This is a genomic window from Serratia bockelmannii, assembly GCF_008011855.1.
Classification (GTDB): domain Bacteria; phylum Pseudomonadota; class Gammaproteobacteria; order Enterobacterales; family Enterobacteriaceae; genus Serratia; species Serratia bockelmannii.
This window is the reverse complement of the sequence record NZ_VOUX01000033.1, coordinates 1,018,110-1,133,452: the sequence shown is the minus strand read 5'-3', so window position 1 is coordinate 1,133,452 and position 115,343 is coordinate 1,018,110. Positions and strand designations below refer to the sequence as shown.

At 53.3% G+C, this 115,343-nt stretch carries 103 protein-coding genes and 2 pseudogenes (2 of these 105 cut by a window edge); 48 read left to right on the top strand and 57 right to left on the bottom strand.

The features are described from left to right. The 3 genes in view from livM to FOT55_RS21860 are tightly spaced (each overlapping or abutting the next) and all read left to right on the top strand, a layout consistent with a single transcriptional unit that may run on beyond the window. Window positions 1-878 carry the 3' portion of a high-affinity branched-chain amino acid ABC transporter permease LivM gene (gene livM, locus FOT55_RS21870; protein WP_147824009.1) on the top strand. 409 nt of this gene lie to the left of the window's left edge, so the window shows 878 of its 1,287 coding nt (coding positions 410-1,287); its start codon lies off the left edge, out of view; the stop codon is at window positions 876-878. Further along, window positions 875-1,750, top strand: a complete 876-nt coding sequence (locus tag FOT55_RS21865) for an ABC transporter ATP-binding protein (RefSeq protein WP_025303490.1) — start codon at window positions 875-877, stop codon at window positions 1,748-1,750. The genes livM and FOT55_RS21865 overlap by 4 nt, the downstream gene beginning before the upstream one ends. Beyond that, entirely contained in the window at window positions 1,747-2,463 is a 717-nt protein-coding gene (locus tag FOT55_RS21860; RefSeq protein WP_004928599.1) for an ABC transporter ATP-binding protein, read from the top strand. Before FOT55_RS21865 ends, FOT55_RS21860 begins: the two co-directional genes overlap by 4 nt. Window positions 2,464-2,493: 30 nt before the next feature. Here the strand turns inward: FOT55_RS21860 and FOT55_RS21855 are convergent, their stop codons facing one another. Next, complete coding sequence (locus tag FOT55_RS21855; RefSeq protein WP_060433579.1) at window positions 2,494-2,916, bottom strand: winged helix-turn-helix transcriptional regulator; 423 nt, start codon at window positions 2,914-2,916, stop codon at window positions 2,494-2,496. 86 nt (window positions 2,917-3,002) lie between these two features. Here FOT55_RS21855 and FOT55_RS21850 point away from each other — a divergent pair, with 86 nt between their 5' ends. Then, window positions 3,003-3,950 carry an aromatic alcohol reductase gene (locus FOT55_RS21850; RefSeq protein WP_089196052.1) on the top strand — a complete coding sequence of 316 codons (948 nt, stop codon included), beginning with the start codon at window positions 3,003-3,005 and terminating at the stop codon, window positions 3,948-3,950. Between the two features lie 17 nt (window positions 3,951-3,967). Here the strand turns inward: FOT55_RS21850 and FOT55_RS21845 are convergent, their stop codons facing one another. Then, complete coding sequence (locus FOT55_RS21845; RefSeq protein WP_147824008.1) at window positions 3,968-4,654, bottom strand: aspartyl/asparaginyl beta-hydroxylase domain-containing protein; 687 nt, start codon at window positions 4,652-4,654, stop codon at window positions 3,968-3,970. 268 nt (window positions 4,655-4,922) lie between these two features. On the opposite strand from FOT55_RS21845, the gene FOT55_RS21840 reads away from it, so the two are divergent. The 6 genes from FOT55_RS21840 (at window position 4,923) to FOT55_RS21815 (ending at window position 11,842) form a co-directional block, all read left to right on the top strand. Next, window positions 4,923-6,113: a sugar transporter gene (locus FOT55_RS21840; RefSeq protein ID WP_025303485.1), complete on the top strand. Its 1,191-nt coding sequence runs from the start codon at window positions 4,923-4,925 to the stop codon at window positions 6,111-6,113. A 174-nt stretch (window positions 6,114-6,287) separates the two neighbouring features. Next, the gene (locus tag FOT55_RS21835; protein ID WP_187181963.1) at window positions 6,288-7,682 is read left to right on the top strand and encodes an MFS transporter; all 1,395 of its coding nucleotides are present in this window, start codon (window positions 6,288-6,290) and stop codon (window positions 7,680-7,682) included. A gap of 142 nt (window positions 7,683-7,824) precedes the next feature. Beyond that, complete coding sequence (locus FOT55_RS21830) at window positions 7,825-8,655, top strand: alpha/beta fold hydrolase (RefSeq protein WP_043143107.1); 831 nt, start codon at window positions 7,825-7,827, stop codon at window positions 8,653-8,655. A 9-nt stretch (window positions 8,656-8,664) separates the two neighbouring features. Next, the gene (locus tag FOT55_RS21825) at window positions 8,665-9,090 is read left to right on the top strand and encodes a DoxX family protein (RefSeq protein WP_043143109.1); all 426 of its coding nucleotides are present in this window, start codon (window positions 8,665-8,667) and stop codon (window positions 9,088-9,090) included. Further along, complete coding sequence (locus FOT55_RS21820) at window positions 9,083-10,693, top strand: MFS transporter (RefSeq protein ID WP_147824007.1); 1,611 nt, start codon at window positions 9,083-9,085, stop codon at window positions 10,691-10,693. Before FOT55_RS21825 ends, FOT55_RS21820 begins: the two co-directional genes overlap by 8 nt. Before the next feature lie 96 nt (window positions 10,694-10,789). Beyond that, window positions 10,790-11,842 (top strand): NAD(P)H-dependent flavin oxidoreductase, encoded by a 1,053-nt coding sequence (locus tag FOT55_RS21815; protein WP_147824006.1) that lies wholly within the window; start codon window positions 10,790-10,792, stop codon window positions 11,840-11,842. 167 nt (window positions 11,843-12,009) lie between these two features. Here FOT55_RS21815 and FOT55_RS21810 read toward each other — a convergent pair whose 3' ends face one another. From FOT55_RS21810 to FOT55_RS21775, 8 genes are all read right to left on the bottom strand, one after another. Then, window positions 12,010-12,300, bottom strand: coding sequence for a hypothetical protein (locus FOT55_RS21810; protein ID WP_049295977.1), 291 nt, complete (start codon window positions 12,298-12,300; stop codon window positions 12,010-12,012). 16 nt (window positions 12,301-12,316) lie between these two features. Then, window positions 12,317-14,575: an S-type pyocin domain-containing protein gene (locus FOT55_RS25505; protein ID WP_238476126.1), complete on the bottom strand. Its 2,259-nt coding sequence runs from the start codon at window positions 14,573-14,575 to the stop codon at window positions 12,317-12,319. Window positions 14,576-14,633: 58 nt separating this feature from the next. Beyond that, window positions 14,634-15,794, bottom strand: a complete 1,161-nt coding sequence (locus FOT55_RS21800) for a tail fiber domain-containing protein (RefSeq protein ID WP_060433568.1) — start codon at window positions 15,792-15,794, stop codon at window positions 14,634-14,636. Window positions 15,795-16,213: 419 nt separating this feature from the next. Continuing rightward, a complete protein-coding gene (locus FOT55_RS21795; protein WP_089181109.1) occupies window positions 16,214-17,596 on the bottom strand; it encodes a serralysin family metalloprotease in 1,383 nt (460 codons plus the stop codon). 502 nt (window positions 17,597-18,098) lie between these two features. After that, window positions 18,099-19,388 carry an alginate export family protein gene (locus tag FOT55_RS21790; protein WP_060433564.1) on the bottom strand — a complete coding sequence of 430 codons (1,290 nt, stop codon included), beginning with the start codon at window positions 19,386-19,388 and terminating at the stop codon, window positions 18,099-18,101. Between the two features lie 41 nt (window positions 19,389-19,429). Beyond that, on the bottom strand, window positions 19,430-20,227 hold the full coding sequence (locus tag FOT55_RS21785) for a VOC family protein (protein ID WP_222706560.1): 798 nt from the start codon (window positions 20,225-20,227) through the stop codon (window positions 19,430-19,432). Between the two features lie 630 nt (window positions 20,228-20,857). Further along, the gene (gene katG / locus FOT55_RS21780) at window positions 20,858-23,053 is read right to left on the bottom strand and encodes a catalase/peroxidase HPI (protein ID WP_141998491.1); all 2,196 of its coding nucleotides are present in this window, start codon (window positions 23,051-23,053) and stop codon (window positions 20,858-20,860) included. A gap of 259 nt (window positions 23,054-23,312) precedes the next feature. Next, on the bottom strand, window positions 23,313-24,716 hold the full coding sequence (locus FOT55_RS21775) for a coniferyl aldehyde dehydrogenase (RefSeq protein WP_147824005.1): 1,404 nt from the start codon (window positions 24,714-24,716) through the stop codon (window positions 23,313-23,315). Between the two features lie 225 nt (window positions 24,717-24,941). Between FOT55_RS21775 and FOT55_RS21770 the strand changes: the two genes are divergently transcribed. Both FOT55_RS21770 and FOT55_RS21765 read left to right on the top strand, forming a co-directional pair. Then, window positions 24,942-25,772, top strand: coding sequence for an alpha/beta fold hydrolase (locus FOT55_RS21770; protein WP_025303474.1), 831 nt, complete (start codon window positions 24,942-24,944; stop codon window positions 25,770-25,772). A gap of 67 nt (window positions 25,773-25,839) precedes the next feature. Continuing rightward, window positions 25,840-26,784: an NAD-dependent epimerase/dehydratase family protein gene (locus FOT55_RS21765; protein WP_147824004.1), complete on the top strand. Its 945-nt coding sequence runs from the start codon at window positions 25,840-25,842 to the stop codon at window positions 26,782-26,784. Window positions 26,785-26,904: 120 nt separating this feature from the next. Here the strand turns inward: FOT55_RS21765 and FOT55_RS21760 are convergent, their stop codons facing one another. Further along, entirely contained in the window at window positions 26,905-27,957 is a 1,053-nt protein-coding gene (locus FOT55_RS21760) for a porin (RefSeq protein WP_147824003.1), read from the bottom strand. Between the two features lie 54 nt (window positions 27,958-28,011). Then, a complete protein-coding gene (gene amiA, locus FOT55_RS21755; protein WP_043143191.1) occupies window positions 28,012-28,854 on the bottom strand; it encodes an N-acetylmuramoyl-L-alanine amidase AmiA in 843 nt (280 codons plus the stop codon). 334 nt (window positions 28,855-29,188) lie between these two features. Here amiA and FOT55_RS21750 point away from each other — a divergent pair, with 334 nt between their 5' ends. From FOT55_RS21750 to FOT55_RS21720, 7 genes are all read left to right on the top strand, one after another. Beyond that, complete coding sequence (locus tag FOT55_RS21750) at window positions 29,189-30,559, top strand: MFS transporter (protein WP_147824002.1); 1,371 nt, start codon at window positions 29,189-29,191, stop codon at window positions 30,557-30,559. A gap of 52 nt (window positions 30,560-30,611) precedes the next feature. After that, complete coding sequence (locus FOT55_RS21745; protein ID WP_016927066.1) at window positions 30,612-30,974, top strand: hypothetical protein; 363 nt, start codon at window positions 30,612-30,614, stop codon at window positions 30,972-30,974. Window positions 30,975-31,020: 46 nt separating this feature from the next. Continuing rightward, on the top strand, window positions 31,021-32,097 hold the full coding sequence (locus tag FOT55_RS21740; RefSeq protein ID WP_230201398.1) for an ABC transporter substrate-binding protein: 1,077 nt from the start codon (window positions 31,021-31,023) through the stop codon (window positions 32,095-32,097). A 42-nt stretch (window positions 32,098-32,139) separates the two neighbouring features. Continuing rightward, window positions 32,140-33,150, top strand: a complete 1,011-nt coding sequence (locus FOT55_RS21735) for a FecCD family ABC transporter permease (RefSeq protein WP_025303467.1) — start codon at window positions 32,140-32,142, stop codon at window positions 33,148-33,150. Beyond that, window positions 33,137-33,904 carry an ABC transporter ATP-binding protein gene (locus tag FOT55_RS21730; protein ID WP_147824001.1) on the top strand — a complete coding sequence of 256 codons (768 nt, stop codon included), beginning with the start codon at window positions 33,137-33,139 and terminating at the stop codon, window positions 33,902-33,904. Before FOT55_RS21735 ends, FOT55_RS21730 begins: the two co-directional genes overlap by 14 nt. 102 nt (window positions 33,905-34,006) lie before the next feature. Continuing rightward, window positions 34,007-34,882 carry a glyoxalase III HchA gene (gene hchA, locus FOT55_RS21725; protein WP_016927070.1) on the top strand — a complete coding sequence of 292 codons (876 nt, stop codon included), beginning with the start codon at window positions 34,007-34,009 and terminating at the stop codon, window positions 34,880-34,882. After that, window positions 34,879-35,607, top strand: a complete 729-nt coding sequence (locus tag FOT55_RS21720) for a PA1136 family autoinducer-binding transcriptional regulator (protein ID WP_147824000.1) — start codon at window positions 34,879-34,881, stop codon at window positions 35,605-35,607. The genes hchA and FOT55_RS21720 overlap by 4 nt, the downstream gene beginning before the upstream one ends. Here FOT55_RS21720 and FOT55_RS21715 read toward each other — a convergent pair. After that, the gene (locus FOT55_RS21715; protein ID WP_147823999.1) at window positions 35,604-36,494 is read right to left on the bottom strand and encodes a LysR substrate-binding domain-containing protein; all 891 of its coding nucleotides are present in this window, start codon (window positions 36,492-36,494) and stop codon (window positions 35,604-35,606) included. The genes FOT55_RS21720 and FOT55_RS21715 overlap by 4 nt on opposite strands. A gap of 129 nt (window positions 36,495-36,623) precedes the next feature. Between FOT55_RS21715 and FOT55_RS21710 the strand changes: the two genes are divergently transcribed. After that, window positions 36,624-37,196 carry a hypothetical protein gene (locus FOT55_RS21710; protein ID WP_147823998.1) on the top strand — a complete coding sequence of 191 codons (573 nt, stop codon included), beginning with the start codon at window positions 36,624-36,626 and terminating at the stop codon, window positions 37,194-37,196. Window positions 37,197-37,431: 235 nt separating this feature from the next. After that, window positions 37,432-37,887, top strand: a complete 456-nt coding sequence (locus FOT55_RS21705) for a hypothetical protein (RefSeq protein ID WP_147823997.1) — start codon at window positions 37,432-37,434, stop codon at window positions 37,885-37,887. 112 nt (window positions 37,888-37,999) lie between these two features. Here FOT55_RS21705 and FOT55_RS21700 read toward each other — a convergent pair whose 3' ends face one another. After that, the gene (locus FOT55_RS21700; RefSeq protein ID WP_147823996.1) at window positions 38,000-38,920 is read right to left on the bottom strand and encodes an AraC family transcriptional regulator; all 921 of its coding nucleotides are present in this window, start codon (window positions 38,918-38,920) and stop codon (window positions 38,000-38,002) included. Between the two features lie 105 nt (window positions 38,921-39,025). Here FOT55_RS21700 and FOT55_RS21695 point away from each other — a divergent pair, with 105 nt between their 5' ends. Beyond that, complete coding sequence (locus tag FOT55_RS21695) at window positions 39,026-39,859, top strand: oxidoreductase (RefSeq protein ID WP_147824226.1); 834 nt, start codon at window positions 39,026-39,028, stop codon at window positions 39,857-39,859. 483 nt (window positions 39,860-40,342) lie between these two features. Then, window positions 40,343-41,113, top strand: coding sequence for a DUF3800 domain-containing protein (locus FOT55_RS21685; protein WP_059199202.1), 771 nt, complete (start codon window positions 40,343-40,345; stop codon window positions 41,111-41,113). Window positions 41,114-41,481: 368 nt separating this feature from the next. Here the strand turns inward: FOT55_RS21685 and FOT55_RS21680 are convergent, their stop codons facing one another. Continuing rightward, complete coding sequence (locus tag FOT55_RS21680) at window positions 41,482-43,206, bottom strand: retron Ec67 family RNA-directed DNA polymerase/endonuclease (protein ID WP_096971482.1); 1,725 nt, start codon at window positions 43,204-43,206, stop codon at window positions 41,482-41,484. 1,042 nt (window positions 43,207-44,248) lie between these two features. On the opposite strand from FOT55_RS21680, the gene FOT55_RS21675 reads away from it, so the two are divergent. The 7 genes from FOT55_RS21675 to FOT55_RS21640 all read left to right on the top strand — a co-directional run bounded on the left by FOT55_RS21675 (window position 44,249) and on the right by FOT55_RS21640 (window position 55,988). After that, window positions 44,249-45,880, top strand: a complete 1,632-nt coding sequence (locus FOT55_RS21675; protein ID WP_227952976.1) for a HamA C-terminal domain-containing protein — start codon at window positions 44,249-44,251, stop codon at window positions 45,878-45,880. Between the two features lie 100 nt (window positions 45,881-45,980). Continuing rightward, on the top strand, window positions 45,981-48,122 hold the full coding sequence (locus FOT55_RS21670) for a DEAD/DEAH box helicase (protein WP_096971484.1): 2,142 nt from the start codon (window positions 45,981-45,983) through the stop codon (window positions 48,120-48,122). A gap of 266 nt (window positions 48,123-48,388) precedes the next feature. After that, window positions 48,389-50,125 carry an ATP-dependent nuclease gene (locus FOT55_RS21665; protein WP_096971478.1) on the top strand — a complete coding sequence of 579 codons (1,737 nt, stop codon included), beginning with the start codon at window positions 48,389-48,391 and terminating at the stop codon, window positions 50,123-50,125. Then, window positions 50,115-51,533, top strand: coding sequence for a UvrD-helicase domain-containing protein (locus tag FOT55_RS21660; protein WP_096971477.1), 1,419 nt, complete (start codon window positions 50,115-50,117; stop codon window positions 51,531-51,533). Before FOT55_RS21665 ends, FOT55_RS21660 begins: the two co-directional genes overlap by 11 nt. 61 nt (window positions 51,534-51,594) lie before the next feature. Further along, window positions 51,595-52,659 carry a DUF5677 domain-containing protein gene (locus tag FOT55_RS21655; protein ID WP_096971476.1) on the top strand — a complete coding sequence of 355 codons (1,065 nt, stop codon included), beginning with the start codon at window positions 51,595-51,597 and terminating at the stop codon, window positions 52,657-52,659. Window positions 52,660-52,691: 32 nt separating this feature from the next. Continuing rightward, complete coding sequence (locus FOT55_RS21650) at window positions 52,692-53,624, top strand: toll/interleukin-1 receptor domain-containing protein (protein ID WP_096971475.1); 933 nt, start codon at window positions 52,692-52,694, stop codon at window positions 53,622-53,624. A gap of 1,416 nt (window positions 53,625-55,040) precedes the next feature. Then, window positions 55,041-55,988: an ArdC family protein gene (locus FOT55_RS21640; protein ID WP_096971474.1), complete on the top strand. Its 948-nt coding sequence runs from the start codon at window positions 55,041-55,043 to the stop codon at window positions 55,986-55,988. Between the two features lie 162 nt (window positions 55,989-56,150). On the opposite strand, the gene FOT55_RS21635 is transcribed toward FOT55_RS21640, so the two are convergent. From FOT55_RS21635 to FOT55_RS21545, 20 genes are all read right to left on the bottom strand, one after another. Next, on the bottom strand, window positions 56,151-56,438 hold the full coding sequence (locus FOT55_RS21635) for a hypothetical protein (protein ID WP_096971473.1): 288 nt from the start codon (window positions 56,436-56,438) through the stop codon (window positions 56,151-56,153). 107 nt (window positions 56,439-56,545) lie between these two features. Then, window positions 56,546-57,292 carry a MobC family replication-relaxation protein gene (gene mobC, locus FOT55_RS21630; RefSeq protein WP_122999195.1) on the bottom strand — a complete coding sequence of 249 codons (747 nt, stop codon included), beginning with the start codon at window positions 57,290-57,292 and terminating at the stop codon, window positions 56,546-56,548. Window positions 57,293-57,302: 10 nt separating this feature from the next. Beyond that, window positions 57,303-59,174 (bottom strand): type IV secretory system conjugative DNA transfer family protein, encoded by a 1,872-nt coding sequence (locus FOT55_RS21625; protein WP_096971483.1) that lies wholly within the window; start codon window positions 59,172-59,174, stop codon window positions 57,303-57,305. Between the two features lie 699 nt (window positions 59,175-59,873). Beyond that, the gene (locus tag FOT55_RS21620; RefSeq protein WP_072032071.1) at window positions 59,874-60,176 is read right to left on the bottom strand and encodes a TrbM/KikA/MpfK family conjugal transfer protein; all 303 of its coding nucleotides are present in this window, start codon (window positions 60,174-60,176) and stop codon (window positions 59,874-59,876) included. Window positions 60,177-60,236: 60 nt separating this feature from the next. Continuing rightward, on the bottom strand, window positions 60,237-61,256 hold the full coding sequence (gene virB11 / locus FOT55_RS21615; protein WP_048762574.1) for a P-type DNA transfer ATPase VirB11: 1,020 nt from the start codon (window positions 61,254-61,256) through the stop codon (window positions 60,237-60,239). Then, on the bottom strand, window positions 61,246-62,553 hold the full coding sequence (virB10, locus tag FOT55_RS21610) for a VirB10/TraB/TrbI family type IV secretion system protein (protein ID WP_048762575.1): 1,308 nt from the start codon (window positions 62,551-62,553) through the stop codon (window positions 61,246-61,248). The genes virB11 and virB10 overlap by 11 nt, the downstream gene beginning before the upstream one ends. Beyond that, window positions 62,550-63,440, bottom strand: coding sequence for a P-type conjugative transfer protein VirB9 (gene virB9 / locus FOT55_RS21605; protein WP_170928019.1), 891 nt, complete (start codon window positions 63,438-63,440; stop codon window positions 62,550-62,552). Before virB9 ends, virB10 begins: the two co-directional genes overlap by 4 nt. Continuing rightward, the gene (locus tag FOT55_RS21600; protein ID WP_040206884.1) at window positions 63,437-64,120 is read right to left on the bottom strand and encodes a VirB8 family type IV secretion system protein; all 684 of its coding nucleotides are present in this window, start codon (window positions 64,118-64,120) and stop codon (window positions 63,437-63,439) included. Before FOT55_RS21600 ends, virB9 begins: the two co-directional genes overlap by 4 nt. Then, window positions 64,113-64,253, bottom strand: coding sequence for a hypothetical protein (locus tag FOT55_RS25500; RefSeq protein ID WP_040206882.1), 141 nt, complete (start codon window positions 64,251-64,253; stop codon window positions 64,113-64,115). Before FOT55_RS25500 ends, FOT55_RS21600 begins: the two co-directional genes overlap by 8 nt. Before the next feature lie 89 nt (window positions 64,254-64,342). Further along, window positions 64,343-65,374: a TrbL/VirB6 family protein gene (locus tag FOT55_RS21595; protein WP_040206880.1), complete on the bottom strand. Its 1,032-nt coding sequence runs from the start codon at window positions 65,372-65,374 to the stop codon at window positions 64,343-64,345. A 71-nt stretch (window positions 65,375-65,445) separates the two neighbouring features. Further along, window positions 65,446-65,721, bottom strand: coding sequence for an EexN family lipoprotein (locus tag FOT55_RS21590; RefSeq protein ID WP_040206878.1), 276 nt, complete (start codon window positions 65,719-65,721; stop codon window positions 65,446-65,448). An 11-nt stretch (window positions 65,722-65,732) separates the two neighbouring features. Further along, window positions 65,733-66,461 carry a TrbJ/VirB5 family protein gene (locus FOT55_RS21585; protein WP_040206876.1) on the bottom strand — a complete coding sequence of 243 codons (729 nt, stop codon included), beginning with the start codon at window positions 66,459-66,461 and terminating at the stop codon, window positions 65,733-65,735. Between the two features lie 22 nt (window positions 66,462-66,483). Further along, the gene (locus FOT55_RS21580; RefSeq protein ID WP_087051070.1) at window positions 66,484-69,231 is read right to left on the bottom strand and encodes a VirB4 family type IV secretion/conjugal transfer ATPase; all 2,748 of its coding nucleotides are present in this window, start codon (window positions 69,229-69,231) and stop codon (window positions 66,484-66,486) included. A gap of 11 nt (window positions 69,232-69,242) precedes the next feature. Further along, entirely contained in the window at window positions 69,243-69,521 is a 279-nt protein-coding gene (locus FOT55_RS21575; RefSeq protein ID WP_032754832.1) for a TrbC/VirB2 family protein, read from the bottom strand. After that, window positions 69,518-70,162, bottom strand: coding sequence for a lytic transglycosylase domain-containing protein (locus FOT55_RS21570; RefSeq protein ID WP_032754830.1), 645 nt, complete (start codon window positions 70,160-70,162; stop codon window positions 69,518-69,520). The genes FOT55_RS21575 and FOT55_RS21570 overlap by 4 nt, the downstream gene beginning before the upstream one ends. Window positions 70,163-70,234: 72 nt before the next feature. Next, entirely contained in the window at window positions 70,235-70,456 is a 222-nt protein-coding gene (locus FOT55_RS21565; protein WP_048762577.1) for a hypothetical protein, read from the bottom strand. A gap of 394 nt (window positions 70,457-70,850) precedes the next feature. Beyond that, window positions 70,851-71,060 (bottom strand): TraR/DksA family transcriptional regulator, encoded by a 210-nt coding sequence (locus FOT55_RS21560; protein ID WP_022065314.1) that lies wholly within the window; start codon window positions 71,058-71,060, stop codon window positions 70,851-70,853. Beyond that, on the bottom strand, window positions 71,050-71,637 hold the full coding sequence (locus FOT55_RS21555; protein ID WP_032754824.1) for a DUF2857 domain-containing protein: 588 nt from the start codon (window positions 71,635-71,637) through the stop codon (window positions 71,050-71,052). The genes FOT55_RS21560 and FOT55_RS21555 overlap by 11 nt, the downstream gene beginning before the upstream one ends. A 52-nt stretch (window positions 71,638-71,689) precedes the next feature. After that, entirely contained in the window at window positions 71,690-71,884 is a 195-nt protein-coding gene (locus FOT55_RS21550; RefSeq protein ID WP_032754823.1) for an AlpA family transcriptional regulator, read from the bottom strand. A 600-nt stretch (window positions 71,885-72,484) separates the two neighbouring features. Then, window positions 72,485-73,291: an AraC family transcriptional regulator gene (locus FOT55_RS21545; protein ID WP_032754820.1), complete on the bottom strand. Its 807-nt coding sequence runs from the start codon at window positions 73,289-73,291 to the stop codon at window positions 72,485-72,487. Between the two features lie 76 nt (window positions 73,292-73,367). On the opposite strand from FOT55_RS21545, the gene FOT55_RS21540 reads away from it, so the two are divergent. The 4 genes from FOT55_RS21540 (at window position 73,368) to FOT55_RS21525 (ending at window position 76,938) form a co-directional block, all read left to right on the top strand. Beyond that, the gene (locus FOT55_RS21540; protein WP_032754817.1) at window positions 73,368-75,404 is read left to right on the top strand and encodes an FUSC family protein; all 2,037 of its coding nucleotides are present in this window, start codon (window positions 73,368-73,370) and stop codon (window positions 75,402-75,404) included. Further along, window positions 75,394-75,609 (top strand): DUF1656 domain-containing protein, encoded by a 216-nt coding sequence (locus FOT55_RS21535; RefSeq protein WP_032754814.1) that lies wholly within the window; start codon window positions 75,394-75,396, stop codon window positions 75,607-75,609. The genes FOT55_RS21540 and FOT55_RS21535 overlap by 11 nt, the downstream gene beginning before the upstream one ends. Further along, window positions 75,606-76,469 (top strand): efflux RND transporter periplasmic adaptor subunit, encoded by an 864-nt coding sequence (locus FOT55_RS21530; RefSeq protein WP_032754812.1) that lies wholly within the window; start codon window positions 75,606-75,608, stop codon window positions 76,467-76,469. The genes FOT55_RS21535 and FOT55_RS21530 overlap by 4 nt, the downstream gene beginning before the upstream one ends. 112 nt (window positions 76,470-76,581) lie before the next feature. Then, the gene (locus tag FOT55_RS21525) at window positions 76,582-76,938 is read left to right on the top strand and encodes a helix-turn-helix domain-containing protein (protein WP_048762578.1); all 357 of its coding nucleotides are present in this window, start codon (window positions 76,582-76,584) and stop codon (window positions 76,936-76,938) included. Between the two features lie 571 nt (window positions 76,939-77,509). On the opposite strand, the pseudogene FOT55_RS21520 reads toward FOT55_RS21525, so the two are convergent. Next, a pseudogene (locus FOT55_RS21520) lies at window positions 77,510-78,428 on the bottom strand (hypothetical protein). Between the two features lie 235 nt (window positions 78,429-78,663). Continuing rightward, complete coding sequence (locus FOT55_RS21515; protein ID WP_016530710.1) at window positions 78,664-79,470, bottom strand: SDR family NAD(P)-dependent oxidoreductase; 807 nt, start codon at window positions 79,468-79,470, stop codon at window positions 78,664-78,666. A 172-nt stretch (window positions 79,471-79,642) separates the two neighbouring features. On the opposite strand from FOT55_RS21515, the gene FOT55_RS21510 reads away from it, so the two are divergent. Both FOT55_RS21510 and FOT55_RS25640 read left to right on the top strand, forming a co-directional pair. Continuing rightward, window positions 79,643-80,464, top strand: a complete 822-nt coding sequence (locus FOT55_RS21510; RefSeq protein ID WP_227952978.1) for an MFS transporter — start codon at window positions 79,643-79,645, stop codon at window positions 80,462-80,464. A 12-nt stretch (window positions 80,465-80,476) separates the two neighbouring features. Further along, the gene (locus tag FOT55_RS25640) at window positions 80,477-80,830 is read left to right on the top strand and encodes an MFS transporter (RefSeq protein WP_227952981.1); all 354 of its coding nucleotides are present in this window, start codon (window positions 80,477-80,479) and stop codon (window positions 80,828-80,830) included. Here FOT55_RS25640 and FOT55_RS21505 read toward each other — a convergent pair. From FOT55_RS21505 to FOT55_RS21495, 3 genes are all read right to left on the bottom strand, one after another. Next, window positions 80,807-83,581: a winged helix-turn-helix domain-containing protein gene (locus tag FOT55_RS21505; RefSeq protein WP_048762579.1), complete on the bottom strand. Its 2,775-nt coding sequence runs from the start codon at window positions 83,579-83,581 to the stop codon at window positions 80,807-80,809. The genes FOT55_RS25640 and FOT55_RS21505 overlap by 24 nt on opposite strands. A 235-nt stretch (window positions 83,582-83,816) precedes the next feature. Beyond that, complete coding sequence (locus tag FOT55_RS21500; RefSeq protein WP_032754802.1) at window positions 83,817-84,674, bottom strand: DMT family transporter; 858 nt, start codon at window positions 84,672-84,674, stop codon at window positions 83,817-83,819. Next, window positions 84,674-85,558, bottom strand: a complete 885-nt coding sequence (locus FOT55_RS21495) for a MurR/RpiR family transcriptional regulator (RefSeq protein WP_004899254.1) — start codon at window positions 85,556-85,558, stop codon at window positions 84,674-84,676. Before FOT55_RS21495 ends, FOT55_RS21500 begins: the two co-directional genes overlap by 1 nt. 76 nt (window positions 85,559-85,634) lie before the next feature. Between FOT55_RS21495 and FOT55_RS21490 the strand changes: the two genes are divergently transcribed. Both FOT55_RS21490 and FOT55_RS21485 read left to right on the top strand, forming a co-directional pair. Next, complete coding sequence (locus tag FOT55_RS21490) at window positions 85,635-86,531, top strand: oxidoreductase (RefSeq protein ID WP_032936819.1); 897 nt, start codon at window positions 85,635-85,637, stop codon at window positions 86,529-86,531. Between the two features lie 11 nt (window positions 86,532-86,542). Beyond that, window positions 86,543-87,265 (top strand): sulfite exporter TauE/SafE family protein, encoded by a 723-nt coding sequence (locus tag FOT55_RS21485; RefSeq protein ID WP_040206044.1) that lies wholly within the window; start codon window positions 86,543-86,545, stop codon window positions 87,263-87,265. Between the two features lie 149 nt (window positions 87,266-87,414). Here FOT55_RS21485 and FOT55_RS21480 read toward each other — a convergent pair whose 3' ends face one another. Next, complete coding sequence (locus FOT55_RS21480) at window positions 87,415-88,683, bottom strand: tyrosine-type recombinase/integrase (RefSeq protein WP_048762580.1); 1,269 nt, start codon at window positions 88,681-88,683, stop codon at window positions 87,415-87,417. A 644-nt stretch (window positions 88,684-89,327) separates the two neighbouring features. Between FOT55_RS21480 and FOT55_RS21475 the strand changes: the two genes are divergently transcribed. Further along, window positions 89,328-90,248, top strand: a complete 921-nt coding sequence (locus tag FOT55_RS21475) for a LysR substrate-binding domain-containing protein (protein ID WP_040206036.1) — start codon at window positions 89,328-89,330, stop codon at window positions 90,246-90,248. Between the two features lie 44 nt (window positions 90,249-90,292). Here FOT55_RS21475 and FOT55_RS21470 read toward each other — a convergent pair whose 3' ends face one another. Genes FOT55_RS21470 through FOT55_RS21460 form a run of 3 tightly spaced genes read right to left on the bottom strand, consistent with a single transcriptional unit; the run spans window position 90,293 to window position 94,840 of the window. After that, entirely contained in the window at window positions 90,293-91,783 is a 1,491-nt protein-coding gene (locus FOT55_RS21470) for an aldehyde dehydrogenase (RefSeq protein ID WP_048762581.1), read from the bottom strand. Next, window positions 91,776-93,422 carry a GMC family oxidoreductase gene (locus tag FOT55_RS21465; protein WP_082144862.1) on the bottom strand — a complete coding sequence of 549 codons (1,647 nt, stop codon included), beginning with the start codon at window positions 93,420-93,422 and terminating at the stop codon, window positions 91,776-91,778. Before FOT55_RS21465 ends, FOT55_RS21470 begins: the two co-directional genes overlap by 8 nt. Window positions 93,423-93,436: 14 nt before the next feature. Then, the gene (locus FOT55_RS21460) at window positions 93,437-94,840 is read right to left on the bottom strand and encodes a purine-cytosine permease family protein (protein ID WP_012541188.1); all 1,404 of its coding nucleotides are present in this window, start codon (window positions 94,838-94,840) and stop codon (window positions 93,437-93,439) included. Between the two features lie 608 nt (window positions 94,841-95,448). Here FOT55_RS21460 and FOT55_RS21455 point away from each other — a divergent pair. The 7 genes and pseudogenes from FOT55_RS21455 (at window position 95,449) to FOT55_RS21420 (ending at window position 101,736) form a co-directional block, all read left to right on the top strand. After that, the gene (locus FOT55_RS21455) at window positions 95,449-96,717 is read left to right on the top strand and encodes a flavin-containing monooxygenase (protein ID WP_012541189.1); all 1,269 of its coding nucleotides are present in this window, start codon (window positions 95,449-95,451) and stop codon (window positions 96,715-96,717) included. 9 nt (window positions 96,718-96,726) lie between these two features. Next, window positions 96,727-97,152, top strand: a complete 426-nt coding sequence (locus FOT55_RS21450; RefSeq protein WP_012541190.1) for a RidA family protein — start codon at window positions 96,727-96,729, stop codon at window positions 97,150-97,152. Beyond that, a complete protein-coding gene (locus FOT55_RS21445; RefSeq protein WP_012541191.1) occupies window positions 97,149-97,823 on the top strand; it encodes a DUF1028 domain-containing protein in 675 nt (224 codons plus the stop codon). The genes FOT55_RS21450 and FOT55_RS21445 overlap by 4 nt, the downstream gene beginning before the upstream one ends. Beyond that, window positions 97,816-98,976 carry an acetylornithine deacetylase gene (gene argE, locus FOT55_RS21440; protein ID WP_012541192.1) on the top strand — a complete coding sequence of 387 codons (1,161 nt, stop codon included), beginning with the start codon at window positions 97,816-97,818 and terminating at the stop codon, window positions 98,974-98,976. The genes FOT55_RS21445 and argE overlap by 8 nt, the downstream gene beginning before the upstream one ends. 12 nt (window positions 98,977-98,988) lie before the next feature. Continuing rightward, window positions 98,989-99,645 (top strand): annotated as a pseudogene (locus FOT55_RS21435) (IS256 family transposase); the annotation flags it as partial. Window positions 99,646-99,744: 99 nt separating this feature from the next. Continuing rightward, a protein-coding gene (locus tag FOT55_RS21425; protein WP_222706559.1) for an IS3 family transposase occupies window positions 99,745-100,880 on the top strand; the annotation gives its coding sequence in 2 pieces (ribosomal slippage) (window positions 99,745-99,991 and window positions 99,991-100,880; 1,137 coding nt in all). 49 nt (window positions 100,881-100,929) lie between these two features. Further along, entirely contained in the window at window positions 100,930-101,736 is an 807-nt protein-coding gene (locus FOT55_RS21420; RefSeq protein WP_227952988.1) for a LysR family transcriptional regulator, read from the top strand. Window positions 101,737-101,774: 38 nt separating this feature from the next. Here the strand turns inward: FOT55_RS21420 and FOT55_RS21415 are convergent, their stop codons facing one another. The 8 genes from FOT55_RS21415 to FOT55_RS21380 all read right to left on the bottom strand — a co-directional run bounded on the left by FOT55_RS21415 (window position 101,775) and on the right by FOT55_RS21380 (window position 109,151). Continuing rightward, window positions 101,775-102,656 carry a polysaccharide deacetylase family protein gene (locus FOT55_RS21415; RefSeq protein WP_048762585.1) on the bottom strand — a complete coding sequence of 294 codons (882 nt, stop codon included), beginning with the start codon at window positions 102,654-102,656 and terminating at the stop codon, window positions 101,775-101,777. A gap of 42 nt (window positions 102,657-102,698) precedes the next feature. Beyond that, complete coding sequence (locus FOT55_RS21410; protein ID WP_087051069.1) at window positions 102,699-103,430, bottom strand: HAD family hydrolase; 732 nt, start codon at window positions 103,428-103,430, stop codon at window positions 102,699-102,701. Between the two features lie 4 nt (window positions 103,431-103,434). Beyond that, on the bottom strand, window positions 103,435-104,010 hold the full coding sequence (locus tag FOT55_RS21405) for a DJ-1/PfpI family protein (protein WP_048762586.1): 576 nt from the start codon (window positions 104,008-104,010) through the stop codon (window positions 103,435-103,437). 21 nt (window positions 104,011-104,031) lie between these two features. Then, entirely contained in the window at window positions 104,032-104,751 is a 720-nt protein-coding gene (locus FOT55_RS21400) for a cupin domain-containing protein (RefSeq protein ID WP_048762587.1), read from the bottom strand. Window positions 104,752-105,542: 791 nt separating this feature from the next. Next, a complete protein-coding gene (locus tag FOT55_RS21395) occupies window positions 105,543-105,857 on the bottom strand; it encodes a PTS sugar transporter subunit IIB (protein ID WP_014228889.1) in 315 nt (104 codons plus the stop codon). A gap of 466 nt (window positions 105,858-106,323) precedes the next feature. After that, complete coding sequence (locus tag FOT55_RS21390) at window positions 106,324-107,304, bottom strand: NAD(P)H-quinone oxidoreductase (RefSeq protein ID WP_048762588.1); 981 nt, start codon at window positions 107,302-107,304, stop codon at window positions 106,324-106,326. 39 nt (window positions 107,305-107,343) lie between these two features. Continuing rightward, complete coding sequence (locus tag FOT55_RS21385; RefSeq protein ID WP_014229939.1) at window positions 107,344-107,670, bottom strand: carboxymuconolactone decarboxylase family protein; 327 nt, start codon at window positions 107,668-107,670, stop codon at window positions 107,344-107,346. Window positions 107,671-107,711: 41 nt separating this feature from the next. Further along, window positions 107,712-109,151, bottom strand: a complete 1,440-nt coding sequence (locus FOT55_RS21380; RefSeq protein WP_014229938.1) for an NAD-dependent succinate-semialdehyde dehydrogenase — start codon at window positions 109,149-109,151, stop codon at window positions 107,712-107,714. A 121-nt stretch (window positions 109,152-109,272) separates the two neighbouring features. Between FOT55_RS21380 and FOT55_RS21375 the strand changes: the two genes are divergently transcribed. Beyond that, complete coding sequence (locus FOT55_RS21375) at window positions 109,273-110,205, top strand: LysR family transcriptional regulator (RefSeq protein ID WP_048762590.1); 933 nt, start codon at window positions 109,273-109,275, stop codon at window positions 110,203-110,205. 517 nt (window positions 110,206-110,722) lie between these two features. On the opposite strand, the gene FOT55_RS21365 is transcribed toward FOT55_RS21375, so the two are convergent. Both FOT55_RS21365 and FOT55_RS21360 read right to left on the bottom strand, forming a co-directional pair. Beyond that, the gene (locus FOT55_RS21365) at window positions 110,723-111,679 is read right to left on the bottom strand and encodes an alpha/beta hydrolase (RefSeq protein ID WP_048762591.1); all 957 of its coding nucleotides are present in this window, start codon (window positions 111,677-111,679) and stop codon (window positions 110,723-110,725) included. A gap of 330 nt (window positions 111,680-112,009) precedes the next feature. Then, entirely contained in the window at window positions 112,010-112,444 is a 435-nt protein-coding gene (locus FOT55_RS21360; RefSeq protein WP_196781243.1) for a winged helix-turn-helix transcriptional regulator, read from the bottom strand. Between the two features lie 69 nt (window positions 112,445-112,513). Between FOT55_RS21360 and FOT55_RS21355 the strand changes: the two genes are divergently transcribed. After that, a complete protein-coding gene (locus FOT55_RS21355) occupies window positions 112,514-113,467 on the top strand; it encodes an aromatic alcohol reductase (protein WP_014229934.1) in 954 nt (317 codons plus the stop codon). A gap of 105 nt (window positions 113,468-113,572) precedes the next feature. Here the strand turns inward: FOT55_RS21355 and FOT55_RS21350 are convergent, their stop codons facing one another. The 3 genes from FOT55_RS21350 to FOT55_RS21340 all read right to left on the bottom strand — a co-directional run. Continuing rightward, window positions 113,573-114,433 carry an SMP-30/gluconolactonase/LRE family protein gene (locus tag FOT55_RS21350; protein ID WP_048762592.1) on the bottom strand — a complete coding sequence of 287 codons (861 nt, stop codon included), beginning with the start codon at window positions 114,431-114,433 and terminating at the stop codon, window positions 113,573-113,575. A gap of 100 nt (window positions 114,434-114,533) precedes the next feature. Next, window positions 114,534-115,007: a DMT family transporter gene (locus tag FOT55_RS21345; protein ID WP_012539997.1), complete on the bottom strand. Its 474-nt coding sequence runs from the start codon at window positions 115,005-115,007 to the stop codon at window positions 114,534-114,536. A 14-nt stretch (window positions 115,008-115,021) separates the two neighbouring features. Continuing rightward, a protein-coding gene (locus tag FOT55_RS21340; protein WP_087051067.1) for an amidohydrolase family protein crosses the window boundary here: on the bottom strand, window positions 115,022-115,343 show its 3' portion. 1,076 nt of this gene lie beyond the right edge of the window; 322 of the gene's 1,398 nt are visible here — the last part of the coding sequence; the start codon falls outside the window, past its right edge — the gene reads right to left on this strand; it ends in the stop codon at window positions 115,022-115,024.

Here is a 115,343-nt window from a genome sequence, read left to right as displayed (position 1 = left end):
TGAACATCGTGGTCGGGTTGGCGGGGCTGCTCGATCTGGGGTACGTGGCGTTTTACGCCATCGGCGCCTACGGGTTGGCGTTGGGCTACCAGTATCTCGGGCTGGGGTTTTGGGCGATGCTGCCGCTGGGGGCGCTGATGGCGGCGTTGGCGGGCGCGCTGCTGGGTTTCCCGGTGCTGCGCATGCACGGCGACTACCTGGCGATCGTCACGCTCGGGTTCGGCGAGATCATCCGGCTGGTGCTGAACAACTGGATGTCGCTCACCGGCGGGCCGAACGGCATTTCGGTGCCGGCGCCGACGGTGTTCGGCCTGGAATTCGGCCGGCGCGCCAAAGACGGCGGCGTGCCGATCCACGAGTTTCTCGGCATCGATTACAACCCGAATCTCAAGTTCATTTTCATCTACGCGGTGCTGTTTTTGGTGGTGCTGCTGGTGCTGTACATCAAGCACCGGCTGACGCGCATGCCGATCGGCCGCGCCTGGGAGGCGCTGCGCGAAGATGAGATCGCCTGCCGCTCTCTCGGGCTGAACCACGTGCTGGTGAAGCTGTCGGCGTTTATGCTGGGCGCCTCTACCGCCGGGCTGGCGGGGGTGTTTTTCGCCACCTATCAGGGCTTTGTCAACCCGACCTCGTTCACCTTCTTCGAGTCGGCGCTGATCCTGGCGATCGTGGTATTGGGCGGCATGGGGTCTACCCTTGGCGTTGTGCTGGCGGCCTTCGTGCTGACGGTGGCGCCGGAGCTGCTGCGCAGCTTTGCCGAATACCGGGTGCTGTTGTTCGGCGTGCTGATGGTGGCGATGATGATCTGGCGGCCGCGCGGGCTGGTGCGCATCAGCCGCGCCAGCTTTGCGGAACGCAAGGGGGTGGCGCCATGAGCGACGCCATTTTGCGGGTGGAACACCTGATGATGCGCTTTGGCGGCATCAAGGCGCTGAACGACGTCAATCTGGAGGTGGAGCGCGGCTCCATCACCGCCCTGATCGGCCCCAACGGCGCCGGCAAGACCACGGTGTTCAACTGCCTGACCGGTTTTTACCGCGCCACCGGCGGCGCGATCCTGCTCAATACCCACAAGCGGCCAACCGATGTGATCCAGGTGCTGGGGCAGAAGTTTCGCGCCGGTGATTGGATACGCCCGAAGCGGCTCGGTTCGCGCCTCTATTACAAGATGTTCGGCGGCACCCACCTGGTCAACCGCGCCGGGCTGGCGCGTACCTTCCAGAATATCCGCCTGTTCCGCGAAATGTCGGTGGTGGAGAACCTGCTGGTGGCGCAGCACATGCAGAGTAACCGCAACCTGATCGCCGGGGTGCTGAATACGCCGGGCTACCGCCGGGCGGAAAGCGCCGCGCTCGATCACGCCTTCTACTGGCTGGAGGTGGTAGATCTGGTGGACTGCGCCAACCGGCTGGCGGGGGAGATGTCCTACGGCCAGCAGCGGCGGCTGGAGATCGCGCGCGCCATGTGCACCGCGCCGGAAATGATCTGCCTTGATGAGCCGGCCGCCGGGCTGAACCCGGTGGAGACGGCCACGCTGAGCCGCATCATCCGTTTTCTGCGCCAGCATCACGGCATCACGGTGCTGCTGATCGAGCATGACATGGGCATGGTGATGGAGATCTCCGATCGGGTGATCGTGCTCGATCACGGCGACGTGATCGCCCGCGGCACGCCGCAGGAGATCCAGCACAACGAGGCGGTGATCGCCGCCTACCTGGGCGCGGACGAAGAGGAGCTGGCGGGATGAGCGAGGCGATGCTGGAATTTCGCGAAGTGGACGTGTTTTACGGGCCGATCCAGGCGCTGCGTCAGGTGTCGCTGCAGGTTAACGCCGGGGAGACGGTGGCGCTGATCGGCGCCAACGGCGCGGGCAAATCCACGCTGTTGATGTCGATCTTCGGCCAGCCGCGCATCGCCGGCGGGCAGATCCTGTTTGGCGGCGAGGACATCAGCCGCCGCTCCACGCACTTTGTTGCCAGCAGCGGCATCGCGCAGGCGCCGGAAGGGCGGCGCATCTTTCCGGACATGAGCGTAGAGGAGAACCTGCTGATGGGCACCATCACCGTCGGCAATCGCTACCTGGAGGAGGATTTGCCGCGCATGTTCGAGCTGTTTCCGCGCCTGAAAGAGCGGCGCAACCAGCGGGCGATGACCATGTCCGGCGGTGAGCAGCAGATGTTGGCGATCGCCCGCGCGCTGATGAGCCGGCCGAAGCTACTGCTGTTGGACGAGCCGAGCCTGGGGCTGGCGCCGATCGTGGTGCGGCAGATCTTCGGCGTGCTGCGCGAGCTGACCCGCAGCGGCATGACGCTGTTTCTGGTGGAGCAGAACGCCAACCACGCGCTGAAGCTGTCCGATCGCGGTTATGTGATGGTCAACGGCCAGATCCGCCTCACCGGCAGCGGCCAGGAGCTGTTGAACGATCCGGAGGTGAGAAAGGCCTATCTGGGCGGCGGCTGAGCGCCGCCCCACGGGCAGGGATGCCCACGTTCATCCCTCGATGGCGCTTCGTTCTTGATCATCGTAGCGCGAGCGGGCCGCTCTGAAGGAGCCGGCGGAGGAGATAATCCACGACCAGAGCGGCAGCATGTTGAGCAGCATCTCTTCCCCCGCGTCGGTGATGGTGTAAACCACGCGGGGCAGTTTTTCCTGATAATCGCAGCGCGATATCAACCCGTCCCGCTCGAGATGGCGCAGCGTCCGCGTCAGCATTCTCTGCGTCACGCCCGCTAATTGGCGGCCTATCTCGCCGTGGCGCAGCGGCCCGTGGGTACCCAGGATATGCAATACCCCCAGCGACCAACGGTTGCCCGCATGCGCGAGGATCTCACGCTTTAGCCCTTCATCGTCGTTGCTCAATGCTTCACAGAACGCCTGTGAAAATTGCAGCAGCGCTTCCCGATCGTTCGTCATATTCCTCTCCGGTATCACGCGTGTACCTAATTGAACCCGTTTTTGTCAGCTGTCAGGATGGCGCAGTGTCAAGACAGGAGGCAAGAATGAAATCCACAAATCCATCTATCAATACCGTGCTCATCCTCGGCGCCGGTGAACTGGGGCTGCCGGTATTGCGTGCGATGAGCCGGCAGGCTCGGTTACACCATGCTTTAAAAATCAGCGTGCTGCTCCGGCCGGAGGCCGCCCGCGCCGTGAGCGGCCCGCATCGTGCGCGGCGGGATGCGCTGGCGCGGCTCGGTATCGCCGTGGTGGAAGGCGATCTGCAGCAAAACGGCGTGGAGGCGCTGAGTGCGCTATTCCGTTCCTTCGACGCGGTGATCAACTGTAGCGGCTTTGTCGGCGGGGCGGGCACGCAGATAAAGATCACCCAGGCCGTCTTGCAAGCGGGCGTGGCGCGCTACTTCCCGTGGCAGTTCGGCGTGGACTACGATGTTGTCGGCAAAGGCAGCGGGCAACAGGTGTGGGATGAACAGCTCGAGGTGCGTCACCTGTTGCGTGCGCAGAAGACGACGGAGTGGGTGATTGTTTCCACGGGCATTTTCACCAGCTACCTGTTTGACTCGAGCTTTGGCGTGGTGGACGCGGCAACCAAAACGGTGCGCGCGCTGGGCGACTGGCGCTACGCGGTGACGCTGACCACTCCCGCGGACATTGGCCGGCTGACGGCCGCGATTTTTTTCCATCGGCCCGCGTTTCGCAACCAGGTAGTCTATATCGCCGGGGACACGCTGACCTACCGCGAGCTTGCCGATGTCATGCAGGCGCACTGGGGCGTTGAGGTCAACAGAGTCTTGTTGGACAAAGAGCGGCTGCAGGAGGAGGTGCGGAACCATCCGCGCGACGTCGGCGCCAAATACCGGCTGGCTTTCGCCCGCCCCGACGGCGTGGCCTGGGATAAGGCGAAAACCTTCAATGCGCGCCAGGGCATAGCCACCACCACCGCCGAGCAGTGGCTGGCGCAGCAATGGCCGATCTCTCAGGACGGTTAGTCGCCTGAGCGCCGGAATCAGAACTGGCGCTGCATCCAGCGCACGTTCAGCCGCACCAGGGCGATGATGGCGCTGGAGAGCAGCCGCAGCCCGCCGGGCATGTCGCGGCGGCGGATGTCCAGCAGCAGTACGGTGCGCACCTGCGCGCTGTCGTTCCACACCTCGTGTTCGAAGGTATCGTCCCACAGCATGAACTCCCCCTCGTGCAGCCGGTATTCGCGGCCGTCCACTTTCAGCACCGCCGCGGGTACGCCGTCGGCGCGTTTGGGCATGTCCAGCACCAGATAGCCGCGCAGAATGCCGCGAAACGGCCCGCGGTGGGGCGGCACCTGCTTGCCGGGCGCGAGGAAGGAGAGCGAGGCGGACAGTACGTCCGGCGACGAAGCGATCAGCGCCGCCAGCGTCGGGCAACGCGCCAGGTTGCGGTCAATCGGCTGGCCGTAGGCCTTCATGATGAACATGCGCCAGTCGCGCGCGTCGTTGGCGGAGATCGATTCCTGCTGGATCATGATCTCGTGAAAACGGGGAATATTGTGCAGATCGTGGGCGACGGTCAGCGCCTCTTCGCGGATCTGCCGCCATTGAGCGGTGAAACGTTCGGCGTCGGGGAACAGCGCGGCGCTGTCGAGCACTGGTTTGCCCTGAATGCGGCGATCGTAAACATTGCGCAATGCGAGCACGGACCAATCATAAATCGCAGACATAATGACCTCGCCTCAGAAAACGCCAAAGGGACACTGCGCGCGGTTCTTCGGCGCGGCGCGTCCTGTGTGGCGGCCGGAGGGGAAGAGCGGCAGGAAAAATTGGTACGCTTCAAGAGATTAGCACAGCATTTGTGCAACCGTGTGTCTGCGAATGTGTCGAAATGCGGCGAAAAAAACCACACAATTAAAGTGTGACGCGTATCGCATTTAGCGGGCCGGTTGGTTAAAATATCGCTACTTGCCCGCACCTGTCCGGATTTTGTTTACCATGGAACACGCTCCCGTTTCGCGCTCAACCGCCTGGTTGCGCGTGGTTATCCTCGCCGTCTCGGCCTTTATCTTCAACACCACCGAATTTATCCCGGTCGGTCTGCTGAGCGATATCGCCGCCAGCTTCTCGATGCAAACCGAACAGGTCGGCCTGATCATTACCATTTATGCCTGGATCGTCGCCGCCGCCTCGTTGGCGTGCATGCTGCTGACCAGCAAAATTGAGCGCCGCAAGCTGCTGATCGGCGTGTTCATGCTGTTTATCGCCAGCCACGTGCTGACCGCCGTGGCCTGGGACTTCACCACGCTGGTTATCTCGCGCGCCGGCGTGGCGCTGGCGCACTCGGTGTTCTGGTCGATCACCGCCTCGCTGGCGATCCGCGTGGCGCCGCCGGGCAAGAAAGCCCAGGCGCTGAGCCTGCTGGCGGGGGGCACCGCGCTGGCGATGGTGCTCGGCCTGCCGCTCGGGCGGGTGGTGGGGCAGTTGCTCGGTTGGCGCATGACCTTTATCGGCATCGCGGTGTGCGCCACCCTGGCGCTGGTGCTGCTGTGGCGCCTGCTGCCGGTACTGAAAAGCGAGCATTCCGGCTCGCTGGCCAGCGTGCCGCTGCTGTTCAAACGCCCGGCGCTGGTGGCGCTGTACATGCTGACTATCATCGTGGTGACGGCGCACTTCACCGCCTACAGCTACATCGAGCCGTTTATCCAGACCGTGGCCGGGCTGTCGGAGAACTTCACCACGCTGATGCTGCTGCTGTTCGGCGCCGCCGGCATCGTCGGCAGCCTGCTGTTCAGCCGCTACAGCGAGCGGTTTCCTTCCGGCTTCTTTATCGGCGCCATCGTGCTGTTGGCCTTGAGCCTGCTGCTGCTGTTGCCGGCCGCCGGCAGCGAAAGCCACCTGACGGTGCTGTGCATCTTCTGGGGCATGGCGATCATGGCGATCGGCCTGTCGATGCAGGCCAAAGTGCTGAGCCTGGCGCCGGACGCTACCGACGTGGCGATGGCGATTTTCTCCGGCCTGTACAACTTCGGCATCGGCAGCGGCGCGCTGCTGGGCAACCAGGTGAGCCTGCATCTGGGCATGGGCAACATCGGCTTCGTCGCCGCGCCGCTGGCGCTGATCGCTCTCGGCTGGTGCCTGCTGAGCGTCTATCGCAGCGAACGGCTGCAGCAGCACCACAGTCGTTAATCCACCGATTCGGGATGCCGCTGCGGCATCCCGCGCTGCATTTTCCTGCTATAAAACAGGCTGCTGCAGCGTTTTATGCTTAACTTTTTTTCATAGTCTGCTAATTAAAAATTTAACTCCGACGCCGCTTCGCTAGCATAGAAAGTCATCAAAAATGTTAATGCGAGGTTAACGGTGAGTGAATCTGTAGCGGCGTCGCCGATCCATGCGCGGGATTTGGCGGCCAGAATTGACGCCTTGCCCGCGTCGGCCGGCCTGTGGCGCTTTATCATTCTGCTGTCGCTGGGCGGCTTTTTCGAACTCTACGATCTGTTCCAGACCGGCTATATCAGCACCGGCCTTATCGCCGACGGCATTTTCCACACCGGCGCGCAGGGCGTCTTCGGCGTGTCGGATCAGGCGGCCTTTGCCTCCGCCACCTTTCTCGGCCTGTTCGTCGGCGCCAGCCTGCTGAGCCCGTACGCCGATCGCTTCGGCCGGCGTGCCACCTTTATGTTCGCCCTGATCTGGTATGGCGCGTTCTCGCTGCTGCTGGCGTTTCAACAGCAGGCGGAATGGGTGATCTTTCTGCGTTTTCTGGTGGGCGTTGGGCTCGGTATCGAGCTGGTGACCATCGACACTTACCTGACGGAATGGGTCCCCGCGCACTTGCGTACCCGGGCTTTCGCCTTCGCGTTCTTCGTGCAGTTTCTGTCGGTGCCGGCGGTGGCGCTGATGTCCTGGTGGCTGGTGCCGCAGACGATTTGGGGCCTGAGCGGCTGGCGCTACGTGGTGATCGCCGGCGCGCTGGCTTCGCTGGTGATCTGGCTGGTGCGCAAGGGGCTGCCGGAGTCGCCGCGTTGGCTGGTGCAGCAGCGGCGCTATGCGCAGGCCCGGCAGGTGATGCGGGACATGGAACGGCGCTGCGGCGTGGCGGTCACGGATTTTCCGTCGCGCCCGGTGGACGATGCCGAGGGGGCGCCGCTGCGCGGCCGCTTTCGCGACATCTGGGCGCCGCAGTATCGCGATCGCACGCTGATGCTGGTGGTGATGAACTTCTTTCAGGCCATCGGCTTCTTCGGCTTCGGCAACTGGCTACCGGCGCTGCTGTCGGGCAAGGGCGCTTCGGTCACCCACAGCTTGCTGTACGCTTTCTTCATCACGCTGGCTTACCCGCTGGGCTCGCTGCTGTGCAGCTTCTACGCCGACAAGATGGAGAACAAGTGGCAGATCGTGTTGTCCTGCCTGGTGACGGTGATCTTCGGCTCGCTGTTCGCACTGCAGAACAACCCGCTGTGGCTGATCCTGTGCGGTTTCTTCATCACCTGGTCCAACGCCTGGCTGACCTACAGCTACCACTCTTACCAGTCCGAGATTTTCCCGACCCATATCCGCGCCCGCGCCGTCGGCTTCTGCTACTCCTTCAGCCGGCTGTCGACGGTGTTCAGCAGCATCATCATCGGCATTATCTTGCAGTACGGCGGTTCGTTGGGGGTGATCGCGTTTATCGTCGCCAGCATGCTGATCGTGATGCTGGTGATCGGGCTGTTCGGCCCGAAAACGCGCGGCATCGATCTGGAAAACATCTGACGTTTTGCGCCGGCGGTGACGCCGGCTGCTTCAGCAAAAAAATTCGCGATCATGCGAAAATTATTCCGTTATCACTGCCTTTGCGCCTGCCGTACTGTTAACCCGCACAAAATCCAATTCGATACCGAGCGGGGAACACGTCATGAGCACCCTTACCGCGCCCGATGGCGCACGCATTTTCTATAAGGATTGGGGCCGCGGCCAGCCGATCCTGTTCTCCCACGGTTGGCCGCTGTCCGCCGACGCCTGGGACAACCAGCTGCTGTTTTTCGGCCAGAGCGGATTCCGCGTGATTGCCCACGATCGCCGCGGCCACGGCCGTTCCGATCAAACCTGGCACGGCAACGACATCAACCAATACGCCGACGATCTGGCTCTGCTGATCGAAACGCTGGATCTGCGCGATCTGATCCTGGTCGGCCATTCCACCGGCGGCGGCGAAGTGGCGCGCTACATCGGCCGTCACGGCAGCGATCGGGTGGCGAAGGTGGTGCTGGTCGGCGCCGTGCCGCCGCTGATGCTGCAAACGCCGGTCAACCCTGAGGGCACGCCGATGGCGGCCTTCGACGGCATTCGCAGCGGCGTGGCGGGCAACCGCTCGCAGTTCTTCAAAGATTTGGCGGTGCCGTTCTATGGCCTCCACTGCGACGAGGTGGAGAGCAATGCGGGGCTGATCGACCACTTCTGGCTGATGAGCATGCAGGGCGGCGTGAAAGGGCAGTACGAGTGTGTGCGCGCGTTCTCCGAAGTGGATTATACCGCCGATCTGCTGGCGATCGACAAGCCGACGCTGCTGGTGCACGGCGATGCCGATCAGATCGTGCCGATCGGTGCCTCGGCGCTGAAAGCCGCTAAGCTTATGCAACAGGCGGAGCTGAATGTTTACGCCGGCGGTTCTCACGGTTTGGCGCAGGTCGATCCCGATCGCTTCAACGCCGATCTGCTGGCCTTCATCCAGAATTCGCCGTTTTAAGGGGGCGCGATGAACCTGACTGCTATCGCCGCCCGCTGCGTACAGCGGCTGCATGCGCCCGCGGTGCGCTGGCTGCTGCTGCTCGCGATTTGTACCGCCTATATTCAGGGCGGATTGGTCAAGGCGTTGAACGTTGAGGGTGCCATCGCCGAAATGACCCACTTCGGCCTGCAGCCGGCGGCGCTGTTCGCCGTGCTGGTGACGCTGCTGGAACTGGCGGCGTCGGCGCTGATCCTGAGCGGTTTTTATCGCTGGCTCGGCGCGTTGGCGCTGGCCGGTTTTACCCTGATGGCGACGCTGATGGCCAATCCGTTCTGGCAGTTCGACGGGGCGGAGCGCGGCCAGATGATGAACGGATTTTTTGAACACCTCGGGCTGGCCGGCGCGCTGTTGCTGGTGGCATTTAACGATTTGAAGGAGCGAACGGATGGCTGAACAGACGGAAAACAAGGCGGCGGCGGGCGGCTTCGCGCCGCTGAAAATCCCATTATTTGCGGTGCTGTGGGGCGCCACGGTGCTCGGCAACGTCGGCAGCTTTATGCGCGACGTCGCCAGCTCGTGGCTGATCACCGACCTGTCGAGCAACCCTTCGGCGGTGGCGCTGATGCAGACCGCCGCTACGCTGCCGGTGTTCCTGCTGGCGATCCCGGCCGGGGTGCTGTCGGACATTCTCGATCGGCGACGCTTTCTGATCTTCGTGCAAATTCTGCTGGCCTGCGTCAGCGGCAGCCTGTTGCTGCTGTCGCAGACCGGCGCGCTGACGGTGGAATACCTGCTGGCGCTGACCTTCGTCGGCGGTATCGGCGCGGCGCTGATGGGGCCGACCTGGCAGGCGATCGTGCCGGAGCTGGTGCCGCGCGCCGAGCTGAAAAACGCTGTGGCGCTGAACTCGCTGGGCATCAACATCGCCCGCTCCATCGGCCCGGCGGCCGGCGGTCTGCTGTTGGCCAGCTTCGGTGCCGGCGCGGCCTACGGCGCGGACGTGATGAGCTATGTGCTGGTGATCGCGGCGCTGCTGTGGTGGAAGCGGCCGAAGGCCGAGGACAGCGGGCTGTCGGAGCATTTCTTCGGCGCCTTCCGCGCCGGGCTGCGCTATGCCCGTTCCAGCCGCGAGCTGCACGTGGTGCTGCTGCGGGCGGCGGTGTTCTTCGCCTTCTCCAGCTCGGTCTGGGCGCTGTTGCCGCTGGTGGCGCGCCGCATGCTGGGCGGCAGCGCCGGTTTCTACGGCGTTCTGCTAGGGGCGGTAGGCGCCGGGGCGATCCTTGGGGCTATTGTGCTGCCGCGTCTGCGCCAGCGGCTGAATGCCGACGGGCTGGTGTTGCTGGCGGCGGTGCTGACGGCGGCGGTAATGGCGGCCCTGTCGCTGGCGCCGCCGCAGTGGCTGGCGGTGGTGCTGCTGCTGGTGCTGGGCGCCGGCTGGATTATCGCGCTGACCACGCTTAACGGCGCGGCGCAGGGCGTGCTGCCCAACTGGGTGCGTGGCCGTGGTCTGGCCATTTACCTGATGGTGTTCAACGGCGCGATGGCGGCGGGCAGCCTGCTGTGGGGACTGGTGGCGCAGGAGCTGGGCGTGGCCGCCACGCTGCTGGTCGGCGGCGTCGGCCTGTTGGCGGCGGGGCTGCTGTTCCACCGCCTACGTCTGCCGACCGGTGAGGCCGATCTGCAGCCGTCGAACCATTGGCCGGAGCCGTTGGTTAACACGCCGGTTGAAAACGATCGCGGCCCGGTCATGATCCAGGTGGAGTACCGCATCCGCGAACAGGACCGGCCGCAGTTCTTGCGCACGCTGCTGATGCTGGAACGGGCGCGCCGCCGCGATGGCGCTTACGCCTGGGGCATCACCGAGCACACCGGCGATCCGGAATGCATCATGGAGTGGTTCCTGGTGGAGTCCTGGGCGGAGCACCTGCGGCAGCACCAGCGGGTGTCGCACGCCGACGCCGACCTGCAGCAGGAGGCGCTGCGCTTCCACATTGGCCCTGAGAAACCGGTGGTGCATCACTTCCTGTCGCTCGACCGGCGTCAGGTGAAGCATTAACTGCACGGCCAGGCGGCGAGAAGGTGCTATGCTTTTGGTCGGTTCGGCGGCGCGGCCGCCGTAAGACGAATGTAGTCAGCACAGGGAGACACATTGATGACGGCACCTTCTGCTTTTGCCCGCGAGCTTGGGCTGCGCTATCCGATCGTTCAGGGGCCGATGAACGGCGCGTCGCCGCCGGCGTTGGCGGTGGCGGTGAGCAACGCCGGGGCGCTGGGATCGTGCGCGGCGGCGCTGTTTTCACCGGCGGTGATCCTCGAACGGGTGCAGCAGATCCGCGCGCAGACCGCCGCGCCGTTCAACATCAATCTGTTTCTGCTCGATGAGCAGCACCCGGATCTCGCCGAGCTCAAGCGCGCCCAGCACCTGCTGCGGCCGTTCCGCGAAGCGCTGGGGCTGAGTGAGCCTCCCATGCCGACCCAATTCGCCGAAAACAACCGCGACCAGATCGCGGCCCTGTTGGAGGCGGCGCCGCCGGTGGTCAGCTTCACCTTCGGCGTGCTGCCGCGCGCCACGGTCACGCAGTTCAAGAAGGCCGGCTCGCGGGTGATCGGCACCGCCACCACGGTGGCGGAAGCCCGCGCCTGGGAAGAGGCGGGCGCCGACTTCGTGTGCGTCTCGGGCTCTGAGGCGGGCGGCCACCGCCCGACCTTCCTCGGCGACATTGAGCAATCCTGCGTCGGCCTGATGGCCCTGCTGCCGCAGGTGGTGGCGGCGGTGAAGATCCCGGCGATCGCCGCAGGCGGCATCATGAACGGGCGCGGCATCGCAGCGGCGCAATTGCTGGGCGCGCAGGCGGCGCAGCTGGGCACCGCGTTCCTGTGCAGCCCGGAGTCGGGCATCGCCGAAGCCTGGCGGGCGGCGCTGCGCAACGCCGGCGATGACAGCACGCGCCTGACGCGCGCCTTCAGCGGCCGCCCGGCGCGCGGCATCGTCAATGATTTCATGCGGCAGATGCGCGCGGAAGAGGCGCAGATCCTGCCTTATCCGGTGCAGAACGCGCTCACCGGCGATATCCGCCAGGCGGCGGCCAAGGCCGGGCGCGGGGAGTTTATGTCGCTGTGGGCCGGGCAGGGCGTGGGCCTGGCGCGGCCGATGCCGGCGGCGGAGCTGGTCGCCACCCTGGCGGCGGAGCTGGAGGCGGTGTGACCTCGTCTGCGCGATTTGGGGGGAGCAACGGAGCCAAAACCGTCGTTTTCTGACCCTGGGCTGGACTGAAAACCAATCTGGCGCGGAATTAGCCACCAAAGAAAACGTCCAGCAAACACTCGGTTGCTGGACGCTGCTTAAAACTCACTTATCGAAGGCACCGGTAATTACTCAATACCGTATTTTTTCTCGGTTACGAATGCGGGTTCTTTCCAGTTCGGTCCCTTCTTACACCCAGAACCATAAGTTCTAGCTGAAAAAACCTGACCACTATCCTCAAGCTTTTTTGTCTCATGGATTAGCTTGATGTTATAAGATTCATACTTCTCAGCAGCTTTATGCCGGCCAAAAAACCGGTCCATTGATGGATACGCTATACCGTTTTCTCCACGACTTACCAGAAATAAAATAACATCGGCCATATCTTCATTTTTAACCATTTCATCAAAATCAATCATTTAAACACCTCGATATTTATTTCTGCGGATTCAACGCTTCAGGCGTATACAAAAGAGTTTCATCAGAACTCAACCTATAGTCTTCCAACGTCGCCGTATGGGTGTTGTTCCAGACTTCGTAGTCATTTTCGGGAACCGTACTATCTGCGATCCCCAGAGCACGATAACGCTCAAGTTCCCTGACTTCATGGGTGTAGTAACGTTTGTCGGTGTCAGTCGCCTGTAGTTCACCCTTCAGGATTTTCTCCAAACGATCGATCATTACCGCATTTTCCGCTGACGCCCCAAACCGCCCGGTATGCAGCTTCACTTTATCCACGCCGGCGCGGTCAATGATGGCGGTTTTCCAGTCCAGATTCTGAATTGGGCCACCGGCCTTGTCCGTGTTGTAGTCGCGACCACTGTATTGCCCTTTAGCGTTGGTTTCACCATAGATACCACTGAGCATGACATAGACTGGCTCAACGCCGGTCCCCGTTGCATCAGGCTGCCAGTAGATAAAATCCTGCAGTGGCAGGTCGCCTGCCGGAAAGGTCGTCGTGACGATACTGTCGGCCTGCTTTATCTCTGTACCGGTATGCACCGGCGTTACCGGCGCTGCAGGCGCAGGATTGCCGGTATGCCACGGCCCCGACGGGGCGGTGCCCGGGTTTATCAAAATGGTTCGCCCCGGCGCACCGGCCACCGCCGGCAAGGTGATCCGGTCCAGGCCGGTTGTTTCATCGCGAACCGGCCGATACACCGGCACGGTAGCGGAGACGCCGCCCGTTCCTGTTTTGACCAGTATTACCTCTTGCTGGCCGTTATTCCCCCGGCGAATAAACCCGCGCACCGGTAAATCGACCGTGGTCATTTCCGGCTGAATCGGTGTTTTCCCTGCGGCAAACAGTTGAGCCTGCGCAGCAAACATCTCAATGTCGCGCCCTGGAACCCGGTCGCTCCCCTCACCGGCTTTCCCCGGCCAGAATCCGACAACGAAGGCGCCGACTGCCGGGCCTGCAGCACTGACCGTGGCAATCCGGGAAACTTCCACCGCGCCGCGCCACACTGCGCTGGATACCCAGCCGGCCAGCTCACTGACGGTGGTCATCACGCTGTTGACCCATGTCGATAATTGTACCATACCGCCCGCACGGTTGAGCACCATGACCCCGGCGGTGGCCATCGCGGCATTGGCCGCTTTTATCATGCCGGGTGTATAGACCGGGGCGTCCAGTACGCCGGCTTTGGCGAACAGCGCTTTCCGTGCTGCTTCAGTCTTGCGTGCTGCTTCAGCCTTACGGGCCTCTTCGGCTTTGCGGGCTTCTTCAGCTCGACGGGCTTCCTCTGCTTTGCGAGCTTCTTCAACTCGACGGGCCTCCTCGGCTTTGCGGGCCTCTTCTGCCTTGGCCTTTGCCTCCGGAGTTTTGGCAGCAAGTTCCGTCTTAAGCTGGTTGATGCCATCATCGCTGAGGCCGCGCTTTTCCAGTTCGCTGATCAACACGCTCAGCACATACCGGTTTTGCTCGGTGTCTGCCATTAACCCGTAAAGCGTTTTCACCCCATTCCTGAAATCGCCGCGGTCGAGCTGGGCAAACGCTGGATTATACGTATCGGGTGCAGAGTGTCGGTATAAGGCGATTTGTAATGCGCGCCGCTCTTCCTCCGTGAGTTTCATGAAATGCGCCATTTTTTTGCGCAGATACATCAGATTTTTAAAGTTTTCTTTTGAAAACGCAGACGGCGGTGCGGTCACCATACCCGGGATATTGATTAACGGATATAGGACGTTGGGCAGACTATGATTAAACCGCGTCGCCGTGTTTCTGACGGTCACCTGCAGTGGCAGTTTTGCGCCGAACAGGTTGCCGCGCAGGTTGTTTTCGTTTTTCCTCATGGAATTCAACAACACACGGTCATTTTTCCAGTATTTGCAGTTTTCTCGCCCACAAACGGGGCAATGGTCATTATCGGACTTGTTCAGATACTCATCCAACACCGTACTGAATCCGATACCCAGCGTTTGACCGGACGGGTCAGGACGTGGTTCCAGTCGGTTTTGAACACCCATGCGGGAGATATCGGGGGCCGAATAAATATTAATGTTTGTGCCCCCGACAGGACCGGTCGGATTGGTATCATAGCCCAATCCATTCAATCGACCGGTTTCCTGGGGGCTAAAACCACTGTATACCCCCGGCAACTGACCGTTGCCAACGGCCCCTGACCCGGCATTGAGTTGCGGAGGTGGGTCAGAAAGCACCACCATTTCTTCTTCAGCAATATCTTGCGGCATTTTTTCATCCTTGTTTCATGGGGTTACACAGCGAACCAGCCAGACGACTGTTGCTGATTTACTTCTGCGCGAGTGCCTTTTCCAGCGTTACCAGTCGTGTTTCCAGCTCGATACGGGCTTTGCGCTCTGCATTACATTCGGCCTCTCGGAGCGCTCGTTCTTCCTTAAGCGCCTCAACCAGCAACGCCACTACGCCGTTGATATTGATGCTGCGGGCATCTTTCAGTACGCTGCCGTCATTGAGTTTCAGCTCGGTCTGGGCAACGGATTGGGGGAGAACCTCTTCCACTTCCTGTGCAATCACGCCGGCTTCCGGCACGCCCTGTTTGAGGTAGGTGTAGCCGCCGATGTTGGCCAGCTTGTCCAGGGCGCCGTCGATTGAGGTTATTTCCGTTTTCATACGGACGTCAGAGCTGATGTTCCACCCGCCGCCGGTGACGGCATAGCCGTCTTCTTTGAAAACGAACCAGCTATTTTTATTGCCGTCACTCACGTTAATGACCAGCTCGTTGTACTTCACATGGTCGTGATGATAAATTTTTACGTGTTTGTTACCTGGATTAGGTAAATAAAGCCCGTTGGTAATGGACTCCTGCGATTTATCGACATTCTCAGGCGGGCTTGCAGTGAACCAGCCGTGAGCGTTGCGTTTGGTCAGTTGCCCAACAGACAGCTCGGCATTGGGTTTGACCCGGAGTTCATTCCAGTTTCCCTGCCAATCGCGGTAAGAGAGCAGGCCATAATCCTCTTTGCCGGCGACCACGCGTGACCCCATCAACATGGCCGTAGTGACGTTACCGCTGGTGAAGTCGGTATGTACGGCAGCCGCATCATAGACCTGCCCATTAATAAGTGGGGCTGGACCGGTGGTCGCGGTGGAGATGCCGGCATTATGCGACACCATCGCCCCGCCGGAGATATCTACGCCGTTGCGCAGAGCCACCCGACCGGAAACCAGATTGAACGAGAAGGGGCGCAGCGTGTTCCACTGCCCGTCCTGGGCCTGCCCGTTTGGTGTGGTCAGGGCATAAAAATCTTTGCCATCGTTACGCAACATCACGCCGGTGTTGCCGTTGGCCAGTCGAAAGCCGTTGGCAGATTTTGAGACGATTTCACCGTCGCTGACGACCCGTTTGCGCAGTGTAGTCAGCGACTTTAGTTCGGTGATGTCGTCGTTGACGCCACTCTGTACCTGGGCATTTTTCTTTTGTTCAGCCATGATAATTCCTCGGTTTATTAATAAGTTCCTGCCATAGAAATGGCACATGGTAACGCTTTACAGACAGTTAACGACGCTGCACATTTAAGGCGAGGATGGTTAAAAATCACGAAAACTGTATGCATGAACAGTAGGTTATGAGCATCAGGAATAGATATCAAATGATAATGAATATCATTTGCTGTGTGATGGATGAGACAAGAAAGAAGAACGGATGATTTCTGGCGATGACGTGATAACTTTTTAATTTATAGATTAATAGTCATTTAAATTGACTGCTTAAGTGCGTTTGTTGTTCCGTTGCTCCCCACACCCATTTACTGCTTTGGCGATATGGGAACCGCGCAAAAAACGCCAGCGGCAGGCCTGAAAAGAAATAAACAGTCCGGCGTAAAGGCCGGACTGCGGGTTTGCCTTGGCTAGACGAGAATATCGGCGGAAGCGTCGACATGCCCAACGATTTTGACAAGGAAATCAGGTAATTGATTGCCGGAGAGATTGATGGCCAGATCGGTGACATTCTGCTGCGCGTCATAATTCAGCGCCGCTTCATACAACGAGCCGCTTAAACTATCCACGAAGTGCAGCTCGCTCCCGTCGGCCTTAGCCGTCTGGTTGAGCCACGACAGATCGATTTTATCCACCGCCGTCTGGAAATCGCGGATCCAATCCGGCGCGGCGGCTTGGCTGTCGCCGGCTTCGCGGAAGACGAAGGTGTCCGCGCCTGCATTGCCCCAGAGCTGATCGGCGCCGCCGGCACCGTAAATGATGTCGTTGCCTGCACCGCCTTTTAGCGTATTGTTCAGCGCGTTGCCCACTAAAATGTCTGCGCCGCTGCCGCCGATGATATTTTCAATCTGTGCGCCGTAGGCGATGGCGATATTTGCCTTCAAGCCGCCCACATCAGAGAATGCGCCTTCGTTAATGTTGATGCGCTGATCCTGGCTGTAGCCTGAAAAATCCAGCGTGTCATTGCCGCCGGCATCCCAGATAGCCGCCACGATTTTGTCCGTGGACGCCTTAACGCTCAGAAAGTCTCTGTCCGTATTCGAGTTGAAACCATAGGTGGTATCGCCGGTGCGCGTGGTGGTATTCGCGCCGTAAAGCTTCTGTATGGCGGTAATATCATCCAGCTGCGGCCCTGATGGCCAAACGCCTTTATAGTCAGCGCTGGTGTATTGTTCGTTAAAATAGCTCATCAAAGAATATTGATGGTCGTCTTCATAATACTTCGCCGAGTTGGCGTAGGTGGGGTAGGTGGCATTTGACGCATCATAATTGCCGGGATGAGAAAGCCCCAACGCATGCCCTATTTCATGAGTCAGCGTATCCCTGGCGTAGTTATTGGTTTGCGGATTGGAGGCGTCGTAGCCGTTATTGCCGCTGATCCAAATGGTGCTTTTGAGATTGCTCTGCGTACTTTCATACGAGGTGTAATTACCCCCGCTGGCCGCCTTATAAAAACCAAACTTGATATCTGCATTTTTCGCGTCGTTGCCTTTAACCTCGGTGAACGTGATGTTGGCCACATCCGACCAGGATTGCAATGAAAGCTTGGTTTGGGCTTGCTGGGCGGCGGTAAGCTGCGCGGCGCCCGTCTTGTCGCTGTCGGTATAGACGGGGAAAGAGTAGGTCAAGGTAGCCGCATGGTCGGTCACGCCTTTGCCATTGGCGGAATAATGGCTCCTCAGCAGCAGATCTGAAACCTCTTGCGTGGTATATGACGGTTTACTGCTCCCCGCGTGATCGCCTCTTTCATAACGGGTTAAATAATCGGAAATCTTATCGGTCGCTAATGACATATCAAACTCCTTTGGACGTTGACAATATTGCACCTAACGCTCTATATGCTCGTACACAGGTTTGAAAATCAGGGGTAATTAATGTGATATCATTGGCTTGCCTCCTTGGTCCGGCTTGAATATTGCGTTCAAGCGGAATATATCCTTATCATTAATCACGGTGAGGAATTAATTGTGTACTGTGATTGAGTTAAAGCAGTATAAACACAATTATTTTATTAATGAGTTATTCTTATATGAATCTTTTACATAAGATATGCGTAAAAGGCGTGCTCAAATAACCAGGTGGAATTAAATTTTTATTTAATATTACACTGTAATTGGCTCGCGAAATTTACGTGATTGATTTATCTTTTTGCTTTTATTTAATTTTTATCTATGAATGGCGGCGAGTACCCGCCATTGCCGCAATGCATATGGGCGGCTACTCGCCGGCGCTCGGCATTAATTGAGTACGGGATTATTAAGGGCGTCCGCGTACACCGATTAACTTACCTGATACTTAAAAACTGTAGGTGCCCTGCGCCAGCACGAAGTTCATGTTTTTCAGCCCGGCATGTTGCTGCAGGCTGTTGCTGACGTCGAAGTAGACGTAGGCCACCTTGAACTGAAGATCGCTGCGCGGTGTCCAGGTCGTTTCAACCTGATACTGGTTGCCGATAAAGCGCGAGCCCTGCGCGCTGCCCTTCACCGGGCGCATTGGCCCGAGGTAGAAGGCATCCTCGCGGCGTTGCCGCCACAACGCGTCCCAGCTGAAGTCGATGGCCAGGGTTTGCCACGGCATAATCGTGACCGAAGGATGGATGGCGATCAGGTTAGCCGGCGCCACCAGCCCGTTCTCGGTCAGGTAGGGCAGCTTGGGGTACATGGCGTTAAAGGTGTTGAGCTGCCCATCGTGACCGTTTTTATCGCCGCTGGCGATGCCAATCTTGCCGCCGAAGCGCGGTTGCCAGCGCCAGTCGTTGACCGTATAGCCGGCGTGCGCCGACGCCGACCAGGCGCGGATGTCACGCTGTTCTACGCTGCCGAACTGCCAGGCGGCTTCATTATCCCAGTCGAACCCCTGTGCCGCGCCGAAAATGCGTGCGCCGACGGTATAGCGCCGCTCTTGCCCGCTGAGCTGCGCGTAGTGGACGTCGTGATCCTCAAAGCCGAAGGTGTAGAGATCGAGCGAGGAGGCCAGCGCTGCCAGCGGCGTGGTGCCGTACAGCCCCCAGACCTTTTGGCTGTTGTCAGTATCGTCGTCGAAACTGCCGGTTTTGAGGGTGACGGGATGGCCGATAAAGGCGTCGAGGCGGTTTTTATCCTTGGCCCAGCTGGCGCGGATAGCATCGAAGGAACGGCGCACGTTGGGGCCGTCGCGGGTGCCCAGCAGGTGCAGCGAGCCCAGCGCAATCTCCTGGCGGCCGATCCGCAGGGTGCCGAGGCCGTAGGCGGTGGGCAGTTTTAAGTCCACATAGCCCTGGCCGAGGTAGGCATGATCTTCGTCAGTCGGCTTGCGCCCGCGGTCGCGCGGGGTGGCCAGCGACGATCCCACCTGCACATAGGCGCCGACATAGTCGCCGTAGTCGAGGCGCGCGCCAACCAGCAAGCGCTGCATGAAAGTGTCGTCGCGTCCGCCGTTCAGATCCCGCTGATCCGTCCATTCATAGCGCTCGCGCAGTGAACCGTCGAAAGACAACGTGGCCGCATCGCCCAACGGGATGTTTTTCCAGGGGGAAGCGGCGGGCTCCGCCGCCAGCGCGGGTAGCGTGGAGAACAGCAACAGTGCGGGTAGCGTGCGTTTCATCATGGATATCCGAAGAAAAGAGCGCGCCGCAGCGCGCCTTGGGTTTATTTAGCCGTCTGGTGAATTTCGGCGATGTAGCCGCCGGGGAAACTCACCAGCGCCGAGGCGCGGCGTTCCGCCGCCGTCGAATGCCACAGCACCTGCGCGCCGCTGGCCGTCGCTTTGGCCAGCGTGGCCGACAGATCGTCGACGCCATAGCCGGTGCGCTCATGGCCGAACGGATAAGGCAGATGCCCGTCGGTGACGAAAATGCGCGTTTTGCCGAAGTGGGAGTCCAGCTCGATCTGGCGGACCTTGCCGTTGTCGCTGCGGCCGATCGCCGTATCGCTGACCTGTTCGTCGCTCACGACCTTGCCGTGTGAGAACGCCTGGTAGCTTTTCAGGAAATCGTCGACGCGGTAGGCGGAGAGATACAGGCGGTTTTCCGGCACGCTCAGCAGCGGCTTGTAGTCAGGCGCCTTGGTGTGCCAATAGAGCTGCATGTTGACGCCGCCGGGCCATTGGATCACCGCGTCGCGGCCGATCGGATCGTCGAAAGGCGCAACCTGCACATCGGCGCCGGCGGCCCTGGCCTGCCGGATGGCGGCGTCCATATCCCTGACCAGAAAACCGTTGCGCTCGGCGCCGAACGGGTACGGGATCGGCGTTTTGAAATCGAACACCGAGAAGCTGCCGGCCGGCGTCAGTATCAGCTGGGAATAGGTTTCACTCGGCGTGGGCGTGACGTTGACCAGCACGCGTTCGGTACTGGTGCCGCCGAAGGTTTTCAGGATGCTGTCGACAAAGGCGTCCATCTTGCCGCGTTCGACGTAGACATGGGTGGTGTCATATTGCGGCCCCACGGCAAGAGGCGCCGTATCGGCCGCCCATGATACGGCAGGGAGCAGTAGCGCAAGGGCCGATATCCTCAGCCGACGAGAAGAAATGCCGATAATATGTTGCATGATGACCTCCAGGTAGCGGTTATTTTCCTGAGTGAAGCGTAATTTCCTATGAGCTTTCCCGTCGGCTGAAAAATAAAAACGAAAAACGCAATGTGCGTCGTGAAAAATTAAATAAGGGCGATGTTCTGGCGCCTAAGCGAATATCGCGCAGGTGCAAAATATCTCTTTTTATGGGCGTAGAACGGTGGGGCGCCTTTGCCGGCTCAGCCCGCTATCGCTAAGGAATGGCGGTGGTCATGAGGCCCGCTTCGCCGCGTGTTGAGGTGAATCGAGGATAATCCATAACGGTGTTCTCCTAGATGGGATATATCGCATGAGCCAGCTGAGTTTACGGTCTTCATTGCCGTCTAAATATAAATACAGCATTAAAAGAATTGCCGCCCATCAAATTTTTATATGACTTGTTGAGTAAATACGAATAAGCGGGGAAAGAGAATATCGCGGCGCCTGACAGGGCTGACGTGGAGCGGAAGCGGTGTTGATCTCGGGAGAAAAAACGGCCCGCCGAAGCAGGCCGTTGGGGGGACGTTACGCCAGATCGAAACGATCGAGGTTCATCACTTTGTTCCAGGCGGCGACGAAGTCGTGGGCGAACTTCTCCTGCGCGTCGGCGCTGCCGTAGACTTCGGCCAGCGCGCGCAGCTGCGCGTGCGAACCGAACACCAGATCGACGCGGGTGCCGGTCCACTTGACCGCGCCGCTGCGGCGATCGCGGCCTTCGAACAGGCCGTCTTCACCGATCGGATGCCAGGTGGTGCCCATGTCGAGCAGGTTGACGAAGAAGTCGTTGGTCAGCGCCTGCGGCCGCTGGGTGAACACGCCGTGCTGCGTGCCGCCAACGTTGGCGCCGAGCACGCGCAGCCCGCCGACCAGCACCGTCATTTCCGGCGCGGTCAGGGTCAGCAGCTGCGCCTTGTCGACCAGCAGCGTTTCGGCCGGCACGCGGTATTTACCCTTCAGGAAGTTGCGGAATCCGTCGGCGAGCGGCTCCATCGCCTCGAAGGAGTCCACGTCGGTCTGTTCCTGCGAGGCGTCCATGCGGCCTGGGGCGAACGGCACCGTCAGGGCGAAACCGGCGTTCTTCGCCGCCTGTTCCACGCCCGCCGCGCCGGCCAGCACGATCAGATCCGCCAGCGAGACGCGCTTGCCGCCGGTCTGGGCATCGTTGAAGGCGCGTTGGATGCTCTCCAGCTTGGCCAGCGTCGCGGCGAGCTGCGCAGGTTGGTTGACCGCCCAGTCCTTTTGCGGCGCCAGGCGAATGCGCGCGCCGTTGGCGCCGCCGCGTTTGTCGGAACCGCGGAAGCTGGAAGCCGAAGCCCAGGCGGTGGAGACCAGCGCGGACACCGGCAGGCCGGAAGCCAGCACGGCGTTTTTCAGCGCGGCGATGTCCTGCTCGTCGATCAGCGGATGATCGACCGCTGGGATCGGATCCTGCCAAATCAGCTCTTCCTGCGGCACTTCCGGGCCGAGGTAGCGCGCGCGCGGCCCCATATCGCGGTGGGTCAGCTTGAACCAGGCGCGGGCGAAGGCGTCGGCCAACTCTTCCGGATGCTCATAGAAACGGCGCGAAATCTTCTCGTAGGCCGGATCGAAGCGCAGCGACAGGTCGGTGGTCAGCATGGTCGGGCGGCGTTTCTTGTTGGGATCGAAGGCGTCGGGAATGGTTTCACCTATGTCTTTCGCTACCCACTGATGCGCCCCGGCCGGGCTTTGGCTCAGCTCCCATTCGTATTCGAACAGGTGGCGGAAGAAGTCGTGGTTCCACTGGGTCGGGGTGGTGGTCCAGGTGACTTCCAGGCCGCTGGTGATGGCGTCTTTGCCAACGCCGGTGCCGAAGGTGCTGTGCCAGCCGAGGCCCTGCGACTCCAGCCCGGCGGCCTCCGGATCGGCGCCGACGTTAGACGCCGGGCCGGCGCCGTGGGTCTTGCCGAAGGTGTGGCCGCCGGCGATCAGCGCCACGGTTTCTTCGTCGTTCATCGCCATGCGGGCGAAGGTTTCACGGATGTCGCGTGCGGCGGCCACCGGATCGGGATTGCCGTCCGGGCCTTCCGGGTTGACGTAGATCAGGCCCATCTGCACTGCCGCCAGCGGGTCCTCCAGATCGCGGTCGCCCGAGTAACGGCTGTTTGGCCCGCCGCTCAGCTCCAGCCAGATCTTCTCAGAACCCCAGTAGACGTCGTCCGGCTCCCAGGTGTCGGCGCGGCCGCCGGCATAGCCGAAGGTTTTAAAGCCCATCGATTCCAGCGCCACGTTGCCGGTCAAGATAATCAGGTCGGCCCAGGAGAGGTTGCGGCCGTATTTCTGTTTGATTGGCCACAGCAGGCGACGCGCCTTGTCGAGGCTGACGTTGTCCGGCCAGCTGTTGAGCGGGGCGAAGCGCTGCTGGCCTTCGCCCGCGCCGCCGCGGCCGTCGCCGATGCGGTAGGTGCCGGCGCTGTGCCAGGCCATGCGGATGAACAGGCCGCCGTAGTGGCCGAAGTCTGCCGGCCACCATTCCTGCGAGTCGGTCATCAGGGCGTGCAGATCCTGTTTGACCGCCGCCAGATCGAGACTGTTGAAGGCATCGGCGTAGTTGAAGTCTTTATCCATCGGATCGGACAGGGGGGAATGTTGGTGCAGTGGTTTCAGGCTGAGCTGATTAGGCCACCAATCCTGATTGGTGGGGCCGTTCTGCGGTGCGGGCTGCTTGCCGCCCGAAAACGGGCATTTGCTTTCAGTTGTCATAATGCGCTCTCTGCTTCCATAAAGGTGCTCCAGCCGCCGGGCGTGGAGCGGTTAACAAGGCATGCGGGTCAGGCTTGCGTCGGGTGTTGCGCTAAATAACTGAACTCAATGGATTCGCATCGCCCCGGCCGCTAACGGGCAAAAGGCGACTCATGGCTAAGCTTAGTCAGCGGTGGCGGAGAGATAAAATAGGAATGAGTGAATATTGTGATAGCTTGCGGCGATTTATGGGTGTGCTATTGATAGTCAACACGCCGTGTTATCGGCGCCGCAGCATAACCTTGAGCACCGCGTCCGCCAGCTTGCCAAACGGCGCGCGCAGGAGGTCGGTAAAACGCCAGCGGCTCTGGATAAAGACGCCTTTGGCGTGGCTCAGCGCCCGAAATCCTTCGATGCCGTGACAGGCCCCCATGCCGCTGGGGCCGATGCCGCCGAACGGCAGATCGTCCTGGGCGAAATGCAGTAGGGTGGCGTTAACGCTGACGTTGCCGGAGGTGGTGCGCGCCAGCAGCCGGTCCCGATCCTCGCCCGGCGGACCGAAGTAGTAGAGCGCAAGCGGGCGCGGCCCGGCGTTGATAACGTCGATCGTTTCATCAAAGGCGGCGTAGGTGCACACCGGCAGCAGCGGCCCGAAGATCTCCTCTTGCATGATCCGGCTGTCGTCGGGGGCGCCGACGATCAGCGTGGGGGCGAGGGTTTTCGGCCGTTCCGCCGCCGAGTTCGGGCGGTGGCCCACCGGAAGGATTTGTGCGCCCCGCGCCTGGGCGTCGGTGAGCAGATCCTGCAAACGGTGGTAGTGCCTGTCGTTGATGATGGCGCCGTAGTCATGGCTCGTCGGCCCGTCGGGGTAAAACGCTTTGACCGCCGCATCGTAGAGCGTGATGAAGTTTTCCACATCGTCCTGATGAACCAGCAGGTAATCGGGCGCGATACAGGTTTGGCCCGCGTTTGACAGCTTGCCGAACGCCACGCTCTTGACGTTTCTGGCATTAACCGCGCCGCGCGCCATGACGGCGGGGCTTTTGCCGCCCAGTTCAAGCGTTAACGGCACCAGATGTTTGCCGGCCGCCTGCATGACCTGACGGCCGATCGCCGTGCTGCCGGTGAACACCAGATGGTCGAACGCCAGCTCGCTGAATCTGGCCCCGACGTCCGGCCCGCCGGTCACCACCGCGACCTCATCGGCGGGAAACAGCGCCGCCAGCATCGTTTCGATGAGGCGGCTGGTATGCGGCGTGAGCTCCGAAGGTTTCAGCATCACGCGGTTGCCGGCGGCCAGGGCGGTGGCCAGCGGGATGAAGGTCAACGAGAAGGGATAGTTCCACGGCGCCATGATGCCAATCACCCCCTTGGGCTGATATTGCACATAGGCGCGTGCGGCCTGATACGGCAGGGCGACGTGGCGGCGCTCCGGCTGCATGAAGCGTTTCAGGTTGCGCAGCAGGTAATCGATCGCCTGAACGGTGACCAGAATCTCCAGAATGTCGGTTTCGTAAGGCGAACGGTGGCCGAAGTCCGCGCTGACGGCCGCCGCCAGCGCGGCGCGCTGGGCCAGAATGGCGCTCCGCAAGCGGCGCAGGGCGGCCTTGCGCTGTTGCATCGTCGGCGCGCCGTCGCGCAGGAAGGCGTGGCGCTGGGCGGCAAGCCGCGGCTCCATCGTCATGAGGATGTCATCTCCCTGCACTTGAATTCTCCTGATGCCGATCGCGTTACTGAGGGAAATACCGCTTGCCGGGCCACTATTGACCTTAAAGTGAACTTTAAACCTATACTCGTTAAACGATCAACGCAAGATCGTCGGCCAACCGGGATGAGGGAGCCAGAGATCCCGGTGCCGTGCGCAGTATAAACCTTCTTTTTTAACCATAGTGTAAATGGGAGAAACGACATGGGTTATGTAACGACCAGCGATGGCGTCGAGATTTTCTACAAGGATTGGGGCCCAAAAAACGGCAAGGTTATCTACTTCCACCACGGTTGGCCGCTGTCCAGCGATGACTGGGATGCCCAGATGCTGTTCTTCGTGAACAAAGGGTTCCGCGTGGTTGCGCACGATCGCCGCGGCCACGGCCGCTCCAGCCAGGTGTGGGAAGGGCACGACATGGATCATTACGCCGATGACGTCGCCGCGGTGGTAAAACACCTGGGCGTGCAGGGCGCCATGCACGTAGGCCACTCGACCGGCGGTGGCGAGGTGGTGCGCTATATCGTGCGCCACGGCGAGGACAAGGTGTCCAAAGCGGTGCTGATCAGCGCGGTGCCGCCGCTGATGGTGAAAACCGACGCCAATCCGCAGGGCACCCCAAAATCGGTATTCGATGATTTCCAGGCGCAGCTGGCCGCCAACCGGGCGCAGTTCTATTACGACGTGCCCGCAGGCCCGTTCTATGGCTATAACCGCCCGGGTGCCAAACCGTCGGAGGCGATTATCTGGAACTGGTGGCGGCAGGGCATGATGGGGGGCGCCAAGGCGCACTATGACGGCATCGTCGCCTTCTCGCAGACCGATTTCACCGAAGATCTCAAGAAGATTGCCATTCCGGTGCTGGTGATCCACGGCGATGACGACCAGGTGGTGCCTTATCAGGATTCCGGCGTGCTCTCGGCCAAGCTGGTGCAAAACGGCACGCTCCATACCTATAAGGGCGCGCCGCACGGCATCCCGACCACCCATGCCGATCAGGTCAACGCCGATCTGCTGGCGTTCGTGAACAGTTAAGCGCGAACAAGCACTTTTGCTCCGCCCTGAGTGGGCGGAGCTTTTTTCATTACGATGAGGAACGGAAATGCAAACGATCCTGGGCGCCAGTGGCCAGATCGCCCAAGAGCTGGCGCGTGAACTGAAGCGCGCGTACACCGATGATTTAAGATTGGTCAGCCGCAACCCGAAGAAGGTCAACGACAGCGATACGCTGGTCGCGGCCGACCTGCTCGATGCACAACAGACCCTGGCGGCGGTGAAGGGCAGCGACGTGGTGTATTTCGCCGCCGGCCTGCCGCCGGATTCGGCGCTGTGGGAGCGGCAATTTCCGACCATGCTGCAGAATGCGTTGGACGCCAGCCGTACCGCGGGCGTGCCCTTTGTTTATTTCGACAATACTTACATGTATCCGCAGAACGGCGAGCCGCAGACGGAATCGACGCCGTTCGCGCCTCGGGGGCGCAAGGGACGGGTGCGCGCTCTGATGACCGAGAAGGTGCTCGACGAGATGAAGCGCAAGCAGATCCCCGTGCTGATCGGCCGTGCTCCTGAGTTTTATGGGCCGGGGAAAACGCAGAGCTTCACCAACGCGTTGATCGTCGACAGGCTGAAAGCGGGGGAAAAACCGCGCGTGCCGGTTCGCGACGACAGGCTGCGCACGCTGATCTGGACGCCCGACGCCAGCCGCGGGTTAGCCCGGCTCGGCAATACGCCCGACGCGTTCGGCCAGACGTGGCATTTGCCGTGCTGCGACGAACGGCTCACCTATGCGCAGTTCGCCGCCTTGGCCTGCGAGGTGTTTGGGAAGGACATTTCATATTCCGTCATCGGCAAATGGGCGTTGATCGCCGCAGGGCTGGTTTCATCCGGGGCGCGTGAGATGCGCGAGCTGCTGCCGCGCTACGAGCACGACAACCTGTTCGACTCGACCAAGTTCAAGCAGCGCTTTCCCGACTTCGCCGTCACGACGTATCGCGCCGGGCTGGAAACGATTTGGCGGGAGTGGAAGAACGCGCAAGCGCCGCGTTAAGATGCCCGCCGCGCCAGGGCTAGCCATAGCGCGCTACGCTGGGCTGCCGGCCCACTCGAGCCATTAAGCGAGCCTCGCCCCTCACCGGGCGGGGCTTTTTATTGGCTGCGCGAAAGCGGATCACCAGTGATAGCTGATGCCCATATCGAGCTTGTCCGACGCATCGACGCCGGCCGCGTGCTGCGAAAGGTTATTGAATTCATAGTTAATAAACACCTGCATGTTGCTGTTGAGCAACCAGGTCACCCCCAGCTCCTCGTAGTTCAATAAGTCGGTGTTGCGGCCTGCCCGGGCCTGTATTAAACGGGTATAGCCGATGTTGGGCTGAATATGGTCCGTCAGCCGGTATTTGACGAGCGCTTCATAACTTGACGCCGAGCCGCGGTTAGCGGTTTGTTGTGGGCTGATGGCGTTGTCGCTTTGGGTGAACACGGCCGCAAGATAGATTTTTTTCGACGCATAGAGAACCCCTTCGGCCAGCGTATCGATGCGTCGGCGATAGCCGGCGGCGTGTTGCTGCCGCTGCGTGGTTTGAGACGCCGAGGCGGCGGCGATGAGGCTGAGCGTCGGCGTCAGCGCATAACGGAACGAGGCGCCGAAGCCGTTGCCGTTTTGTTTACCCGGCGTTTGCCGATCGTCGCCGTCTTTGAACTGATATTGCAACGCGAGGGCGGCGCGCCGCTGAAACAGGCTGAAAGTTTGGCGGTAAGTGAGCAGGTTATGCGCCCGGCCGCGCATAAAGTTATCGATGTAGTTGTACGCTATTTCCCTAAACAGCGGGGAGCGATCGGTCAGGGCGGTCACATCATAAAGCACGCCCCAGTTGCGGCCGATATCGAGGCTGCCCAGTGTGGCGTTTTGCACGCCGATATAGGCGAGCCGGGTGCTGTTTCGGCTCGCGTCGGCGAAGCTGACGGTATATTCCCAGTGGGCGTAGGCCTGCCAGCGCGGCGCGATCTTTTTTTTGCCTATCAGGCCGAAATAGAGGTAGCTGCGGTCGCCGTCGTCGCGTTCGTTTTGGCCGCTGTAGCGTCTGGCGATAATCGTGCCGTAGAAATTCAGGCTGTTTTGCTGCGGTCCCGTCAACGACACGGCGAAGGCGCCGCGCGGCAACAGGGCCAGCAGGGGGAACAGCATGCCCGCCGAAAAATAACGAGGATTGCGTTTTATCATGATGGCACCGTCCCTGTGCGCGGCAAGCCCGTGTGCTTGCCGCCCCGGCGAAGCTTAAGCGTGCGTTTCGCGTTTAAAGTAACTGACGATCCCCTGAGCGATCGCCGTGGCAATTTTATTTCGGAAGGCGGGGGTGCCGAGCAGCCTTTCTTCCTCAGGGTTGGTGATGAAAGAGGTTTCCACCAAGACGGAAGGAATATACGGGGACTTTAAGACCACGAAGGCCGCCTGTTCGGTATTTTTGGCATGCAAGTGATGGATGGGCGCAATATGCTGAATTAGGTGCGAGCCCAGCGCCAGGCTCTCTTTGATCGTTTCCGTCTGCTCCAAATCAAACAGTATCTTCTGCAAATAGCGGTCTTTCTTGATGACGTTGGGGCCGGCGAGATCGTCCGCCGCGTTTTCACTGTTCGATAAGTATTTCGCCATCGCGCTGCTGGCGCCTTTATTGGAAAGCGCAAAAACCGACGCGCCGCAGGCACTGGGGCAGGTAAAGCCGTCGGCGTGGATGGACATGAAAAGATCGGCGCCATGCCGGTGCGCGATCTCCACCCGATCGTACAGCGGAATAAAAACGTCGCTGTCGCGCGTCAGGCGGGCATCGATGCCGTGTCGATCAAGCTGTGCACGCACATTTCTGGCGATCGCCAGAACGACATGTTTTTCCAGCGAACCGGTGTGGCCAATGGCGCCGGAGTCGATGCCGCCATGACCGGGATCCAACATGACCAGGAATCTTTTTCGCGCCCCCTGAGGGCCGTTCTGCTTTTTGGGACGTGGCAGGCCGTGGGCGTGAGCCAGCGGGGAAACGGCGCCGTTCAGCGCCAGGGCCGCCAACCCTGCCAACATCATTCTGCGGCGAGATAACCGGGTGTTCAAAAGGTCCGTCTTAGCCATAAGGTTAACCAGCATAAAAGGAAAGGGTGTTTTTGTTATAACATAACAATTTCACGCGCCGGCGGGGTTGTCTGTTAGCGGCTGTTACTTTTAATGTCATTCCTTAAATTCACTGGTTTTTTATACTGCATTTATTTTGTTTATTGAATGTTTGTGTTGATGTTAATTTGTTTTGCAATTGTTAATTCTTATTTTGACACACTATTTAATCTAATATTTCAAATGAGATTTATTCTCCTCTTTAATTGATATGTTATAACGTAAACATTAAAACGGATAAAAAGCGGGGTCTTTGCCGCCGGCATGAAGCTACTCACGTTTTTGGAGCGTTAACATGACTTTTAAACACCAGGAAAAAGAGACACTAAATATATTCGCCGTTCTCGCGGTCTCGTTAAGCACGGTCATCGCCATGCTCGACAGTACCATCGCCAACGTGGCATTGCCGGTGATCGCCAAAGATTTCGGCGTTTCCGAATCGGCCTCCATCATGATTATTAATGCCTACCAGTTTGCCGTTGTCGCCTCTTTGATGCCCTTCGCGGCGCTGGGCCGCGCGGTGGGCAATAAAAAGATCTTTATAGCCGGGGTGGTGCTGTTCGCTTTTTCATCCTTGGACTGCGCGCTGTCCACGACGCTGTCGATGCTGACGGCATTCAGGGTGATACAGGGCTTCGGTGCGGCGGCGGTGCTCAGCGTCAATGCGGCGCTAATCAAGGAGATATACCCGGAAAGGCTGCTGGGGCGCGGCCTGGGGATCAATGTGATGGTGGTGTCGGTTTCCGCCGCCGCCGGGCCGTCCATCGCCTCGGCGATACTTTCTCAGACGAGCTGGAACTGGCTGTTTACCATCAATGTTCCCATCGCCTGCCTGTCGCTGCTGCTGAGCCTGATCTTCCTGGCCCCCCGCGAGCGGCGCAGCGTTGGATTCGACAGCGGGGGGGCTCTGTTGGTGTTTGTGCTGTTTATCGCTTTCTCGCTCAGCACGATGAGCATGACCACCCACCATCTGCCGGCGGCGGCGCTCAGCTTTGCGGTATTCGCCGGGCTGGCCGGGTGGCTGTACATCAATCAGAAAAGAAAGGCCAACGCCGCGCTGATCCCGATCGCGATGCTGCATAACCCGACGCTGTCATTGTCTTTGCTGATGTCGATGCTGTCTTACAGCACCCAGCTTTTGGCTTTTGTATCGCTGCCTTTCTATTTCCACAATGTCCTGCAAAGAAACGTGGTGGACATCGGTCTGCTGCTGACCGCCTGGCCGCTGGCCACCATGGCGTCTTCGCTAATTTCCGGCGATTTGGCCAAGAAATACGATCCCAATCTTGTTGCCCTCTCGGGCCTCGCCTGTCTGCTGGCAGGCATGCTGCTGATGGCCAATTTGCCGAGCGATCCGTCGAATGGGGCGATCGTATGGCGTGTGGCGCTGTGCGGCATCGGTTTCGGCCTGTTTCAATCACCGAACAACCTGCTGATCATGACCTCGGTCTCGCACGAAAACAGCAGCATCGCCAGCGGCCTGTTGGGCAGCTCCCGGTTGATCGGGCAAATCGTCGGTTCGGCGTTAGTGGCGATTTTCTTCAATATGCGCGGCGCGCAAGCGACGAATATCAGTTTAATGGCGGGGGCGGCATTCTCGTTCCTTTCTCTGGTCGTGAGCTATATGCGCTTCAAGTCCGCCGTTACGTTAAAAACCAGCAAATAGAAGCACGAGGTTTCCCATGCGATTTATCCCATTAGTGCCGTTGGTTATCGGGATGGCGGCGTTTTCCCTTGCCGGTTGCACGACCTACCACGACGTGGCGTTGCAACAAAAAGAGGCGGGGCTCAATAGCCCGTATTACCTGCTGCAGCCGCCGGTCTATGTCGGCGACCAGTTGAAATATGGCCTGAAGGACGGCAGCGGCGGCGAGCTGAAGGTGGCGAAGGTGGAACCTAAAGACATCGTCGCCGACAGCGGAAAAATCATTCCCCTGGCAGAGCTTTCTTTCCTGCAACGAAAAGACCTTTCCACGGGAAAAACCGCCGCGTTGGTTGGCGGCGGCGCGGTAGCCACCACGGCAATCGTCTTTGTGGCCGGGATAACCATTATGGCAGCAGGCATCGCCGCGTCGGCCTAATACAGCCCATCGACGCGCGCCGCCGAGCGTGCGCGCAGGAGGCACCATGTGCGTAACAGTGAAATTTATCGCCACCGCGCTGCTGGCCCTATTTGCCTTGCCGACGGTGCCTTGCGCCGGCGCCAGCCTGCCGGCGGCGGTCGAGCCGTTGCAAAGCGTGGCGACGCAAACGCTGCCCGGCAGCTACCCGCGGATCGTCATCACCGGCAACTGCCCCTTCGGCGTGATCCTGGCGAACGAGGCGGCCTATCGGCACGTCGTCGGCGTGGGGCCCTGGGCGTTCATGCATGCCGATAGGCATGTGTTGAAGGACATGAAGCCGGATATCGGCAGGATCACGTCCGATTTCATCAATAAAGACTATCGGGTCAACATGGAGTCGTTAATGAATCTGCGGCCCGACATCATTTATTACTACGGCAAAAGCCAGGACGATCGGCTGGAAAGGGCGGGCGTGATGACCGTCGATCTGGACGCCGGCGGGAAGACCAAATACCAGCCGATGGTCACCCAGGTGTATTGGGAAAATACCTTCGCCGACACCCTCGGCCTGCCGCGCACGCATAAATTCAAAGACGCCTGGGAAAAGACCCTGAAGCAGATCCGCCCCTATGCCGCCGCCATCCGCGCGCAGCACGTCAGGGCGTTATATCTGGAAGAAAGCGACGGCAGGCAGCTGAAGGTGAGCGGCCCACACACCTACGGCGACACCTATCTGAAAATGGCCGGCATGGACAACGTCGCCGGGGATTTGCCGGTGAAGGGGGATGCCGGCAGGTACATCAACGTTTCGATGGAGCAAATCATGGCCTGGGACCCGGATGTGATTTTCGTGGTGTTCGGCAGCGCCAAAGCGCTGCTGCACGGGGGGATCCCCGGCCAGGCGTGGGAGACGCTCAGGGCGGTGAAAAACGGCAAGGTTTTCTCGACGCCGGTGGGCATTCACAACTGGGGGGGCCTGTCGGCGGAAACGTCACTGCTGCCGCTGTTTATGATCAACCGGTATGCCCCTGAAGACATTAGCGACAAAACGCTGCGGGAGGAGACGCGTCGCTATTATCAGACGATGTTCTCTTATGCGATCCCGGACCGGTTGCTGGATGAGGTGCTGGCGCAACGCTAGTGCCACGGTTGAATAGCGTGAGTTCGTTGGAGGAGCTTGGGGATGCCGGGCAGAGGAAAATATGTGGCGATCATGGCGGGATTGTTTATTTCGCTCTGTGTGGTCGCCTTCGCATCGCTGTTTGCCGGCCGCTACGCCTTGTCGGCCCATGATGTGGTGCAGATTTTATGGCAGGGGAACATGCCGGGGGAAAACCAGGCCCGCTACTCGGTGATTTTTAACCTGCGCGCGCCGCGGGTGGTGGCGGTGATGCTGGTGGGCGGTGGGTTGGCGGTCGCCGGTGCGACCTTTCAGGCGGTGCTGAAAAACGCGCTGGCCAGCCCGGACGTGCTGGGCACCTCTTCCGCCTCCGCCTTTGGCGCGGCGCTGGGCATTTTGTTGAGTTTGCCTTTTGCCCTGAGTTCCCTACTGTCGTTTCTTTTCGGCGTGGTGAGCTTGCTGCTGGTGCTGGGCATCTGCCGCCTCAAACGCCGGCAGGATGCACTCACCACGATTTTGTCCGGCATGATTATCGCGTCGCTGTTTATCGCGTTTGTCTCGGTCATAAAATATGTCGCCGATCCGCAGGATACCTTGCCGGCGATCGTCTTCTGGCTGATGGGCAGCTTCGCTTCGGTAGCGAAAGCGCAGGTTTATTGGCTGATCCCGCTGTTTGCGGCGTGTTACCTGACTATCTACCGGCTCAGGTGGAACATGAACATTCTCTCGCTGGGAGACGACGAGGCGCGCATCGCCGGCCTGAATCCGCCTCGGCTGAAGATCCTGTTGCTGATCGCCGCCTCTTTGCTGGTTTCCGCCTCGGTGAGCTTGGCCGGCGTGGTGGGGTGGGTCGGCTTGGTGATCCCGCATTTGGTGAGAAGCGTGTTGGGGTATAACCACGGCCGCCTGATCCCCGCTTCGGCGCTGAGCGGGGCGCTGTTTTTGCTGGCGATCGACAATATAGCCAGAGGGGCCACCTATGCTGAAATCCCGATCGGCATCCTGACCGCGCTGATCGGCGCGCCGCTTTTCGCTCTCCTTTTTGTTATGAGCAGCAAACATGATCACAGTTAACCAGCTGACCCTGGGTTTCAAGGGGCGAGAACCCCTTCTCGACAACGTCAGTTTTCATCTGGCGCGGGGCGAGATCCTCAGCGTGCTCGGGCCGAACGGCGCCGGTAAAACCACGTTGCTGAGACACATCGCGGGCCTGTGCCGGCCCCTGTCTGGCGTGTGCCAGATCGGCCGCATCGACAATCGGCCCGCCCGGTTGGCCTATGTGCCGCAGGCGAAAACGCCGCATTTCGCTTATGGGGTGCTCGATTTTGTCACTTTAGGCTGTGCTCGCCAGGCGGGGTGGTTCGCCAGGCCGCGGCGGCAAGATGTCGCCAAGGCGCAGGCGGTGTTACACGCGCTGGAGATCGCGCCGCTGGCGCAGAAAAATATCAACCAGATCAGCGGTGGAGAACTGCAGATGTGTTATTTCGCCAAGGCGCTGGCGGCGGATCCCGACGTCATGATCCTCGACGAACCGGAATCGAATCTGGATTTTTACAATCAGGCTAAAATGATCGAGATGCTCTGGCGCCTCGCCAAAGAGCGGCAGATGACGATCGTGCTGAATACGCATTTTCTGCATTATGCCGATCGCATCTCCGACAAGTGCCTGCTGATGAATAAGCGACAGTGCATGTTTGGCGATAAAAACGCCTTGCTGCAAGAGGATATCCTGGAGCGTTACTTCCAGGTACCGGTGAGAAAGTGCCGGTACGAATATGCCGGCGTCAGCGAAGAAACGTTCATTGTCGCGCTACCGCACCCCGCTTGAGCGCCGCCAGCGCGAGGGTGATTGAGGGATATCCCTCATTGCGGCCCCGCCGGCGGTTATTTAAGCTGAAAGAGAAATGCAACGGTGAATATGGAGATAATCATGACTGATTCAGTATCCAACGATCGTAATCCCACCCCGGATGTGGCGGAAGACAACGCATTCTTCCCATCGCCTTACTCCCTCAGCCAGTACACCTCGTCCAAAACCGACTTCACGGGTGCCAGCTACCCGAACGCCTATCGCGGCGGCAAGTGGAAGGTGCTGATGATCGCCTCGCAGGAGCGTTACCTGCTGATGCAAAACGGCAAGTTCTTCTCCACCGGCAACCATCCGGTCGAGATGCTGCTGCCGATGTATCACCTGGATCTCGCCGGTTTCGAGATCGACATCGCCACGCCGTCCGGCGATCCGGTGAAGCTGGAGATGTGGGCGTTCCCGCATGAAGATGAAGCGGTCAAGGCCACCTACGAGAAGTACCGCAGCCAACTCAAGCAGCCGAAAAAGTTGACGGAAGTGGTGAAGGATCTGGATGGCGGCAACTACCTCGGCGTTTTCATTCCCGGCGGCCACGGCGTGCTCAATGATATCCCGTTCAGCGAAGAGGTGAAAAAGACCCTGCACTGGGCGCATGACAACGATCGCTACGTGATTTCGCTGTGCCACGGGCCGGCCGGTTTGCTGGCGGCGGGCATCGGCGAGAACAAAGAGGATTTCCTCTATCGTGGCTATGAGATGTGCGTGTTCCCGGACTCGCTCGATACCGGCGCCAACATCGACATCGGCTATATTCCCGGTCCGATGCCCTGGCTGGTGGGCGAACGCCTGCGCGAGCGGGGCGTGAAGATCGTCAACGCCGACATCACCGGCAAGGTGCATAAAGATCGGCGCCTGCTGACCGGCGACAGCCCGCTGGCTTCCAACAACCTCGGCAAACTGGCGGCAGAGACGCTGCTGGCCGACGTCGCCACGCGATGAGCGACGAGATCGCGCAGCGCGCTTTCCAGACGGCGCTGGCGATGGACCACGAGCGAACCCTGTCCGCCATTCAGGGGCGGGTTTGCGCCTTCGCCGCGCCGTTCGGCTTCGATCGCTTTGTGCTGTTTTCCGCTTCCGCCACGGCGGAGGCGGGGATCGAGCATATCTATTGGGTCGAAGGCGACTGGTTCGGCGAGGGGGAGGCGGTCGATGCGCTGACCTACGTGCGGCACTGCCCGGTGACCCGGCACATGCTGCGGGCTAGCGAGCCGTTCTTCTGGACCAAGACCTGGGCGCGGCAGGGCGAGCGTTACCGGATTGTGCGCACGCCGCGCGGAGCCGGTCTGCACGGCGTGCAGATCCCGGTGTTCGGCCCCGCCGGCCTGGAGGGCGCCGTCAGCCTGGGGGGCGAGCGCATCGACACCTCGCCGCCGGTGCGGCTGGCGCTGTCGCTCGTGGGTTCGGCGGCCTTTCTGGCGGCGCGGCGGCTGTTCGAACCGGCAGCCGGTGAGGGGGGGAGCCGGCTGTCGGCGCGCGAGCGCGAGGTGCTTAGCTGGACCGCCATTGGCCGGCGGCAGGCGGATATCGCCGCGATGCTCGGCCTGTCTGAACGCACGGTGGAAAACCACCTGCGCCGCATTCGCCAACGCCTTGGCGCCGCCACCACCGCGCAGGCGATCAGCGTGGCGATCCGCCTGGGGGAGATCGCCCCCGAGCGCCGTTAGCCCGCCGCCATTTGCCGCAGCAACCACTCGCGCAGCGCCATGATATCGGGGCGCTGCGCAGTTTCTTCGGTGGCCATCAGATAGTAGTTGGCGCCGGGTAACGCCATCTCGAACGGCGCGGCCAGCACGCCGCGCTGCAACAAATCGCGCGCCAGCAGCCGGCTGGCGATCACCACCCCCTGGCCCGCCACCGCCGCCTGCAGCGCATGGGTTTCGTCGCTGAAGGTCAGCCCTGCTTCCACATTCAACCCTTCCGGCCCGTAGCGCCGTCGCCAGTTTTCCCAGGTCGGCGCGTCGGCGGGCACCTGCCGATGTTCCACGTGAAACAGCGTCACCCGCTGCAAATCTTCGATGCGCTCCAGCGCAAGCGTCGGGCTGGCCACCACGATAAAACGATCCTCATGCAGCAAGGTGCAGTGCAGATCGCTTTCCGGTGTTTCGCGGTAGCGGATGGCGACGTCCACGGTGCGCTGGCTGAGATCGACCCGCTCGACGCTGGTGTGCAGGCGCAGATCGATGGCGGGAAACTCCGCCTTGAAATCGGCCAGGCGCGGCACCAGCCAGTGGGTGAGAAAATTGGAGGTGGTGGTGACGGTCAGCGCCGGCGGCTGCTGGGCGCGGGTGATTTGGGCGACGGACTGCTCCAGTGCGGCGAAGGCGCGCTGGGTGCCGGCATACAGGATCTCGCCGGTCTCGGTCAGGCTGACGCCCTGCGCGCTGCGCTCGCACACCCGGCATTCCAGCACCGATTCCAGCAGCTTGATCTGATGGCTGACCGCCGTCGCGCTGACGCCCAGCGCTTCGGCGGCATGTTTAAAGCTGCGACAGCCGGCCACGGCGTGGAAGGCGCGCAGCGCGCCCAGCGGCGGCAAACGGGGTTTTCTCATGGCTGAGTTATTCTCATCTAAGGCTGAAAACTATGAGTTTGTCTGACCGATTATATAAGAGATAGGCTACTAACCTGTGAACAGGGAAATGAATTTATTTCATCATTTCCATCATGTCGGGAGTGAACGATGAGCCTTTATATCAACAACGGTGCCCTGGGCGCCATGGCACACACGGGAGCGGCGGCGAGCGCCCTGGCGCTCAGCGTGCCGGCCGCGGCAGGCGCCTTGCTGCTGAAGACCGAAAATCTACTGGGCATCGGCGCGACCCTGATGCTGCTAACGGCATTGGCGCTGGCGTTTCTCGGCGGCGCCGCACTGGCCCGTCTACGGCCGCTGCGGAACCGGCCTGCGCTGGCGATTCTCCGCTACGGCTTTTTACTGGCAGCGGTGGGGTGGCTATTGACGCTGCTGATGCTGTTAGGCGGCCATGATTGGCCGGCCCTGCTGGCGGGCATCGTCCTCGGCGGTCTGGGGCAGGGCGTCGCCTACCGCACGGCAGTGGGGGAGAAAGCGGCGTTCGCCGTGGCGTGCAGGCTGACGACGGTGGTGACTATCGTGGCCGTAGTGATTGCCGCTTCGCTGGTGCAAACCTATGCCGCACCGGGCGTGAGAGGGATCTGTTTCGCGCTGGCATTGCTGGTCGACCTGGCGTTGCTGGGGGCATTGATGGCGCGGGTTGCGGAGCGGGATGGGGCCTGAGACATTGCGGAGGGATAAAGGCCTGCCTGGGGGCGGGCCTTTTGGTGCTTGTGGAGATTGTTGAGTAGGTGATCCGCCGGGGCAGTTTTGTGCCAGGAGCGGACACCGTAAAAACCAAGCATATTGATTACTTAGCGGCAGTTCAGAATCACGAAAAGCACATTAAAGATTGGCACGAGGTATCAGTAGAGCTTACAGTTGCTGCCATAATTTTTACCAAGCAATTGGGGGGGGAATGGCACGCCGAATTGAATTGCAGGGCATAGCTAATGCTCTTAATGAGAGCTTTGTGAGCCGTAACAACGATTTTAAAGGATACTGGGCTATTGGTCAGTTAAAGTTATTGGCTATCAATAACAAACTCACTACGATAGATTTTTTCCTTACTCCCCCTAAAAGCTTACCGCACTTTAATCTGAGACATTATGTTGAACTCCACTATGTAGGCATGCTTGGACATTTGTTAAGAAAGCAACAAATTCCTGATATTTGGGTCAGTGAAGCTAGTATTACGCTCGATTTTAACGTTAATGCTAAACACGAGCAGTTGAATAAATGCTCAACCGCAGGTGAGCCTTTTCAGTGCCGTTGTCAGATAATTGATGACACTGGTCGCTGTTACTCTTCGGTTGTTTATGGTCGGAGCCAGGTTCACTCATCTGTAAAAGAACTAAAACGACTCGAAAAATAACTGTATAAAAATCAGCTGAAGTTCCACTCCTCGCTCATAGCGGATTTTCTCTCCAAGTGCTGGTCCGCCTGGCGCCAGAAGCGAACTATCGTTTTGCCATACCAAATAAGCCTCAGTGCGATGAAACAAATACCGACGCAGGCTGCGCGGGCGGAATGGCGAAGTGACGCTGCATGCGTTTTATCTCCTCTGCCGGTGGCAGGCCAAACAGACGCTTGAATTCGCGATTAAATTGCGATGGGCTTTCATAGCCAACGGCGTAACTCGCGGCGGCGGCGGTGATTTGTTGGCGCACCATCAGCATCCGTGCCTGGTGCAGGCGTACCGATTTCACATACTGCATCGGCGGCATCTGCGTTATTGCTTTGAAATGGCTATGAAAGGTCGGCACGCTCATGCCGGCCATCATCGCCAGCTGCGTCAGCGTTAACGGCTCCGCGTAAGTGGCGTGGATGTGCTGCAACGCTTTACCGATTTTGCCAAACTGGCCCTGCAAGGCCAGCGCGGCACGCATTGCGTTGCCCTGTGCGCCTGTCAGCACGCGAAAATAAAGCTCACGCACCCGCGCCGGGCCGAGGATCGCCGCCTCAAGCGGGTTAGCCAGGACTTCAAGTAAGCGAAGTACGGCCATTTTTACCGCGCTGTCCATGGGGCTCGACATCATGCTTTGCGGCGCGACGGGAGGATGTGGGGCGCCATGCTGTTCAATCTGCAACATCAGTTCCGCGGCAAGCTGAAAATCCAGATGTATATAAATCGCCAGCAGCGGATGTGCTGCCGACGCGTCGGTTTCCATCACAAACGGCACCGGCACCGAAACCGCCAGGTAGTGCTGCTCATCATATAAATAGGTCTGTTGACCGAAATAGCCGTGTTTGCTGCCCTGGCAGACGATCACGATCCCCGGATCGTAAAGCACCGGCGTTCTGGCAAGCGGGCGATCGGAACGCAAAATTCGCACATCAGGTAGGGCAGTGAGGTTGTATCCCTCTTGCACCGCAAGTCTATTCATCAGGGCAATCATGTCGGACATCCCACCACCTCATAAAATCAGGCAAGAAAAAGAGAAAATACGGCCTAAAAATACGGCAGGGAAGAGAATACCATGCAACCTTCATGGTTCATGGGAGTTCTTTTTATGGCATCTGCAAAAACGATTTTAATTACCGGCGTCAGCAGTGGCTTTGGTCAGGCGCTGGCGCGAGAAGCCCTCGCCGTGGGGCATCGGGTTGTAGGGACGGTGCGCAACAGCGAAGCACTGCAGGCTTTCGGTGCGCTCGATACGCAGCGGGCTTTTGGCTATCTGCTTGATGTCACGGACGTTGAACGTATTGATGAGGTGGTTGGAGAGATAGAGTCTGCCATTGGTCCGATAGATGTGCTGGTGAACAATGCCGGTTACGGCCATGAAGGCATTCTGGAAGAATCCCCGCTTGCAGAGCTGCGCCGCCAGTTTGACGTCAATGTGTTTGGCGCGGTGGCGATGATCAAAGCTGTGCTACCGGGCATGCGCCAGCGCCGTCGGGGCCACATTATCAATATCACCTCAATGGGCAGTTTCATTACCTTGCCCGGTATCAGCTATTACTGCGGCAGCAAATTTGCACTGGAAGGGATATCAGAAACGTTAAGTAAAGAGCTTGCCCCGTTCAACCTACACGTGACCGCCGTGGCGCCCGGCTCGTTTCGAACGGACTGGGCCGGGCGTTCAATGGTACGCAGCCCTCGCCGTGTCCCTGACTATGACGCGCTATTTGAACCTGTTCGTCAGGCGCGCCAGGAAAAAAGCGGTAAGCAACTCGGCGATCCGATTAAGGCGGCTCACGCCATGCTGGCATTGATCGAGAGCGGGAACCCGCCCACGCATCTGTTGTTAGGCAGTGACGCATTAAGTTTGGTGCGGCAAAAGCTCGAGGCGCTAGGTAAGGAAATTGAACAATGGGAGAAACTCACCCGTTCAACGGATGGCTGAACGGTGTCGGGTAGAGAGAGCGCAGGGGATAATTGAGTATAACCGCCCAACAGCAAAAAGCCCGCTCAGGTTTCCCTGAGCGGGCTTCTCTAAATATGGCTCCTCTGACTGGGATCGCCTTTGCCAGTAACTGGCTAATAAATAGACTAAACCTGAATTGTGATGCTGTCAAGACCACCAAAATGACCACCAATAGTTGCTGGTTACCTAAAGCAAGTTTAAACGCTTCGCTTTATGTGTTAATCGTTCTACGATGCTCTCTGAAAAGGAGGATAGCTAGAACGAGCATCAAAAAATCGGCTCGAAGCAAGATTTGTCCAAAGAGCTATGAAAGTCTGCTCAGTGCTGTGATTTCAATGGGTCGATGCAACGCTATCCTTAATCGAAGGGGTACGTTCCATAATACTTCTGGTAGACCTATAAGACATTGTCTGTCGCTTGGGTTGAGCATAAAATATTCATTCAATTTTAAGTGGGTATTTTATGGAATACGTGGCTTTTGGTGATGAGAGTGGTACGACAGGGAGTGACCGCTGTTATGGCATTGGTTTGCTGTGTGTGCGTAAAGACACGTTGCACATCTTCAATGAGCGTGTCCAGAAGCTGAAAGATAAGTACGGTATTGTCGGTGAGTTGAAGTGGTCTAAGATAAAGAACAGCGCAGGGCAGGCAAACATCTGCATTGAGCTGCTGGCTATGGTGCTCAAGAACTCGTGCTGCTTCCACTCGATTGTTGTAGTGAAGAACATTTACAACAACTGGCTGACGGACAGGGAGCTGGCTTTCTACCAGACGTACACAATGCTCGTTAAGAACGTTGCTAAGCAGATTAAGAGTGACATTGAGGTCATCATCGACCAGAAGATTGATAAGTACAAAAAGAACGATGAAGTTACGGGTATTGTTGCTAACAACATGCTGGCTAGGGCAGGGATGAAGAAGTTGGTTAAGTCTGTCACGATGCACGACTCTAAACATCATCTTGGATTACAGGTTGTAGACATCCTGACCGGGGCTGTGAACTCTGGGTACTTGAAGTACCTTAATCCTCGACTGGAACTATCAGTGGCTAAAGAGCTAGCCTTTGAACGCATGGCTGCTCTGCTTGGCTGGGATATGTTCTACTACGATACATTCCCGAACAAGGATTTTAATATCTGGCACTTCCCGCAAGAGATGCGAGCTATGCCTGGTTCAAAGAGTATCCGACCTGATTATAGTGTTCCGTTGGTTAAACGGGAAGAGCTGTCCTAACCTTGGCTTAAAAAATTGATTGTTTATGCATAGACCTGCCAGATTGAAAGGATAGGTATCAATTGATTCTTCTAGTAGCTAGCTGAATTTGGCCACCTGAACAGGGCGGTCAACCTTAGTTCCCTGACCTGTAGCCTGTTAATTTGTCTACTCCGTGCCAGGAGCGGATATTGCTGAGATCGTATGTGTTAATCAATCGAGAGCAGGGCAGTCAGTTGCTGAAGGGAGTGAGTTGTCAAAAGTTGTCGCCCACCATCGCCGCCAGGTGATTCTTGAGTGTTTGCACTCTAAGTTTCATTTGCTTCAATCAGAAACTATTGATTATTATAATTAGCAATCTAATGAATATTGCTTAATATTAACTTTAATTATTTTTTTCTGGAATTATTATGTTCAATAATTTCTGAAATCGATTCAAAGATGTAATTAAAATTTGAAAAGTCGATTGTTTTACGCTTTTTTAACACAACACCTGTAGCAAAGAATTCTTTGCCATATTCATTATCCTTGCATTTGGTATTAGTTCGGTTAAATACTTTACCACCAAGCGTTGTTTGTAATACTGAACTGTGGAAAAGATCTTCCATAGAACTATCTTTTAAACCATTAAGAGGGGTGAAAATTATATATAAGTTTCTTGTAACCCACGTCCACTTCTGATTTCTTAGTTCATCTCTTGTAAGAGTAATGTTAGGGAAAGATTTTCCAATTAAAATTTGGAAGATTCCATTAGCACCAGCGCTGCCTGAATCATTGTCTAAAATAACAATCACAGGCTTTTGATTGGCGATTACTTTAAACGCCTCTGTCTTTTTTTCAAAGCCAACAATGAAGTCTTTGAGGTGTGGAGCTCCTCCGTCTAAGTTTAAAAGATATTTTGTTTTAGATGTGTTTTTGAAGAACTTAATCCCATAATCTCGTACTGTTTTATTGCCCGGATTTTTATTCCCAATTAGATTGGGATGCTTTTCTGATACCGCATCCAAAGCTACCCTGAGGTAAGTAATATCTGTTTTTCCCTCAGTCAAGATTGTTGGTTTTGTATTTGCCCAAAAAGCAGAATAATAAAGAAAATCCGAATATACTTTTTCACGATTGTTATGTGAGGATTTGATCGAGTGCGGTAATCTGTTGTTATATTTATCTACGAAATCAATAAAGCTCAGCATGCCACCTAACTCATTGATATTACCAACTCTTTCTTTGCGTGTTTTTTTGTCTATTAATGTGTACTCCCCTTTTTTAAATAGACTATGTGCCATTGCGCGAACTGTTTTTGCATATCTTCTATCTACATTCACAAACCGATTGACAGTTAATCCTGTAACCTCTTGGCGGATTTTTTTGTCGAGAAGTCTTAATTTGTTATGATTAATTTTGAAGCCTGAAGATGTTATTTCGTTAAGAAATTTGTTATTTAAGGTAATGGATTTCTCATCATGGTCTCTGATAATTCCCTTAGGAAACTCTTTTTTATTAGTTGAGATTGTTATATCATCAGCATATCGTGTGTATGTGCAGCCAACGCTATTACATAAATTACTTAGCCGCCTGTCTAAAGAAACTAGAATTAAGTTGGTTATTACGGGGGAGCAGGGGCTACCTTGGGGTAACTTATCCTGATGACATGCGATTTTGGCTATTAATGTGGAAAGCTCTGTGTTGAGAGAAAAGTTATTATTTTTTAGAAAGTAACCCCTAACCCTTCCAAAATTAAATTCATCAAAGAAATTACAAAGATCTATATTAAGAACCCACTTCTTTGACTTATGCTTTTCTGCATTTGTAATAATGCTGCGGTTACGCTCAAATCCATGAGAGAAATGATTATCTTCTTTTAAATTTTCTCGGAAGTTATTTAAACAGTCTTGTAGTAAATCGGAAAGCTTGCTTTGTATTTCTTTGAGCTCAGAGTCTGGGGCTGATATGATTCTATCAGAACCATTCTTTTTTTTAATAGCGAACTGTGAATATAGATTGTCAGTATTTCTTATATATATGACACGGGTCATAAAAACCGGGTCAATTCCTAAAAGTCGTGCGAAATCTGGTTTGGAATTACATGCTTTTAATTTTTCTAGGCGAGTAGTCATCACTGCTCCTTGAATAGCGGTGTGCAGGCACTCTTACGCACTTTTACAGTATTCCCAGCAAATCCTGCTATGAGAATCATAGCAGCGAGAGCTTGAGCCCTTGAAATCAAGAATTGCGAAACACAATTCAAAATTCTGCCTGCACACCGGTCTCAAATATTCCACACATTCCGTATGTTTTCAACATGATTAGCCATTAAATGAATGCTGTCAAATTCCTGGAGACGGCACCTGAACGTTCCTTGGTACTTGAGTCTTTTGCAGAGTTAACGAGTCCCACAAGATGGAGTGGCAACCTTGCAAACATATGGAAGTCCCGGGCTAACGCTTTCAGTGAACTCATTGAACACGATCGGTACGACATTTCAAATGGTGCAAAAAAAATCCACGAGAAGTTAATGCTTATGATGGAGAGTCAAAGAACCCAGGAACAGCAGGAAGATCGTGAATGTGAATAGTGGTTTGAGTGATGATAAAAGCGGCAGATTGTTGCGGCCCAAACACAATTGAGGACACGGCCTGGCGTGCCTTGATGACACGCAGCCACGGGTTACAGTCATGGATAAGGTGATGGCGTCAGGAAAGACGGCTGGACATGTCAAAGGTCGTCCCTGCGTGCTGAGCTTCACGACAAGCGCAAGCGCGCAAACCTGGATCTGGAAGCCGGTCGGTTGGCGTCAGTTATGCAGAAGTATGGCGATAGCCAATCCTGTTAGGGATGAGCAGACAGCGAACCTGGAGCAGCGCAATTTGCAAAGCTGAGACGCAATGGTTTATTTCGTCTATTATCCATTTGTATAAATGACTGCTTTCAGCCAAAAGCAGTCAACTTGTGTTCACGACTATGGGGTGATTCAATCGAAATATTGCTTTTACCCTGGACTATTGAGAGCAGCATAAAGTGACAATAAATATTGCAGATGGCCTGCCAATAACTGCTATTAGTAATAGTGCTGTAGTATTAGCAGGTTTCGTATGTATTGTCTTGATTGGCTGAGCTGATGTCCGATTTCTGCAAATCTTCTCGCAATGCAAGGATGTCATGATGAGTATTATTAGTCTATCCGATGCAGGTGGACCTGCGGCAAGGCAAGGCTTCAAGTATCAAGATCACGTAGCTGTCAGTTTCATCTTCAAGATGCTCCGAGACAGCAACTACTACCAAGTGGAATGCGAGACAGCGGATGACATCGTGGCGGTATTCCAATGCGCCGGCCAGATACTAAATGAATACATTCAGGTCAAAACAACCGAAAGTGATGGCAAATGGAACTTGAAAGAGATAACAGCGTTAGACGGAACCAAAGCTAATTCTTCGCTGCTGCATAAATCGCTGAAATGCGACGTACGCCCAGGTATTGCCCGCTTCCGAATCGTGACCAAGCGCGATGTCGCAAAAATTCTTGAAGGATTCAAGAAAGAGATAGATAAGCGGGTTCTGCCTGACATAACAACGACCCGAGGCGTTGCACTGCGCAAGAAGTTTAAAACGATTGTCTCACCTCAAAAACGGGACTTCTTGTACTGGGCGGAAAACTTTGTCTGGCAGGTGTACGGTGATGTCGAGGCGCTGGAGGCCGTCAATATAAAAGCTTTGTCCCAGCTTGCGGAGGGGCTTGGAAATCGCCCCAATTTCACGCAACTAAAGGCAATTTACGAAGAATTTTTAGAGATTGCTGACAAAGCGGCCACGGCTAGCGTGAAGACAGCTGCAGCATCTAAGATCATCCTTCGAGATCCGACGCTCGCTCACCTTAGGAAGTTATTAGACGAGGCTGATGACAAATCAACGGCCACATCCAAACCATATAAAAAGCGTCCGGATCCGTTCTTGGTCGAGTTTCACGCCAACCCTAAAGAGGGCTTGTTGCACTCATTTTCTGGTTTTGACGTGCGCTACGCGCTTAAGAAATGGCGGCATGAAAATTACGCAAAGCATCTCATCGAATGGTTACCCGAGTTTTCCCTAAAGGCCAGTGAAATCGTAAACATCCTTGCGCATAACGCCGAAACGATCCTGGCTAGGTCAATCAGTACCTTCAGCGACAGTGAGCTTCCGCGTGATAGGCTCATTGCAGAATTAATTCTCCATTCCATCCTGCGCAGCCGCCAAAACAGCGAGCCCGTTGCGTGCAAAGTCTTCTACAAATCTGCTGACAAGCTTTCAGAATTTGGCAATGCTCACATCGTTCAGATGCCTGATCAGGATGACCAATTGTGGCTAGGTCTTGCCCGCTTGATCAAAGCAAATGACATGGATACGACGCTAGAGCAAATTCGAGAAATTCTTGACGAAACTATCTCAGAAACCGTGCTGTCGGCAGAGCGCGAAATCATTATTTCTCTACGCGAACCTTTACATCACCAGCCAAAAGCAGATTCCTTCAACCAAGCTCTGCATCGGAATTCTCCTGTCGATGACATGCTGAATATTCTCTGCTTCCCCATCTTGTTGACCTACGACAGTGCAGCGCTTTCATCAGGCTGGCTCGCTGATTACGTAGACAACCTCAAGATAGAGATCGAAACCCACTTCAGCACGTTCACCTCGGAACTGCCGGAGAACATCAAACAAGTGAAGGTGCTCATCTTCTTGGTGCCTATGGAAAGCATTGAACATCTGACAAATGCTTTCAACGCTCGCTGTGAAAAGCTGGAAGAATTACAGGCATAACTGATACATGCTCTCCGGATTACGGAGCAGAAGGTATACGAAGACGAAGATATCCCGAGCAGATCACTCTGCTGCGGATGTCTCAGGGAACGAAGCGGCTATGAACTACGAAAAAATCAAGAACATCTTGGCGAAACTCGGTGAAGAGAGCATATCGACGGTCGATGTGTTGCTCGCCATCAACACCATCGTCAATAGAAGCAATTCAGAGTGGGAGGGCCGTGATTTGGTGATCCGAGCACTCGACAAATTTAAGCTTTTTGACTCTGTCGAACAGTCGCTCCTGCTAAACATGGTACGAGCTGTTGGACTATTCCCCTATATCACTCCTCACCTCAGCAGCATGGCGATTTCTGACCGCTTGGCTTACGAAGCGCACAGGGTCGAGGGAGTAGAACAGGGCATGGTGTTTCATCATCTGCAGGCCCATGTTTTCAGCTTGATCATGCAAGGCCGAAACGTAGTACTCAGTGCTTCTACAAGCGTCGGAAAAAGTCTAGTTATTGACGCTGTGCTGGCACAGCGACGATTCAAAAAGGTGGTGGTGATAGTTCCGACCATTGCGTTGATCGACGAAACCCGCCGTCGCCTGGTCAAACGCTTTAAGGACTTCAACCTGATCACGCATCCGAGCCAGGAATCCGTGATCGAGACAACCAACGTCTACCTGCTCACCCAGGAGCGTGTCCTCCAGCGTCCTGATCTTGCTGATGTGGAGTTCTTCGTCTTGGACGAGTTCTACAAAATGGACCTGGGGAACGCCACAGACGAAAGCACACGCGCTGTTGACCTGAGCTTGGCTTTTCATAAGCTCGCAAAGACTGGTGCTCAGTTCTACATGCTCGGGCCTCACATTCAGAAGATCTCTGGTCTGGATGACTATGAGTACCACTTCATCCCATCCGACTACAGCACTGTCGCGGTCGACATTCAGAATTTCAATCTGGAGATGCGATCCGAAGAGCGAAAGGAAAAATTGCTAGAGTTGGTCACAACTCTAGACTCGCCTACTTTAATCTACTGTCAGGCACCACCTAGTGCGAATAGAGTTGCCGAGTATTTGATTAAGGAAGCTGGGCTGACGCCAGTACCAGAGACTCAGGAAATAGCCGCTTGGATATCTAAACACTACCACCCTGAATGGAACGTTGCTAAGGCAATATCTCTGGGTATCGGGATTCACCATGGAGGAGTGCCACGTGCATTGCAGCAGTACATCGTCAAGTTGTTCAACGAGGGCATCATCAAGCGAATCATCTGTACATCTACGATGATCGAAGGCGTCAACACATCGGCAGAGAACGTGATCATTTATGACCGCCGCCTGAAGAATTCAACATTCGACTACTTCACCTACAAGAATATTTCCGGTCGCGCAGGCCGCATGAATAAGTACTTCATTGGAAAAGTCTTCATGCTCGAAGCGCCTCCCCTTGAGCAGGGCCTAACAGTCGAATACCCCATCGGTCATCAGGATGAAAACTCCCCATTGGGACTCCTCATGCAACTGGATAACGAATACCTTACTGATATTTCACGTGGTCGGCTCCAAGATGCATACGCAAACCCGATACTGTCGCCGACAACCCTGATAGAGAACCGGCACGTTCCGATTGAGCGGCAAGTCGAGGTAGCAGAAACGATCATTCGTGACCTACTGCCCAGCAGCAAACTTCTGGACTGGAAAGGTATCCCTGAGCCGAACCAGCTCAATTATCTATGTGAGCTGGTCTACAGTTTGGAGGGCGGTAACCTGATGGACTATGGGATATCGTCCAGTTCGCAATTGATGTGGCACATCAATGAGCTCCGAACTCAGAAAAACCTGCCGGCTTACCTAAAAGATGCGGTGGAGAATCGACGACAGGAACACACACCCAGCGAAGCGATCAACCTTCGCCTGAAATTCATCAGAAATATGGTGTGTTTCCGATTGCCTCGGGACATCATGGCCGTAAATAACATTCAGGCCGACGTGCTGGCCAAAAAAGGGATCGAACCGGGCGATTTCAGCTTCTTTGCTGAGCAGCTTGAAAATATGTTCCTCGACCCGCTACTCACCGCGTTGGACGAATACGGAATTCCCACTCAGATCTCGACCCAGATCAAGAACCTCATCTTGCCATCGGAACATCTGAACGACCTGCTGGCGAAACTTAGGGCCCTGGCTCCCAGAGTAGAGTACCTTCAACTGACTGGCTTTGAGAAAAGCTTAATGTGTTGGGCTGTGTCCGAAATGTAGCGTGCTTGGCTGTTGGCAGCACCCTAAATAGCTATATGGACGGTACGTTATTACTTCCTCAACCCATTTCACGGTTACGGAGTAAGGGGCGCTACGTCTGTTCAGGGAGTGTTTATCATGCCGGAATTCTGTTTCTGAATGGAGTAGGATTTTGGGGTAGGGTCACTAATCGAGAGCGTAATATATTTCTTCGCGATATATCTTCTTGGTGGCTGTTTTTGCGATCACGCTGCAGATAAGACAAACAATAATTATGGGGAAGGTCCGTGGTTAGAATTTGCAAAATCGAGCTCCAGAATTTCCGAACTATCCGCTTATTGAATTGGCAACCTTCACCAGGCCTCAACTGCCTGATTGGCCCGGGAGACAGCGGCAAGACCACTATTCTCGATGCGATTGACCTTTGCCTTGGTGCCCGCCGCAATATCAGTTTCGCCGATACTGATTTTTATGGGCTCGATGTCACCCAGCCCATCAGCATCACGCTGACGCTCGGTTCGTTGCCCGATGCTCTGATGCGTTTGGATTCGTACGGAAATTATTTACAGGCCTTCAACCGTGCAAACGGGTTGGTCACCGAAGAACCTGAACAGGGCCTAGAAACGGTTCTTTGCTTACGTTTGACGGTGGATAGCGAGCTAGAGCCTGTCTGGTCGCTAGTATCACAGCGCGCTCAGGCACAAGGGCAGGAGCGCAATATTGCCTGGAAGGATCGGTTACTGTTAGCCCCAGCCCGGCTCGGGACTTATGCTAGTTCCAACCTGTCATGGACACGCGGTTCGGTACTCAATCGACTGACCGCAGAACGACCAAATCTTGGCGCTGAATTGGCCAATGCGGCACGCCAGGCCCGAAACGGTTTCGGCGGTCAGGCTGGTGTACAGCTGGCCGCAACACTGCAAATCGTGAACCAGAAAGCCAATGAACTTGGCGTGCCAGTGGGTGGCGGCACCCAGGCATTGCTGGACGCGCACGCTGTATCGATCGGCGACGGAGCCATTGCGCTACACGATGCTACAGGAGTGCCCTTGCGCTCACTGGGAACAGGCTCATCTCGTCTACTGGTCGCAGGAATGCAGCGTTCAGCAGCACAGCAGGCATCTGTCGCTCTGGTCGACGAAGTAGAGTACGGACTGGAACCGCATCGCCTTACCCGATTGTTGAATTCCCTTGGTGCGAAGGAAAATTCCCCACCCCTCCAGGTATTTCTAACCACCCATTCCCCGGTCGCTGTCCGCGAGCTTAACGGCAATCAGCTCTTCGTGGTACGCAAGTCTCCGGATGGTGCACATCAGGTTCTCCAGGTAGGTGTCGCTGATGATATTCAAAGCACCGTCAGGGCTGATCCGGAAGCGTTTCTCGCTCGTAGCGTCATAGTCTGCGAGGGTGCCAGTGAAGTCGGTCTAATTCGTGGCCTGGACCATTTCTGGACGAACATAAACGGACAGTCAATGCTGGCTGCAGGGACTGCATATGTGAATGTAGGCGGCGGAGAGCCTGACCGGTGTTTTGTTCGTGGGCTTGCATTGCGTCGGCTTGGCTACCGGGTGCTGGTCATGGTTGATGCGGATAAGCCGCCCACTGCGGCGACCGTACAGGCATACATGGATGCAGGTGGAGAGTACATCACCTGGCGAAACGGACGTGCTTTGGAGGACGAGCTGTTTCTGAGCCTGCCGGATACCGGCGTCGATGCCCTACTTCAGCGGGCAATCGACCTTATGGACGAAGAGCTTGTGGCTGCGCATATTCAGGCACAGTCAAACGGTCAACTGACACTCGCCCACATCCGGCAACAGCGAGAATTGATCGGCATTCCGTATCCTATTGAGACGCGGCAGTTGCTGGGAATGGCCGCACGTAATCGTCGAAACGGCTGGTTTAAATCAGTCACCAAATATGAGGATATTGCACGAGATATTTTGGGGCCGCACATGCCAGCCACAGACGCTGTGTTTTACGCACTTATTGATCGACTTTACAGGTGGGCCCATGCCGTCTGAGTGCGATTTATTTGCTTTTCGCCGTGGCGCGATCACGGCCCCTGCGGGGTGTGGCAAGACGCAACTTATCGCCGATGCGCTGACCCGGCATACCGGAACAACGCCGGTACTCATCCTCACTCATACCAATGCGGGTGTCACAACGCTGCGTCTGCGCATGCAAAAAGCCGGAGTTCCCGCTTCGGCTTACCACATTGCCACAATTGATGGTTTTTCCATGCGGCTGGTAGCGATGTTTCCGCAGCGAAGTGCTATTGCCGCTGCAGTCCTCCTGCTCCGGAATCCCGGAGCCGACTACCCAGCAATACGCATGGCTGCTAGGCATTTACTCCAAAGCGGGCACCTCAATGAAGTCCTCACAGCAAGCTATGCCCATCTGATTGTCGATGAGTACCAGGACTGCAATTTAGTGCAACATGATCTAGTTACAGCACTTTCCGTGGTACTTCCCACCTGCGTTCTTGGCGACCCGATGCAAGCTATCTTCGGCTTTCGCGGTAATCAACTGGTGGACTGGGATACCCACGTGATTCCCCATTTTCCTGCTATCGGCGAGTTGAATCAGCCCTGGCGTTGGACGAACGCAGGCAAGCCCGAATTTGGTCAGTGGCTTCTGGAGTGTCGGCGAATACTCCTAGCAGGAGGTGGCATTGATTTACGCCAGGCCCCGCCGGAAGTCGTTTGGATCGAGTTGCAGCCGGCTACTGCCATTCAGCAGCGGCTCACCGCTGCGTTAACACAGGCTGTTACGCGGGAGGGCGACGTACTGGTGATTGGCGATAGCCGTAATCCTCGTAGCCGTCGGCAAATGGCCAGTCAGACACCGGGGGCTACTGCAGTAGAGCCCGTCGACCTCGCCGACCTAACGTTGTTTGGAACGACATTCAACCTGCAGGCTGCCGACGCACTGGCTCGTCTAGTGGAGTTTGCCGCGGAGGTTATGACGCAGGTCGGAGTAGCTGCCTTGCAACGCCGACTGGTGAGTTTACGCAGGGGGACTGCACACAATCCAGCTACTGAGGCAGAAGCCGCACTGCTCGCTTTCACTAATGCCCCAAGCTTTCCCTTGGCCATTGAGGCTCTAAGCGCGTTGACCAGGCAACACAATGCCCGAGTCTATCGTCCGGATGTGTTGTATTGCTGTCTACGCGCGATGCAAATAGCTGCGGGAGGCAGTTGCAGCTTTGCCGAGGCCACGGTGCGGGAGCGCGAACGAAACCGACACGAGAGCCGGCCCCTTGCGCGACGTGCCATTGGTAGTACTCTGTTGCTGAAGGGACTCGAGGCGGAAGTGGCCGTTATAACCGCCCCTGAGGAGATGGATGCCCGACATCTCTACGTAGCCTTCACTCGCGGATCGAAGAAGCTGGTTGTCTGCACGTTTACTCCCGTATTGATGCCCCGCTAGTGTCGACGTAAAGCCCCCTTACTACGTCGACGGAGTGCTGACCCTCTCTAAGGAACTGAACTTGTTATACAAAAAAGTACTTTCTCAGATACAGGATGTGGCTGGTAGCGGCAATATGTCTCCCGCAGAGATGGCTGAGTGGTTAGATACTCATTCTGAAGACATAGAGCATTTGGTTGCGTTGAAAATGTTCGAGTATTTGGATGAGGCCAAAGGGGAGGTATTAAAGGACCATTACGAAAATGTAGATGCATTTAGAGGAAGACTATTTACAACATGGGAGTCCCCTTTAAAGCGGCTGGATGCATTAATTTATGGCTGTACTGAAATCAGTAATGAGGTAAACAGTGAGTATCGCACTGGTTCTGGAGAAAGGTCCGCAAAACTGAACATAACTACCCGACTGCACGCACGTGCTGTCCAGGTTTCCTGCGAGATATCTCATCTTCTAAAGGGTGGTTTTGCAGACGGTGCAATGGCCCGTTGGAGAACGCTCCATGAAACCACGGCCATATTGATATTTATCGCAGAAGGCGACGAAGACCTGGCAAAAAGATTCACGGATTTTCAGAGCATACAGAGGCGAAAAGCTGCTAATCGCTATAATAAATATAGTGAAGAGTTGGGTTTTACTTCTTTCTCCCCAGAAGATTTAAGTCGGTTTGATCTCGAAAGAAATGACATCGTTGGTAAGTATGAAGCGGGTTTCGGCAATGAATTAGGTTGGGCCGCTAAAGCCTTAGGAAAAGAACTCAGTGCCAGAACTAAGGTTCGCTTTAGTGATATTGAGGAATTTGTCGAGCTGGACTTCTTGCGACCGCACTACGGCTTTGCCAACCAGTATGTTCATGCAGGAATTGACAGCATTGGCTTCAAGCTCGGTACATCGCTTTCAAATAAAGATCTCTTGTTATGTGGGCCATCTAATGAAGGGCTGTTAGAGCCGATTCAGTGCACCAGCTTGTCCTTGATACAGGCCACTCAGGCGATAATCTCAGTTTCACCAGACGATCAACGTCTGCTATATAGCGCCGTGCTCTGGTTGTGGCATGATAGGTTGAAAGAGGAAGTTGTCGCCGCATCAGATGCGCTTATGAAGAAAGGCGAAGCTTATAGCTGTGAATAAAATTCAGGAATTTTAATTTCAGAGATACGAAGATGACACCGACGGTATTTATATCTTACTCACACGATAACGAATTACATAAAGACTGGGTACTGCAACTTGCAACAAGGCTGAGATCCAATGGCGTTGAGGTTTTGCTGGACCGCTGGAATCTAAAGCTGGGGCAAGATTTGGCTGCCTTCATGGAGCGTGGTTTATCGTCATCCAGTCGGGTAGTATGTATTTGTTCGGAAGCATACGTCGCAAAAGCGAATGGCGGCAAGGGGGGCGTGGGCTATGAAAAGCAAATTATTACGGGCGAGCTATTAGCCGACTTGAACAAAAATTGGGTTATTCCTGTTGTCAGAAATAATTCTCAATCCAAAAAAGTGCCAACTTTTTTGGTGGGTAAGTTTTACGTTAGTTTTGAGGATGATAAGCTGTATGAAAATCACTATGAACAACTTTTGAGAGAATTACTGGATGAACCTGTATTGCCAATACCACCTGTAGGACCTAATCCATTCAAAACAGCGAAGCAATATACCGAGCAAAAATTCTTTCCTGCGAGTGAGAAATACGTATCGCCAGCAACAAAGGGGCGAGTAACATTTGATTATTCCAATAATAATGGCCGTTATTATATTGGGCAAAAAGAGTTGGCATTTGAATTGGATTTTTCAAAGTCGAGCGATCATGATATACAATTATTAAATGATCCAAGTAGTATAAATACCATCGCTATTGTTAAAGATAAAAATGAATTTATAGAAATAGATGACGCACGTATTTATGATGGTTCATCAAGAGTTAGACGACCAAAAATAAATCAAATAGCAATATTGCAGAACAATAATGGTTTTTATGCTGCCATCAAAATTCTGTCTATCCAAGACGATACTCGTGGTGTTGAGTATGACGAGGTGACGTTTGACTACGTAATTCAAACGAACGGTAGCCCAGACTTTACATCATTAAAATTTTAGCAGAAAAATGCATGGTGTTGTTTTCAACTTCAACGCTTGTGTCAGATCCTCTTTTCGGTCATAGCCACTGAGTGATCTGCCTGTAGAGTTGGTTCAACACCTGTCTCAAATCAGCATTCTGCTATTGGCACTCAAGAAAGAGAATCGCATTTAACTCAATGGACTTTTTAAGCGGAAGGATGTGGCATTGGTCGGTAAATCTTATTCCTCTAATGAACGTCAAGATCCTTACAAGTATTGGATTGTTGACATGTGTTTACGGAAAACCACGGTCCTTTGGGTTCTCGTGCATCGAGTCGGTACATAGTTAAGATACCTGCGTAATAGCTGCCTGGAATGCCAGGGAATGCGACTTTTTCACCGTCGCTAAATCGTCCCTCATAAACTTTAACGTTATGATTACTTTCAGACGCAAGGGATATCGAGATGCGTCCAGAAGTTCGACACGTGATGTGCATCATTACGTTGGTTTGATGTGAGGCGGCGGAATCATCAAATGCACGCACGATGCTATGGCCTTTTGGCTTAAGACAAAGTGACCCAGGAATCGTCGCAGACACAGCTTCTGCAAATGTTTCTCCAGCTTTAGCTGAAGGTATGTAAAAGGTCAGGTTTAGTCCAAACTGGGCGCTTTCCGGAACGGAGGAAAACTGATCTTCAAAGAAGTACTTTGTAGCCACCAGACTTGGTTCAAAATTATTCTTGATGAGATCCGTGCGGCCTCAAGGCACGCACCACCTACTGCAACTAGGATTGCGGTAAGTCCCTTTGATATCGTTTTTTTGAGCGACTTTGTTTCACTTCGCTTTTTAAACGCCACATTGATTCCTTTGGTCTCTTGGTCCGTCTGCTTTTTTGAATTCGTAATTAGCGCTTTGTACGAGAAAATTGTTTAGCAAATGGCTATGTTATATTGATTTTTAATCCTGGTTACCTCAGTTTTGTGTTGTCCGTTGCTTCAGCTCATTCGCCTGAAGTGCCAAGTATACTGGATATTTTAATTACCAAGCAGGCGTATCTATAAGTGTCCCAGCAAATCGTGTAATTCACTTTTAAGGCTTAAAGCAACCCTATCAAGTAGATGTTCGCTCTTCGCTCAAAGCTGAATGTCAGATTTGAGTGTGTTCTACCCCAGAATACTACTAACTCACGTCTGAATTGATGCAGCTAAATCCAACCCTCAACCATTTCACCGCTGCGAGCCAAGGGGCGCTACGCCCGCCTATGCAGGTCAGTTTTTTCTCCCGCGTGTTTTCCGTTCCCCGTATCAGCTTCCGGCTAATCGTTTCCCAACACAACCCGTCCCGCAAGGGTAAATGGCACGCATTCTGCGCCCTTGCGTGCAGGAACGATGCCGGGAAAGCGAACCGTCAGGCGATACGAAGACGAAAATCACACCACTGACGGAGAAAAAACATGACCATTTCCTTGCATACCACCCAGACTAGCGCCCCTAACACAGCAACGGCGACCAGCGTATCCCCGCTGGAGCAGTCAGGCTCCTCAAAAACGAAATTTTCTAAAACCAGGACGGATATTTATCAGACAGTTACCGAGAGCATCATCACAGCGCTTGAAGCCGGTGTAAAACCGTGGTCCTGCCCGTGGCAGCGTACCCCCGGTATGTCTGGTTTACCGTCCAATTACGCAACTGGTATGGGTTACAGTGGAATGAATATCATGTTGTTGTGGTGCAGTGCGTCAGAACAGGGATTCAATGATTCGCGCTGGATGACCTACAAACAGGCAAAAGCGGAAGGCGGGCAGGTACGTAATGGAGAACACGGCACAACAGCCATTTTCTATACCATGCTGGAAAAGGAAAATGACGACGGAGAAACTGATTATATTCCGATGCTTAAGACTTTCACCGTGTTTAATGTTGAGCAAATTGACGGTTTGCCTCTGAGTGATGAAGTCGTTTTCCCGGCAGAGACCTTTGAGCCGTTACCGCAGGCGGAAGCGCTTTTCCGTAACAGTGGTGCAACCATCATTGAGAAGGGGCAGAACGCCTTTTTCGCACCATCAACCGACGAAATCCATTTACCGGAACGTCGTCTTTTTAGCGATGCTGCCAATTTCTACGCTACGGGTCTGCATGAGCTGGTTCACTGGAGTGGAGCCAAAAGTCGGCTGAATCGTGAAATGAAAGGGAAGTTTGGCAGTGAGGATTATGCGTTTGAGGAGTTGATCGCCGAGTTGGGAAGCGCGTTCCTGATGGCGGATCTGGGGATTGTCGGAGAGGTTCAGCATGAAAGCTATATCGCTTCATGGCTGAAAGCACTGAAGAACGACAAACGCTTTATTTTCAAGGCCGCCAGCGCGGCATCGAAAGCGCATCGTTATTTGATGGATAAAATCTGAGCAGTAAGGAGTCGCAACGGAATGCGGCTTTGCGTGTAGGACCGCTTAAAACAGTAACGCTGTAGAGACATGAGTGAGGCGGAGCGCAGCCAGGCGAGCACCGAACAGTCATGTCTCTACAGTGGAATAAAGCAAGTCACACGGACAGGACTGAATGGGCCGCTATTCTCGGTTACCAGCAACTGCCTGAAGCGCAAGTAGCCGCTGTTCCAGATTATCCAGTCTTTCTTCGAGTTCATGGCTCTGCTGCTCAATATCTTCCAGCGTTTCTGACAAAACATCACGTAGCAGCACAAAATTTGCGTGCAGGGCGTACACAAAATCGTGGCCGCGAACCAGTAATGCTTCGCGCGGTATGTCCTGCAATGCGGAATGCGTCATCCATGTCACCAGCGCTTTTGCGCTCATTTCGGTTAGTACGTCCGAAAGTCGGTCAGTTTCTCTGTTCATTCTGGTGTCCTGTCTGTTCTGATGTTGGGTGAGTATTTCGAGGGGTATTATTTCAGGTCGTTGCGCTGCTGGTTGGGTGGGTTGGGACTGTAAGTGATAGAGAAGAACTATATGCCGTGGTCTAAATCGAGCCGTTGCAGCTCGTCGAGCGTGTAGATGCGGAAGACATTCCGGTGGCGGGTTTCCAGCGGGATGTGTTGATGGTTAACGATAACGTGCCTGATGCTGTCAAACAGCCGTTCAAGGCCACGCTTTTTCTGCGGGTCCGGCACGATATAAAAAACGTAAATCCAGTCTTTACGGGTCCGGGCCAGTAAATGGCTGGCGATGATTGACTGGTATCGGGCTTTAGTTTTCAGACGACGCTCGGTCTCAATGGCGACTATGGTGCCGCCGGGCAGGGTGATTATTCCGTCCGGCCGGTGACTAACCTGGTAACGGCTAAGGAAGGTCGTGCGATCGCCGTTTATCCACCCGTAAGCGCCTTTTTGCTCAAGGATGATCCGGGCTGCCTGATTATCAAGGTGGTGCTCCAGCGTCCAGCCGGTGATTTTTGACGGCTCAAATCGCACCGGGAAAAGCACATCGTCGGGTGTTAACACAACAGCCAGTCCGTCACTGGTTATGCCCCACAATGAAATTTTCATCGTCCGCGATACCAACACATGCTTTTTTATTAAGTCCATTCTCTCGACTTTTGAAAGTAGGGAATACAGCGATTTATGATCCCTGAAGCCGAATAGCAGCATCAGCGTTTTAAAATCACTGTACGTTTCTTCTTTCAGGAAATTCAGCAGTCGTTGTATTTTTTCGCGATGCCGTGTCTGGCGTTCGCTATATGTGGTGATCAGCATCATTCCTCCTTTAAAAATCCAGCAATGACGGGGTTTCTTCTTTGTTGGTATTCGGTGTTGTCGTGTCTTTCTCGTCCGTATCAAAAAAAAGATCGGATCGAGTTGCTGTGATATCCGGTGTTGATGCGGGTCCGGGGGAAGTTTCTTCCTCGCTAAAATCCAGGGTGATGTTTACCATTGCGGCGGTGGCGGCAATCGCGGACGACACGGCACAGATCTTCAGTTCGCGTTTTTTCACCCTGATGGGCGAAATCAGAGAAGCAGACGGGAGTGCTTTTGTCGTGAAGATGAAGCTAACAAAATCGGGTAAGTTCAGGATCATATTGCTGTCGGTAAAGAAACGCTCCGCCTGCCTGATGGTGCGTTCATCATCGATAGTCTCTGTCAGCACGGCATCGGTTTTCGCTTTGCGGACCTCATCATCGACTAATATGGTGCCTGACATCCGGGCCACCCATTCAGCGGTGTCAGGATCCATGACACGATAAACCAGTTTGAATTTAGCGTTCTCAACGACTGCGCCGACAACGGCGTCGCCTTTCAAATCTGCCGGACAGTCTTTTAAATCGGCGATGGACTGATGCGCCATAATAATATGCACGCCTTTATCCCTTGCCGCGCCTAATCCTTCCAGAGCGGGTTTTGAAAGATGGTATTTAAGTTCGTCGAGGAAAATGGCGATAGGGCGCGGAACAGTATTAATTCGGTCGCGGCTTTCTGCTAACTGATAAAGTCTTACCAGCAGCATTCGCTGGGCAGTAATAATTTTGCTGTTTCGCATCGAGCCGATGATGTAACAACAACCACCTTCATCAAATATCTGTTTAAGGGAAAATCCCGTGGGCGCGTTTATTGAATTGAGTAACGCCAGCTCTTCAATCTTGCCGAAAAAGGCTTTGATACTCTCAGCGATGCCCTGAACATATTCACCATTAAAGATGTCACGAATCGTCCATGATGAATTGCTGCCTACAAATTGTGCAGCGATACGTGCCGCCTTCCTGTCGTTAATTCGGTAAAAGTCAGACTGATGACCTTTTTCGGCCAAGCCGAAACCTGCAACAAAAAGTTCTTCAAGTTCGTCTGGAGTAATATTTTCGATCAGATTTAATTGATACTCTTGTTTACGAAGATCAATTAATGCAAAAGGTTTACCCGCATCTTCACAGGCCTTGCGATAAAGATGGGGAGCCCATTCATCATCTTTGGGGTCCATGATAAATACGCCTTCTCCGGCAAGAATGCTTTGGTAAAGTAATATGCCTGTTGCGACACCTTTACCTGCCCCGGTTGTACCAATAATATCTGCGTGTTGTTTTTGCCAGTCTATTAGCGGGAGATACATTGGTTGTTTATCCCGGTCTATACCAATAAATATGCCCTTGCTTAAATCGATATACTCTAGAGGATCATAATGTACTGTTTCCGGCAGCAATAATTTTATCGTGCGGACATCGGTGCGCAATTCCCGTTCAAGCGTTGTCTTTCTGACGAGGCGTTTCTTTATTTTGTCTAATTCAGGGGTTAATACCCTGCGCAGCAGAATATGCAAAATAAAACCCGTTACGGTAAAGGCAATCAGCACCGGCAATGCCAGAACGGGAATGCTGGCGACTACACGGCCTTTATAAAGCCACTGGAAAATCCATATAACAACCGGGGCCATGGTACCGGAAAGAAAACACAGCAGGGAAAAAGCGATAATCAGCTTTTGCCACAACGGGGCTTTTTGCAGTTCATCGCTTTTCATCGACGCGAAAAACGGCATCGTCAGCCCCGATAACAGCGCCAGCATCAGCTGGTGCTGTTGCATACAAGCAATGAAGCTCAGCGCGCCATTCACTATCGGCGACAGTGAAACGGCCAGCTTATTCAAAATCACGATGCCTCCTTCGTCAGCAGTTCGCCCCATGACATCGCCCCATCAATTCGCCCCACGGTGTTGGGCGAAAAGGCGGGGCGAACGTCAGGGACGAAGAAGGTGGCCGCGTTGCGGCCATGTGCAGGGAAGCATGCTTGCCTGCACGACACGGCGTGCGCCAGTTCATGCGGGCTGGACGCCCTTATGATATGTCGCATGGGGGTAATGACGCCGCTGGACGCTGCGCCAAAACCCCCAAACGTCAACGGCGGCACACCGTCGCCCGCTACGCGCGACCACCCCCTTTAAGACGGTCGCTTTCGCCTTTTTCTTCCCTTTACTCGTTCCTCGTAGCGGGAATAAAAGGGAAGCTGACCTTTAAAGAGGGTGGTCGCGCCACGCTACCGGCTTTTGGCCGGAGACTTATCTGCGACGGTGTGCGGGGCGATGCCCCCCAAATAAACCGCTGTCGTGGGCGACAGCTTTTCGCTCGCTGGGGCGGCGAAATTTATCCGGCTCCCCCGGCCTGCAAAATCCGCGTGGGCGCGGCTGTTTGCAGGTGAGGCGCGGTGCCTGAATTATTTTCGCTCCTTAACCCGCGAAAATATTTCTGTCCGCTGCCTCATTTTTACGGCCCCTGTTTCTTCGCTCCTTAATCCGCGAAAAACAGAAGCCATAAAAACCTGAAAACCGTCACGCTCTCCGCCCGTCTCGCCAGTATTAACCACGAACGCGGCCATATTTACTGATGACCTGACTGATAGCCGCCGGGTCTGCCGAAACACATTCAAGTAAAAACGATTTTCTGGCATCGGCCGTATGGTCAGGAAGAAAACCGTGTTTATTCTCTTTCACGATATTAAAGAATGCCCGTTCAGCGGAATGACATTCACTGCTGCCGCTGTTTCCCGTTGTTTTACCGTACATGCATAAAACCACTTCGCAGGCTTCAGCGGTCGTTGCGGATGTTGAACATGACGCCATAACGCCGAGAAATAATAAGGAGAGTATGACTTTCTTCATTTCAGTCACCGGTATGATTAATGAAAGGTTGCGTATTTAGGGTAATGTTATTTGCCAGAGTTATTGTCTGAATGCCTCTTTCATGCTTTTTAAATGAACTGGCTTAAAGTAAATATCACTCATCCGGCGCACATCGCCGTGTATGTCAATACTGACGATGACATCAATGCTTTTAAGTACCTTGCGTAACAGCACATCAAAAGGAATATTCCGGCAGTCGGGGTTTTCATAGCAGCGGTCAATGATCCCTTCAATACATTCTTCCGGGCTGCCTGCATGCAGGGAGGTGATTAATCCCTCATGCCCGGAACCAATAATTTTAAGCGCGTCCCATGCCTCCCGCCCACGAATTTCCGCCAGTAATATCCGGTCAGGGTTCATCCGATAATTAGCACGGATCAGCCTGCCGGGGGTGACAATGGCATTATCCCCGCCATCCGCCGGGTAAAAAAGATGCACATAATTGGCGTGGTGATAAAAATGGATTTCGGGATTATCTTCGATTGTGGTCAGCCGAAGATGCAGTGGAATATAATGCAGCAGCGTTTTCATATAGGTGGTTTTACCGGAGCCGGTTTCACCCACAATAAAAATCGTTTTGCCATATTCCACGGCCTTTTCCATAAAACGGGGGATATTCCCGCTGTGATATAACTGAACCAGTGCATCATCCTGGCTTTCCGTTCTCTCCTGACCAGCCACACGCTGATAAAATCCTGCATCAATCCATGACTGATGTGTTTTCTGCTCAAACGAAGGCTTGCGCAGCGTAATGGATACCGTATTACGCTCACAGGCCGGGGGAATAATCGCCTGAATACGTTCGCCGGATCTTAATGTTGCAGAAAGGATGGGTGATGTATCGTCAATATTGTCGTCTTGCCAGGATGCCAGCGCCCTGGCAAAGGCATGACACTGACGCAGCGTGATCGGGGATGCCTGTTTATGCCAATTCCCCCGGATTTTCGTATGCAGTTCGCCCGGTCGGTTAACGGCAATTTCTGTCAGGCCATCCTGCGCAAGAAAATCACCAAAGAGCCGGTTTTTCATAAAGTCCAGTGACAGGTTTTCAGCGTTCATACCATTTCTTTTTCAGCCGTAGTTGATAAACAGAGGAAAAATCAATATCCGTGCCGGTCATGATGCCGATCACATCGCCCTGGTTCAGGTACATCGTGGGCGGGATACTGATGCTGTTTTCCAGCGTCGTTTTCGCCATTTCCGCCGTGGCGGCGCGGGTATTTTCGGTATAGTCGGTATTGCGGTCTTTACCCGGCGCGGCATCTGATGCCGCTGCTGCCACGTCCTGTACGGTACTCAGCATCAGGGCGTTGCCGAAACGCTCCCAGAAATGGCTGTCGATCCAGCCCGTGATCCCCGCCTCGCCAAGCGGGCCGGTGGCCTGCGTATCGGTGAGCGGGATTTGCAGGCTGCCGGGCTCCGGCGTGCGCAACTCCGTCCACAGTACAAACATCCGGCTGCGCCCGTGTTGCAGTGCCCCGGTGCGGTAGATACCACGGGCAACTGTTCCCGCCGGGATCAGCATTACATGGTTACTGGAGCTCCAGACATTCTCACCGATCAGGCAGGAGATATGACCGCCAACATCGGACACGAAGCGCCGCATCATCGAACACGGAATATAGCGATCCACCGGGATATAGAGATCGGGATCAAGGCCCAGCCGCCTGACACCGGTGACGCGTGCGACGCCCGGATTGTCGTTGTTATTGCTGCCTGCCGGTGCTGTTGTATCCGGGCAGCGCAGGCGTCCATCTTCGCCACTGACCAGTACCGACTGACAGGATGTGTACGCCGTGGAGGCTGACGGGCTGCCCGACGTTCCCGCATTGCTGCGCGATCCGCTTCGGGACGTGCGTATATCGTCGCCTGACCCTGTACTGCCGCTGTTCAGCCCGTCTGCCAGCGCTGCCGCCTTGTTCAGGGCGGGTGGCCCGGGCGGCAGGGCTGGAGTGGCAGGGGGGCTCTGACTGGCAGGGGCTACGCTTTCCTGCCTCCCTGGCCCGAAGAGGCCAAACGGATTACTGTCCATGCCCAGATTTTTACGCTCCTGCTGCACCGCCCCGGAGGAGGGCGGCGACGCGGTGTCAGATTCTTTCTCATCACCCCTTTTCAGGGCGCTGAGAAGACGATCGCCACCGGATGCCAGCGCGATGACCAGGACCAGACTCAGCAGGCTGACGATCAGCGTGCGGTGACCGGAAGCTTTACGGAAACGGGTCACTTCCGGCTTACCGGGCGGCGTTTTCTGCTCCGGCTCCTGATATGCCATTGCCGCGCGGGCGCGTTCACGGGCTTCCGCTTCCCGTTCGGCGGTGGTTTTTTCCGGTTCGTCCGGGAAAGATTTGTCGGTCATTTTGCCTCCAGCGTAACGGACGGCGAAACGGTGTCACTGTTGGTCAGCGGGATACGCCCGAATCCGTCGTTTTCGATCCCCACCACTGAGCTCCCGTAGCGCAGAACCAGCTGCGGAGATGCCGGAACCACCATCACGGTGTAGTTGCCCCGTTTAACCGTTCCGGGCGTGACCGCCTGCTCCTGACCGTTAACCACCCGGAAAACGGAAGGCAGGGTTTTCGCGGGAGAAAAACCGATATAAGCAAAACGACCGTCATCCCAGGCAAAGTCCGGGGCAATGGAGGCTGAACCGGCGGCTACACGCCTGGTGTAGCGCCAGTTGCGCGGCGTGGCCGGATGCCGGAATGCCGACGCTATCCGCTGTCGGTCCAGCGCTTCCTGCTGTTGTTGCTGGCGGGTGGCACTGGCGGCGGCTGACTTTTTCCGCAGTTCGTCAGGATAGTGGTAGCGGATAATGAATGCCTGGGCGGGAGAGTCTTTATCCAGTACGTTCAGCTCCAGGCTGTAGTCGCGTTTCGATGTCACCACGAACAGGTTGGTTTTCCAGTCTTTTGCCGTCGGCAGAAAGACCTGGCTGATGTTGTTGCCGCTGGCATCCGTGACTGGCTGGGCGATGGGATTCGGGCTGACACCCACCCGGTTATCGCTTTTCGTCACGGTCCAGCCTCTGGGAAAACCCGCCTGCGCATCGATGACTGTTTCATCGTCATCAAATACCAGCATGGTGACGTAGCCGGGTCGGGTACTGACGACCGTGACGTTCTGGCTGTTGTACGTGACGTTCTGCATCCGGCTGTCATACGCGCTGCCGCGCGGTGTCGCCGAGCTCCATGCCACGCATGACGCCAGTAAACCCGTGAGGAGCAGAATGTGTTTCAGCATCATTCCCCCCTCAGCTCTTTGTCGCGCTGGTAGCTGGTGACGATAAAGCCCAGCGGGTTCACTTCGCGCTGGCTGTCGGTCAGTTGCCGGTGCGGGACGTAGCGGTATGTGAGGCGGATATTCCAGACATCCGTTTTCACGGAATTATCAGCAATACGGCGGATAGTGCGCTTGATACGCAGGGTTGCCAGATTATCCGGCCCGGTGGCAGGCGCATGCACATTGGAAATAATGTCGATATCAACAATATATTCCGCCTTGTTAAAAATCACGTCCGGTGCCTGGTCGCCGTTAAACCCGTCCAGATAGTCCCGGTTCACGCTGTCGCTGTTAAATAACTGCACGTCGTCATAATCACGCTGGAGGGAGAAATAATTATATCCTTCGCGGAGCCTGACATAGTGTGCTGCCAGTGAATGCGCCAGTGCCTTTTCAGACGAAATATCCCGCTCCTTTACGCGCGTCATATATTCATAGCGCCCGGTTTGTTTATCCACTGACCATAATTCAGTGTCGGTGGTTTTCAGCGGCAGCAGAATAATAATGGTCGCAATCGCCATTGCGGCCAGAATCAGTCCGGCAGCGGCCACCCGCCAGGCGGTTCTTCGGGAACGCTCTTCCTTTTCCAGCAGGATGGATTCAAAAGAGCGGGAAACATTAACAATGTTCTGAATATCAGACATGGTGAGTGAGCTCCTGAATGATGGCGGGGGAATTTACCGGCTCGGGTTCGCCGGATACCGGCGGAAGGTCGCCCTGATACTGTACGCAGCCCGTGAGCGCGCACAGCATCAGAAGGAAGATGCTGAATTTCATGGAAGTTCCTTATTACAGGGATGCAGAAATGCCGCACCGGTGGCGCAGGCCACGGCGTGACGGGGAAAGGAAATTAAGGGTCGGGAGGATTAACGGTGACGCTGCCGGTTCAGGCGTTTCATGCTTTCGATGGCGGCGGCGCGTTTCTGCCAGGCGCTCACGGTTTTACCCGCGCCTGCGCCAGTGAGTCTGCCGGTCGCCGCGGCGACGGCCATGCCGCCTTTCGCAGCCAGGCGGGCACCGCCCTTTATCCCCGGCCCGGCCAGGTCAGCGGATTTGTTCGCCAGTCCGGTCAGACCACTCATGGCCGCCCCCTGTAACACCGCCTGTACAGCGGCTCCGCTGAGGGCGCTGGCGAGCTTCGCCGAGAACCAGACCACCACACCCGCTGCAATCCCGGCCAGCAGGCACTGTGCCGCCAGCGTCACCATGTTGCTGACATTGGATGTCCGGGTCGCTGCATCAAGGATTTTATTCAGGTAATTGATGGCGATACGGATGGATAAGGCGGAAAACATGATCGTTAATATTGCCGCGAAAATCGTTTTCAGCCAGTTATCAAACATCGGCTTAAGAAAACCGTACAGCAGGCAGAAAATAAAGAGCGGCGCGGTGGTCGTCATTAACAGGATGATAATTTCAGCGAGCAGGTTGACAAAGGTGGCAGCCAGTAACAGAACGATCGCGCCGCCCCATACCAGCACTTCGGCAAAGCCACCATTCAGTTTGACGTAAGTCGAGGTGTCCATACTGAACAGTGTCTGCCCCAGTGTCTGTGCCTTTTCCCAGACGGTATCAAGCAGCGCCCAGACGTTATCATTGCCGCTGACACCGTCTTTGAGTCCCTGGATAGCCGCTACCGCCATATCCAGCCAGCCATCCCGGTTTAACGCAAAGGTGGTGATCAGCAACATTCGCCCCACATCCCAGACGACATCTTCAACCGGGGCCCGGAGTTTGCCAGCCAGCGTCTGATAACCGCGATACAGTATAAATAAGGTAAAAGAGCTGACGATGATAACGCTGATCATCGTACCGTAAGTGGAAGACTGACCTTCCAGTACGGCATTCAGTCCATCCATGATGTTTTTGTCCATACCCACAAAAATACCACCGGACATGGTGCCTCACCTGATAGATAAAGAAAGGAAATAAAAAACAGGGAGAATTCTCTGTTTTGCTGGAGGAGATATTATTGTGTGACGGATTTTCTCTTTTCGGCTTCTTGCTGAAAGAATGTCTCAAATTTTTCTTTTATTCCGGGTTTGCCAATTTGAGCGAACATAATGGCAGCCCGTTGAGCAAACTCGCAGTTATCGCTTGCCTCGCCATCCTTCAGGCATTGCGTGTAAACCGCATATGTTTCGTCAGGATGCTGCTTATACCAGGTTTCGGATTTGGTTTCCTTGCAGCCGGAAAGTAATATCACGCCTGAGAGTGTGCATAAGGTGAATAAGGATCTGACCACGGATAACCTCCTTATAAATTATTAAGGTCAGCAACAGGTGCCGATAGCTGCTGCTGTTCAAAGGCTTTCTGTCTTTGCTGTTCCAGCAATGTCGTTCGCTGTTCAGCCTGTCTGACAGACATCTCCCACTGATTTGTCAGCGCATTTAACTGTACGCTTTTCGCCGCGATGGCGTTAGCCAGATCCTGAGACTCTTTCGAATCCTGTGCATTCGATATACGGTCAGATAAGTCTGATATATCGCTGAGTGTGCTGTTGATCCTGTTTTCAACGTCAGTGGTATTCTCAATCGCCATTGCCTGATTGAGGATTATCTGTTTACAACTGTCGGCCAGGGCCTGAGACTTTATCCCTTCCTGTTCCTCGCTGCATACGCTGAATGATTTGTATTTACTGTAAAGGTTTTGCAGTTCAGAAGAATATGAACTGTTTTGCGTGGTCAGCAGATCATCCAGTGAAATACTGCTCTTACGGAGATTATCAATATCGGTTTTCAGGCTTCGGGCATCGCTGAGAAAACCCTGAATATCCCGCACGCCGGTTGCAGTAGCTAACTGTTTTTTATACGCATCAAGTTCACTTTTATAATGGGTAACCGTATCCTCCCATTGCTGTAATTTCTGCATCCACTGGTTAATGGATTCGGTATTCTGCACGGCGTCGAAAACCGGTATTCCGGCGCTGAACGTCTGCGTCGGGAAAAATAACGATAATGCCAGAAAGGTATATCTGGTACGCATATCAACGACCTCCGTATTAATATCAGATTGCCCGCTCAAGGAAGGTTTCTTTCCATTCATCAGGTCGCATACCGTCCTGATAGATGGCATCGAATATTTTCAGGTTGTCCTCACTGCCGCTGAGGAGCCGGGTGAGTTTACCCAGCCCGGACAGATCCATTTTTGCCAACGCCACAAACGGGCGGGTTTCCCCGGCCCGCAACGGTGTTTTCAGGATGACCATATAATGCTCGCCCGGATCAAGGTTCCTGACAGTCTCATAAACGCTGTCCGGCACTTTCATTTTCTCCACGTAATCCGCATGACTGGCCTTCGGGTTGGCGAGGAAAATCTGGGTGCCGCACTGTTCAATAATCGCCGGGGCGATGGGATGTCTGACGATTTCATCCGGTGACTGTGTTGCGGGGACGAATATGCCGTTCAGCTTGCGGATAACTTTCAGCATATTGAGCGAGAAACGGGAAAATTCGACATCGGACAGCCAGCGCCAGAACTCATCCATAAACATCACCAGGCGGCGACCGTCCAGCAGGCTGGTCACGCGATACAGCAGGTAAAAGGTCACGGGGCCGCGAATATCGTCATCATCCAGAAATTCGGTGCCGTCGATACCAACGTTATCGACATCGCTGATGGTGAAAGTATCAGCCTCGTTATCAAACACCCAGCCGAACTCGCCCCCCTGTGCCCACTGTTTCAGGCGGATACGCAGCCCGTTGGTGCGGGCGTCTGTGGTCGGCGGCTCCGGCAGCACTTCCAGCAGCCGGGTGATTCCGAACCGGCGGTACTCCGGCGGATAGTCCAGCATGATGGTGTCAACGGCGGCACTGATCCGCTCCTCATCGCGCGGATCGAGCGGCTTACCGTTGCGGCGGCACAGCATGCGCACCAGCCGTTTGATGAAACTGATGTTCCGGCGGGTTGGCTCCAGCGCAAACGGGTTGAAGCCGGTGGGCTCGCCGGTACGGATGCGGAAATAACGCCCGCCCGCCTGGCGGATCGCCATCTCCGCCGCCCGGTCCTTATCGAAATACACCGTGGTCAGCCGTTTGAGGGTGGCAGAAGGCGCAAACGACGCCGGGTTACGGTACTTCTGCATCAGTTGTTGCAGGATGGTCATCAGCAGGGTTTTGCCGGAGCCGGTTTTCCCGATAATCGCCGTATTTCCCGGCGTTTTCTCACCGGTGTCATCCCGTCCGGCCTGGCTGTCGTGAAGGTTCAGGTAATACCCGCCACCGCCGGGCGATGTGAGGATGGCGATGGCTTCCCCCCACGGATTGCCGCTGCGTTTGTGGGGATGGAAGTTATGCAGGCAGGCCATATCGGCAAAATTCTGGCTGCTGACGGCCACCAGTCGGGGACGCAGCGTATAGACGCCCGGCAGTTGCGCCAGATATGCGGCGGGCAGTGACAGGGTGGAGAGCGTCGTCATAATACCCAGATCGGCGAAGGGCTGGGCCAGAACGTTAGTGTCCTTCACCACCTGCCCGGCACTGTCTGAGGAGATCAGCAGGGAAAAGTGGAATTTACCGCACGACACATGCCCGGACTGGAGCAGGTCGCGCAGGACAATCAGCTCTTCGCGCTGGGAAATCGCGTCGTCGTCCGCTGAGTTCAGCCGTTTTTCCGCCAGCCGGATATGATCCTGCGCTTCATCCCGCGCCATGCAGGTAAAGGACTGCGTCAGAACATACTCGCTTTCGGCGTACAGCAGTGCGTCCAGCATACCGGTATGGGTTTCCGGGGAATAATCCTTAATCTCGAGGCTGCGGAAGAAGCGGGAACCGCTGACCGTCTGGCATTCACCGGTGTCGGTGGTGAAAAAGACGTCTGGCGTACTGAGCGTTTCATAAAATGGTGAGCGCGTTACGGCCACTTTCTGCCACTGGCCGGTAAGCAGACGATGAAAGAACGCCAGTTGTGAGGAATACACCCGCTCGTTTTCTTCATATATCCCCAGCGGCATTGCCATATAGCGGGATAACGCAGACTCCAGCGCGTCGCGGTATTCCAGCATGATTTTGAGCGCGTCCTCCAGTGCTGGCTGGCGTTTACCGGGCGGCTGCGCTTTCATGGTTTTTTTCTCAATCGCAGAGAACGGCGCGTAGCAGACGGTAAAAAACAGCCGGTGCCGCCAGAACGGTTTTTCTTTTACCGGCTGGTAATACCGCCGTGTTACCTCATCGGAAAAGGGAATACCCGAACGGGCTTCAAAAGTATCATGGTATTTTTCACGGAGCCGGTGAATATAGAATGTTACCGGCAGCCCCTCATACGAACGAATAACGTTATTCAGGTGCGTGGCCATCAGGGTCAGGTGATGTTCGTCTTCACATTCAAAGACTGTGCCGCCCAGCTCCCAGGTGGCAACAAAATCACGGTGACGATTTCTGATGACGTAGGGGTGAATATGGGAGGAATACGGAATATATTTATCCAGCGTAATACGCTCGTTTAATTTCATTTTCTGAATAAACTCCGAGACATCAACATTATCGTACTGGTTTGCCAGAAGGGCATTCGCGCCAAAATGGGTATTGGTGAAAAGCCGTCCACGGGTTTTAAACGCCAGCCAGAGCAGGCTGAAATAATGAATATCCTTTCGGGCTTTATTTTTCATTTCCGCCCAGGCAGGAATGAGCAGAACCGCCAGGTAATAGCTGACATAGACCGCCAGCAGGACGATGGCCCCGCTGACAAGAACGAACGGCACAAGAGGAATACCCATAATGGCGGCAGGCCGCGTAAGCGCTTTATTCAGCGTAGCCATCGTTGCCTCCCTTATGACGCCCAGTAGGCACCGAAGCCGGATGCACCGACAATCAGGATCGCGCCGATGATGACGTTACGCATGTCGTGCAGGCTCTTGCCGTCGAACAGCACCTTGTAGCCCACCCACATGGTCGCCAGCGTGATGGTGACGGCGGCCAGTCCCAGCAGGCCGGTCGAGGTATTGCTCAGTGTTTCATTGGCCTTGTTAAAACCACTGTCCGCCGCCAGCACCGGGGAAGACAGCAGCACGGAAACAACAGCGGAGTAACGGCGTTTACGCATGATCATTTCTCCTCATCAGGGATAACAGGGATAGCGCCGCGAATGACGGAACCGGGATAATGCAGGGAAGTCAGGATCGGCGCAGTGGCACCGGCAGGCTCGCCGCGCAGCACAACGGCGGGATAACGGACAGACGGCTGTGCGTTCCGGTCAGGGGCACGCTGCCGGTCTTTCCGCGTGGACGGGACGACATAGCCAATGCGCTGCACGTAGCTGGTCTGGTTAAAGGCGGATTCCGGCCGCTGGCCGGTTTCAAAGTTGCCGGAGTAGTAACAACTGAGCGCCCGTTTCAGTGTTCCGCCGCGCCGGTAACAGTCGGCGAGAATGCGCTCAAATACCGACAGATTGATGCAAGGGTTAAGCAGGTCGCTGGCCGTGACGCCGTAATGGCGGAAATTGATGCTGGTGATTTGCATCAGGCCGACCGAATAGCGTCGGCCCTGTGCAGCCAGCTGTCTGGTAAGGAGGATCGCCTCCGGCAGGCTCGAGGGGAAATGTGAAATCACGCCCCGGCTGTCTGGCAGGATTTCAGCAATGGCGTAGGGGTGGAAGCCGGATTCGACCCGTGCGACATCAAGTGACGTGGACGGGTGAATACTGGCGGCGCACTGCACCGCCAGTGCCAGAAAGGCAGTGGTGGAAAGCATGCTGGCCTCGCAACAGAGAGACCGGCGGCTTACAGAAAAGTACGCCGCCGGGTGAGAAGAAGAGAAAATGGATTAAGTGGCAGCGGCATCCTGTGAAATGTCGCTTTCTTCTCTCGGTTCGAGCAGTACCAGCCTGCCGGAAACCGCAATACCGGGTATCAGCACGATATTCAGACCGGGCTTGCCGTTATGCGCGAAGGCCACGCCAACTTTTGTCCAGTACGTGTTTGTTTCGCCCTGCACATCGGGCTGGCTTTCCTGGGTAACAAAGACGTGATAAGCGGGTTTTCTCATGGAATTTCCTTTGATCAAAAACAGTAAATGAAATAAACCAGTCACATCCCGGTTCTGCATTCCGGTTTTAACGGGTCAGCGAGAACATTCAGCGGCACCCTGAATTGTGGTTACGTGACAGCCCGATCCATTTTGTTAAAGAGCAATACCCTGTCAGGACGAATTAATGTCCATAGGGGCGACTAATGCTGTAATGGCGTTCTCAGATTCGAATATCTGGTGAGGGATATAAATGAGAAACTCAAAACAAAAAGAAGAGAGAAAAATAGTGGAGTATTTAAGATGCAGTGAGAATAATGAGGATTTAAAAAACACGAGAGAGTGGTATTAACATTCACCGTGAATAATAAAGACATGCAGAGATATAACATCTCTACACGTCCTTTTTATCCTGTCAGCGGCTACTACGTTCAAGTTTTTCCTGACATTCCGTACAGGTGGTTACACCCGGCAGTGCTTGCCGTCGCTTTTCTGGAATGGGTTTACCACATACACGACAGTGAAATAATGATGGTGTCGACCCCGGCTTAAAACGACTCTGTTCAATCATCTCCTCCAGGCGCTGCTCATTAAATTCCTGATCGCGATCGATCTCATCCGGCATGTGGTGCCCTCCTGTTAGCGGCAACTTCCTTTTCACAAAGCGTGATACGTCTCCATACCATGGTGAGTGATAGTCCCAGGGAACTTGGTAGCAGGAGTTCAGTAACCTGCATCATGGCCATCAGCGCGTCGGGGGATTCAAGGCTTTCCACCCGGCACTTCTGCCATTGCCGCCAGATCTCGGCATCTGTCTCTTCATCCGGCTCAGGTGTACGTCCATATGGCACGCTGACACCAAGCAGCCGTCGGCGAAGGCAGACATCATTAGACGTCAAGCCAAAGTAGTGGTTGAGCAACGCGATAGAACCGCCCAGCCGGATAGCCCGGTTAATCTGCTGCTGTTGTCGGTATTCCTGTCGGGCCTGCGCCAGTAAATGATGCAGGACATCATGGCGGACACTGACCGAAACAAAGGGAGCCGTCGCCCGGCTGACAGCAAACAGTTCATCGAGTGATAACTGATTAAGAGCATTCATTTCGTCGAAAGTGAATCCGAGGGACTCGCAGTGACGAATATCCCCAACTTTCAGAGCGTGCAACGCATCAGTTAAGATGGTGTAATTAATTAATGGAATCATTCTGTTATCTCCTCAATCTATATGGAAAAGTTGAGCAAATAAACGGACATTTTTAACTGTTTGAACGTCCGGCCAATTTAAGGCTGATCCATTCATCAATTTCCGATTCGAGCCAGGCCACACTGGCCGGGCCAATTTTTATTGAACGTGGAAAGGTTCCATTTTTCATATACAGGTAAATTTGAGAGCGTTTCAAACCGGTTTTTTCTTCGACCTGTTTTAAACGTAATAACTGATGTGATGTCATTGTATTCTCCTATTGTGGAATGACTGGTGCATGTCCAGAGAAAATAAAAGAACACAGCAGTAAGCTTAGGAAAAGCCGATAGCACCTTATTACTGATGGGAAGATCCTTAGTACGGTTTTGTAGTGAATAAATAATAAGTTATTAGTTGTATAAGGATGTGGAGAAGGATAGTTGTGCTGCTGTGTAGTTTTCAGCGTTTCGCTGGTGCAATGGTGTCATGACTTAGCGTGATAATGAGGACAATAAAAAGATGCGGTTAAATACATTCATTGTGAATTTCAGTCAGGGGGGGCGTTACCACTCTGGCGGTAATGCGCTATGAAGCATCGCCATAGAAGTGTTCTGTGTGGTCGAAACATATATGCTCAACTACTTCCTTAACACAATGCTGAATTGATTGTGCTTCCCGATCATGTATAGACCGATCCAACAGATATAATAAAGTCCTTTGATTCTTGTTATCGTTAAGGCGGCTGAGGCAATATAGTCTTGGCTGGAGGTTCCATGCCGTAAAGATTCTGTAGTGTGATCCCCCGCACAGGGAGACGGATATGGCAGCTCTATGACTCACCTATGGTTTTTTGGATAACCTGATGTCGCTAAATATCGGTTAAGTGTGCGCTTGTTTTCCGTTCGGCAAAATAGTGCGCGGGTGTACTTCCCATTGTTTTTTTGAACATGGTGATAAACGCATTAACCGATTCATACCCCAGATTAGCTGCAACATTCTGAACCGAAACGCCGCTAGCCAGTTCCCGGAGAGCAATTATCAGTTGCAGTTGCTGACGCCAGCGTCCGAACGTCAACCCGGTTTCGCGCAGCATTAAACGCGCGAGAGAACGCTCGCTAAGCGCCAGTCTTTTTGCCCATGTTTTGAATGTGCTTCGGTCATCAGGTTGACTGACCAGAGCATCGGCCATGGCGCGGATTTTAGGATGCGACGACACAGGGAGGCTCAGTTTCTGCTGAGGCATGGTGGCTAATTCATCAAGTGTTACTCTGGTCAGTCTGGCGAGATGGCTTTCTGGTGGGTATCCGACGCCCTCGCGGGTTAAACGGGCAACAAGTTCTTTAATCAGACTGGAAATTGCCAGAGTACAGCATCGCTCCGGCAACGCGGCGGCTCCGGGTTCGATAAACAGATAGTTGAGATGCGCATTCCAGGTAGCTTTGGCGCTGTGCGGCACTCCCCCAGGGATCCAGACGGCACAATCAGGCGGCACGATCCAGATATCATTTTCGGCGCGACAAATGACCGCCCCATAGAGGGCAATAATCAATTGCCCTTTGCGGTGCGTATGCACAGGCACTTCGGCCGCGTAATCGACAAAATCCAGATGACGCGCGACTGCGGGACAGGGGGTGGCATCCGGATCAAACAGCGTATTGGCGAGTGGGGGTAACATAGATTGGCAACATTTAGGTATTTTTTGACAGAATAGAGTATTTAAGTGGATATGCAAGCCGGTAATAATTTCCGGCATGAAAAAAATTAACGCGAGTTACTTTCATTTTTTACACACGATATGCCAACGTCTTCGCGGTATGGCTTCTCCTTCACTACTGAATGATGCGAACGCTCTGCTCTATTCCGCGAAGAGTTTTGCCGCAGCGATGCTCGCATACTACATTGCACTGTCAATTGGCCTGGAGCGGCCTTCCTGGGCAATTATCACCGTGTATATTGTTTCCCAAACCTCCGTCGGAGCATCGCTGAGCAGAAGTCTGTATCGTCTGGTGGGAACGGTAGTCGGCGCGGGCATAACGGTATTAATTGTACCCACGTTCGCGAATTCCTCCGTATTTTGCAGCGTGATATTGACAGGCTGGATTACCTTCTGCCTCTATTTATCCTTGCTGGAACGCACGCCCCGGGCCTATGGTTTTGTCCTGGCTGGTTACACTGCGAGTCTGATTGGCTTCCCTGCGGTATCCGATCCTGGCGCGATTTTTGACATCGCTATCACTCGGATACAGGAAATCATGATCGGTATCTTCTGCGCGGCACTTATTCATCGCTATGTATTGCCCGCGCGCATCTCAGGCCAGTTCAACAGTAAATTGTCGCAGACGCTACTCGCGGCGCGACAGCGTATCGCAGAGACTTTAGCAGGCAAACCCGACGCTGCTTCCGGGCCGCTGCATATGGCACTGGCATTACAGTTCCTGCAGGGTATCAGCCATCATGTCCCTTATGATTTTGCGTTCTCTGTACCGGTCCGGCAAGCGAGAAAAAGGCTTCATGACAGGCTGGCGCGATTAGTCATTGTTAACTGTGAGTTACGCGACCGTTTAGCGCTGATAGCGACGATACCTGTCGATGTGCAAATTCTGCTGGGTGATGTTGAGGTCTGGTTGGCCTGCAAAGATGAAGGAAAATTCAAAAGCGAGGGTGAAGCGCTCAAAAAAAGCAGTGAAAAATTACTGCAGCGCTATTCAGTGTATGAGCTGACGCTTGAAGAAGCGCTGCGTGTAAGTTTTATGCGCTACCTGTTAGAGGCCATTGTCCTTGTGCAGCAGTGCTATCGTCTTTCGGACGCCATTCATCACGCGAAGCAGACGCCTGCGCAATCGGAAAAGAATACCGTGAGAGGGTATGTATTCCACCGCGATTCTCTCACTGCTGCCCGCACCGCTCTGGGCGCTTTCACCATCATTCTGAGCGGCTGCATGGTGTGGATTTTCTCGGCATGGCCTGATGGCGGTACGGCGGTTTCTATCCTTGGCGTTTGTTGCACACTGTTTGGCGGCTTCGATACGCCTGCCCCGCATATTGTGAAATACATTATCGGCTCCTTCTGGGGCGTTGTGATAAGCCTGATCTACAGTTTCGTTCTACTACCACAAGTCAGTGATTTTATCGTGCTGGTAACGGTTTTAGCTCCGATCTATCTGCTGGCTGGATCGCTCCAGGCCAGACCGCCTACCACGTTTATGGCGATGGGGATCACACTGACGCTGCCTATTTTGTGCGAGCTGGGTGCCCACTACAGCGGGGATTTTGCCGTGGCGGTGAATACCGCAATCGCACTATTTTCTGCAACTGGCTTTGCGGTATTCAGCATGGGCTTTCTGCAAACTGTACAGGCAGATGCGGCAATAAATCGCCTGCTTCAATTATGTCAGCGCGATATTAACCGCAGCGTGAAAGGTGTGCTGAATACTGATGAAACTCTCTGGATCAACCTGATGATCGATCGGGCTGCGTTGATACTGCCGCGTTTGCAGCGCAGCGGACAGTCACCGGAACGGGCACATCATTTGTTGTACGCCCTGCGCATAGGGCTGTGTGTAATGCGATTACGCCGATGTGATGCGCATGCGAACAAAGAAATAAAAGAAGTACTCACCCTTCTTACACACTCGACAGATATTGACACCTTACTTCAACGGATCGCCATTCTGACTGAGCGCAGCTTGAGCGTAACAGATGAACTATCGCGACATTATGTCGATCAACTGGTTGATCTTTACTGCGCATTAAGCGTTCAGAAAATGGAGCCTGCTAATGATCAATGATTTCAATATTGAGGGCGTTTTTGTACCCGGTCTGTTGGTAATTGCCCTCATTGCACTGACATGTACGCTATTTATCGTACATATCTTGTCATTCAGCAAGGGTTACCGCCGCTTGCCCTTTAGACCGATGATCGATTTTTCCGTCTTCATTATTACTTTTTACCTGCTGCTGCAGGGGCTGACCGAACTGGGGTTTTTTAAATGAAATCGTTACTTTCTCTACTGGGCCGCTACGTGCTGACGCTCAGCGCTGTGGCGGTGGCTACGCTTTTGGCTTTTATTCTCTGGAAACATTATGCGCAAACCCCCTGGACCCGCGATGGTCGAGTTCGTGCGGATGTGGTACAGATTGCGCCGGATGTCTCCGGACCGGTGCTGAATGTGGCCGTCCGCGATAATCAGTGGGTTAATCGGGGCGATGTGCTCTATTCCATTGACCCGCACTGGTTGAGGTTGGCCGTGGTCAGCGCACAGGCTGATGTTGAGGCGAAACGTCATGAAATGCTGATGCGCCAGGATGCGGCGAGACGACGCTCTCAGATTAAAGGGGTAATTTCCAGCGAGGATTTACAACAAACAGCCAGCGCAGCCAGCGTCGCTGCGGCTAATTACCACGGTGCACTGGCTGCGCTGGACCTTGCAGAGCTTAACTTATCGCATGCTATTGTTCGGTCTCCGGTTACGGGCTATGTCACACATTTGCGGCTTCGCCCTGGTGACTATGCCACAGCGGGAGAAACTAAAGTTTCCATCATTGATGCCCATAGTTTTTGGGTGGTTGGCTATTTTGAAGAGACTAAGTTGCAACATATCCGCACGGGAAATACTGCACACATTACGCTGATGGGATTTAAGCCGGTGATCACGGGTCATGTTGAGAGCATCGGACGCGGAATAGATGATAACAATGACGAGACCGGGGGGCTTGGCCTGCCTAATGTCGAGCCAACCTTTAGCTGGGTGCGGCTCGCGCAGCGTATCCCGGTTCGGATTCATATTGACAGATTGCCGGAGGGAATTGAATTGGTGGCTGGACTGTCTGCGAGTATATCCATCACACCATAATAAAAAGTATGGTCTCTATTGAGGATTTATGCAGAACTTAGGGATTGTCAGCTCTTGATCTATATGCCTGATGAGAATGTGTTTCTGTTAGAGTAATTCTGAGGTTTCGGTTATGAAAAACAGGAAAGATATTGTAAATGACTTAATTGTTTGGATAAACAAAAATATAGAGATGCCACTAAAAATTGATGATGTGGCTATCAAGTCCGGATATTCAAAATGGCATTTGCAGAGATTGTTTTTTTCTGAAACAGGGCAGAGTCTAGGAGGTTTTATCAGAGAGAAAGAATTATATCTTATTTTAGAAGCTGTTATCACAACAAATGAATCTTTGATAAACATCGCGATGCGATTTGGCTTTGACTCTCAGCAATCATTAACCAGGGCATTTCGAAAAAGATATAATGTCCCACCACACCGGTATAGAAAAAATGCCGTAAATATTAAAAGCAAGTCTTCTTTGGAGTAAGGTAATTACTCGTATCATAAGGTGAGCTTTTAAATCTTTAGTAACTATCTGGATTATGGACGGGGTTCATCTGGTAATCATGGTCTTAGTACCTCAGTTATAGATTTATTGAACGAAATGAAATCACTCATTTATTTCATTGAAAAGAATCTAAGTCTTCCTGTGCAATGTATGCTTTCGTGTTTTTGCATGTGTAATGTATTGGTAAGTAAATTCGTATTCATTAATTGGAATATAATTACGAGCCCATGTATGTATTTAATGATTGGATAAATTAAGGTTAATCTATTTCGTGCATTTTGGATTCGATCGAACCTATGCAATTCGACTAAACCCTCCTTTAATAAGGAGTGGCTTTAATGTATATGCGTGGTTGCGAGCATTTAAGTACTGTTTTGCTTTTACTTTTCTAATGCTTGATAATTGATGATATGTATTGATACCAGTAGTACAGAAATACAATGTCCCTTGAGGTGACAAGGAAAAAAGAGTCAAAAAAACTAATTATGTCCGTATTACTGATTTTAGAGTCCTTAATACGGACATTTGGGTTTGGTAAAATTCACTTGCGTCAATCCGACATTGATGTGGGGGAACCGCGTACGAGTGCAGTTTTTAACGTATCACCACTGAGCCTGTCGGTAATGCCTTCGTCAGATGCCCATTGTTCGAAAATAGATAGTAGTTTGTACGGTTTACTAATTAATGGACGGATGACTTCATTGTTTTTACAGGCCAGCCAGAAAAAACGAGATAGTGGTGTTGATATTCGCGTTGCAGATAATGAGGGCACTCTGCTATTGGTTATGATGTCAATGACTTTATCAAGTTCAGCATGTCGAATAACAAACCAGGCATCCCGAGGTAAAATATGAGCCGGGAAATACTCTTTCCCCAGGTAATTATTTATCCTCTTTGAGAATATCTCTTTATGTACATATGGTGAAATGTTTTTAGGGAGTTGCATAATTTTTTGTGTTATTCTTTCTTCCCATGTCATTTTATCGAATAGTTGAAATGGTTCTCCTTGTAAGCTAACTGTTATGCCATGATTAAAATCAATAGCTCCTGTTACAGGTAATGGTATTTTAAGAGATCGGGAAAGTAATTTTTGCACTAGAACATATTCATATCCAATCAATAGAGTGTCAATCACTCTCTCTGTGGGAATGATATATTTGCCAGTAGTGCTAACAATAAAATTATGTCCTTCAATAAACGCTTTTTTGTCAAGAAGGCATAAACGATTTATTGATGACATATCACATGGTCTGAGCCTTACTTTGTAGCTCGATCTCTGTATTTTTCGTAATGTAATTGGCGACTGAAAGTAAATAGAGAGATGAATGCTGCCATGTAATGCATGCCTGTAAATGTCACTTTTTTTTAATTTTCAGTCCTTTTTTATTTATCACTTCGACTGCTTCACGGATAGTCAGCCAGTCAGGCGAACTATAGTTTGTATTTGATAGTGTTTGTTTTTTTGACATAGTGGTTTTCCTCTATTTCTGTTTTTTAAAAAAAATACCATGAATTTTCCAGTGAAATTAATTTCATGGTGCGGGATCTATTACGTTATAATATTTGGATTATATTGATACGGGGGCTTCTTAGCGTTTCAGTCCCCCATATCCGGCCTCATATTTCGCAGTGATTGAAAAGAAGAACAAATATCAGGTTAAACTAATTCAATTCTCAAACATTATTTAAGTTGAATGGAAGACATTACATAAATCTGTCTGCTCCGCCTGATGCTTCAATTGTCTGTCCAGTAACAAACTGATTCCTCCCAGAAAGTAGGAACGTAGCAATTGCAGCAATATCTTCAGGAAGTCCAAAGCGGCCCACAGGCGTTTTCTCTTTACCCAGTAATGCCATTACCTCTTCGTCTGTTCTGTCAGCCAGTTCAGGACGACGATTGCGAACATTCGGTAGCATGTTCTGCGCCCAGTTATCCGTCGCGACAGCACCCACTCCGATCGCATTGACCAGAATGCCATCCGGAGCCACGCTAAGTGCTAAACTACGGGTCAGGTTGTTGATAGCGGCGCTCAGTGCGTGTGAGACGGTAAGTTGCGGATTAGGGTAGATACCGCCAATGGATGAGATATTGACAATACGCCCCCAGTTTCGTCTCTGCATCCCGGGGATGATTACCTTACAAAAACGTCGCATGGCGGAGAATTTGGTCTCAGTCATTATCTGCCAGTCTTCTTCCGAAGTGGTTAACAGCGTGCCCGCATGGGCTCTTCCGGCATTGTTCACCAGTAAATCAATACGCTGAAAAACTTTTTCCGCTTGTTCAACCACTAAAGAAGGTAGTTTGGGATCAGTCACATCCCCGGCAATAGGCAGCACCGAAACACCGTATTTCTCTGAAATTTTTTTCGCAGCAAGAATCAGCTCAGGTTCTCGTCTGGCCACCATGACTAAATGCACACCATTCACGGCCAATTCTTCACAAATGCTGAAACCAATTCCGGTATGGGCTCCAGTTACCAGAGCCACTTTTCCAGTCAGTTTTAAATCCATTTGTTGCTCCTCAAGTTAAGCACAGTCAATAACATGAGCAGTATTAGTAACAAATCTCTTTTTCAGGAGCTTGTGCATCAGAATTCAGATGTCTGAAAAAAGCGGTCAAAGAGTTGGGTGTCGCCTTTGCTTATACTCCAGACAATATTGAGTTTAGTGCCAGGAGTGGTCAATGCGTTCGGACAATCACGAGCTTTCTTCTACCAGGATTCTTATGCTGGGGATTATTTGTTGTATTGTTGTGGCTAATATTTATTTTAATCAATCTGTCCTGAATTTAATTGCCGGATCCTTTCCCAATGAATGGGGAGCTGTTTCTTTGATCCCCATGGTCACCCAGGTAGGCTATGCGGTGGGCTTATTCTTTCTGATCCCCCTTGGCGATTATATTGAACGTCAGTGGCTTATCCTGCGTCAAGCGCAGGTGCTTTTCCTGGCAATGATCGGCATGATGTTATCCCCAACGGCGACAGTGTTGGTGTTCTTCTCCTTCCTTACCGGGATGGCTGCAACAGTAGCTCAACAGATAGTGCCGCTTGCCGCCTCGCTCTCAAGAACTTCTGCACGAGGTAAAACCGTTGGTACGGTGATGAGCGGTGTCCTGGCAGGTATCCTTGCTGGCCGGGCTATCGGAGGCCTTATTGGTCAGTATTTCGGCTGGCGTGGCGTCTTTTTATCCGGCGCGATCATGACATTGCTGGCTATATTTTTCATCTTACGCATTTTGCCTACTCAGTCGTTGTCAACGCCAAAGTTTAACTATCTGGCGGTATTACGTTCATTAGGACTGCTGTGGAAAAACGAGCCGCAGGTGCGTGGTGCAACTCTTACACAAGCAATGCTGTTTGCCTCCTTCAGCGTGCTGTGGACCGTGCTCCCTTTCTGGTTAGCTCATCGCTACGATTACGGTGCAGGGATAACCGGCGCCCTAGCTGCTTTGGGGTTAATCGGTATTCTGTGTGCGCCTCTGGCGGGAAGTTTCAGCGATCGTTAGGGACCATTCCGAATGGTTGTTTTTGGTGTGATACTCATGCTGCTAGCCTGGACTGTTTTTTGGAGATGGAACAGTATTGTGGGTATGGTGGTGGGCATTCTACTACTGGATGCGGGTGAGCAATGTGTACTGATAGCTAATCAGCACACGATTTATTCTTTGCGTCCGGATGCCAGAAACCGTCTTAATACATTATTTATGTGCGTTATGTTTATTGGCGGAGCATGTGGCTCACTGACTGCCACCTGGTTATGGGAGACAACTCATAGCTGGGCGCTGATTTCTTCAGCAGGGGGCGGACTCGTGATCATGGGGATGTTGATAGCCGTAAAACGTAAATATTCAGGCCCCTATTCGGGCACATAGCGCAATAGCACTTCTTACATCCGTCGCATTGTCTGAGTCATCAACATCATGTAAAGCGTCCTGTATCAATTGTTTAGCAGCCCATTTTTCCCCGGCTTCAGCCTGCAATGTCGCCAATGAATAAGCAATACGGAGGGCCCAGCCATGAGCCTGTTGCTGACGCGCTTTGTCCAGGGCCTTCTCCAACAGCAGGCGTTGCTTCTGAGGAGGTAATTGAGTGGCAGAAAGACGCATCAGCTCAGGCGTGCACCAGTTTTCATGATCCTGGCGGGTGGCTCTCAGCGATAACCCGGTATCAATTTCTGACAACAAGGGGGAATATTGCCAATCTAATCCCATCGCCCGCAACGAGCTAAACAGTGTGGTTTGACTAACATCGGTATGACTGAACTGTTTGGCCCAAACAAGAAACAGCTCGCCGTATGTCTTCCAGAAATATAAATCATGCCTTTTTGCCAGATGAATAAGCCAGTTTGCGGCCTTTATAACCCAACGCGGATTACGATCCAGTGCTGCTGTCATACAAGCGCCTTCAGCCAGTGCACAGCAAAGAGAACAGACATGCTGCAAACGAGCGGCTTTTTTAACACCGCGCCATGCCATCTGTTTCGCGGCCTTATACTCACCCTGTAACCAGAGTAAACGAGACAGAAAGGCCTGACCGGCGCTCTCTTGATCAAGACCAAAACGGAAAGAGTGACTTAATTCGCCATGTTCATACCAGTCAAGAGATTGCTGGAGATAATCACGCCCGACATAATGACGCCCCAAAAAATGCAGGGATACACCGAGAATACGCAGCCCGGTTGCCATCGCCTCCTCGTCACTAATGGACCGTGCCAGCTCGCACATAGATTGCGCATGCTCAAGCGCTTTATCCAACTCGCCAGTACGCAGATAATACAACCATAATCCGTAATGAGCCTGTAAACGTATTTCTTTGTCGTCGAGCTTTTCTGCAAGTGCAAGCGCGGTTTTCCAGGCTGAATGTGTTTCAGGCGTAGGGCCTTTTGCCCAGGTTGACGCCTTACCTGCTACAGCGCTGAGATTCATTCTCTGGCGTAGCGTTAATACTACCCGAGAAGTATTTTCATAAAGCAAAGGATAGATATGGCGCTGACATTCATCGTAGAGTGAATATTCAATCCAAAAAGGGGTCATCGCTTGTAAGATCTCAAGCCCCTTAGAGGGAGCGGCCCCTTCAGCCAACGTTTGCTGTAATATGCTCCGCAAATCATTAAGCATATGGCTATAACGTTCACGCCACTGTCCCGTTGGCAGCATAAACCAATCACCTTGGGCCTCTTCTACCAGAACTTTATAATAACCGGTAAAACGGGCTTCAAGAACAGTATATTCACCCTGTTGCCTGAGTTTATCGCATGCGAACTGGCGCATGGTTTCCAGCAGGCGGAAACGGGTCTCTGGTACCTGAGTACTGACCTGAATCAGGGATAAAGACAGCAATCTTTGCAGATCGTCAACAACCTGCCAGCGATGCTTGTCTTTAATCAGCAGAAGGTCACTTACTGATTTCACACTGAACATATCGGTATAGATCCCCAGAGAGCAAAATAATCTTTGTTCACGAGTGTTGAGTAACTGATAAGTCCACTCCAGCGTGGTCAGTATTTTCTGATGTCTGGGCACCAGAGAGCTGTGCGTATTGCTCAATAGCTGGAAACGGTCTTCCAGTCGGCTATAGATCTCTTTGACACTCATGACTGGCAGACGGGAGGCCGCAAGTTCAATCGCCAACGGCAGACCGTCAAGATGACGGCATAACTCGCCAATCAACGACAGTTCGCTGGCTGATGGATGGAAATTATGTCGGTTGGCCTGCCCACGTTCGATAAAGAGGCGGACACTGTCAAAAGTCAGTAACTCGTGGGTATCAGCCTCTTCGCTCTCAGGAACTTGTAATGGCGGTAGTAGATATTGTTGCTCGCCGGCAACCTGTAACGCTACCTGGCTGGTCAACAACAGTTTTATATGGGGAGCCAGGCGCAGGAGCAACGTAATCACTGGTTCCAGTTCACTAATTACATGTTCACAGTTATCAATCAGCAGTAAACATCGACGCCGTGCAAGCTGTTGCCGTAAATCGGCATCATTATGAATGGCAGCTAATGGAAGATGGAGCGCTTGTGAAATAACAGATAGCAAGCTGGATGCTTCGGTGATATGCGCCAGTTCAGCCACACATATTCCATCAGGAAAATGCGAGTGTGTAAGGCTGACGACTTCCCATGCCAAACGAGTCTTACCCACGCCCCCTGAGCCTGTAACCGTCACCAGACGGTATTGATCCAATAAGGTGCATAATTCCTGCACAGCTTTATCACGCCCCAGAATCGATGCGAGAAAAGGGGTAACAGCGGGCTCAGGTATTTCTGATTTAGAGAGCGGTTTAGTTGGCAATTTGTTGATATTAAAGCGATAACCACAACCAAATTCAGTAATCAGTAGATGGCGGTCATGTCCCAGTATGCGGCGTATAGCAGAAATTTGTGCCTGAAGATTATTTTCTTCGACGATTTCATTTCCCCACACTTGAGTAAGTAAAGATTCTTTACTTACCGCTTTACCTCCAGCACTCACCAGAACAACCAGAACATCAAAAGCTCTGGCAGAAATTCTTACTGGCTTACCCCGATGTAACAGAATCCTTAGCTGTGGCCAGATTTGCCAGTCAGCAAAGTGAATCTCATCAATTGATATCATGGTGTTGAGATCTTCTGTTTTGAGCATCACGAACTCTCGGTATGGAGTAAGCCATTTCTAACGAAAGTGGTCATCAGAATCAGGCTACATGTTGAATGTGCTGCATCGGCGTATAACTATTCAATACCACTTTTACCGTTAATGATTATAAAGCCAATAGTGCTATGTGGCATAGCTTTGCGATCAAGCTGGTGATGAAAACTGAATTTCGACGAACGATCCACGCTGACAATAAGACGACGATTGGCATCCAACGAAGCGATCAAAGGCTAATTATTGCGATGCCGGTCAGCACCACCACTGCACCGGCAATCCGGCGTGCCAGATGATTTTCACGAAAAAGCCAGTACGAAAGAAGGGAGCCGACAATAATGGATGTTTCCCTGAGAGGAGCGACGAGTGCCAGTGGCATGCTCTGCATGGCTGTCAGTACAAGGATATAGGCAAGGGGAGAGCATACAGCAATGATAAGGATTGGGATGATATCCACACGTACAGCAGTTGGAATGCGATTTCGTCGCCGCATCGCACCAGGGGTAAGAATCAGACTCTGTAGCAGGAGTGTGCTGGCGTAGTAGCGCACTGGATCCAGGTGCAGAGAGATTACCGAATAACCGTCCCAGAGTGTATAGCCAGCGATGGCGGTGCCTGTCGCTGCCCCCCAAAGCATTCCCTGTAGTGGTCGGCTTCCGCTCCTGAACGGATTGCCGGTGACAACGAAAATACCAGCGATAACGATAAAAGCGCCGAGTAAAGCGCCTGGTGAAATCCGTTCTCCCATGAGAAGGGTTGCAAACAGTATCGTCAGAACTGGTCCACTTCCTCGGGCAATCGGATAAACAACACCCAGTTCGGCGCGCTCGTAGCCAGCCTGCAAGATTAGAGAATAAGCGATATGAAGTGCAGACGAGATAACTGCGCCGACAGCGAGTCTCCAGTCGAGTTCCTGTTGTCCCTCAACTATCAGAATGAGGCTGAACGGGACCCACAGCAATGATGAGGCACAGCTGTACGCCCAGACGAACACAAGAGTGTCTTCCCTCTTGTATTTTGAGGCTATATTCCATACTGCATGAGCTACCGCAGCAGTAAGAATCATTGCTACCGTGCTGAACTGCATCAGGACATATCGGGCAAATCAATACCCGCCCGTTCAGCCCGGCGACTTTGTTCTTTATCCCGCAGAGTGAGAGCAGCGACCAGCGTATCAATAACGACGAGCTGGGCCAGTCGACTCCCGGCAGCGGCCATCTGTGCCGGGAGTGGCATTCCGCCAACAACGAGCGAAACGTTGGCGAGTGTCGCCAGTGGGGTATCGTACTGGTTAGTTATTGCAATAAGCGATGCTCCTGCCGAGGATGCTGCATCAGCGATGGAGAGTGTGGATGATGTGCGCCCTGTTGAACTGACGACGATGATGACATCGCCTGGACCGAGTAGACGAGCAGCAATCATCGCTGATAAATAATCCTGGATACTGACGGTTATCACACCCGCCGTCCGCAAACGAAAGACCGCATCAGCGGCAACCGTCGCAGAGGGACCAGCACCAAATGCAAATACCTGGCGTGCGCTCTGGATTAAATCGACCGCCTCATCAAGTGCGGAGATTTCGATAGCACCGCTGAGCGCAGTCAGTGCGTCTACACCAGCACGAATTGATGTTTCCAGCACTGATGCCAGCGTCGCATCCGCTGTAAGAACTTCAGGCGGGGCAAAGAATTGGGCAGTGCCACGAGCCCGGGCAATCTCTATCTTAAGTTCAGTGAACCCGGTGAACCCGATCGCTCGTGCAGCGCGTATTACTGTCGGCGGTGATACACCAGCACGGGTGGCAACCTGTGCTGCCGTGCTTGTACCGACAAATAAAGGATCGACAAGCAGGAGATCGACAACTTTAGCCTCACTTGCAGCGAGGTCGCCGCTTCGGGCGTGAATGCTGCCAAGCCATTGCTGTAACCGCTGCTCACCTTCTGAAATTCTATTACCATTTTCTTTATTCATATGTAATATATTACATGTCCTTTGGGAAGGGCACAACCACCACGTAATTAGATTCTGTTGCAAGGAGTCCACATTCATGAACACTGAAATCAATACAGTTGTTGCTGTTTTAGGTCCAGGTGCCATCGGCACAACAGTCGCGGCGGCGTTACACGAAGTCGGCCGCACACCATTGCTGTGTGGACGTACTCCCCGCGATCGCCTGACCTTGCAAGATGGCAACCGCTTTATCACCGTACCCGGTCCGGTACAGACGAATCCGGCACAAATCACTCGCACGGTTGATCTTATCTTTCTGGCAGTCAAGTCCACACAAATCGACGCGGCAGCAGAATGGCTCAGGGCGTTGACTGGCCCGGAGACGGTTATATGCGTGCTCCAGAATGGGGTCGAACAGTTGGACAGGCTCGCTACGTACTCTCTGCCCGGACAGATCGTTCCCGCTGTCGTGTGGTTCCCTGCTCAAGCGCAGTCCGATGGCTCGGTACGCTTGCGTGGTGAGGCGCGCCTCAGCGTGCCAGACGCACCAGCTTCCCGTGTAGTGGCCGCAGCGCTGCAAGGCACGTGGTGCTCCGTAGATCTGGCCGCGAATTTCAGCTCCCTGGCCTGGCGCAAGCTGATGCAGAATGCGGTGGCTGGACTCATGGCACTCACGCACCGCCGCTCAGGCATGTTTGGCCGTGCTGATATCGCCAGGCTTACGCTGGCTTATCTGCAGGAATGCCTGGCCGTGGCACGTGCAGAGGGCGCTGAACTCGGAGACGAAGTGCCGCAGGAGATCCTCGATAAGTTCCGGGCGGCTCCTGCAGACATGAGCACCTCCATCCTCACGGATCGAGAAGCTGGCCGACCGCTTGAATGGGATATCCGCAACGGCGTCATTGCGCGTCGCGGCCGGGTTCACAGCATTCCAACGCCGATCAGCGACATCCTGGTACCGCTTCTTGCGGCTGCGAGCGATGGCCCTGGTTGATCTTAAAGCCGATGATTGCACTCTTACTTCTCTTCTTCGTCGCTCTCGGTGCCGGAGTACTCAGCGGTGTCGTCGGCACTGGCTCGTCGTTAATCATGCTGCCCGTCCTCGTCGCCACGTACGGGCCACGGATTGCTGTGCCTGTTATGGCGATCGCCTCCCTTTTCGGCAACATCGGACGGGTGATTGTCTGGTGGCATGAGATTCGTTGGCGACCGGTGTTTGCCTATTCGTTGGCGGGAGTTCCTGCGGCTGTTCTCGGGGCGCACACGTTACTTACGATTTCTCCTGGCACAGTGGAGGTATTCCTGGCAGCTTTCTTCCTTGCGATGATCCCGCTGCGCCGTCTCATCAGACGATCGAACCTCCACTTGAATCTCTGGCACATGAGTTTTGCCGGGGCGATTGTCGGGTTTCTGACCGGATTCGTGCTGTCCACCGGGCCGCTCAGCGTGCCGGTATTTACCGGGTACGGAATGAGTGGAGGCGTATTTTTGGGATCAGAGGCGGCAAGCGCAATCCTGCTCTACGCTGGCAAGCTAGCTACGTTCGGTATATCGGGCGCACTCGCGCAGCCTGTCCTCACACATGGACTTGCCATCGGCATCGCATTGTTCGTCGGTTCGATGATTGCGAAACGTCTCGTCCAGAAACTCCAGACGCATACGTTCGAGCTTCTCATTGATGCCGTTCTCGTCGCTGGGGCAGTAGGGATGATCCTTGCTCTCAAATGAAATGGCACGCCAGGGCTGACGGCGCAAGCGTGTTGTTGTTGTGTAACAGCTTTCTACAGGCAGCGACGGGTCGGGGTGGAGGGGTTGGCAAGCCATCAGAAATGAATAAAGCCGTACCAGGGTATGCTGATACAGCTTTTTGTTATTGGTCATGCAGCTTCGTTGTTTTTATCCCGCCCTGTGTTAAAAGGTGGTACGTATGCGACCCGGCATGTATCGATATAATCTGACCACCACTGCATCATCGCCTTGCGGGCTTCCAGATGCTCAGCCTTATGAATGTAAGCCAGACGCACGGTGTTGCGCTCCTGGTGACTCATCTGGCGTTCCACTGCATCCTGCGACCATAAGCCAGACTCCATCAGGGCACTGCATGCCATTGCCCGAAAGCCATGTCCGCAGATGTCCTGTTTCGTGTCGAATCCCATAAGGCGCAGTGCTTTATTAACCGCGTTTTCGCACATCGGCCTGTACGGGTTATGGTCGCCGGGGAAGACCAGTTCGTAAGCCCCGGATATTTCCTTAATCCGTTTCAGAATAGCTATAGCCTGCTGTGAGAGGGGCACGATATGAGCAGTGCGCATTTTTGCACCGCGCCCTGAATAACGCACACCCACAATGGCTTCGCGTGTGGCGGGTATCGTCCAAATTCTGTTTATGAAATCAATTTCTGACCAGCGTGCAAAGCGCAGCTCACTGGAGCGAATGAACAGATGCAGCGTCAGCAGGACAGCAAGCCGGGTCAGTTCACGGCCCTGATGATATGCTTCAATGTGTTCAATCAATTCAGGCAGCCGCTCCAGCGGCAGGGCGGGATAGTGGTGTCTCATGGGGGGAGCCGTCACGCCATCAAGATTTGCTGCCGGGTTGGTGTCGATAAATCCCTGATGGACCGCATGGCGCATGATGTTACTGAGGTGCTGCCGCGTGCGGGACGCGACTTCCAGCAGGCCCTTTTCCTCAATACCTTTCAGCAGGTCAATGAAATGATGGGGTTTAAGCTCCGTGACGGACAGATGACCAATTACAGGAAAGATATGGTTGTTCATGCTGGCAAGCAGACGGTCAGCGGTGTTCTGCGACCACTTTTTATTGTTTTTATGCCATGCCAGCGCCACTGTTTTAAACACCTTCTCTGGTGTGCAGGCTCTGCGTTCAGCAGCCCTCTGCTGTGCCGGGTTGATGTTCAGCGCCAGCATCTTACGGATACCTTCGCGCTGCTGGCGGGCATCAGACAGGGAGACGGCAGGATAGGCACCCAGTGCAATGCGGGATTCTTTGCCGTTTATACGATATTTAAGATACCAGTGACGTGAGCCGCCTGGTTTGATAAGAAGGTACAGACCGTTAGAATCAGAAACTTTGAAGGGTTTTGCGGATGGTTTTAAAGTGCGGATTTTTGAGTCGTTAAGGGACATTTGGGGGTCACTCCGTCATCGAACTAACCTGACCCCAGATTTGACCACCAATTTTTCCCGATGCGGAGGGTAAAATCAAAATGCACCGGGAAGAGTTTTCACGCTAACCTCTTGAATCAATATCAGATAAGGATTCGCAAAGATGCATGCAAACAGGAAATTGGCTCCTCTGACTGGGTCGCATTTGCGAGCATGGGGCTATTACAAAAACCAATATGACTAACTAGCAGTAATCCTTAGTTCTCGGGCGGAAGACGAAATGTCATGCTGTTTCGGCAGCAATCCATATAGATTCATAAATTGACATTTTAGCCTCCACGTCGGCAGCGGTGTTGGGAGCAGAGGTTCTACATCTTAAACTGAAGCATTTAAGAAACATTGGCTTCTGGCTGAGTCATTGCCACCGATAAATACCACAATGAGTAGCTACGCTACTTGTGACGTTTTCTACCCCCCAGGCTTCAACGCATAACGGTAGTCGCGTTACACCCATGGTTATGTCTATCTACAGAAGGGCGAACTGAAGCTTAAATTTTAGAATAACAATGTAGCTCTTAACTATGGCGCAAATATTGCATATTAAAATTAGATAGAATGAGACTATTTAGAATGTTAACGCGAAGATATTTTATAAAGGTTTTTTCATGACACATTTCACACTCAAGCAACTTAAATATTTCGTCACTGTGGTTGAGACCGAAAGCATCGCCGAAGCGTCACGCCAGCTGCATATCGCCCAGCCTTCGATTTCGGTCGCCATCAAAAACCTTGAGGACGCTTTTGAACAGCAGCTGTTCATTCGCCATCATGCACAGGGCGTATCGCTCACCTCCAGTGGGAGACGGTTCTACGAAAAAGCAAAGGAGTTGCTGCGGTTGTCCTATGAGTTTGAGCAAAGTTCACGCGCAGAAAATGAGCTGGTTTGCGGCACCATCGCCGTGGGTTGTTTTGAATCGGCGGCTCCGCTGTATATGCCCAAGCTGATTGCAGGTTTCAAAAAACTCTATCCGGAAATCAATATTCAGCTGTACGACGGTGAACAGCATGAGCTGATGCACGGTTTACATCGTGGCCGTTTTGACATGGCATTTCTCTACGATCTTGACCTGGACAACGCGATTCAGAAAGAACCGCTGAATGCGCCGCATAAACCCTATGCGCTGCTACCGGCGGCGCATCCGCTGGCGAAAAAAAGTGCGGTGACATTACAGGAACTGGCAAGCGAACCGATGATCCTGTTGGATGCGGTACCCAGCAAAAATTACTTTATCAGCATTTTCAAAGAGAATGGTTATTACCCTGAAGTGGCCTATAGCTCTCCGTCAATTGAAATGGTGCGGTGCATGGTCGGGCAGGGGCTGGGCTTTTCGGTGCTGGTGACCCGGCCCTGTTCGGATATGACATACGATGGGCAGCGCTTGGTGCAACTGGATATTATCGATGAAATGGCGGCATCGACGCTGATTATGGCTTATCTGCAAAATAATGAACCCACGCGGCCCACGCGGTTATTTATGGATTATTGCCGCAGTGTTGAATTAACTCCGGCCGTCAGCAGCCATTAAATTGTTACTCTACCCGTTGCGGGTAGAGCAAACGTCAGTTGTATTTAACGTAATTCAAGCCAGGTGGTTTTTAATTTGGTGAATTTATCAAAGGCATGTAAAGACAGGTCGCGGCCAAAACCCGATTGCTGATTGCCACCAAAAGGAACGGTCACATCCAGCGCATCAACGGTGTTGACCGACACCGTTCCGGCGTTCAGTTTGCGCGCCACACGATGTGCCTGATTCAGGTCGTCCGACCATACAGACGCAGCAAGGGCGTAAATATGATTATTCGCCAGTTCGATGGCTTCCGACTCATCATCAAAGACTTTTACCGCGAGCACCGGACCGAATACTTCATCACGCCATAAGTTAACGTTTTCGCTTTCAATCTCAATCACCGTCGGCAGGATGTAGTTAGCGACTGTCTCGATTTCGCGTTGCTCGCCACCCGCGCGCACAATACCGCCCTGAGTCACTGCGGTCTGAATAAAATCCATCACCTTATCTTTATGCGCAGTCGAAACCATCGCGCCCATCCTCGCATTGGGGTTAAGCGGGTGGTCAGGTTGCCAGCCGTGCAACTTCGTGATCAACTTCGCCATAAAGTCGGGATAGATCTTACGCTCAACTAATAATCTGGAGTTAGCTGAACAAACTTCACCCTGGTTGAAACAGATACCGAAGGCGGATTTTTCGGCGGCTAAATCGAGATCCTGGCAATTGGCAAAAATAATGTTGGCGCTTTTGCCACCACATTCCAGCCACACCTGCTTCAAATTGGATTGGCCGGAATAGGCCATAAAGGCTTTGCCCACCGCGGTTGAACCGGTAAAGGTCAGCACATCAACATCGTTATGCTGGCCCAGCGCAGCACCGGCTTCGATCCCCAGCCCGGTAACAACGTTTAACACCCCGGCGGGCAACCCGGCCTCCAGCGCTAGTTCTGCCAGTTTCAGTGCGGTGAAAGGCGAATTCTCCGAGGGTTTCAGGATCACACTATTTCCGGCTGCCAGCGCTGGGCCAATTTTCCAGGCGGCAATATCGAGGGGAAAATTCCACGGCACAATGGCGGCAACCACGCCGACAGGTTCACGGGTGATGGTTGCCAGGGTACCCGGACGGGTGGGGGCAACCTCGTCATAAATCTTATCGATACTTTCTGCGTACCAGGCCATCACATGAGCAGCACCAGGCACATCAACGTTATAGGCATCGAGCACCGGTTTCCCCATGCTTGCGCTTTCCAGCAGCGCCAGTTCTTCCCGGTGCTCCAGCATCAGCTCCGCCAGCCTGCGCAGCACGGCTTTGCGTTGCGCTAAAGGACATTCAGACCAGATACCAGAGGTAAATGCCTGGCGTGCTGAACGCACCGCAGCGTCAATATCCTCAGCCTGGCAAGCGGTGACGTCCGCTAACACTGCATTGGTGGCGGGATTCACCACCGCCCAGGTTTTCTCCGCTTTGGCGAAGTAAGGTTTACCCCCGATAAGGGCATGCGTGCTAAAGCGTTGTTGGTTCAGCAGACCTTGCCAGTAATCACGATTATGCATAAGCGTTCTCCTTATTCGTCTCGGTCTCAGCTACCGGCGTTCCTTGCAGGATCATGCTTGCCGCACGTTCGCCAATCATAATTGAAGGCGCATTGGTGTTGCCGCTGATAAGCGTCGGCATAATTGATGCATCTGCCACGCGCAAATTTTCCACGCCATATACCTTGAGAGTGTCCGGTGCGACAACACTCATTTCATCCCGCCCCATCTTGCAGGTGCCAACCGGATGGAAAACCGTGGCGCAATATTCTTTGACGTATTGATGCAGCTGTTCGTCAGTCTGGATATGTTTGCCCGGCAGCATCTCTTCGCCATGCAATGCATTGAATTCCGGCTGAGCCAGAATATTCCTTGCTACTTTTATCCCTTCCACCAGCACGCTGGCGTCATAAGGATCGGCGAGGAAATTAAAATCAATAGCGATCTGCCCATCACGCTTTAACTGCAACGCGCCGATCGACCGCGGACGTAAAACGCAGGTGTGAATCGCATAGCCGTGGCCCCATTCAAATAAACGGCCACGATGGCTGCGATAACCCGGCACAAAATGGAACTGAATATCGGGTTCATCGCTACTGAGTTTTGTCGCGGCAAAGCCACCGGCTTCAACATAATTGGTGGTTAGCCAACCTTTGCGACGAAAGAGATACTGGAAGGGGGATGTCAGGATCGGTTTCCAGGCGGCGAGGGAAAAACCAAGCGTCAGAGGGTTTCTGGAACGCACGGTGACCAGACCATCCAGATGGTCCTGAAGATTTTTGCCCACCCCGGGAAGAGGGTGCACCAGCGGAATACCTGCGGCCTCAAGTTCGGCAGCAGGCCCGATACCTGATTTCAGCAGAATATGCGGTGAGCCGATCGAGCCGGCCGAAAGGATGACTTCATGGCGGCAGAGAATTGACGTGGGTTGATCGCGGCCATGCTCAGTTATTCGCACGCCTTTGACCGCTTTGTCTTCAATGATCAACGTTTGCACGGTGCAGTCAGTCATCACGGTCAAATTGCTGCGCCCAATATGGGGATGCAAAAATGCACGATAGCATGATAACCGTTTGCCATCCTTTTGCGTGACGTTGTAAATGCCGACCCCCGCCAGCGATTTACCGTTAAAGTCGGTGTTCTCCGCTAATCCGACCCGCTTGCCCGCCGCGACAAACAGCGCTGATACCGGATTGGGATCGCGCGGTTTATCGACCAGTAATTCGCCGTTAAAACCATGATATGCCGGGTCCTGAGACAGCAGATTCTTTTCCGATCGTTTGAACCAGGGCAGGACATTATTCCAGCCCCAGCCCTCACAACCTTGCTGTTCCCAGCGGTCATAATCAGAAGGTAATCCGCGAATATAAATCATGCTGTTCATGGATGAGGAACCACCCAGCGCCTTGCCGCGCGGGACGTGGATTTGCCGTCCCCCCAGGCTTTTTTGTGGCGTTGAATAAAAGTTCCAGCTGAACTTTTTGCTTTTATACAGGGTGATGGTGCCCGCAGGCGTCTGGATACGCGGGGTTTCATCACGGCTACCGGCCTCGATAAGGCAGATCTTGAGATCTGCCTGCTCTGCAAGCCGGGCGGCCAGTACTGAACCTGCGGAACCACCACCAATAATGATGTAGTCATAGGTCTTGCTATTGTTCATAGTCATTCCGGTGATTATTTAGCAACAGAGGTTTGCGCCACTGCCTGAGTACGGCAGAGGAAATAATAAACAGGTGAGACGATGGCTAAACCAATAATCCAGGAGATGTCGGCACCACCTAACATATTTGCTGCCGGGCCGGTATAGATGGCGGTAGACATAAAGGGAATCTCGACGATGATGCCCAGCAGATAACAGAAAATGGCTTTTGAATTGAAGTAACCGTATATGCCACCGTCGCGACGGAAGAATGAAGCGACATCATAATTACCGTGGGCCACCAGATAGTAATCAACCAGGTTAATTGCCGTCCACGGCACCAGCACATACAGCAGCATCAGAATAAAGTTGGTGTAATTGACCAGAAAGTTTTCCTGACCATAAATCGCAATCAGCACTTCGATAAGGATGGTGACAATCGAAACCACAATGCGGGCGCCAGAAAGTGGCGACCATTTAGGCAGGAATGTCTGGCCGAGCGTCAGGGTGCAGAGCACGCCGCAATAGAGGTTCATTGCATTGGTCGCGGCAATGCCTAAGGCAAACACAATAATTACGGTGGAGGATAATCCGCCGGTCATATTCACAATGCCGGTGATTAAATCACCATCCACGATGCAAATAGAAACCAGAATGCCAAGAATCATCGGGAACAATGAACCCAGTACGCATCCCAGGTAGCTACACCAGAAGACACTTTTTTCGCTGATATCTTTTGGCATGTAGCGGGAATAATCGGATACATAAGGCGCATAGGCCAGCTGCCATAACGCGGCGATGGAAATGGCACCGAGGAATCCGCTGAGATTAAAGCCATTACGTGCGAGAAAATCAGTCGGCAGACCATGCACGAAAACAATCCACGCAAAGGCCGCGAGCAAAATAATACCGGATACCCACGACATCACCTTGGTGTAGGCATGAATCAGGTTATAACCGAAGGCACAGGCGACCAGGCTGAGTACCGCAGAAACCAGGATGCCGGTATCGGTAGAAACCGGTGCGTAGATGGCGTGCAGTGACTGACCGCCCAGCACCAGGTTCGATGCCAGAAAGCCGATATACATGATGACGACTAACGCCACCACCAGCACGGAACCATAAGAACCAAACTGGCCGCGGGTTTGCACCATCTGCGGCACACCTAATTGTGGCCCCTGCGCGGAATGCAATGCCATAAACAGCCCACCGGCAAGGTTACCAATCAATACGGCGAGGGTGGCCCACATAAAAGATAAGTGGAAAATACTCACCGCCAGCGCACCGGTAATCACGGTAAGCAACATGATGTTTGAACCAAACCAGATGGTAAAAAGATCCCGTGGCTTGCCATGACGTTCATGCGCGGGAATGGGCTGGATGGTGCTCAACTCTATTGTGGTTGCAACAGCATTATCTTTTGGGTTGTTTGTCATCATAGTTATCTCAACAAAGTCATTTGCAGGCTTGCCGCATGGCTGCGGTTATAACCACCCAAAAAATTGGGAGGGGTGAAAATAACGTTGATGGGATGTTGCAACAGTTGGCTATAGAGAGAAATGAAGAAAAATATAGCCAACTAATATAAAAAAAAGATGCAATCTCGCTTATGGATTGGCTGCCCCAAATTGGAACGTTAAAGAATGACAGGTGAGATATTTTTGAATCTAATTAACTATTTGATTATTAACATCTAAAATGCCACGTTCTGGCTGAATGCCTTATTTTGGTGCGCGTCTGCTCGTCACTGAAGCATCGTTGGCAATATTAAATATCGTCAATTTTGCAAAATTAATAAGTAAAAATGTTGTCTGTGAATCGCGTTAATTTGATTTATCTCAGCACCTTTTTATCTTGCCTGTGCAGAGCGGATGCGGCTTTAACAGGGCTTTGTATTTTATTTCGGCGGACAAGGTTGCCAGCAGGTTAAATATTTTCTATCCAGACGCTCACTTTATAATATTTTACCGCCTGCACGTGCTCCAATAGTCTTGGGTCCTTCTTAAGTGGTTAATCCCCTGCGTGATGCGGGATGAAGGACGTTGAAATGACATCATTAAAAACTGAAACAGATACGCTGATTATTGGCGCGGGTCAGGCGGGGGTTGCCATGAGCGAACACCTGACGCGTCTGGGCATTCCGCATCTGGTAGTGGAGAAAAATCGGATTGCCGAATCCTGGCGTAGTCGTCGCTGGGATTCGCTGGTTGCCAACGGTCCGGCCTGGCATGACCGCTTTCCGGGGATGGAGTTTCCCGGCTGCTCACCTGACAGCTTCGTGGCGAAAGAACAGGTTGCCGATTATTTTGTCAGCTACGCCGCCATGAACCAGTCACCGATTCATACTGGCGTCGAAGTGTTAAGCGCTGAACGCAATCAGGGGCGCAGTGGTTTCACCGTCACCACCTCCGCAGGCGTGATCAATGTGCAGCGTATCGTGGCCGCTACCGGTCCTTTCCAGCGTCCGGTCATCCCGGCGATTGCTCCTCAGCATAGCCAGGTACAACAGCTGCACTCGGCAGACTATAAAAATCCGCAGCAGCTGCCGCAGGGGGGCGTGCTGGTGGTTGGTGCCGGTTCTTCCGGCGTGCAGATTGCTGATGAGCTGCAACGTGCCGGTAAGCCCGTATGGCTGTCGGTGGGACCGCACGATCGTCCACCACGTTCCTACCGTGGCCGGGACTTCTGCTGGTGGCTTGGGGTACTCGGTCTGTGGGATGCCGCAGCCAGCCAGCCGGGCAAAGAGCATGTCACCATCGCCGTCAGTGGCGCACGCGGTGGGCATACCGTCGATTTCCGTCGTCTGGCGGCGCAGGGCGTTAACCTCGTTGGCCTGACTGAAAGTTTCACCGCTAACACCGTACGTTTTCAGGATGACCTGGCGGTGAATATTGCGCGCGGCGATGCTAATTATCTCGCATTGCTGGATGCTGCTGACGCGTATATCGACCGTAACGGTCTTGATTTACCGCCTGAACCGCAAGCACGTGAGTTCCTGCCAGACCCCGCCTGCGTAACCCATCCGCAGCTGTCACTTAATCTGGCCGAAGCTGGCATCACCAGCATTATCTGGGCGACGGGCTACGTGGCCGATTACAGCTGGCTGAAGGTTAATGCCTTTAATGACCAGGGCAGACCGCAGCATCATCGTGGTGTTTCCAGCGAGCCTGGCGTCTATTTTCTCGGCTTGCCGTGGTTGTCACGTCGTGGTTCCACCTTTATCTGGGGCGTCTGGCACGATGCCAAATTTATTGCTGACCAGATCGCTATCCAGCGCCAGTACCAGCATTACCGCGCTCCCTCTGACTCGCTTTAAGGAACTGTTATGCCTACTCATCAACGTATTCGTATGTTCAACACCAAAGAAACCTATCCGAATCAGACGCTGGACAACGATCTCTGCCAGGCGGTACGCGCTGGTAATACCGTCTACGTGCGCGGCCAGGTCGGTACCGATTTTGCAGGCAATCTGGTCGGGCTGGGCGATCCCCGCGCTCAAACCGAACAGGCGATGAAAAACCTCAAACAGCTGCTGGAAGAAGCCGGTAGCGACCTGAGCCATATCGTGAAAACCACCACCTATCTTACCGATCCACGCTATCGCGAGCCGGTTTACCAGGAAGTGGGCAAATGGCTGAAAGGGGTGTTTCCGATTTCAACTGGTCTGGTGGTTTCGGCGCTGGCACAGCCGCAGTGGCTGATGGAAATTGATGTGATTGCGGTGATCCCGGATGACTGGGAGGCGAAATGACGCTTTCGATTGCCGCACGCTGTGCGGAGTCCGGCCAACTCGGTATCGCCATTAGCTCGTCGAGCATTGCCGTCGGCGCGCGTTGCCCGTGGCTGGTGGCCGGAGTGGGGGCGGTATCCAGCCAGAACATTACATTACCGGCACTGGGGCAGCAGATTCTGGCGCGGCTGGAGGCGGGGTTAGCGCCGGAACAGGCACTGAAAAGCGCGCTGGCAGAAGATCGCTTTAGCGAGTATCGCCAGGTGACTGTCATTGACGCCAGCGGTCGCAGCGCCGCCTTTAGCGGTGACAAGACGCTGGGTATTTATCATGTGGTGCAGGGCAAAGAATGCGTGGCCGCAGGCAATATGCTGGCGGAGCAAGCGGTGATCGCCGCAATGGTGACGGCTTTTGAAGCCACCACCGGTGAACTCACCAGTCGTCTGATTACGGCGTTGCAGGCGGGGATCGACGCTGGTGGTGAGGCGGGGCCGGTGCATTCTGCTGCCGTGAAAGTAGTCGATGATTACACCTGGCCGCTGGTGGACCTGCGCGTCGATTGGGCAGAAGAAAACCCATTGGCAGAGCTGCACAAGTTGTGGCTGGCGTATGAACCGCAGATGCAGGCTTACGTCACCCGGGCACTGGATCCACGCGATGCCCCGAGCTATGGCGTACCCGGCGATGAGTAACGCGGTACGCGACATCCTCGCGGCACTGCTGGCGTTTGATACCACCAGCCGCGAATCCAATCTGGCGTTGATTGCCTGGATTGAAGATTTTCTGGCGCAACGGGGTATCGCGTCGCAACGCATCATGGATGACAGCGGGCGCAAAGCCAATCTGTATGCCCGGCTGGGACCGGGCGGTGACGGCGGGGTGATGTTGTCCGGTCATACCGATGTGGTGCCGGTCGATGGTCAGCAATGGACGCTGCCGCCGTTTGCCCTGACACAACAGGAAGGGCGCTACTATGGCCGTGGCAGTGCCGACATGAAGGGCTTTCTGGCCTGCGTGCTGGCATCGCTGGATAACTTTCTGACCCAGCCGTTGCGCCTGCCGCTGCATCTGGCTTTTTCCTATGATGAGGAAGTGGGCTGCCTCGGGGTGCGCAGCATGGTGGACTATCTGCGCGCGTCTGCGGAAAAACCCGCCATGTGTATCATCGGCGAGCCGACAGAAATGCGCCCGGTGTATGGACACAAAGGCAAGGTGGCGATGCGTTGTCAGGTGCATGGCCGCGCCTGTCACTCGGCCTATGCACCCTCTGGCGTCAATGCCATCGAATACGCGGCCAGGCTTATCAACCAGCTGGGCGCAGCGGCGCAGCAACTGAAGCAGATCGAGGATGCGCGTTTTGATCCCCCCTATAGCACGCTCCAGACCGGTATGATTCAGGGCGGCAGCGCGCTGAACATCGTGCCGCAGGATTGTCAGTTTGATTTTGAAATCCGCTATCTGCCGGGCGCTAATGTTCAGGGTGTGATGACCGAGGTCGAGCTGTTCTCGCAACAGCAATTGTTACCGCAAATGCAGGCGGTGGCAGCCGAGAGCGCGATCCGTTTTCAGCCGCTGAGCTACTATCCTAGCCTGCTCACCGATCCGCAATCGCAATTCGCGCAGTGGCTGGCGCAATGGAGTGGCAGCAATGATTTCTCAACCGTGGCGTTTGGCACCGAAGGGGGATTGTTTGATGAAGCGGGGATTGCCACCCTGATTTGCGGGCCAGGCAGCATGGCGCAGGGGCATAAGCCGGATGAGTTTATTGCTATTGAACAAGTAGAACACTGCATGAGTATGCTGGTAAATTTATGTAAATGGATGCGTACAGTTCCTTTAAAATGAAACAGTCAATAGTTAGTTAAACCTAATGAAGCTAACCGTAAAAACGGCTCTGGTAAAAAAGACCTCAAAACACCGACCGGTAGTTTTGAACTGGCACCACCGCGTGATCGCAACGGCACGTTTGAACCGCAACTGGTAAAAAAGCACCGGACCAAACTCTCCAACGGGATAGAACGTAAGATCATCCGCCTGTTCGCTCTGGGGATGAGCTATCAGGATATCGGCCGGGAAATTGAGGATTTATAAGCGTTAAGCGTGTCCAGCGCCACCATCAGTGCGGTCACCGATAAAGATATCCCCGAATTTAAACAGTGGCAGCAGCGACCCCTTGTGAAGGTCTATCCTTTTGTCTGGTTGGATGCCAGTCACTACAAAATCCGCGAAGAAAGCCATTACCAGAGCTAGGCTGTATATACCGTTCTGGCACTGAATCTGGAAGGCAAAAAAGAAGTATTGGACCTGTATCTGTCGGAAAGTGAAGGCGCTAACTTCTGGTTATCCATACTGAGTGGCATGCAAAACCGTGGCGTTGAAGATATCCTGATCGATTGCGTGGACGGACTGACCGGCTTCCCTGAGGCGATTAACAGCATTTATCCACAGACTGAAGTGCAACTGTGCGTTATTCATCAGATACGCAACTCGATCAAAGACGTGGCATCGAAGTATGAATAGACCCGGGTTTCGTAGACACTTTTTTGCCTCATAATGGAGTGACCCCGAGCCCATAGACAAAACTGACCTATATTTTGAGCATAGGAGGAGTCTATGGGCACACCACGTTTTACCCCTGAATTTAAAGAAGAAGCGGTCCGCCAGATCACTGAGCGGGGCTATTCCGTTGCTGACGTTTCAGAACGCCTCGGCGTGTCGGCGCACAGTCTTTACAAATGGGTCCGTTCAGTAAAACCTGATAATAACGGGCATCAGGCTCAGGACTTACTGGATGCCAGAACGGAAATTCTCAGGCTGAAAGCGCAGCTTAAGCGTACTGAGGAAGAACGGGATATTCTTAAAAAGGCAGCGCGGTACTTTGCCAGAGAGCCCGACTAAAGTACCGCTTCATCAACGATCACCGTGATATATGGTCGATCGCCGCGATGTGTCGGGTTTTGAAAGTTGCCCGTGCCGGATTTTACGTCTGGCTTCATTGTCCTGTCTCTGCAGGAGAAAAGGATAACCAGCGATTGTTGAAATTAATCCACGACTCTTATGCACTGAGCGGCGGTGTTTACGGCTATCGCAGGGTTCACTGCGACTTACGTGAAGTCGGTGAAGCATGCAGCAGAAACCGGGTAGCCAAGATCATGAAGCAAAACAGGATACGGGCCGTACATGGCTACAAGATACCCCGTGGGACCAGAGGGCGTCCGTCACTGATAGCACCTAACCGCCTGCTGCGGGAGTTCACGGTTGTGAAACCCAATCAGGTCTGGGTAACGGATATTACCTATATACGGACCTGGCAGGGCTGGCTCTATCTGGCCGTGGTCATCGACCTGTTTGCCCGTAATGTGGTGGGCTGGTCAATGAAACCGACGCTGTCGCGTGAACTTGCACTGGATGCGCTGCTGATGGCCGTCTGGCGGCGTAAACCTGCCGAAAGCGTGATAGTGCACAGCGATCAGGGCAGCCAGTACGGCAGCGATGACTGGCGACGGTTCTGCCAGGCTAATAACCTGTCACCCAGCATGAGCCGGCGCGGCAACTGCTGGGATAATGCCGTGGCAGAATCCTTCTTCAGTTCGCTAAAAAAAGAGCGCATCAGAAAGCGGATATATAAAACCCGGGACATGGCCCGGGCTGATATATTTGATTATATCGAAGTGTTCTACAACCGGACCCGACGCCACAGTCACCTGGGAGGCGTCAGTCCAGAGGCCTTCGAAAAGGCCTCGTCGTGAGGACAGCGAATGTCTACGGGAATGGGGTCACTCCATAAGCCAGCCTGCAATGTCTGCCCACATTCATTCACTTGAGGCTTTTACCGGGTGTGTTCTCTTTACTCGTCGTTCACATGGTGTGGTGGCTACAGTGGATGGGGAGGAATTGGCGAGATTGGTGGCTTCAGATTTAGAAACAATTGAACTGAAGTTGTCGATGCTTAGATCACGTACAAGAAAGTCCTCGGGGACAGTATCTTTCATCGGGCCAGCAGAATTAATGTGGTCAAAATTACCGTACTTGGTGAAAAAACTATTCAATGAAGGTATTAAATTTAAAGTTTTGACAGGAAATAGGAAGCGCATATACACCTGTCTTCTGGACGGAAGTTGTCAACTAGGTTTCACAACTTCTATGCCGGATAAACAAAAATTTGGATATGCTGAAATTGGAATGGAAAAGTTAATAGTTGTGGTAGCGTCACTTATAGCAGACAACTTCAAAGAAAACGAGGACGTGATTGATACGCTGTCGAAGCTTCCTCTAATAGCTTATGATGAACAGTTACCATTGATAAGGGAGGTTTTCCAGGATTCTTCGCGATTTTTTGCACTGCTTCGTCCGTCTATTACTGTACCGGATTTGCGAATTTTAGAAAGAATGATCCGAGAAAATATTGGTTGGACTGTGATGCCTGAGTATTTATGCGCCCAAAGCATAGCAGGAGGTCAGATCGTTGAAGTCAATGTTCATGAGAGACTCCCCATAAATTCTATCTATTTGGTATGGATTGATAGCTCATTACGTAACCCACTCGTATCAGGAATCAGAGACAGAATTCTCGAACTATCAAAAAATAGCGGATTTATGGTTTGAGATACATAAAACAGGCAGCCTTATCGGCTGCCGTGTCATTATTTTATCCGTGGCAATCGCTTGGCAAAGTCATCTGCAATGTCATTCAATTTTAGGAATTTCACCCCTGGATGACCAAGCATATGCGTTAAGAGGCGTTCGAGCATCATTAATACGTGCGGGCGTCCAGATACGTCCGGGTGAATCGTGAAAGTAAAGATCGCATATTCATGCTCACGGTAGACCCAATCGAATTGATCCCTCCACAACTGTTCGATGTCCCTGGGATTCATGAAACCTTGGCTGTTGGGTTTTGTTTTCATGAACATGAAAGGAGGAATATCGTCGATTGTCCAACTGGCGGGTAATTCAATAAGGTCCGTCTCTTCTCCGCGTACCAGCGGTTTCATCCATTCGGTCGGTGTCTTGGAATAATCTATCTTGGTCCAGGAATCACCTTTCCTGACATAATAAGGCTGATGATCATGATGCATTAGTGAATGGTCATATTTGATGCCATTTTCTAATAGAAGATCTGTGGTTACAGGAGAAAATTCCCACCATGGAGCGACATACCCAGTAGGTCTCTTCCCTGTTAATTTTGTGACCATATCAATGCCCTTTTGAAGGACTTCTCTTTCTTGGTCAGGCGACATAGATATTGGGTTTTCATGACTGTAATTATGAACCCCTATCTCATGTCCAGCATTAACAACTGCTTCCATTTGCCGAGGAAAGGTTTCAATGGAATGACCAGGCATAAACCAGGTTGTTGGAATATTAAACTGGTCAAAGAGATTCAGAAGACGTGGAGTACCTACTTCGCCAGCGAACATACCGCGAGATATATCGCTTGGAGAATCCTCTCCCCCATAAGAAGATAGCCAGCCTGCAACGGCATCTACACCCACTCCAAAACCACATAGTATTTCTTTCGCCATGGGTTATTACTCCTCATACAGAAAAATTGAAATAATATCGCGTTAAGAGGGTTTCTTGACTAATTTCAAGAGATCCTCGGTATTAAATTCATTAATTCCTTTTTGAAGGGCCATTAATTTATGCTCAGGGATGTTGTATCCCCAATTAGCCCAAAATGATTGAATGCCATGATCTAATGCATCAATAACATTTTGGATATTGTCATCAATAAATATAATCTCCTCGTTTTTATCGAAGGCTATCGATTTTAGCAAGGTGAGAGTCTTGTTTTTATCGGTCATCCTCCCATAAATTTTATTCGCGGGTATGTTTAAACCATATTTACTTAGAATGAATGATATTGACTCCTCATCCTTTCCCAACACAATATAGATATCATTAGCTGTTTCAAATAAATTTGAAACATCCAATAGCGGACGGTGTAGTTCAGCCCAAAAACTAGGGTAAATACTTCTTGCCAGGTTCCTATACTGGATGAACTTATCCCTAAATATTTCCTTTTCTTCAGTTGGAATCGATTCATATATGGCAGTGAATCTGTCATTATCTATAGCCTCATTACCAAATTCGGTGAATGAGGAAATAAAGTGACCGTCGTGACGTACAAAATTCCTTAATTTCCTGAACCGTTTAGCCATCAGACTTGGTATTTTTTGAAGTACATTTTTGTTAAAATCACTGAGAGGTCTGTCATGTAATACATTCCATGTAATTAGCATGCATTCGTCTACTCCATCAACCACGACCCCGTCGAAATCCATTGCTATTAACATCGAATTATACCACCAGCGGTTCTTTAAGAGTTTCTCCGCGCTTCCATCTATCTATTGCATCGAATGTCTGACGCATAAATTTTCCACATTCGGCATAATAGGAGCAAGTTATGATATTCCCGTCGACAACTACATCTGCTTCAATTACGTTAGCGCCGGAATTAACCCTATCGTCTTTCAGACCAACATAAGCGCAGGCGAGTTTGTCTCTTAGAATACCGGCAGAAATCATAATCCAGGGACCATGGCAGAGCCCAGCCACAACTTTCCCCTGTGTTACCATCTGTTTTAGAAAATCTTTAACTCTCTGATCTTGGCGAACTCTATCAGGCGCTTCATGACCGCCAGTGAGAATAACAGCATCAAAATCAGTGGCGTTGAGTTGATCAAAATTAATATTGTCTTTGGATCTTTTATCCATAGGAACAGTGATGCCATATTTCCCTATCACTGCACTTCCATCCTTTGTTGCAATAGATATATCGTATCCTTCCTCTTTAGAACGATAGTAAGTATAAACTACATCGTGATCCTGAAAACCTGGACCAGTGATTATCACTACTCGTGTCGGATTAGACATGTCATTTTCCTTCTTATTGCGTTACGGGACGTTAATTAAAAATACATTCTGACCACAGTACATTTCTGAGATGGCATCTTTAGCTCGTAGGATATGAATTTTTCCCATTAGATGGCTTTTTACATCTAATGAAATAAAAATAAAATCATCCTCGTCATTCAACATTTTTCTATCAAGATTTTTGACGGAGAAGTATGCTAATTTGTGTAGGTCATGTTCTCTGATCAATGTGCCTGCAGATATCTGTTGCAAAGGAGGTAAAAGATCATGTTCCTGTGATTTCTTTTCATATGCCATATTTTGCCGGCCATAATTATCTTTAAGTCTGAGTAAGTCGAATTTGTTTCTTGGGTTTTCAACTTCAATTAATTCGATGCCTGATTTTCCAGAAATAGTCTGATGGAACACACCTTTTGCAATATATATGCTGTCGCCAGATTTTAACGCCTGATGTGTACCATCAAGAAATCTGGTCTCGCCATCACCATTTAGGCATATAAGGACGGTGACTTTCAGTATATGACAATGCATTGAAGTGGATAGATTCTTTGATATATGAAGGCGCCATACATCAAAAATAGAATCACAATAAACTCTATACTCATATCCCCATGGTTTTTCTATGAATCCATTGAGATGTAAGTCTTTCTCAAATGACTCACCATTATTTGAAGTTGAAAGTAGGATTTTGTTTATTTCAAGCAGGTCATATACATTTGGAGTCCGGTTGTGGATTTCCATATGGTCGCTCCCCCGTTAATTGAATTGCTGAATGTTGATTTCACTTCGGTCAATCGTTCCGTGATTTCAGTCTATAACGGTTATTTAGTACGAGAGAAATAACTTTTATGATGATTACCTATATTGTTTCTTTTGATCAGTCCTTCATACTCAATAATTACTGAAAGCTATGCTTCTATACTTGGGTACTCTTAAAGATGCATAGATTCTATGCCGTCAGGAGGTCATAGCTCACAAGCGATTAAGATGCTTAGCAAGATGCCGAACTCGGACGTCAGCACGATACAGCTCATGATATATGTATTCGATGTTTACCAGAGGTCGCTTTATGTGATCCGGTAGGGACAGGGGACAGGTCAGTAAACCAGCCTGTCTCCATCAGTAGCATGCATGCCGAACCTGGGGACATTGTGGAGGTCGATACCAGCGGAATGGTGATTGTCCTATGCGCAAAAGCTGAAGATGTCGCCTGAGTCTCTCATGAGATCGAGAAAACGAAGTCGCGGATAAGTGCATTGGACAATGAAGGTACCAGAGCGGATACGGAAAACCTGACGCGCCTTTTATGCCAGTGACCTGCACCCCATTGCTCAAGACGCCTCGATGTAAGTATACGTTCCGAACTTCCGCTGTTCGCTCAAAGCTGTCCTTGATCGTAGCCGTGGACAGCTCTGTGCCAGAAGCGGAAATTACGTACATCACAGTTTTTAATTTATGGACGTCGGTTACAGCGCTATGCACAAACTCCATACATAAGAGGGGAGGCCGCATAAGCCATGCGGCCTTTGGTATCAGAATGTCAGTTCAGGCATCTGTTCCATCACAAACGCTAAAACTTTCTCCGCGTTGAGTGACGCATAGGGCAGACTTTCAATAATTGCAATTGAACGAGAGTCCCCGACAATTTTTTCAATCTCGGAGACCTTGTACTGAATGTGTGGTGCAATCAGAAAACCGTCAAAAGCGGGAGCTACACTGGCAAAATTATCCAGACCCACAGCGCTAATAATGAGATTGTAGTCCTTTTTTTCTGCCAGCAACTGCATCCTTTTGGCGAGAGAATTTGCTGTATTACCAAACAAACAACATACCAGAAGCTTTTTCATATTTTACCTCCTGAGAATTGTTCACAGAATAATACTCGACATGCTGATAAAACGAGCTTTGCATCTTATTTGCATGACAAATCTCCAGCAGAGTTGATGTAACCCAGGAAAGACGAACCTGCCGTATTGTTGGACTGACGGGATGCATCTGGATCTTTTGTGCAGCCGCTTGTCTACGACGTTTCGTCATTTGGCCTTTTGTCAGCTGTTCGCTCGAAGCAGCCTGATGGGCTTCGCCTACAGCAGTTTGGTGCCATGAGCGGACATCTGAACTTAGCTTTGACAAACAATGTAACAGCAATACTCTGGTATCACTTTTAACCCATTAGTGATGCTTTTTTGACGGTACTTCATACATCCTCTGACATTGAACAGCCCAGAGAATATTGCGCGGGCTGTTCATGCCAGATAGCGAAGGGGGTTAGTGACGAAAAGGCAGGAAAAGTCGCCTTATTGTTTGCGTCCTCTACATCGTCAACACAATTTTTCCGACATTGAGGCCGTCTTCCATACGCTGGTGAGCTTTGCTGGCTTCAGCCAGCGGAAATACGCTGTCAATCACCGGGCTCAGCCCATCTTTACCGAAGCGAGTTAACCAGCACTCTTTAAAGCGACGGGACATCTCATGTTTCACTTCTTGCGAACGCGATTTCATTACCGTACCTATAATCTGCAGATGGCGGTACAACACCCGATCCAGCGGGATCTTCGCGTTTTCAATCCCCCCCATGATGCCAATCTGCACCAGACGTCCACCAAAGTTGAGTGCATTCACGTTTCGTTCAAAATAAGGCGCGCCAATAAAATCGAGAATAAGATCAACCCCCTTGTTATCCGTACTGCTGGCGACAACCTCGGAGAAGTCTTCTGTCACGTAATCAATGGCGTGATCGGCACCCAGACGGCGAACGAGATCGTGTGCTGCAGCATTCGCGGTGGTGATTACCGTCGCGCCTGTCGCATGCGCCAGTTGCACGGCGGCACCTCCCACACCGCCGGCCCCGGCGTGGATCAGTACCGTTTCCGTGGGCTTCAGTTTCCCCAGATGGATAAGCGCTTCATGCGCGGTTACAAAGACCTCGGCAATGGCCGCCGCATGGATATAGTCCATACCTTCCGGCACTGGCATAGCCATCCGGTAATCAATGCGGGCCATTTCAGCGTAAGCCCCGCCCCCGACGATACCCATAATACGGTCACCCAAGTTGTAGCCTTTTACATTCTCCCCGACGGCAATAACGTCACCGGCGATTTCCAGCCCCATAATCGTCGAGTCGCCAAAATCAGGGCGGCCATACCCGCCGCGTCGGTGAGTTAGATCGGCCCGGTTGACCCCCGCTGCCCGCGTGCGAACCAGCAGATCATTGGGGCGCAGCTGTGGGTCTGCGACTTCACTGATATTAAGTACATCGGCCGGACCGAATTGTTCAAAAGTGATTGCTTTCATGATTCTCTTTCCCGAAATAAGAAGATGGATAGCCGTCGTTCAGGCCTGTTCTTCAAACGTGGCATTGGCATAACCAGAAGCGGTAATCGCTGCCGGGAAGCCTGCATAAAACGCCATGTGCGTAATCAGGGCGGAAATTTCTGTTTTGGTCAGCCCGTTTTCAATGCCGCGACGCAGGTGGGCCGGTAGCTCATTGGAATGATTCAGCGCGATAAGACAGGCGATGGTAATCAGACTACGGTCGCGTGGTGCCAGGTCCGGATCTGTCCAGACATCGGAATACAGTGGTTGCTCAACGAAGCCGGACAGTTTAGGAGTAAATGCGCGTGCAGCTTCACGCGGGCGAGTAAAATCAACAGCTTTCATGGTCAGTTCCTCTTATATTCTGTCATTAGTGCCAGTGTGTTTTAGATTTGGCTGATGAATTTATTCACCAGATAATGGCTGAGACCTTCCCGACCGCCCTCCGAACCATGTCCGCTTTCTTTCATGCCGCCGAAAGGCAGTTCCGTCGCCACCATGCGGTACTGATTAATGCCGATCATTCCGGCCTCAAGGCCATCGCCAACATCCAGCACGGTACGGGCGTCACGCGTAAAAGCGTAAGCTGACAGGGCATACGGCAGACGGTTTGCTTCTGCCAGCCCGTCCTCAAGCGCGTCGAACGGACGCATCACGGCGATCGGGCCAAAGGGTTCTTCGTGCATGATCCGTGCTTCCATCGGCACATCGGTAAGCACCGTAGGTTCAAAGAAAAAGCCAGGACGGTTGAGCCGTTTCCCTCCAGTGAGCACTTTCGCGCCCAGGGCAACAGCATCGGCAATCAGCGATTCCATTTTTTCCAGTTGGCGGATATTCGCCAGCGGCCCCACCTGAGTGCCTTCCGCTATGCCATCGCCGATAATCAGTTGCTCCGTCGCACTCACGAAGCGTTCGACAAACTGTGTGTAAACACCTCGCTGAATAAGAAAACGGGTTGAAGAGATACAGATTTGGCCGGTGCCCCGAAAACGGTTAGCCGCTCCGCCAGTTGCCGCCGCATCAATGTCGGCATCGGCAAAAACCAGCACCGGTCCGTGGCCGCCCAGTTCCAGGGTAATCGGTTTAACACCGGCGGCAGCACGCTCAGACAGCAGTCGACCTACCGGTACAGAACCGGTGAATGCCACTTTGCGAATAACCGGTGAGGCGATCAGCGTGGCGGAAACCTGATCCGGTACGCCAAACACAATTTGCAGTACGCCTTCAGGCAGACCGGCATCATCCAGGCAGCGTGCCAGAGCCAGCGCCGTCGCCGGGCTCTCTTCACCGGGTTTCAGGATCACGCTACAACCTGCGGCCAGCGCCGCTGATAATTTGCGTGCCGGGGTAATGGCCGGGAAATTCCACGGAGTGAAGGCGGCAACCGGGCCGATGGGCTCTTTTTTGACCAGTTGCAGTACACCGGGGCGATTTGACGGTACAACGCGCCCATCAATGCGGCGGGCTTCCTCCGCAAACCATTCAAAATAGTCGGCTGCACGCAATACTTCGTCGCGGCTTTCAGCCAGGGGCTTCCCTTCTTCCAGCGTCATCAACGAGGCAATATGTTCAGCGCGTTCGCGCATCAGGGCAGCGGCATTCTTCATGATGCGGGCGCGTTCGGCAGGCACGGTACGGCGCCAGATGTCAAAGCCAGAACGGGTGGCTGACAGGGCACGTTCAAGGTCGGCGGCGGTCGCGAGCGGCAAGCGGCCGATAGTGGCTTCGGTTGCGGGGTTAATCACAGCGACAGTGTCGCGATTGCCCGCTTCAATCCAGTCACCGTCGATGAATAGATAAAGGGGATCGTATTGATGATTTTGCATGGTCGTTATCCTCAGTGTGTGCGTGTTTGTGTAATGTCATTCGGCTGAGGGGATCTTAAGTTCAGCGCACATCACTGATAAGATGGCTTCTCCCCACAACAGCTATGCAAGAAATGCACAGATGCAATCAGAGAAATTTGCCGAGTTCCTTGGAGTCTTTGTCGATGTCGCCCGTGAAAGCAGTTTTTCGGGTGCTGGTCGCCGTCGCGGACGCACGCCCTCCTCGATAGGACGGCAGATTGATGCGCTGGAAGCATACCTCGATACCCCGCTTTTTTTGCGATCTACACGGCATTTAACCCTGACGGATGCCGGGGAAATGTTGCTGATTCGCGCCAGACGGATCCTCGATTCACTGGAGGATACGCAGCAGGAACTGGCGTCAATGAAGGGCGAAGTAACCGGTGTGCTGAGAGTGGCGTGTTATCCCACATTTGGTAAACGCTATGTGCTGCCGGTTATGGCAAAACTCTCCCGACAGTATCCGGCGCTGAGCTTCGATTTGGATCTGACCGAACGGTTGGCAGACCCCGTCGCTGAACGCCTTGATGTTGTCATCCGTATTGGTAATATGGCCGACAGCACGTTGATTGCCAGCAAAATAGCAACGCAAATACGTGTGCTGTGCGCAAGCCCTGCCTATCTGGAAAGCGCGGGGATTCCCGCCTCGCTGGACGACATCGCCTCACATCGGTTAATCGATAAGCTGTACGGTGCGGATCTGCTTTGCTGGTCGAGCGTGATTGGCCATCCGGCCAGAGAAAACTCGGGCCTGCCTATGTTTGGCTGTGATGATTTCGAAGCAATGCGTCAGGCAGCGGTCGAAGGGATGGGGATCGCGTTCCTGCCGGACTGGGTGGCGGGAGATGAGATTAACAGTGGCGCGCTGGTACAACTCTTTCCGGAAATGTCATCGCAACCACATGTATCTACAGGAATATATGCGCTACGCGCGTTACGTCACCCACCTGCCAGAGTCACGGTATTTCTCGACGCATTGCGTGAATTCATCGGACATCCTGCAAAATGGTCAACATTTCACTGCCAGCTCTGACGATGTAAGCAACATTGCCATTTTTATTCTATGCGAACTTCCGCTGTTCGCTTATAGCGGACATCATACTCCTGAGCCTGTCCGCTCCGAGCCCAGACTGTGTGAAAACTGTTTTGGTAGATTAAACTGCGACTAAAACAGGGCTGAAAACTGCGCTCATACGTAAACTAACCAGTCGAGCAATTCCAGATTTTGCGTAGATGCGCGCACTTCAGTTCTAGGGCAGAGTTTTCACACAGCCTGTGCCAGATATAGTCATTCGAACCCAGAGAGTTACACTTTTAAGTGATTCAGGGTATGCGCTTACTGGTTACGAATATTGTGCCAGAATCATGCGGTTTGATGATTGCCGCTTTGCTTTCGAGCCAGTAAGTGCTCCACGTTCGCTAACTATTTTGCTGGCATTGGAAGAGCGAAAATCGCTCTTACTGATGCCGTAAAAAGCTTGTCAAATGTCTCAGGGCGTGAAGCGGACGTTGCTGACAACAGTTTGAGTGATTCAACAGAGCGTCAGTCATCATGTATTATCAGGACAAAGATGCCCGCTGAACCAGTCAACAACCCTATTTATGACAACGGGTTGATACCAGTGATCATCACCGTGTTCTGCACCTTCGATAAGTACGTAGTCCGTTTTGTTCCCCGATTCCAAAAGGGCTTTGTAAAGCGTTGCGCTCTGCTTAGGCGATACTAATGTATCCTTACTTCCATGCATTATTAGGAACGGAGGTTTACATCCTTTGAGACGTCCTATGGGGCTTGCATTTATCGCTTTTTCAGGTACAGAACTGATGGAGGCACCTGCAAAATTCTTGAAAGCCACACCATTAATTAGCAGTGACTCCGCGACTGCAGGAGACTGATGCACTTTTTGTCGGTGATCCGGAAAACCGTCACCTATGTTACGCAGATCTGATATTCCGTAAAGCGTAGCCACAGCCTGCACATCAGCGGACTGGCTGAGAAAATCGCCGTGATCGAATGATTTATCGCCATTAGTGGTACCAAGCATCTGCGCCAGCCATCCTCCTGCAGAATCGCCAAATACACCAATTCGTGAGGGGTCAATTCCATAATCGTGGGCATGTTGACGAAGGTATCTTACTGCTGCTTTAGCATCTATCACTGGCGCAGGGAAAGTATCCGGAATTGTCCTGTATTCTGCCGCTGCAACAACAAAGCCAGCCTCCGCTAAAGCCATGCGCATTTCCACAAATTTATTGTGCTCAGCTGTCATAAATCCTCCCCCAGGAAAATAGATGATGGCTGGTTTCAAAATTTTGGTACGAGGAACCAGAAAAGACATATGCAATTGCCTGACAGAACGAGTGTTTTTCACTGTCTCATAAACCACATCACTGATATTGTCTATAGGGTGTTTAGTCAAAGCGACTTGGATAATTTTCGCCCCATGAATATAACCAGGCAGATCATGATAATCAGAAGAGACTTCACTATTTATTTTAGGAATCATAAAAAATCACCAGTTTTTAAAATATTGTTTCGCCAGTCAACCTATTATTCTGAAAGGATAGGTCATCCTGTCAGATAATTTTTAAGGCCGAATTAATGGTGGCGAAAATCAAATTCGCTATAACACCCATTTGAAATATGCACCGACTGATATTGATGATAGAGATACGTAAAATCTAATCCTCTTTAATTACACCATCCCGGCCGAGCCCGGTGAAATCGGTTCTGTCTCCGGATGACTACTGTATACATACATATCCGAAGGCTTATCTATTCAGATACTTGTATTCGTTACAAACCATGAAAAGTGATGTTTTATATTCATGGCCAGTTACGTCCCCGGGTTACTGTTATTTTTTTCATATCTCAACCGGTCTTCACGAAAGCGATCAGCATTATCGACAATCCAGGTCCACAGCGGGATCATCCGTACAAGTAACTCCATACCTGTATCGGACAGTTCGTATTCGACTCGTGGCGGGATTTCACTGAAATCATGGCGGATAACCAGTCCGTCACGCTCAAGCTGTCGTAATGTACGCGTCAGCATGCGCTGAGTCACTCCGTGCATACGCCTGCCAATTTCGGCATGACGCAGTCTGCCATAAACGCCAAGCGTGTTGACGATACCCAGCGACCAGCGACTTCCGGCATGAGCCAGCACCTCCCGCCGCAAGCCATCATCATCGTCTCTCAGCCCCTTACAAACAGCCTGCGAATACTGAAGAATATCTTCCCGATCCATTTCATTGACTCCCGGTATCATACATGTACCTTCTTTTTTAGCCTGTTATGAATTGCTAGAGTGGTGCAACAATTCATGTAAGGCCAGATTATGAACAAAACAGATCTTAACACTACGTCTGAAAATATCCTCGTGCTCGGTGCCGGTGAGCTGGGCCTCCCCGTTCTGCGAAATCTTGCCCTTCGGGCAAAAGATGTGGAGGGAACGAAAATCAGCGTGCTGCTGCGCGAAAGTACCGTAACGTCAGATGAACCTGGAAAACAATTCGTTATCACGGAAATCAGAAACCTCGGTATTAATATAGTCACGGGCGATCTCGTCATGAGTTCTGTCGACGATTTGGCCAGCCTCTTTGCGCAATTTGACACAGTCGTTGGCTGCGCGGGGTACGCGGCCGGCATAAATACACCGATGAAACTGGCGCAGGCGGCCCTGCAGGCGCGGATTCCACGCTATTTTCCATGGCAGTTTGGTGCCGATTTTGATGCCATCGGACGCGGCAGTCCACAAGACATCTTCGACGCGCAGATTGACGTGCGTGATTTACTACGCAGCCAGCATGAAACTGAGTGGGTCATCATTTCGACCGGCATCTTCATGAGCTATTTGTTCGAACCAGACTTCGGTGTGGTCGATCTGCAGAACGATACTGTTCACGCACTCGGCAGTATTGACAACACCATGACGCTGACAACTCCCGATGATATCGGGATGCTGACGGCAGCGATCGTATTTAAAACTCCTCGCATCCGGAACGAAATTGTGTATATCGCCGGTGATACACTGACCTACGCAGAGGTAGCAGATAAGCTGCAATCAGCGCTTGGCCGTCCTTTCAGCTGCACGGAATGGAGCGAACAATATCTGATGGATAAACTCGCGCTCAACCCGCAAGACATGATGTCTAAGTATCGTGCCGTTTTTGCACAGGGGCGGGGTGTTGCATGGGATAAAAAGCAGACATTCAATGAACGCCATAACATTCCGGTTACCGACGTGGCAGCCTGGATAAATGCAAATCTGACCCCGGGCAGCTCATTATAATCGTATTTAAGCTGCTGTAATAAATACCAGAGTCTTTCTCCTGCCTAACCGAATATGGTGAAGAGAAAGACTCTGTTCCCCCTGTTGGCACTGATAGCAAAGCGGTTACGCTGTGTGCGCTGAAAACCGGCTCTCCGGTAAACCGGGGAATACGGCTGATTTCGCTCTTAGCAATGCTCCATCATGCCTTGACGGCACAGAAAGACCCACGCTGGCACTGGTACAATACAGCGTTGTGAATGCTTCTCCCGCGAGTGTCGGGCAAGTGCTCTGAACTCCTGGAGAGGGCAGGATACTCTCCGTCGTTCCGTCCGGACGATAACGTACAACACGGCTTCCTCCCCATTCGGCATTCCAGACATAGCCCATTGCGTCCACGCAGGAGCCGTCAGGCGCTCCCTTTCCTTCTGTTGCAGTGAACACGCGCTGGTTATTCATGGAGGGGTAATCACAGCACATTATACGGCCCTGCATCGAGTCACAGTAATACATCGTGCTGCCGTCCGGACTGAAACAGATGCTGTTCGGGATGGCCACCTCAGGCAGGGGTAGCGTCTCAATGCTGAGTGTCGCTGCATTTAGCCTGTGAAATCTTCCTATGATTTTCGCGGGGTATCCGTCATCCATGGTCCCGAAGACGAAATTACCCTCGCGGTCGCACCGACCATCCCCTGTCCGTGTTCCCGGTCCTCCCGGTGACGCCACAACCGGCGTAAAGATACCCGTATTCAGATCGCAGAAGGCGAATCGGGACGCCAGTCCCATCAATAAAACGTCAGAATGTTCAGTAAGAGCAAACGATCCGAGGCGTTCAGGCAGGGACCAGCGCATCACAACACTGGTGTCTTCTTCAAGGGCAAGCAGCTCGCTGCCTTCAATGTCAGTCCAGTAAATCCTGCGTGTCCTCTCGCACCAGATTGGGCACTCTCCCAGCAAATTTCTGGCATCAGCAGACACTGAAAACATGTTATTTCTCCCGCATATAAAAGTTTCGCATCGCGCCTGACCAAAAGCGTAAGGCCATCTGCATTATGGCAGACGGCAGTAACAAGCTATTCCCACCCTGTCAGGGCAAAAAACGCGCTGAAAGTTTGTCACCAAAAAGCATGATGGCGAGTCCTGCCAGCATGACCAGCATGCCCCCCAGTTTGAGTAGCGAAACCGGTCGCCGTACAGCACCCAGCAGACCGAAATGGTCAATCATCTGCGACGAGAGTAACTGCCCAACGATTGCCAGCCCGAGCAGGGCTGAAAAACCGATTTTCGGTGCCAGCACCACGTAGCTGAACAACGCACAGGCACCGATCAGGCCGCCCGCCAGACTCCATGCTGGCTGCGAAGGAATAGCAGCGAGAGAGCTAAATAACCCGCCACGTAGCAGCGAGTAAATCCCGAGGCTCAACGCCCCGGCCGTAAAGGAAAAGAACGCGGCGGTGACCGGATCGCCCCCGAGTCCTTTTGCGAGCTGACTGTTCAGGGTTGTCTGCAAGGTAATACCAAGACCCGCTGCAAAAGCTATTACGTAATAAATCGCGCTCATGCTGTTATTCCCTGTCAGTTTGCCTGTACCAGCGGCAGGAATTTCTCCGCAAAGATGTCCGGCTCATACCCGGCGGCGGCGAAAAGGTGTTCGCGTGATTCATCGATGGCAGCACGAAGACGCTCGCTGTCCACGCCCAGAACTTTGCCGTTCTGCTTGACGATGCGCCCGCCAATCATGACAGTATCGATGTTGCTGCGTTCAGTTGCATGCACCACCGTCCCGAAGGCATTCCCGTTCGGATAGAGATTGAGATCAGCAGCGTTAATCAGGATCAGGTCGGCCTGTTTGCCTGGCGTCAGGCTACCCACTTTATCCTGTAGTCCGGCACAGGTC

Excerpts from the sequence above, each read along its gene's own strand:
- FOT55_RS21865 (WP_025303490.1), top strand. The coding sequence starts at position 875 with ATGAGCGACGCCATTTTGCGGGTGGAACACCTGATGATGCGCTTTGGC.
- FOT55_RS21860 (WP_004928599.1), top strand. The coding sequence starts at position 1,747 with ATGAGCGAGGCGATGCTGGAATTTCGCGAAGTGGACGTGTTTTACGGG.
- FOT55_RS21855 (WP_060433579.1), bottom strand. The coding sequence starts at position 2,916 with ATGACGAACGATCGGGAAGCGCTGCTGCAATTTTCACAGGCGTTCTGT.
- FOT55_RS21850 (WP_089196052.1), top strand. The coding sequence starts at position 3,003 with ATGAAATCCACAAATCCATCTATCAATACCGTGCTCATCCTCGGCGCC.
- FOT55_RS21845 (WP_147824008.1), bottom strand. The coding sequence starts at position 4,654 with ATGTCTGCGATTTATGATTGGTCCGTGCTCGCATTGCGCAATGTTTAC.
- FOT55_RS21840 (WP_025303485.1), top strand. The coding sequence starts at position 4,923 with ATGGAACACGCTCCCGTTTCGCGCTCAACCGCCTGGTTGCGCGTGGTT.
- FOT55_RS21830 (WP_043143107.1), top strand. The coding sequence starts at position 7,825 with ATGAGCACCCTTACCGCGCCCGATGGCGCACGCATTTTCTATAAGGAT.
- FOT55_RS21825 (WP_043143109.1), top strand. The coding sequence starts at position 8,665 with ATGAACCTGACTGCTATCGCCGCCCGCTGCGTACAGCGGCTGCATGCG.
- FOT55_RS21820 (WP_147824007.1), top strand. The coding sequence starts at position 9,083 with ATGGCTGAACAGACGGAAAACAAGGCGGCGGCGGGCGGCTTCGCGCCG.
- FOT55_RS21815 (WP_147824006.1), top strand. The coding sequence starts at position 10,790 with ATGACGGCACCTTCTGCTTTTGCCCGCGAGCTTGGGCTGCGCTATCCG.
- FOT55_RS21810 (WP_049295977.1), bottom strand. The coding sequence starts at position 12,300 with ATGATTGATTTTGATGAAATGGTTAAAAATGAAGATATGGCCGATGTT.
- FOT55_RS25505 (WP_238476126.1), bottom strand. The coding sequence starts at position 14,575 with ATGCCGCAAGATATTGCTGAAGAAGAAATGGTGGTGCTTTCTGACCCA.
- FOT55_RS21800 (WP_060433568.1), bottom strand. The coding sequence starts at position 15,794 with ATGGCTGAACAAAAGAAAAATGCCCAGGTACAGAGTGGCGTCAACGAC.
- FOT55_RS21795 (WP_089181109.1), bottom strand. The coding sequence starts at position 17,596 with ATGTCATTAGCGACCGATAAGATTTCCGATTATTTAACCCGTTATGAA.
- FOT55_RS21790 (WP_060433564.1), bottom strand. The coding sequence starts at position 19,388 with ATGATGAAACGCACGCTACCCGCACTGTTGCTGTTCTCCACGCTACCC.
- katG (WP_141998491.1), bottom strand. The coding sequence starts at position 23,053 with ATGACAACTGAAAGCAAATGCCCGTTTTCGGGCGGCAAGCAGCCCGCA.
- FOT55_RS21775 (WP_147824005.1), bottom strand. The coding sequence starts at position 24,716 with ATGACGATGGAGCCGCGGCTTGCCGCCCAGCGCCACGCCTTCCTGCGC.
- FOT55_RS21770 (WP_025303474.1), top strand. The coding sequence starts at position 24,942 with ATGGGTTATGTAACGACCAGCGATGGCGTCGAGATTTTCTACAAGGAT.
- FOT55_RS21765 (WP_147824004.1), top strand. The coding sequence starts at position 25,840 with ATGCAAACGATCCTGGGCGCCAGTGGCCAGATCGCCCAAGAGCTGGCG.
- FOT55_RS21760 (WP_147824003.1), bottom strand. The coding sequence starts at position 27,957 with ATGATAAAACGCAATCCTCGTTATTTTTCGGCGGGCATGCTGTTCCCC.
- amiA (WP_043143191.1), bottom strand. The coding sequence starts at position 28,854 with ATGGCTAAGACGGACCTTTTGAACACCCGGTTATCTCGCCGCAGAATG.
- FOT55_RS21750 (WP_147824002.1), top strand. The coding sequence starts at position 29,189 with ATGACTTTTAAACACCAGGAAAAAGAGACACTAAATATATTCGCCGTT.
- FOT55_RS21745 (WP_016927066.1), top strand. The coding sequence starts at position 30,612 with ATGGCGGCGTTTTCCCTTGCCGGTTGCACGACCTACCACGACGTGGCG.
- FOT55_RS21740 (WP_230201398.1), top strand. The coding sequence starts at position 31,021 with ATGTGCGTAACAGTGAAATTTATCGCCACCGCGCTGCTGGCCCTATTT.
- FOT55_RS21735 (WP_025303467.1), top strand. The coding sequence starts at position 32,140 with ATGCCGGGCAGAGGAAAATATGTGGCGATCATGGCGGGATTGTTTATT.
- FOT55_RS21730 (WP_147824001.1), top strand. The coding sequence starts at position 33,137 with ATGATCACAGTTAACCAGCTGACCCTGGGTTTCAAGGGGCGAGAACCC.
- hchA (WP_016927070.1), top strand. The coding sequence starts at position 34,007 with ATGACTGATTCAGTATCCAACGATCGTAATCCCACCCCGGATGTGGCG.
- FOT55_RS21720 (WP_147824000.1), top strand. The coding sequence starts at position 34,879 with ATGAGCGACGAGATCGCGCAGCGCGCTTTCCAGACGGCGCTGGCGATG.
- FOT55_RS21715 (WP_147823999.1), bottom strand. The coding sequence starts at position 36,494 with ATGAGAAAACCCCGTTTGCCGCCGCTGGGCGCGCTGCGCGCCTTCCAC.
- FOT55_RS21710 (WP_147823998.1), top strand. The coding sequence starts at position 36,624 with ATGAGCCTTTATATCAACAACGGTGCCCTGGGCGCCATGGCACACACG.
- FOT55_RS21705 (WP_147823997.1), top strand. The coding sequence starts at position 37,432 with ATGGCACGCCGAATTGAATTGCAGGGCATAGCTAATGCTCTTAATGAG.
- FOT55_RS21700 (WP_147823996.1), bottom strand. The coding sequence starts at position 38,920 with ATGTCCGACATGATTGCCCTGATGAATAGACTTGCGGTGCAAGAGGGA.
- FOT55_RS21695 (WP_147824226.1), top strand. The coding sequence starts at position 39,026 with ATGGCATCTGCAAAAACGATTTTAATTACCGGCGTCAGCAGTGGCTTT.
- FOT55_RS21685 (WP_059199202.1), top strand. The coding sequence starts at position 40,343 with ATGGAATACGTGGCTTTTGGTGATGAGAGTGGTACGACAGGGAGTGAC.
- FOT55_RS21680 (WP_096971482.1), bottom strand. The coding sequence starts at position 43,206 with ATGACTACTCGCCTAGAAAAATTAAAAGCATGTAATTCCAAACCAGAT.
- FOT55_RS21675 (WP_227952976.1), top strand. The coding sequence starts at position 44,249 with ATGATGAGTATTATTAGTCTATCCGATGCAGGTGGACCTGCGGCAAGG.
- FOT55_RS21670 (WP_096971484.1), top strand. The coding sequence starts at position 45,981 with ATGAACTACGAAAAAATCAAGAACATCTTGGCGAAACTCGGTGAAGAG.
- FOT55_RS21660 (WP_096971477.1), top strand. The coding sequence starts at position 50,115 with ATGCCGTCTGAGTGCGATTTATTTGCTTTTCGCCGTGGCGCGATCACG.
- FOT55_RS21650 (WP_096971475.1), top strand. The coding sequence starts at position 52,692 with ATGACACCGACGGTATTTATATCTTACTCACACGATAACGAATTACAT.
- FOT55_RS21640 (WP_096971474.1), top strand. The coding sequence starts at position 55,041 with ATGACCATTTCCTTGCATACCACCCAGACTAGCGCCCCTAACACAGCA.
- FOT55_RS21635 (WP_096971473.1), bottom strand. The coding sequence starts at position 56,438 with ATGAACAGAGAAACTGACCGACTTTCGGACGTACTAACCGAAATGAGC.
- mobC (WP_122999195.1), bottom strand. The coding sequence starts at position 57,292 with ATGCTGATCACCACATATAGCGAACGCCAGACACGGCATCGCGAAAAA.
- FOT55_RS21620 (WP_072032071.1), bottom strand. The coding sequence starts at position 60,176 with ATGAAGAAAGTCATACTCTCCTTATTATTTCTCGGCGTTATGGCGTCA.
- virB11 (WP_048762574.1), bottom strand. The coding sequence starts at position 61,256 with ATGAACGCTGAAAACCTGTCACTGGACTTTATGAAAAACCGGCTCTTT.
- virB10 (WP_048762575.1), bottom strand. The coding sequence starts at position 62,553 with ATGACCGACAAATCTTTCCCGGACGAACCGGAAAAAACCACCGCCGAA.
- virB9 (WP_170928019.1), bottom strand. The coding sequence starts at position 63,440 with ATGATGCTGAAACACATTCTGCTCCTCACGGGTTTACTGGCGTCATGC.
- FOT55_RS21600 (WP_040206884.1), bottom strand. The coding sequence starts at position 64,120 with ATGTCTGATATTCAGAACATTGTTAATGTTTCCCGCTCTTTTGAATCC.
- FOT55_RS25500 (WP_040206882.1), bottom strand. The coding sequence starts at position 64,253 with ATGAAATTCAGCATCTTCCTTCTGATGCTGTGCGCGCTCACGGGCTGC.
- FOT55_RS21595 (WP_040206880.1), bottom strand. The coding sequence starts at position 65,374 with ATGTCCGGTGGTATTTTTGTGGGTATGGACAAAAACATCATGGATGGA.
- FOT55_RS21585 (WP_040206876.1), bottom strand. The coding sequence starts at position 66,461 with ATGCGTACCAGATATACCTTTCTGGCATTATCGTTATTTTTCCCGACG.
- FOT55_RS21580 (WP_087051070.1), bottom strand. The coding sequence starts at position 69,231 with ATGGCTACGCTGAATAAAGCGCTTACGCGGCCTGCCGCCATTATGGGT.
- FOT55_RS21575 (WP_032754832.1), bottom strand. The coding sequence starts at position 69,521 with ATGATCATGCGTAAACGCCGTTACTCCGCTGTTGTTTCCGTGCTGCTG.
- FOT55_RS21570 (WP_032754830.1), bottom strand. The coding sequence starts at position 70,162 with ATGCTTTCCACCACTGCCTTTCTGGCACTGGCGGTGCAGTGCGCCGCC.
- FOT55_RS21565 (WP_048762577.1), bottom strand. The coding sequence starts at position 70,456 with ATGAGAAAACCCGCTTATCACGTCTTTGTTACCCAGGAAAGCCAGCCC.
- FOT55_RS21560 (WP_022065314.1), bottom strand. The coding sequence starts at position 71,060 with ATGCCGGATGAGATCGATCGCGATCAGGAATTTAATGAGCAGCGCCTG.
- FOT55_RS21555 (WP_032754824.1), bottom strand. The coding sequence starts at position 71,637 with ATGATTCCATTAATTAATTACACCATCTTAACTGATGCGTTGCACGCT.
- FOT55_RS21550 (WP_032754823.1), bottom strand. The coding sequence starts at position 71,884 with ATGACATCACATCAGTTATTACGTTTAAAACAGGTCGAAGAAAAAACC.
- FOT55_RS21545 (WP_032754820.1), bottom strand. The coding sequence starts at position 73,291 with ATGTTACCCCCACTCGCCAATACGCTGTTTGATCCGGATGCCACCCCC.
- FOT55_RS21540 (WP_032754817.1), top strand. The coding sequence starts at position 73,368 with ATGAAAAAAATTAACGCGAGTTACTTTCATTTTTTACACACGATATGC.
- FOT55_RS21535 (WP_032754814.1), top strand. The coding sequence starts at position 75,394 with ATGATCAATGATTTCAATATTGAGGGCGTTTTTGTACCCGGTCTGTTG.
- FOT55_RS21530 (WP_032754812.1), top strand. The coding sequence starts at position 75,606 with ATGAAATCGTTACTTTCTCTACTGGGCCGCTACGTGCTGACGCTCAGC.
- FOT55_RS21525 (WP_048762578.1), top strand. The coding sequence starts at position 76,582 with ATGAAAAACAGGAAAGATATTGTAAATGACTTAATTGTTTGGATAAAC.
- FOT55_RS21515 (WP_016530710.1), bottom strand. The coding sequence starts at position 79,470 with ATGGATTTAAAACTGACTGGAAAAGTGGCTCTGGTAACTGGAGCCCAT.
- FOT55_RS21510 (WP_227952978.1), top strand. The coding sequence starts at position 79,643 with ATGCGTTCGGACAATCACGAGCTTTCTTCTACCAGGATTCTTATGCTG.
- FOT55_RS25640 (WP_227952981.1), top strand. The coding sequence starts at position 80,477 with ATGGTTGTTTTTGGTGTGATACTCATGCTGCTAGCCTGGACTGTTTTT.
- FOT55_RS21505 (WP_048762579.1), bottom strand. The coding sequence starts at position 83,581 with ATGCTCAAAACAGAAGATCTCAACACCATGATATCAATTGATGAGATT.
- FOT55_RS21500 (WP_032754802.1), bottom strand. The coding sequence starts at position 84,674 with ATGCAGTTCAGCACGGTAGCAATGATTCTTACTGCTGCGGTAGCTCAT.
- FOT55_RS21495 (WP_004899254.1), bottom strand. The coding sequence starts at position 85,558 with ATGAATAAAGAAAATGGTAATAGAATTTCAGAAGGTGAGCAGCGGTTA.
- FOT55_RS21490 (WP_032936819.1), top strand. The coding sequence starts at position 85,635 with ATGAACACTGAAATCAATACAGTTGTTGCTGTTTTAGGTCCAGGTGCC.
- FOT55_RS21485 (WP_040206044.1), top strand. The coding sequence starts at position 86,543 with ATGATTGCACTCTTACTTCTCTTCTTCGTCGCTCTCGGTGCCGGAGTA.
- FOT55_RS21480 (WP_048762580.1), bottom strand. The coding sequence starts at position 88,683 with ATGTCCCTTAACGACTCAAAAATCCGCACTTTAAAACCATCCGCAAAA.
- FOT55_RS21475 (WP_040206036.1), top strand. The coding sequence starts at position 89,328 with ATGACACATTTCACACTCAAGCAACTTAAATATTTCGTCACTGTGGTT.
- FOT55_RS21470 (WP_048762581.1), bottom strand. The coding sequence starts at position 91,783 with ATGCATAATCGTGATTACTGGCAAGGTCTGCTGAACCAACAACGCTTT.
- FOT55_RS21465 (WP_082144862.1), bottom strand. The coding sequence starts at position 93,422 with ATGAACAATAGCAAGACCTATGACTACATCATTATTGGTGGTGGTTCC.
- FOT55_RS21460 (WP_012541188.1), bottom strand. The coding sequence starts at position 94,840 with ATGATGACAAACAACCCAAAAGATAATGCTGTTGCAACCACAATAGAG.
- FOT55_RS21455 (WP_012541189.1), top strand. The coding sequence starts at position 95,449 with ATGACATCATTAAAAACTGAAACAGATACGCTGATTATTGGCGCGGGT.
- FOT55_RS21450 (WP_012541190.1), top strand. The coding sequence starts at position 96,727 with ATGCCTACTCATCAACGTATTCGTATGTTCAACACCAAAGAAACCTAT.
- FOT55_RS21445 (WP_012541191.1), top strand. The coding sequence starts at position 97,149 with ATGACGCTTTCGATTGCCGCACGCTGTGCGGAGTCCGGCCAACTCGGT.
- argE (WP_012541192.1), top strand. The coding sequence starts at position 97,816 with ATGAGTAACGCGGTACGCGACATCCTCGCGGCACTGCTGGCGTTTGAT.
- FOT55_RS21420 (WP_227952988.1), top strand. The coding sequence starts at position 100,930 with ATGTCTGCCCACATTCATTCACTTGAGGCTTTTACCGGGTGTGTTCTC.
- FOT55_RS21415 (WP_048762585.1), bottom strand. The coding sequence starts at position 102,656 with ATGGCGAAAGAAATACTATGTGGTTTTGGAGTGGGTGTAGATGCCGTT.
- FOT55_RS21410 (WP_087051069.1), bottom strand. The coding sequence starts at position 103,430 with ATGTTAATAGCAATGGATTTCGACGGGGTCGTGGTTGATGGAGTAGAC.
- FOT55_RS21405 (WP_048762586.1), bottom strand. The coding sequence starts at position 104,010 with ATGTCTAATCCGACACGAGTAGTGATAATCACTGGTCCAGGTTTTCAG.
- FOT55_RS21400 (WP_048762587.1), bottom strand. The coding sequence starts at position 104,751 with ATGGAAATCCACAACCGGACTCCAAATGTATATGACCTGCTTGAAATA.
- FOT55_RS21395 (WP_014228889.1), bottom strand. The coding sequence starts at position 105,857 with ATGAAAAAGCTTCTGGTATGTTGTTTGTTTGGTAATACAGCAAATTCT.
- FOT55_RS21390 (WP_048762588.1), bottom strand. The coding sequence starts at position 107,304 with ATGAAAGCAATCACTTTTGAACAATTCGGTCCGGCCGATGTACTTAAT.
- FOT55_RS21385 (WP_014229939.1), bottom strand. The coding sequence starts at position 107,670 with ATGAAAGCTGTTGATTTTACTCGCCCGCGTGAAGCTGCACGCGCATTT.
- FOT55_RS21380 (WP_014229938.1), bottom strand. The coding sequence starts at position 109,151 with ATGCAAAATCATCAATACGATCCCCTTTATCTATTCATCGACGGTGAC.
- FOT55_RS21375 (WP_048762590.1), top strand. The coding sequence starts at position 109,273 with ATGCAATCAGAGAAATTTGCCGAGTTCCTTGGAGTCTTTGTCGATGTC.
- FOT55_RS21365 (WP_048762591.1), bottom strand. The coding sequence starts at position 111,679 with ATGATTCCTAAAATAAATAGTGAAGTCTCTTCTGATTATCATGATCTG.
- FOT55_RS21360 (WP_196781243.1), bottom strand. The coding sequence starts at position 112,444 with ATGATACCGGGAGTCAATGAAATGGATCGGGAAGATATTCTTCAGTAT.
- FOT55_RS21355 (WP_014229934.1), top strand. The coding sequence starts at position 112,514 with ATGAACAAAACAGATCTTAACACTACGTCTGAAAATATCCTCGTGCTC.
- FOT55_RS21350 (WP_048762592.1), bottom strand. The coding sequence starts at position 114,433 with ATGTTTTCAGTGTCTGCTGATGCCAGAAATTTGCTGGGAGAGTGCCCA.
- FOT55_RS21345 (WP_012539997.1), bottom strand. The coding sequence starts at position 115,007 with ATGAGCGCGATTTATTACGTAATAGCTTTTGCAGCGGGTCTTGGTATT.